Source organism: Nocardioides sp. L-11A, from assembly GCA_029961745.1.
Classification (GTDB): Bacteria; Actinomycetota; Actinomycetes; order Propionibacteriales; family Nocardioidaceae; genus Nocardioides.
The window spans coordinates 5,519,840-5,634,056 of record CP124680.1 but is presented as its reverse complement, the minus strand read 5'-3'; the positions used below and the strand labels follow the sequence as shown (position 1 = coordinate 5,634,056).

Sequence of the window (114,217 nt, the reverse complement as noted above, 5' to 3'; positions counted from 1 at the left end):
GTCATGTCGTCCGCCGATGGAGTGCAGACAGGCGAAGTAGGAGTGGTCGGTCACCCAGCGCAGCCCGGGCTCGTAGTCGGGGTGGAGCACGGACGCGTCCGCTGCGGCCGCCAACTCCTGCTGCACGTGCTCGCCACTGATATATGCGGAACCCTCGTCGACGAGGTCGAGCCAGTGTTCTCGATGAGCGAGGGCGATGAGCCGACCGGCCGAACTGCCGGGCCGGCCGTTCGCGAACGCCGTACGGGCGAACTCGAACATGAGCTCAGTCGAGCCCAGCCACTTGGACGCGAGAGTCTGCAGATGGGCACTCTGGGCGCCGACGTCGTCAGGGTCGACGGCAGCGAGACGGGCGTAGCGGCGTTGGGACTCGCTCAGTCCCACCTCCAGCCCGCGACCGGAGATCAGCCGGAGGCTGGCGACGAGTCCGTCGCCGGGGTCGGTCGCCGCCAGTTCGGTGAGCTCGCGCTCGGCCGCGACCAGCTTGGTTCGGAATCCGGTCCACTGCTGCTCATCGACGGTCGAGGCGGGACCGTCGCCGCGGATCAGCCAGGCCTCCCGGATCCGGAGGATGGCGACGAGTGTTCGGGTGAGCTGCGTGGGCGGCTGATCGACGAGGAGCGTCTCCGCTCCCGCGGTCTCGGCGGCGGTCCACGCCGCGAGACTGACCCGTTGTGGATCGCGGCCACGCCAGCCGTCGATGTAACGGGCGACCGGTTCCCACTCGGCGCCGAGGACCGCGGACCGGATTGCACCGATCTCGGGGAACAGGACCAACGGATCGAACTCGACGTCAGGCATGCTGACTCCTCATGCGTCGCCGGGGCCCCATGCTCCCGGACTGCCCCGGCACAGTAACCCGGTGACGACCGCCGTGGCCGCGAAAGTCGCGGGTGCATGACGTCTCAGAAATCGGGTCGGCTGACCACAGCGCCGTACCCTGTCCTGCGTGGTTCAGGGAAAACGGAAGTCCGCAGCGAGCTCCGCGGGGTCGAAGGGCCGCTCGAAGTCGCGCCCGAAGGACCGTACGCCGCGGACCTGGAAGCAGCGGCTGAAGAGGTTCACGATCTGGGGCCTGGTCGCCTGCGTGGTGATGGCCCTGCTCGGTGCCGCGGGCTTCTTCGTGGCCTACCGCTCGATCGACATCCCGGACCCGAACGCCGAATTCCTCACCGAGACCACCCAGGTCTACTACTCCGACGGCAAGGGTCAGCTCGGCCAGTTCGCCGTCCAGCGCCGTGACTCGATCGACTACGACGAGATGCCGCAGTTCGTGAAGGACGGCGTCGTCGCGGCCGAGAACCGGACCTTCTGGACCGACAACGGCATCGACCCCAAGGGCATCCTGAGCGCCGCCTTCAGCAACGCGCAGGGCAACACCACCCGCGGCGCGTCGACCATCACGCAGCAGTACGTCAAGATCCTCTACCTCACCCAGGAACGCACCTGGAAGCGGAAGATCAAGGAGGCCATCCTCTCGCTCAAGGTGAAGAACCAGCTGAGCAAGCAGGACGTCCTCGAGGGCTACCTCAACACGATCTACTTCGGGCGCGGCGCGTACGGCATCCAGGCCGCCGCCAAGGCCTACTTCGCCAAGGACGCCGCGGACCTGAACCTCAAGCAGTCCGCCGCGCTGGTCGCGATCCTCAACAACCCCAACGGCCTCGACCCGCAGGACGGCGACGCGACCGCGCAGCGCCTGCTCGGGCGCTACCAGTACGTCCTCGACTCGATGGAGGAGACGGGCGTGGCACCGGCGGGCGAGGTCTCGCAGGCCCGGGCGGCGCTGCCGAAGTTCCCGGAGATCAAGCAGAGCGAGCAGTACGGCGGCCAGCGCGGTCATGCCCTGACGATGGTCCGCAAGGAGCTGCTGCGGATGGGGTTCTCCGAGCAGGAGATCGACGGCGGCGGGCTGCAGGTCACCACGACGTTCACCAAGAAGGCGATGAGCGCGGCCGCCCAGGGCGCCGCTGAGCAGCGCCCCGAGGGCTTCAGCCCCAAGGATCTCCACGTCGCGGTCGCCTCGGTCGAGCCCGGCACCGGCGCGGTGCGCGGCTTCTACGGCGGCCAGGACTACCTCCAGTCGCAGATCAACTGGGCGGTGGCCGGCGGCCAGGCCGGCTCGACCTTCAAGCCGTTCGCGCTCGCGGCGGGCATCGAGTCGGGCTTCGAGCTGAAGGACACCTTCGACGGCAACTCGCCGTACGACCTGCCCGGCGGCGGCCGCCCGATCGAGAACCAGGGCGACCGCAGCTACGGCCGGGTGGACCTGATCCGCGCGACCGAGGACTCGATCAACACCGCCTACATCGACCTGACCCTGGCGATGCCCGACGGGCCGACCCAGATCATCGAGACCGCCAACGCGATGGGCATCCCGCCGGAGAAGGCGGCGCCGAAGCCGTACGGCATCCCGACCTCGAGCCCCGGCCTGCAGGCCAACACCGGCGTCTCGCTGGGCTCGCAGACGGTCAGCCCGATCAACATGGCCAACGGCTACGCGACCATCGCCAACCGCGGTGTCGCCGCCGACGCGTACATCATCGAGAAGGTCGTCGACCGCGACGGCGTCGTGCGCTTCAACCACGAGGTGACCACGCACGAGGCGATCCGCGAGGGCGTGGCCGACGACGTCGGCTACGCGCTGCAGCAGGTCGTCCGCTCCGGATCCGGTACGGCGGCCCTCGGCCTGCGGCGGCCGGTCGGCGGCAAGACGGGCACCGCCACCAACGGCCTCGGCGAGGTGTCCTCGGCGTGGTTCGTCGGCTACACCCCGCAACTGTCGACCGCCGTGATGTACGTGCGCGGCAAGGGCAACGAGCAGCTCAAGGACTGGCTGCCGTCGTACTTCGGCGGCGCCTATCCGGCCGACACCTGGACCGCCGTGATGACCCGCGCGCTCGACGGCGAGGACGTCGAGGACCTGCCGTCGGCCGCCTGGGTCGAGGGCGAGGCACCGTCCGACGGGCACGACAAGCTGCCGCCCCCGCCGCCCCCGAAGCCGAAGCAGACCAAGAAGCCGAAGAAGGAGAAGAAGGAGGAGCTGCCGACCCAGGAGCCGCCGCCTCCGCCTCCGCCGACGACGGAGATCCCGGTGCCGCCGACGACGCCTCCCCCGTCGACGCCGCCGCCGACCCCGACGACCCAGCCCACCGGCGGCCCGACGCTCCAGCCGGGACAGGGCGGCGGTCGCCCCCGCGCCCGCTGACCGGGTGAGCGACTAGTGGGTCACGTCCATCCCACCCGCGACGACGCCGTCGTCACGGCCCTGAGCGAGGTCGTGGGCGGGCCGATGGGCGAGCGCGCGCGGCCGCACCGGTGGTGGACGCCCACCCGGGTGCTGCTCCTGCTCACCGCGATCGTGTTCGCGGCGGGCCTGATACAGAAGGCGCCCTGCTCGCTGGCGCAGGGACGGGACCAGAACTGGGTCTACTCCCACATGTGCTACACCGACCTGCGGCCGCTGTACGTGCCCCGGGGTCTGGTGGAGAACGCCTGGCCGTACTCCGACGACGAGCAGGTCCGGGCCCGCTACGAGGTGATGGAGTACCCCGTCGGCATCGCCTACTGGGCCTGGGGCACGGCCTGGGTCACCCACTGGCTCAACGGCTCACCGGACCTCGACCAGCGCGAGCGCACCCCCGTCGACCTGCTGTACGGCGACGGGGAGGTCGATGACGAGCAGACCATCTTCCTGCTGGTCAACGCCGTCGGGTTCGGGGCGCTGGCGCTGCTCGCCACCTGGCTGCTCGCGGGGGTCCATCGCACCCGGCCCTGGGACGCGGCGGCGTTCGCCCTGTCGCCGACCCTGCTGCTCACCGGCCTGATCAACTGGGACCTGCTCGCCGTCGCCCTCGTGGCGGGCGCGCTGTGGGCGTGGTCGCGCGACCGGCCGGTGCTCACCGGCGTCCTGATCGGGCTGGGGACGGCGGCGAAGCTCTACCCGCTGTTCCTGCTGGGCGGGCTGCTGGTGATCTGCCTGCGGCGCCGGCAGATCGGCCGGTTCGCGATCGCGGCCGTGTGGGCAGCGGCGGCCTGGGCGGCGGCCAACGCGCCGGCGTACCTGACCGGTCCGGAGCAGTGGAAGGTCTTCTGGTCCTTCAACTCCGAGCGCACCGCCGACCTCGGGTCGCTGTGGATGCTGATCGACCAGGCCGGCGACGTCGGGTTCTCGGCGCACACGATCAACCTGTGGTCCTGGATCCTCTTCGGGGCCTGGTGCGTCGCCGTGTTCGCGATCGGGATGACCGCCGGGCGCCGCGGGCCGGTCGCGGTGGTCCCCCGTCTCGCGCAGCTGGGCTACCTGATCGTGGTCGGCTTCCTGCTGGTCAACAAGGTCTACTCGCCGCAGTACGTCCTGTGGCTGCTCCCCCTCGCCGTCCTGGCCCGGCCGCGCTGGCGCGACCAGATCGTGTGGCAGGCCAGCGAGGTCTTCTACTTCTGCACCGTGTGGTGGTACCTCGGCGGCTATCTCGCCCCCGCAGGCGGCGGGGACGCCGGGTTCTACTGGGTCGGCATCGTGGTGCGGGTGCTCGGCGAGCTCTATCTCGCCGCGGTGATCGTGCGCGACCTCTACCGGCCCGACCACGACCCGGTCGCGCTCGAACGGGTCGACCCTCAGCCCTCGACCAGGATCCGGTCGAAGGTCGTGGCGGTGTAGCGGACCCGGACGTCGACCTCCTCGCCCACCTCCGGCACCCGCGCGCCGTGCGGCAGGAAGAGCATCGATGCCTGCATGTGCGGCGGCTCGGCGAAGAGGCGCAGCTTGGCGTCGATGGAGTACGGCGAGCGCACGAATCCCACCGCGTCGAGGCCGCCGCGGGCCAGCGTCGCCGCGCGGGCCTTGATCGACTGCTCGCCGGTGGGCGCCTCCAGCCCGATGCCGTGGGCGGTGCCGCCGCTGACGACGAGTACGTGGCCGGACTTCGGGGCCGTGCGGCCGCGGTAGCCGAACGCCTCGCCCCGCTCGACCGGGTGCACGTCGAGCACGGTCGCCGTCACCCGCAGCGCGCCGCGGTCACCGAGCCACAGGCCGGTGCCGATCCGCGGGCGGACCGCGAAGTCGCCGTACCGGCCGCGCAGGGTGGCCAGCTCGGCGTCGGTCAGGTGGCTGACCCACACCTGCGGCGTACCGCGGGTGGGGATCTCGGCGCCGACGAAGTCGTTGACCAGCCGGGTGACCTCACCCAGGTGGGTGCCCTGGCCGAGCGGCAGGTGCAGGGCGAGGCCCTCGACCCGGGCGCCGGGGTGCTTGCGCAGCAGGTCGCCCGCCTCCCACAGCTCGCGCGCGGCCATGCCGTGGCGGCGCATCGACGTCATCCGCTCGAGCACGATCCGGGCCGACGGATCGCGGTGGAGCAGGTCGCGCAGGTCGGCCAGCCGGCTCACGGTGTGGATCAGGCGCTTCGCGACGGCCGGCTCGGGGTGCGTCACCCAGGGCCGCCACGGGGTGAGCACGAGCAGGTCGCCGTGCCAGCGCTGGACGACCTCCGGCAGCTCGTCGTAGGTGCCGACGGCGAGCGTGCGCACGTCGTGGCCGCGCTCGGCGAGCCACTGTGCCTTGCGGGCCAGTCGGCCGAGGGTGAACCCGTAGCCGTTGCCCTTCGCGACTGGGACCAGCCCGGGGTGCGCGTCGGCGATCGCCTCGAGGTGGGCGCGCCAGCGCGGACCGTCGACGGTGAGAGTGAGGCTCACCCGGTCACCCCCTCCGCTGCAGGTAGAGCTGGAACGCCTTGTACAACGGCCGGTTGATCGGGAGGTCCCACTCGCCGGCGTACTCGACGGCCTCGCCGCCGGTGCCGACCTTGAACTGGATCAGCCCGACGTGGGAGTCGTCGGCGTCGAGGGTCTCGGTGATCCCGCGCAGGTCGTAGACCGCCGCGCCGTGGGCGATCGCGTCGCTGATCATCGCCCACTGGATCGCGTTGGAGCCGCGGACCTCGCGCTTCTCGGTGGACGAGGCGCCGTAGGAGTACCAGGCGTGCTCGCCGACCCGGATCGCGATCGTCGAGGCGACCAGGTCGCCCTGGTGCCGGGCCAGCCAGAGGGTGAACCGCTCGCCGGGCGTCGCGGCGTCGGCCGACAGGGCGTCGTACATCGTCTCGAAGTAGCCCAGCGGGCGCGGCGTGAAGTGGTCGCGCTCGGCGGTGTGGACGTAGAGCTCGTGGAAGGCCCGCAGGTCCTCGCGGGTGCCGCGGGTGATCTCGACGCCCTCCTTGGCGGCCTTCTTGATGTTGCGCCGCCAGAGCTGGTTCATGCCCTTGAGGACCTCGTCCTCGGTGCGCTGGCTGCCGTCGGGGTGGCGCAGCGGGATCTGGAAGACGAACTGCGGCTGCCCGGCCGCGAACCCGCCCTCGACGCCCTGGTGGCGCCAGCCGAGCTCGTGGAGCTGGGCGACCACCCGAGCGCCCGCAGGCGTGCGCTCGGCCGGCGGGATCTCGCCGAGGAGGCGAACCGCCGGGTCGGCGATGCCCTCCTTGACCTGCGCCGTCGTCCAGCGGCGGGTGACCACCGGCGGCCCGATCCGGACCGCGAACGCCCCCTGCTTCCTCAGGTGGGCGACCATCGGAGCCAGCCAGTCGCGCAGGTCGTCGCTGCCCCAGTCGATCACCGGTCCCTCGGGCAGATAGGCGAGGGAGCGGTTGAGCTTCGGGAGTTTCCGGTAGAGCACCAGCGCGACCCCCACCTGGGTCCCGGCGTCGTCGAACCAGCCGAGCGACTCGCTGCGCCACTCGCTCTTCACCCGCGCCCAGCCGGGGGTCTGCAGGAAACTGGCCGAGGGCCGGGAGGAGAGGTACGCGCGGTGCTCGGTCGGGGTGATCGGGCGCACGCTGGGCATGCGGCCAGGCTATCGGGCGCGGTTTCCCCCGAGAGATCCAGTCATCGGGCGGTGGCTCCGAACGGGCGGCCGCGGTCCACCGGCTCCACCAGCGCGGCGTAGGTGTCCGGACGTCGCGTGGTGAGGAACGGGAAGAGCGCCAGCCAGTCGCGCCGCTGGTCGAGATCGAGGTCGGTCACGAGCACCGCCTCCTCGTCGCGGGGGGCCTGGACCAGCACGCGGCCGTACGGGTCGGAGATGAACGAGGAGCCGTAGAACGTGAGATCGCCCTCGGTTCCGGTCCGGTTGGGGACGACCATGAACGTGCCCGCGGAGATCCCGTTGCCGACGATGACCTGCTGCCAGAGGGGCCGGGTGTCGAAGTCGGGGTGCTCCGGCTCGGATCCGATCGCCGTCGGGTAGGCGAGGATCTCGGCTCCGGCGAGCGAATAGGCGCGGGCCAGCTCGGGGAACCACTCGTCCCAGCAGGTCGGCAGACCGATGCGGCAGCCGCCCAGCCGGGGGATCTCGTAGACCGGATGCGGGTCGTCGGCCGGGCCGGGGCGGAAGTAGGTGTCCTCGTAGTAGCCGTCGGTGACCGGGATGTGGAGCTTGCGGGTGCGTCCGACGATCGCTCCGGAGGGGTCGACGAGGATCGCCGTGTTGTAGCCCAGCGCGCCGCCGTCGTCCGCTCGCTCGTAGAGCGAGGCGTGGACGAAGAGGTCGAACCTCCGGGCCGCCTCTCGGGCGAACGTCGCGGTGGGCCCGTCCGTCAGGGCCTCGGCGTGCTCGGCCGCCTCGGGGCCACCGCGAACGAAGGCCGGGTATCGCTGCAGAGTGAGCTCGGGCAGGAACACCACAGCCGCGCCCGCCCCGGCCGCTTGTCCGATGGCGTCGTGCAGCCGCGAGCGCAGCCGGGCGGGGTCGGGGTCCCACCGGTGCTGGACAAGGGCGACCCGCAGCGCCGGCCGTCCGCTCGGTCGCGTGCGGGCCGGCGACGGGGGCAGGTCGTCGACCCGGCTGATCAGTCGCACGGGGGTCACTCCTCCTGGGAACCGGAATCAGACACCACCGCAGCGGTGGTAGTCAGATCATATACTACCGGTACTCCAATGGTGGATCGGTCAGCGGAACCGACGCAGGATGTGCACGTTGACCGACTCCACGTGCTCGCGCATGGCCCGTTCCGCGCGTGCCGGGTCGCGTGCCTCGAGCGCTTCGAGGATGACGCCGTGCTCGTCGAAGGACAGCTTGTAGCGCCGCTGATCGTTGCCGATGAGCTCCTTGATGCCCCGGTTGACCTGGTTGCGGACGGTGGCCAGGATCTGCTCCATCTTGGCGTTGCCGGCGGCCTGCAGGATCGCTCCGTGAAGCAGGGCGTTGAACCGCTTCATCGCGTCGATGTCGGCGACCTGATCCTGCCCGAGGCCGGCCTCGGTCTGCGTGAAGACCGCGCGCAGCTCGCTGAGCTCCACGTCGTCGATCCGGTCCGCCGCCAACATGGCGAGATACCCCTCGATCGCCTCGCGTACCTCGAGCGCCTCCCGCAGTTCCGAGTACGACAGATGGGGGATCAGGTATCCGACATGGGGGATCGGCGACACGAGGCCCTCGGACTCGAGACGGAGCAGAGCCTCGCGCACCGGCGTCTTGGACATGCCGAGCGTGGTGGACAGCTCGGCCTCCGACAGCCGCGAACCGGCGGGCAGGTCGGACACGACCAGCTCCACGAGACGCTCGTAGGCCTGGTCGGCCAACCGCGGCTTGACGACTCGGGCGGCGGGCGTCTTGGCGGTCTGTCTCGGCATGGTGGAACTCCCTGGGTGCAGGCGACGGGGCCGCAGTGTCGCGAGCTGGTGCCGCCTGCGTTCCTCGCCGATCGGGCCGCGCGGCTTCGCGCTGACGATCCAGGATAGCGGCTCGACATCACCGGCCTATCAACGCCCACGCAGGCCGGCCGCGGAGACCGTGTCCGCTCCCCTTCCTCGGCGACGAGGGATCCGGTTGTCCGACATGTAATACACCAGTGACATACCAATCATCTGATGGTTATATTCCACTCACACCCCTGAGAGGAAGCTCACGTGTCCCACTCGTCGCAGTCCGGCCGTTCGCTCGACAACGTCTTCCCGCCGCGGGGAATGGCCCTGGATGACGTGGCCGAGAGGCTCGACGCCCTCTACGCCCAGATCCCGCCGGTCCGCCAGGGCAGGTTCGGCATGTTCTCGCTGCGGGGCAACGAGCAGATCCAGGAGGCGGCTCGTCGCGGCTACGAGCGGTTCTTCAGCATCAACGGCCTCTTCGCCCGCGCGCTGCCGAGCCTGAAGGCGATGCACGACGAGGTGCTCTCGTCCTGGGCCGCAGAGCTCCATACGAGTGCGGAGTGCGGCGTGCTGACCTCCGGGGGCTCGGACAGCATCTTCAACGCAGTCCACTCCATCCGGGAGTGGGCCCACGAACGTCGTGGCATCCCTCGGGGCGAGGTGGAGATCATCGCGCCCTTCTCCGCGCACGCCGCGTTCACGAAGGCCTGCCACTTCCTGGGCGTACGACTCGTCCGGGTGCCGCTGACCGACGAGTTCCGTGTCGACCTCGATGCGATGTCGGCCGCGATCACCGATCGGACCGCAGCCCTGGTCGCCTCGGCGCCTTCGTGGCCGCACGGCGTCTACGACCCGATCGAGGCGGTCGGCCAGCTGGCGAGCGAGCGTGACCTCTGGCTGCACGTCGATGCCTGCGTCGGGGGTTGCCTCACGCCGTTCGCCCGTGAGCTCGGGTACGACGTGCCGTCCTTCGCCTTCGACGTCGCCGGGGTGTCCTCCGTCAGCGTCGACCTGCACAAGTACGGCTACGCGCCCAAGCCCTGCTCCACGCTGTTCTACGCCGACCTGGAGCTGCGACAGTTCCAGGGCTTCGAGACCGAGGACTGGTCGAACGGCCTGTACCGGACCGACGCGTTCGTGGGCTCCCGTCCGGCCGGTGCGATCTCCGGGGCTTGGGCGGTACTGCGCTACCTGGGCCGCGAGGGCTATCTGGACACCGCGCGTCGCACGATGGCAGTGCGCGACCGGGTGATCGCTGGTGTCGAGAGGATCCCGGAGCTGCACGTCGTCGGCAGCGAGATGTCCCTGGTGGCGCTCGGCGCCGCGGACCTGGACATCACCGAGATCGGCAAGGGTCTGGCCGGGCGCGGCTGGTCGGTCTTCGGCGTCGCCCATCCGCCGCTCATCCACCTGACCTGTGATGCCGTGGACGACGAGCTGGTCGACGAGCTGCTTCTCGACCTGGTCGCCGTCATCTCGGACGTGGCGCACGGGGCCGACGTCGCCGACGGCGACATCGGCTACACCTGACCGGCCCCCACGGCCGTCAACGCATCACCGACCGGTGTCGAGCCGACCCCGCTCGGATCCCACGACAAGGCGGAGGTTTTCCGTGAGCAACAACGATGACGTGAGCACTGATGTGGCAGGGGCCGTACTGTCCCGGCGCTCCATGCTCTTTCGCCTGGGGGTCGGCGGCGCTGTCGTCGCCGGCCTGCCCACGCTGCTGGCCGCGTGCGGCGGCTCCGGATCGTCCGGGTCGAGCTCGTCGACCCTCCGCATCGGGTTGACCTCGGAGATGGACTCGCTCAATCCCTTCGTCCAGCAGAGTGCCGCGGCGGTGATCGCGACCCACATGCTCTATCCCACGCTGCTGCGGTTGGAGGGCGATGACTTCACCGTCGAGCCCGACCTGGCCGACGACTACGAGGTGAGTGCCGACGGCACCTCCATCACCTTCCGCCTCAAGACGAAGGCCGCGTGGTCGGACGGCAAGCCGGTCACGGCGCGCGATGCGGCCTTCACCATCAATACCCTGGTCCGGCACAGCGGATCGGCCGCTGCGCTCCTGGCGCAGTATGTCGTCGGCATCACCGCGGCCGACGCTCCCGACGAGCACACCCTGGTGGTCCGCTACAGCGAGCCCATCGCGAACGCACTGGGCCTGCTCACCAGGGTCGTGATCCTCCCCGAGCACATCTGGACCGAGCCCGCGTCGGGCGATGGCGCAGGTCTCAAGACGGTGGCGTACGACGAGCAGACGGTGTGTGGCGGACAGTTCGTGCTCACCAAGTACACCCCCAAGGAGATCGTGCTGCTGAAGGCGCACGCCGACTGGTACGGCGAGAAGCAGTCGATCTCGACCCTCGGATTCGTGACCTACGGCGCGCCCGACGCGATGATCAAGGCCTTGGAGGCCAGTGAGATCGATGCGGTGGCGCTGCTCTCGCCAAGCACCGTCGGCGGGAGTCTGGACCGACTCAAGGACAAGGGGTTGAGCACTCGACAGGCTCCCGGCTTCGTGATGAACAACCTCTACTTCAACGTCAACCCGAAGAAGACCCAGCACCGCGAGCTGCTGGACCCGCAGGTGCGCCGGGCCCTGTCGATGGGCATCGACCGGGCTCGCATCGTCGAGGTCGTCCTGTTCGGCATGGGCGAGGCCGCGGGGTCGCTCGTCTATCCCGCGATGGGCGTGTGGCACGACGACAGCGTCGTCCCCGACGCGTTCGACATCGCCGCGGCCAACGAGATCCTCGACGGACTCGGTCTTGCTCGCGGCTCCGACGGCATCCGGATGGCCGGGGCGGAGAAGATGTCCTACCAGGTGAATCTCGCCAGCGGTCTGGCGGGTGGCGACCGGATCCTGCAGATCATCAGCGACGGCTGGGAGCAGCTCGGCGTCAAGGTGAAGCCCAACACGCTGGATGCCGCCGCGATGATCGACGCGATCAGCGCCCCTGACGGCAAGTACCTCACCAACGACATCGCCGTGTGGGGCTTCCTACCGGCCTCGCCGGATCCCTCGGCGGTGCTGGATCACTTCATCACCGACTCGATCGGCGGCTTCAACAACTGCCACTACTCAGATCCCGAGTTCGACCGGACCTACGTCGAGCAGAACGCGACCCTCGATGTCGACGAGCGTCGGCGCATGGTGCACGACATGCAGAACCGCTTCTTCGAGGCCCGGGCCATGCTCGCGCTGGTCTATGTCAACGCGCTGGCGGCATCAGGACCGAAGCTGACGGGTTACCAGATGTCCGGATTCGGTCCGTTCAACGCAGTCTCGCGTGACCAGGTCACGCAGCTGCGTCTCGCGTAGGGACCGGAGGGTGGCATCACTGCGCGTGATCGGCAGGCGGCTGGCCGGAGCCGGACTCCTGATCTGGCTGGCCGTGACGTTCGACTTCTTCCTGTTCCGTCTCGCGCCCGGCAACCCGGTCGACCAGATGAGTCGGATCCCTCAGGGCAGTCGACAGCTCCAGGACCAGCTGACCCGTGAGTTCGGACTCGACCAGCCGATGGTGGTGCAGTACGTGCGCTACCTCGAGCAGTTGTCCCAGGGGAACCTCGGTGTGTCCTTCGTGAACCGTCAGCCGGTCACCGACAACCTGCTCGACGCCATCGCCAACACCCTGCCGCTGGTCGGGCTCGGGCTACTGATCGCGATCGTGCTGGGGATCGGGCTCGGAATCCTCGCGGGCGCCTACCGGGGCCGGCCGGTGGATCACGGAGCGGTGACGTTCGCGACCTTCATGTACTCGCTGCCGCCGCAGTGGATCGGCATGGTCCTGCTCTTCCTGTTCGCCGGGACGCTGCCCACCGGCGGCATGGTCGACCAGTTCCTGATCGACCCGACCCCGACGCAGTACCTCGCCGACCTCGGTCGCCACCTCCTCCTGCCCGCGCTGACCCTGGGGCTGGTGATGTTCGGCCAGTACACCCTGATCATGCGCTCGTCGATGGTCGAGACGCTGAGCGACGACTACGTCCTCACTGCTCGCGCGAAGGGCTTCCGGCCGCGCTACGTCCTGCGTCGTCATGCGCTGCGCAACGCGCTCCTCCCGACGGTCACGCTGATCGGGCTGTCCATCGGGGCCATGGTGGGCGGGGCGATCCTGATCGAGGTGGTGTTCTCCTGGCCCGGCGTGGGGCGGACCATCTACGACTCGATCGTCGCGCGGGACTACCCGATGATGCAGGGCGCCTTCTTGGTGTTCACCGTCTCCGTCGTGCTGTTCAACCTGCTCGCGGATGCCGCCTACAGCCTGCTGGATCCGCGGGTCCGCCGGGCGGGGGCGGCTCGATGAGCGCGGCGGTGGAGTTGCTGGCCCGGCGTCGGCGGCGGACCCGGCGCGGGCGGCTGTCCCCGGGACTCGTCTTCAGTGTCACCGTCCTGCTGGTCTTCACCGTCGGCGCCGTCGTGGCGCCGGCCCTGTACCCGGACGGATCGGGTGCCCAGGTCGGAGCGCCCTATGCGACCCCGTCCGGAGCACACCTCCTCGGCCTGGACGACGCCGGGGCCGATGTCGGGGCCGAGCTCCTCTGGGGTGCGCGGGTCTCCCTGCTCGTCGGCGTCCTCGCCGGCGTCATGACCGTGATCCTGGGAGGTGTGGCCGGGCTGGTCAGCGGCTACTTCGGTGGTTGGTTCGAGGCGGTACTGATGCGCACCACGGACTTCTTCCTGGTGATTCCCGTGCTCCCGGTGATGATCGTGGTCGCCGCTCTCTACGGCACCCGGCTGGTCAACACCATCGTGATCATCGCGCTGCTCTCCTGGCCGGGTACGGCGCGGGTGATCCGGTCCCAGGCCAAGACGGTGCGCCAGCGGCTCTACGTCCGCCGTGCCCGGGCGATGGGCGCCAGCCACGCACGGACCCTGATCCACCATGTCCTGCCCCAGGTTGCGCCGCTGCTCGGTGCGAGTACGGCGCTCGCGATCGGCCATGCGATCTTCTTCGAGGCCGCGCTGCGGTTCCTCGGCCTCGCTGACCGGGACACCACATCGTGGGGCCAGATGATCGCCGACTCCTTCGAGAGGGGAGCGATCACGGCCGAGGCATGGTGGGTCCTCCTGCCGCCGGGCCTGGCCATCGGCCTGGTGCTGCTCAGCACCACCGTCATCGGGCGGCGCTTCGAGCAGCGGGCCAACCCCCGACTCGCGGTCTCGCACCTCGGCCTGCGCTCCTTCCGCCGCGCTGCCGCAGCCAAGGAGGCATCGTGAGTACCACGACGACCGGCTGCCTGGACGTGCGCGGTCTGGACGTGACCCTGCGGTCGGGTGCGGGACGCGACCTCCACCTGGTCCGCGATGTCACCTTCAGTGTGGGCAGCGGCGAGCGGTTCGGATTGATCGGCGAGTCCGGCTGCGGCAAGACCACGACGCTGATGGCGCTGATGGGCCTGCTCGGTGCCGACGCCACCGTGGGCGGCGAGGTCCGCATCGACGGCACGGAGATCCTCGGCTCGGGCGAGCGGGACGTGCGTCGCCGCCGGTGGAGCGAGATCGCCGTCGTCTTCCAGGGTGCGATGAACTCGCTCAACCCGGTGGTGACGATCGGCCGCCAGATCGGGGAGGCGGCCCGCCGTGGCGCCGGGTCGGGAGCAGGAGTGCGCGAGCGCGTGCACAGCGTTCTCGAGCTCGTCGGTCTGCGCACCGAGGTTGCGCGGCGCTACCCCCATGAGCTGTCCGGCGGCATGCGCCAGCGAGTGGCGATCGCGATGGCCGTCGTGTGCGAGCCGCGGGTGCTGCTCGCGGACGAGCCGACCACGGCACTGGATGTGATCGTGCAGGCGCAGGTCCTCACGGCCCTGGAGAACGCGTGTGCGGAGACCGGAGCCGCGCTGGTGCTGGTCTCCCATGACATGGGCGTCATCGGCGAGGTGTGCGACCGGGCAGCGGTGATGTACGGCGGCCAGATCGTCGAGACCGGACGGATCGGGACCTTGCTGCACGAGCCTGCTCATCCGTATACGCGGCTGCTGATCGACGCCAGTCCACGGCTGTCGGACCCCGGACGCGAGCTGGCCTCGATCCCAGGTGCACCGCCGCGACCCGGTGTGGACCAGGCGGGCTGCAGCTTCGCCCCACGTTGCCCCGATCGCTTCGGGCCGTGTGGTTCGCGTGGCCCTGCCCTGCTGCCCGTGGCGACTGCCCTGCAGCAGGCCCGATGCCATCTTCACCACCCCCCGACCGAGGAGATTCCGTGAGCGAGGATGCGCCGGCGTTGGCGATCGATCGACTCGATGTCCGCTACGGCGCACGCACGGCGGTGGACGACGTCTCCATCACCGTGCGCGGCGGCGAGCTGGTCGCTGTGGTCGGCGAGTCCGGATGCGGAAAGACATCCACCGCGATGGCGGCCGTCGGGCTGGTCAGACCGGCGGCCGGCTCGATCCGGGTGAACGGCATCGACCTGGTCGCCAGCCGGGGACGTCAGCGCCGGGAGCTGCTCCGGTCGATCCAGCTGATCTGTCAGGACCCCTACGAGGCGCTCGATCCCCGCTTCACCGTCGAGGACGTGGTGAACGAGCCGTTGCTGGTGCACCGGGTGACGAGGAGCGCGCCGGAGCGACGGAGCTTGGTCGTGGCCGCGTTGGAGCGAGCCGGGATCCCTTCCGCGCACAGCTATCTGGGGCGCTATCCCCACCAGTTGTCGGGCGGTCAGCTGCAGCGGGTCGCGATCGCCTCGGCGATCGTGCTCGAGCCGGAGGTCCTGATCGCGGACGAGCCCGTCTCCATGCTCGACGTCTCGATGCGGGCCGGCGTGCTGCGCCTGTTCGCGGACCTGCGGGATGCGGGGATCGCCATCGTGATGATCACCCACGACCTCATCACGGCTGCGCAGTATGCGGACCGGGTCGTGGTGATGTACGCCGGGCGCGTGGTCGAGGAAGGGCGTCCGGACGTCGTCCTCTCCTCGCCACTGCATCCCTACACGCAGGCGCTGCTGGCCGCCGTACCGGATCCGGAGCGCTCGCGGGACACGGCTCGCCCCGCGCTGCCCGGGGAGCCGCCGGACCTGGCTGCCCTGCCGTCCGGGTGCCGCTTCCGCCCGCGGTGCGCGGCGGCCATCGACGCCTGCGCCACGATCGACCCGGAGCTGGCCCCCTCCGGCGGGCGGCCGGCGCGTGGCCTCCATCGGGTGGCCTGCATCCGCGCCGACGCGGCTCGGAGCGAGACCGCGGCGAGCCGCGGCGGCGGTGCGGTGCCCGCTGAGGCGGACGGGACCCGGCGCCGGCTCCCGGTGCGCTCGACGGAAGGACCGGCGTCGTGAGCCGGGACCGGCCGGCCCTGCGGGCCGCTCGCCACACGCCCGGCGCCGGGTCGATGCCGCGCTATGAGCACTACATCGCGGGATGCTGGACGCCGCCGGAGCAGGGTGAGTACCTGGCGAGCACCGATCCGAGCACAGCCGAGCCGTGGTACGAGTTCGCGCGGGGCCGCGAGGGTGACGCGCAACGTGCGGTGCGGGCCGCCCATGACGCCTTCCACGCGCCGGCGTGGCGTGAGCTGTCCCAGGCGCGACGCGGCGCGTTGCTGCGCCGCCTCGCGACGCTCGTCGCCGAGCATGCCGAGTACCTGGCCGGCATCGAGACCTGTGACAACGGCAAGCTGCTCGCGGAGATGCGGGGACAGCTGACGGGCCTTCCCGAGCACCTCCACTACTACGCCGGTCTGGCGACCCAGGTGAGCGGGGAGACGATCCCTGGTCCGCACCCGGCGGTGCTCAACTACACGCTGCGCGAGCCGCTCGGTGTCGTGGTGGCCATCACGCCGTGGAACTCGCCCCTGCTCCTGACCGTGAGCAAGGTCGGCCCGGCGCTGGCGGCCGGCAACACGGTGGTGGTGAAGCCGTCGGAGCACACGTCCGCCTCGGTGCTGGAGCTCGCGCTGCTGGTCGAGGAGGCTGGATTCCCTCCGGGCGTGTTCAACGTCGTCACCGGGTTGGGGGCGGAGGCGGGCCGGGCGGTGGCGGAGGACGCCCGGGTGGCCAAGGTCAGCTTCACGGGCGGCACGAGCACGGGTGCCGGACTGGCCCGGAGCTGTGCGGGCCGGTTCGTGCGCACCACGCTCGAGCTCGGTGGCAAGTCGCCGCACCTCGTCTTCCCCGACGCCGACCTCGACCAGGCGGCCACCGGGATCGTGGCGGGAGTCTTCGCGGCCGCCGGCCAGAGCTGCGTGGCAGGCAGTCGAGTGCTGGTCGCCCGCGCTCTGCATGACGAGCTCGCCCATCGGGTCGCGGAGCAGGCACGGGCGATCAGGGTCGGCGATCCGCTGGAGGCGACCACACAGGTGGGCCCGCTCGCGACGGAGCAGCAACGCGCGCGCGTCGAGGAGTACGTCGCGCTCGGCATCGCGGAGGGCGCGCGCGTCCTGACCGGTGGGGGGAGGGCGTCGGTACCCGGCCTCCCGGGCTACTTCGTGGAGCCGACGATCTTCGTCGGAGGCGACAACGCCATGCGGCTGTGCCAGGAGGAGATCTTCGGCCCGGTCGTCGCCTTCCTGCCCTTCGACTCCGAGGAGACGGCGGTCGCGCTGGCGAACAGCTCCCGGTACGGCCTGGCGGCCGGCGTCTGGACCGCGGAGCTGTCCCGGGCCCACCGGGTCGCCGCGCGCCTCGATGCCGGGACGGTCTGGATCAACAGCTATCGGTCGACCTCGCCGATGTCGCCCCGCTCGGGCTTCAAGGACAGCGGGATGGGCATCGAGCACAGCCGCCACGTGATGGCGGAGTACACCCGCCTGAAGAGCGTCTGGGTCGAGACGCGCGCGGGGCACGTCGATGATCCGTTCATCCTCCGGACATGACCTCGATCTCGAACTGGTATATGAGTAATATCCTAATTCAAGCCATTGGAACACCTGTGGTACTTCACCGTGAGGAGCAGTTGACGTGTCAATGAGCCAGAGTCCGGACGTCGTGGTGGTCGGTGCGGGGGCGGTGGGCACCTCGTGCGCCTATCACCTCGCGGCAGCCGGCCTGAAGGTGATGGTGGTCGAGCAGGATCGGGTGGCCGCGGGCTCATCGACCTGCGCGACGGGTGCGATGTACTCGATCTCGGCCGACTTCGACGACGCGGAGTACCTGCGTTGGGGGGTGCGCGGCCACCACTCGACCAAGGCGATCGTGCCGGTGCTGGAGGATCTCTCCGGCGTCCGGACCGGCTACCAGTGCCGCCCGGCGATGCGCCTGGCCATCGACGACGAGGAGGAGCGCCAGGTGCGGGCCGACCTCGAGTGGCAGTCCGAGGTGATGAGCGTGCGCTGGCTCGATCCCGACGACGTACGGGCGATCGAGCCGTCGATCACCCGCGATGTGCGCGGCGCAGCGTTCGAGCCCGAGGCCCTCCAGGTGCCGGCCGACCGACTGTCCCACGCGTTCATGCGCTCCGCCGAGCGATTCGGCGCCGCCTTGTTCCCGACGACGATCACCGGTCTGGCCCGACGTGGCGACCGGGTCGTGGGCGTGACCCACAAGCAGGGCACGATCGCCTGCGACAACGTGGTGCTCGCGATGGGCGCCTCCGCCGCGCTGGCCTCGGAGTGGACCGGCTACACGGTCCCGGTGCGTCCCCTGCGCGGGGAGCGCCTGATGCTGCGCTGGCCCTCGCAGCCGTTGCAGGCGATCTTGTCGACTCCCCGCCGGGGACACCTGATCAGCCGGGTCGACGGGTTCCTCAGCATCGGCAGCACCGGTGGCCGCGATTTCGACGATCGCGAGAACTGGATCGTCGACCAGAACGAGGCGGTGGCCGACCCGCATCCGCCGCCGAGCCCGGAGGCGCGCGAGGAGCTGTTGCGCCAGGCCACCGAGGTGCTGCCGACGGTCAAGTTCGCAACCGTCGGCCAGCACATCACCGGCATCCGTCCGCTCTCGCGTGACACCCGGCCCCTGGTCGGAGCGGTGCCCGGCCTGCGCGGCGCCTACCTCGCGACCGGTCACACCCATCGCGGGATCCACCTCGCGGCGGCCACCGGCGAGCTGGTGCGTGACCTGCTCGTGCACGGCGGGTCCCTGCAGCCGAGCTGCGACCCGGCCCTCTTCGACCCGGCCCGTTTCCTGTGAGATCCCCGGACACCATGCTCAGGGCGGCCGTCGAGGGCTATGTCGGCGGTGGGCGGAGCTTCGTGGCGGGTCAGACCGTGCGGGTGCACTGCAGCGCGGAGCGGCCGCACTTCGACGTCCAGATCGCCCGTCGCGGCGCCAACCGCCGGGTCGTGTGGGCGCGCAGTGGCATCGAGGGCCATCGCCGTGAGGTGCCCGACGACGTCGGGGAGCGTGGCTGCGGCTGGCCGGTCTCCTTCGAGATCGAGGTCGCGCCCGACTGGACCCCGGGCTACTACGAGGTCCGGTTCAACTGGGCCGACAAGTCGCTCGACGAGCTCGATCAGCCGGCGTACTTCGTGGTCCGCAGTGCCGACCCCCCGGCCACGCGTCCCCGCACGCTGCTTCTGCTGACCGACACGACCTACAACGCCTACAACGACTGGAACCACAGTCGCAGCCTCTACACCGGCGGGGTGCGGGTCTCCTGGGAGCGACCCTTGGCGCCCGGGTTCCTGGCGCGCCCGCCCGACATCCAGCTGCGCGCCGCGACGGCGATGGGCCGCTACGACCCCGACTTCGACGAGCAGAGCGGGATGGTCGACGCCTATCGCGTGTCCGGGTGGTGCTACGGCTCGGGGTTCCACCAGTGGGAGCGGCCCTTCATCTCGTGGGCCGAGCGGGAGGGCTTCGCGTTCGACTACGCGGTGAGCTCCGATCTCGAGCTGCGCCCCGAGATCCTCCAGGGCCGACAGCTGGTGCTCAGCGTCGGGCACGACGAGTACTGGTCGGCCGGCATGCGGGACACGATGGAGGACTACATCGCGCGCGGAGGGAACGCGGCCTTCCTGACGGGCAATGCGGTCTTCTGGCAGGTCCGCCTCGAGGACGACGGACGCGCGATGACCTGCTACAAGTACGCCGCGCCGACCGCCGACCCCGAGCGGGGCACGCCGCTGCAGACCGGGATGTGGTCGGACCAGGTCGTCGGCCGGCCGGAGAACCGCCTGACCGGCGTCAGCTTCACCCGAGGCGGCTACGTCCGCGCCGGTCAGGCGACCCCGCGCGGCTCCGGCGGCTACCACGTGTGGCGACCCGACCATTGGATCTTCGACGGGACCGACCTGAGGTACGGCGATCTGCTCGGCGCCAAGCACGGGGTGGTGGGCTACGAGGCGGACGGGTGCGAGCTCACCTACGGGCCCGACGGACTGCCCCGACCCACGCATGCCGACGGCACGCCGACGTCGTTCGAGGTGCTGGCCACCTCGCCGGCACGGCTCTGGGCGAAGCGCGACCTGCCGCCGACCACGGAAGGTGTCAACGGGGGAATGTCCGACCTGGCCTACACCCGTTGGCGCGTGCTCGGCGTCGACCGCGAACGGGCCGAAGAGGCCGACGACCCGGCGGCCGTCCGGTTGGGACACGGCCAGGCGGTGATGGGGATCTACACCGAGGGAGGCACCGTGTTCACCACCGGCTGCACAGACTGGGTCCACGGGTTGGAGGGCGGCGATCCGCTGGTCGCGCGTATCACCCGCAACGTCCTCTCGCGGCTCGGTGGCAGCCATGGCTAGGACGCCGAGGTCGCGCCAACTGGGCCTGCTCACCTCCTCGGTCGACCCGGTGCTGATCGACTCCGTCGCGCAGGCCGGCCTGGACTTCCTGTGGCTGGACGCGGAGAACACGGGACTCACGCCGGTCCAGGTCGGCGAGGTGGTCGGTCGACTCTCGGGCAGCGCGACGCGAACGGCGGTCCGTGTCCAGAACCAGGAGCCGGACATGCTGTTGACCTACGCCAACATGGGCGTGGACGAGATCGTCGTCCCCCGGGTGCGGACGTTGCGGGAGATCCAGCAGGCGTGCGCCTGGCTCAGCTATCCGCCCGCTGGGCGGAGGCCGCGCCAGGTGACACCCGGAACCGCCTGGGGCACCTCGTACGAGCGCGAGCCCGCGGTCAGCATCATCGTCGAGACCATGGACGTGGTGCGGTCCCTCGAGCAGATCGCCGCGGCGCAGTGCGTGACGACCTTCTGGCTCGGCCCCAAGGACCTGCGCGACGACTATGAACAGGAGGGCGGCGGGCCCGGCGGATTCGACGAGGTGCTGCACGAGGTGATCACCACGTTGGCCGGGCTCGGAGTCGAGTTCGGCTGGGGCGTTCCCGATCCCTCCGACGTCGCCTCCGTCTGGCGGTCGGGAGCCACGTGCTGTGCCCTGTACTGGGACGTCCATCTCGCCCGTCATCTGAGCAGGTCGGCCAGGACCGTGCTGACCGCTGATCCGCTGCCGTCCCCCGTCCCCCTGCCGGACGGCGGCCTGGCGGGTGGGGCGTAGGCATGGGCGCCTCCACCCGCCGGCATGTCGCCCTGGCCGACCGCTACGAGCGGCGATCGGGCGAGCTCCATCTGTCGGGCCTGCAGGCACTGGTCCGGATCCCTCTCGACCAGCACCGCATCGACACCGCCGCAGGTCGCGCGACGCGGACCCTGGTCGCCGGCTACGAGGGCTCGCCTCTGGCCGGCTACGACCTCGAGATGGCCCGACGCTCCACCCTGATGGAGGCGGCGGGCGTCGTCCTGCGGCCCTCGGTCAACGAGGAGCTCGCGGCCGACGCGGTCCTGGGCTCCCAGCTGGCCTCGGCCTCGCCCGACCGGACCGCGGACGGCGTCGTGGGGATCTGGTACGGGAAGGCGCCCGGTCTGGATCGGGCCACCGACGCGCTGCGCCACGGGAATCTCGCGGGTGCCGATCCCGACGGTGGTGTGCTGGTCCTCGTCGGTGACGACTCGATCGCGAAGTCGTCGACCGTGCCCAGCGCCTCCGAGGTCGCCATGGCGGAGATCGGGATGCCCGTGCTGGTTCCCGCCGACCCGCAGGACATCTTGGACCTGGGTCTGCACGGGATCGCGATGTCGCGGTTCTGCGGCCTGTGGACCGGTCTGAAGCTCGCTACCAATGTCGTCGACGGGGCCGCCACGGTCCGGCTGGGCGAGGCTCCGTTCCAGCCGGTGGTCCCGAGCCGGGAGATCGACGGCACGGAGTTCGTCCACGAGGTGTCCGCGCATTTCCTGCAGCCGCAGCTGGGCCGGCTGGAACGGTCACTGATGAACGAACGGGTCGAGCTCGCCCGCCGCTACGCGGCGGCCAACGGACTCGACGTGATCTCCGGCGATCCCGACGCGCGGGTGGGCATCGTCGCCGCCGGGGCGACCTACCTGGACGTGTGCCAGGCCCTGACCCTCCTCGGCCTGGACCCCTCGAACCTCGCAGGTACCGGAATCCGTCTGCTCAAGCTGCGCATGATCTCCCCGCTGGAGCCGGGGATCGTGGAGCGGTTCCGCCACGGGCTCGACGAGATCGTGGTCGTCGAGGAGAAGCGCTCCTGCATCGAGGCGGCCCTCAAGGACCTCCTGTACGGCCGTGTAGATGCTCCGCGGATCTGTGGCCGCCGAACCCCTGACGGCAGGGAGCTGTTCCGCACCCATGCTGATCTGCCACCCGCACTGATCGCGGGGGCTCTGGCACCACGGCTGCCCGGCGACCGCCGGCTGCCGGCGGATGGCAGCCCCGCGGGCGGCCGTCCGCTGCTGCCGGTGGCCAGCCGCACGCCGTACTTCTGCTCGGGATGTCCGCACAACCGCTCGACCCAGGTGCCCCCGGGCACGCTGGTGGGGATGGGGATCGGCTGCTCGGCCCTGGCCGCGCTGATGCCCGAGGAGCGGGTCGGCACCGCCATCGGCTTCACCCAGATGGGTGGCGAGGGCGCGAGCTGGATCGGGATGGCTCCCTTCGTGCGACAGGAGCACCTGATCCAGAACGTCGGCGACGGCACCTTCCACCACTCCGCCAGTCTGGCGATCCGTGCCGCGATCGCCTCCGGCGTGCGGATGACCTACAAGATCCTCTACAACGACGCGGTGGCCATGACCGGCGGCCAGGAGGCCGTCGGCGTGATGTCGGTCCCGGACCTGGTGCGCTCGCTGGCCGCCGAGGGCGTCGCCAGGACGGTCGTCACCACCGACGATCCCGCGAAGTACCGGCGCAGCCGCCTGCCGCGCGACGTCGAGGTCGTGCACCGGGACAGGTTGGTCGCTGTGCAGGAGGAGCTGGCCGGCGTCGACGGCGTCACCGTGATCGTGAACGACCAGGAGTGCGCGACCGAGCTCCGCCGCAAGCGGAAGCGCGGCCGCGTCCCCGAAGCGACGACGCGGGTCATGATCAACGAGCGGGTGTGCGAGGGCTGCGGCGACTGCGGGGTCAAGTCGAACTGCCTGTCGGTCCAGCCGGTCGAGACGGAGTTCGGCCGCAAGACCCGGATCCATCAGGCCTCGTGCAACACCGACCTCTCCTGCCTCGACGGGGACTGCCCGTCCTTCATCGGCGTCAGACCGGGCTCCGCCGGCGGACGTCCGGCACCGGCTCCGGGCTCCTCCGGCGACCTCGCGGCGGAGTCCCTCCCGGACCCGCAGGTGCGCGTCGGGGTGAGCCGGTTCAACCTGCGTATCACCGGGATGGGCGGCACGGGCGTCGTCACCATCGCCCAGGTCATCGCCACCGCCGCGTCCATCGAAGGCCTGTACGTGCGCGGCCTCGACCAGATGGGCATGGCGCAGAAGGGCGGTGCCGTCGTCTCCGACGTCCGTCTCGGGCTGACGCCCTTCCAGGGTGCCAACAAGGTGGATCCCGGGCAGTGCGACCTCTATCTGGGCTGCGACCTGCTGGTCGCGGCTGACGACACCCACCTCGAGGCGGCCGCCGTGGACCGTTCCATCGCGGTGCTCTCGACGTCGCGGGTGCCGACGGGGCGCATGGTGAGCGATCCGAGCTCGGCCTTCCCCGAGATCGGCGCCACGGTGGAGCGCGTGCTGAGCCGGACCCGCCGCGAGCACGCCGTTGTGGTCGATGCCCGGGAGGCGGCGCTCGCGCTGCTCGGAGACGACCAGTATGCGAACGTCTTCCTCGTCGGAGCGGCGGTGCAGGCCGGCGCGCTGCCGATCAGCCCGGCCACCATGGAGCAGGCCCTCACCCTGAACGACGTCGCGGTCGCGCGCAACCTGCAGGCGTTCCGATGGGGGCGGCGCTATGTCGCCGATCCGGACGGCGTTCGCGCGGCGATGACCGCCAGGGCGAGGACCCCGGAGCGGGAGCCGCTGATGCCACCCGACGATCCGGGTGACGACGACCTGGAGCGCCTGCTCGACGCGCGGGCGCGGGACCTGACGGCCTACCAGGGCAAGGCGTACGCCGCCCGCTACCGCCACGACGTCGAGAGGGTCGCGCGAGCGGAGCGGGACGCCTTCGGCACCACCGGGCGGCTCGCCTACTCCTACGCCCGTCAGCTGTACAAGCTGATGGCCTACAAGGACGAGTACGAGGTCGCCCGGCTCTCCCTCGACCCCGAGCTCGCCCAGCAGGTCCGGGAGACGTTCGGTGCGGACGCACGCTTCACCTACCGCCTGCATCCGCCGATCCTGCGGGCCCTCGGCGTACGGCGCAAGATCGCGGTGGGGCCGTGGTTCCGCGTCGTCTTCCGGGTGCTGTACGCGTTCCGGGGCCTGCGGGGGACCCGCTTCGATCCGTTCGGACGCGGCGAGGTGCGACGGGTCGAACGGGAGCTTCCCGAGCTCTATCGTGACCTGGTGGAGCGGGCCGTGGTCCAGTTGCGAGGCCCGACGGCGGACGTCGTCCAGGAGCTCGTGGACCTGCCCGACGGCATCCGTGGCTACGAGCAGATCAAGCTGGACAGCGTCGCCGGCTTCCGGTCCTCCGCGGCGGCGCTCGAACGACAGCTCGACCTGATGGCTGGCCGCTGACGACCGGCCCGGCTCAGACCCGCTCGCGCAGCCAGGCGAAGTCGGCGACGTGCTCGTCGGCTCCACCCGGCGTCTCGCACACGACGGGGGCGCCGGCGTCGCGGACGACCTGAGCGAGCAGGTCGGGGTCGATCTGGCCGGCGCCGAAGTTGGCGTGCCGGTCGGCGCCGGAGTCGAACGCGTCGCGACTGTCGTTGGCGTGGACCAGGTCGATGCGGCCGGTGATCGCGCGGACGTCGTCGACGATGGTCTCCAGCGCGTTGCCGCCCGCGTGGGCGTGGCAGGTGTCGAGGCAGAAGCCGACCAGGTCGGCGCCCTCGGCGGAGGCGATGGCGTCCCAGGTGCCCTTGATCCGGTCGAGGTAGCGGGTCATCGCGTTGGTGCCGCCCGCGGTGTTCTCGATGAGCAGCGGGATCTTGAGGTCCGTGGCCTCGATGGCCTTGCGCCAGTTGTCGAAGCCCTTCGCGGGATCGTCGTCGTCGGTCACGTGGCCGCCGTGGACGATCAGCCCCTTGGCGCCGAGCTCGGCGGCGGCGTCCATGTGCTGCTGCAGCAGCTTGCGGCTGGGGATCCGCTGACGGTTGTTGGTCGTGGCGACGTTGATGAGGTACGGCGCGTGCACGTAGAGGTCGACGCCGGCCGCCTCGGCAGCGGCGCGGAGGGCGGCCGGGCCGCCGTCGTACGACAGGACGGGGCCCTTGTAGGACTGCGGGTTGCCGAGGAAGAACTGCACCAGCGGGGCGTTGCGGGCGGCCGCCTCGGCGATCGGGTCGGTCTGGTCGACATGGGCTCCGATGCGCAACTCGCTCATGATCGCCACCGTATCGACCGGCGGCGACACTCGTGGATCGGAGCCCCGGGGCATTACCTTCCTCGCGTGAGCACTCTCCACGTCTCCGCGGGCGGCCGGACCTGGTCGTTCGAGGAGCCCCGCGTCGTCACCATCGGGCGCGACGCCGGCTCCGACATCCTCCTCACCGCGCCCTCGGCGTCCCGTCGGCACGCCGAGCTGCGCTCGGACGGCTCCGGCTGGGTGCTCGTCGACGTCGGCTCCAGCGGCGGCACCTTCCTCCAGGGCAACCGGGTGAGCGAGGTCCGGCTGGGCGGCCCGACGGTCGTCCGGTGCGGCGGCGCCAACGGCGAGGAGCTGACGCTGACCCCGGCAGCAGCCCCCCGCCCGGTCGCGCCCGCGCCGGTCCTGCCCCCGCCCGCCCTCGAGCAGACGATGCTGCCCGGCGCCGTCGGGCCTGTCGCGCCCGGCCCGGGTGGCGCACCCGGGTTCGGCAACGGGCCCGGCCTCCTGGTCCGCGCCGGCGGCACGTCGCGCCGGTTCCCGCCCGGCGTCGTCGTCCGGATCGGCCGCGACCCGGGCAACGAGGTCGTGATCGACGACCCGTCCGTCTCCCGGCTGCACGGCGTGGTCGAGGGCCGCCCCGACGGCTGGTGGTACGTCGACCGGTCGAGTGCCGGCACCTTCCTCGAGGAGGACCGGGTCACCCAGCGCCGGCTCGAGGACCCGACCACGCTCATGCTCGGCCACCCCACCGCGGGCGCCGAGGTCGAGGTGGTCCCGATCGTGGCCGCCGGGGCGGCGCAGAAGTCCATCGCCAAGAAGAAGCGCCGGCGTACCGCCGCGGTGGTCGGCGGCATCGTCGCGGCCCTGGTCCTGGTCGGCGGCGGCGTCACCGCAGCGGTCCTCCTGGGCGACGACGACTCCGGCGGCGGGGGCGGCCCGACCGAGACCGCCGGCCTGAGCACCGAGGAGCTCGACCGGGCCAAGCTGGCGAGCGTGCTGATCATCGCCGTCGACGACAGCGGCGAGCCGATCTACACCGGCTCCGGCACGATCATCAGCGAGGACGGCCTGATCCTCACCAACGCCCACGTCGGCAAGCCCAGCGCACCCGGCCAGCTGCCGCCCAGCGACGACCCCGCGGGCCTGCTGGTCGCGCTCACCTCCGCCGAGGACGACAAGCCCGCCGCGCCGTCGTACACCGCGGAGGCGATCGTCGCCGACGGCGTCCTGGACCTCGCGGTCCTGCGGATCACCGCCGACGCGGACGGCAAGGCGATCGACCAGGAGGACCTCGACCTGCCCCCGCCCGTCCCGCTCGGCGACAGCGACGACCTGCGCACCGGCGACGAGCTCACCGCGCTCGGCTTCCCGGCCGTGGCGCACGTCGCGTCCGGCGACGGCCTCGACCGGGCGCTCACCGTCACCCGCGGCGTCGTGTCCACCTTCCTCACCGAGACCGCCGTCCCCGGCAACCGGGCCTGGATCGACAGCGACATCCGGATCGGCTCCGGCAACTCCGGCGGCGCCTCGATCAACGACGACGGCGAGCTCGTCGGCGTCAACAGCGCCGTCGTCACGGAGGCCACCATCGGCGACAGCGGCGAGGGGGGCGCCTTCACCGGCGGCTCGGCCAGGATCCGACCGGTCAACCTGAGCGACGACATCGTCGAGATCGCCCAGGACGGCGGCGACCCGGACTATGTGTCGCCGTACCTCGACGACCTGCCGGAGCCACCCGCCGACCCGATGGGCCAGGCCACGGCCTCCCCCGCCGGCTGGAGCGCCGACGGCAACAGCGACTGCTCGACGACCAGCACCATGGACGACCCGCAGGTGCTCACCGGCGTGGTGCTCCCGACCACGCTGTACGCGCACTTCGCCGTCAGCGGGCTGCCCGACGGCACCCCGTTCACGATCGAGCTGTACAACCCCGACGGTGAGCTGCTCGGCTCGCTCGACGGTGCGTGGGACCTCGGCTCCGACGACGTCTGCGCGGCGGTGTCGCTCGACGTACCCGAGGGGCTGGGGGGTGCGATCGCCGTGCTGGTCATCGACGACTCGTCGATCCGCAACCCGGTGCTGTTCGGGTAGGAGCCCCGCCCGGGGTGAGTGCTCCCCATCGACCCGGCGCGTTCAAACGCGCCGGGTCGGCGGTTCTCAGACGTTCAGATGCGCCGGGTCGGCGGGTCCGGGGGCTCGCGATTCGGCCCGGTCGCCCGCGCGCTGTTAGCCTCTCCTGTCCGGTGCCACCGGCGCCGTACCGTCCGCTGGGCCGAACCAGCGGGCAAGCAAGGCCCTCCTGCCGCGGAAAGTCCGCGGCCGCCTGAGTCCAGAGGAGGTGGAGACCGCTTTGCGCAACTACGAAGTCGTGGTCATCCTCGACCCGAGCCTCGACGAGCGGACGGTCCAGCCGTCGCTCGACAAGTACCTGAACGTCGTCCGCAACGACGGCGGCACGGTCGACAACGTCGACGTGTGGGGCAAGCGTCGCCTGGCGTACGAGATCAAGAAGAACGCCGAGGGCATCTACGCGATCATCAAGCTGACCGCCGCTCCGGCGACCGTCGACGAGCTCGACCGCCAGCTGACCCTCAACGAGTCCGTCCTGCGGACGAAGGTCCTGCGACCCACCGTCTGAGGCAGCCCGGACCCCGTCCTGTGGAAGCCGACTGTTCATTGTCGGAGTCACGGGACACCATGGGGTCCGTTGCCCGGGACTGACCCGGGCGGGCCACTCGAACCCACTCACAGGAGACCACCATGGCTGGCGACACCGTCATCACCGTCATCGGAAACCTCACCGACGACCCGGAGCTGCGCTTCACCCCGTCGGGTGCGGCCGTCGCCAACTTCACGGTGGCGTCCACGCCGCGGTCCTTCGACCGCCAGACCAACGAGTGGAAGGACGGGGAGACCCTGTTCCTGCGCTGCTCGGTCTGGCGCCAGGTCGCCGAGAACGTCGCCGAGTCCCTGCAGAAGGGCATGCGGGTCGTCGTCCAGGGTCGGCTCGTGTCCCGCTCGTACGACGACCGCGAGGGCAACCGGCGCACCGTCAACGAGCTGCAGGTCGACGAGATCGGCCCGTCGCTGACGTGGGCGACCGCCAAGGTCACCCGTGCCAGCCGCTCCGGCGGTGGCGGCGGCTACGGCAACCAGGGTGGCAACCAGGGCAACCAGGGCGGCGGCAACCAGGGCGGTGGACGTCCCGCGGGTCAGGACCCGTGGGGTGCCCCCGCCGGTGGCGGCCAGCAGCAGGGTGGCGGTTCCAACTACGGGGGCGGCGCCCCGGCCAACGATCCGTGGGCCGCGCCGGGCGTCTCGTCGAGCGACGAGCCCCCGTTCTGATCAAGCATCACAACCCAACCATTCCGGCCGTCGTTGACTGACGCGGCCGGGCTCTGAGGAGGAGCACCACAATGGCGAAGGCAGTCGTCCGCAAGCCGAAGAAGAAGGTTTGCCAGTTCTGCAAGGAGAAGGCCACCGGTGTCGACTACAAGGACACCGGCCTTCTGAAGAAGTTCATCTCCGACCGCGGCAAGATCCGCGCCCGTCGGGTGACCGGCAACTGCGTCCAGCACCAGCGGGACGTCGCGATCGCGGTGAAGAACGCCCGCGAGGTCGCGCTGCTGCCCTACACCTCCAGCGGCCGCTGAGCCCCGGCTAGCAGTCAGAGAAGGAGAGCTGAACTCATGAAGATCATCCTGACCCAGGAGGTCGAGAACCTCGGCGCTGCTGGTGACGTGGTGGAGGTCAAGGACGGCTACGGCCGCAACTACCTCATTCCCCGCGGCTTCGCGATCCGGTGGACCCGGGGCGCCCAGGCGCAGGCCGACTCGATCAAGAAGGCCCGCACGGCGCGCGCCGTGCGCGACGAGGCCCACGCCGCCGAGCTGAAGGCCAAGCTCGAGGGCTCGCCGGTCGACGTCAAGGTCAAGGCCGGCCAGGGCGGCCGCCTGTTCGGTGCGGTCACCCCCGCCGACATCGCCGCCGCGCTCGGCGACGCCGCCGGCGAGGCGATCGACAAGCGGACCATCGTCCTCGGCAACCCGATCAAGTCGCTGGGCAACCACGCGGTGTCGGTCAAGCTCCACGACGACGTGTCCGCCGCGGTGGCGCTCAACGTCATCCCGGCCTGACCTGATCGACGTACGACGGCGTGGCCGGTCCCTCCGGGGCCGGCCACGCCGCTACTTTTGGTCCGACTCCTCCTTCCCCTACCCAGGAGCTTCCCCGATGCGTGTACGACGGCTCTGGCCTGCTGCCCTCCTGCTGCTGACCCCGGTCCTGGCGGCCTGCGGCGACGACGACCCGGACGCGGACGACACCCCGACCGCCGCGTCGAGCCCGACCGAGGAGACCTCGCCCACCGAGGCTCCGCCGAGCTCGCCACCCACGGCGCCGGCTCCCCCCGCCTCGACCCTGCCCGCCGCGTGCGACGTGGTGAGCGCCGACGACCTCGCCGAGGCCTACGGCATGAGCTTCGGCGCGCCCGAGGTCGGCGGTGACGACTCCAGCGAGAACGGTCTGGCCTGGACCAGCGACGACTGCTCGTTCGAGTCGGCCGGGCTGGCCGAGGTCACCGTGAAGCTGACCGGTCCCGAGGACTTCACCCAGGGCGCCTTCGGGTGCCCGCAGCCGGCCGACGACGACGGCATCGTCGAGCCGGCCGCCGACATCGCCGGCGCGACCGGCGGCTGGTGGAAGGTGAGCAACCCGCCGGAGTTCGAGGGCGAGCTGCGGGCCTGCACCGACGCGGTGCTGCTGCAGATCGACCTCGACTACGAGGACGGCGTCCAGTACGAGGGAGACCCGCTCAACCAGTCGGTCGGACTCGCCGAGCGGATCCTGACCGCGATCGCGGGCTGACCGAGCACACCGCACCGCAACGCGATCGGGCCCGGAGACCATGAGGTCTCCGGGCCCGTGTGCGGTCCCTCAGCCGCGACGCGGAGGGAGGGGGGCGCCCCGCTCGGGGCGCTCGAGGCCCAGGTGGGAGCGCAGGGTGTCACCCTCGTAGTCGTCGCGGAAGAGGCCGCGGCGACGGAGCTCCGGGACCACGCCCGCGGTGAAGTCGTCGATGCCGGCGGGCAGCGTCGGCGGCATCACCATGAAGCCGTCGGCGGCGTGGCCGTGCCACCACTCCTCGAGCGCGTCGGCGACCGTCTCCGGGGTCCCGACCACGGTCCGGTGGCCGTAGGCCGTGACGACCTTGAGGTAGAGCTCGCGCAGGGTGAGGTTCTCCCGGCGGGCCATCTCGACGATGAGCTGCTGGCGGCTCTGGTAGGAGTTGGTCTCCGGGATCACGTCCGGCAGCGGCGCGTCCAGCGGCAGCTCGGTGACGTCGAAGCCGATCAGCTGGGAGAGCCGGGCCAGCCCGATCTGCGGCAGGATCAGCTCCTGCAGCTCGTCGTACTTCCGCTGGGCCTCCTCCATCGTCCCGCCGACGATCGGGAAGACGCCGGCGATCACCCGCAGACTCTCGGGCGAGCGCCCGTAGGCGACCATCCGGCCCTTGAGGTCGCGGTAGTAGGCCTGGCCGGACTCGAGGGTGCGTTGGGCGGTGAAGGTCGTCTCGGCGAGTCGGGCGGCCAGGTCGAGCCCGGGCTCGGAGGCCCCGGCCTGGACGAGCACGGGGCGGCCCTGGGGCGAGCGCCTCACGTTGAGCGGCCCGGCGACGGTGAAGTGCTCGCCCTTGTGGTTGAGCTGGTGCATCTTCGCCGGGTCGAAGTAGCGGCCCGACTCCTTGTCGAGCACGAAGGCGTCGTCGTCCCAGCTGTCCCACAGACCGGCGGCGACCTCGAAGAACTCGGCCGCCCGGGCGTAGCGGTCGGCGTAGCGGGCGTGCTCGCTGAGGTTGAAGTTCTTGGCCTCCGCCTCGACGTAGGAGGTGACCAGGTTCCAGCCGAGCCGCCCGTTGCTGAGGTGGTCGATCGAGGCCAGCTTGCGGGCGATGTGGTACGGCTCGTTGTACGTCGTCGTCTGGGTGACCACGATGCCGATCCGCTGCGTGCTGACGGCGAGCGCGGAGGTCAGGGTGATCGGCTCGTAGCGGTACATCAGCGGGTCCAGGCTCATCAGCTCCGGCGGCGCCTCCGGGGCGCAGAGCTCATCGGCCAGGAAGACGAAGTCGAGCTTGGCGGCCTCGGCGGTCTCCGCCGCATGGCGGTAGAAGTCGAAGGTCGCGCCCGCGTTGGACACGGCGTCGGGGTGGCGCCATCCGGCGATGTGGGCGGTGGTGGGCGACAGTACGGCGCCGAGACTCATCTGTCCCGGGCGCTGCCGGCTCTGCTCCTGCATGGGCTTCTCCGATCTCAACGGCGGGCGGATCCCGCACTGACGGCGTCCTGGGGGGACGGGGTGCTGCCTCCGGTGGCAGCGATGGCGAAGAGGCGCTCGGCGACCCGGTGCAGGCCGGCGGCGTCCAGTGACGCGAAGCCGTAGACGGCGAGGGCGAACAGCGGGTGGCCGTCCGCGTCGAGGACGGGTACGGCGACGCTCGCCGGCTCGCCCTCGACGGACCCGGTCCGCAGCTCGGTGCCGGGGTCGAGGACCGTCCGCAGGTCGTCGGCCGGGCCGTCGGGCGCGCCCGGGGCCTCGGGGCGGATCGTCACCGAGTAGCCGCGTGCGCGGATGATCTCGAGGAGCCGGCGGCATTCCTCGGCCTGTGCTGGTTCGGTCAGCGGGGCCAGCCACCGCTCCACGTGCTCCTCGGACGCCCAGGCCATGATGCTGCGGCCGAAGGGCGCCACGGCCGGCACCCGCTCGCCGACCCGGGACGGGAAGTCCCAGCCGTGCGCGCGGCCGGCGCTGGCGATGAGGGAGAACTCGTCGCCGACCTGGGCGACCGCGACGCACTCGCAGTCGAGCTCGGCGGCGAGACGCTCCATCGCGGGGCGCACTCTGTTGAGGGCCTGGAGGTGCGCGCCGAGGTCGATCCGGGTGGCGACCCGGGTGCCGGCCTCGAAGCGGCCGTAGCCGCCACGGAAGAAGATCAGCGGCGTCTGCGGGCGGCCCACGTCGAGGTCGACGACCTCGCCGATGACCAGCCAGTGGTCGCCGGCGTCGACGACCTGGGCGACCCGGCAGTCGATCCACGCGACGGCGTCGGCCAGTGCGGGGGCGCCGGTGCAGGTCTCGGTCGTCCAGCCCAGGCGGGTGAAGGCGTCGGGGTCCTTCGTCATCAGCGCGTGGCAGACCTCCTCCTGGTCGGTGCCGAGGACGTTGACACAGAAGGATCCGGCAGCCTCGATGCGCGGCCAGGTCGTCGACGTCTTGCTGGGCAGGAAGGCCACGAGCGGCGGATCGAGCGAGACCGAGGTGAACGAGCCGACGACCATGCCGACGGGCTCGGCGCCGACGGTCGCGGTGATCGCGGTGATCCCGGTCGGGAACTGGCCCAGGACCCGGCGGAACCACTGCTGGTCCTCGGGGGCGGGACGGGCGCCGTGCTTCACCGACTACCTCCTATAAGAGTAACAAGTGTTTCAATCATGGTCGAGAGCCGCTCAGGCGACGGGGGACAGGCCGCCGTCCAGGTTGATCGCGGTACCGGTCAGGTAGCCGGCCCGCGGGGACAGCAGGAACGCGGCCAGGTCGGCGAAGTCCTCGGCCTTGCCGAAGCGGCCCATCGGGATCTGGGCCGCGGCAGCGAGCTCGCGCACGTGCTCGTCGTAGGTGCGTCCCGCCTCGGCGGCGGCCCGGGTCCACTGGCCGCTGTCGACGAAGCCCACCAGGATCGCGTTCGCGCGGACGCCGTCGGGAGCCAGCTCGAAGGCGAGCGACTTGGTGATCGCCAGGCCGGCTGCGCGCGACGCGGCGCTCGGCAGGGAGCGCGGGCCGGGCACGCGGGCGAAGATGCTCAGGCTGTTGACGATCGCCCCCTGGTGCTCGCGCAGCAGTGGCGCGACCAGACGGCTGAGGCGCATCGAGGCGAAGACCTTGAGGGTGAGATCGTCGAGCAACGTCTGGTCGTCGATCTCCTCGAAGGGCATCGCGGTAGCGCGACCGGCGTTGTTCATCAGCCCGTCCACGCGCCCCCACCGGGCCACGACCCGGTCGACCAGGGCGGTCAGCTCGGTGGGCTCGGTGACGTCGCAGGGGACGGCGAGGGCGTCGTCGCTCACCTCGGCGAGCGTCGCGGCGGCCTGCTCGAGCCGGGTCGCGTCCCGTCCGCACACGGCCACCCGGGCGCCCTCCGCGGCCAGACCGCGGGCCGCGGCCAGCCCGAGGCCGTCGCTGCCGCCGGTGACGATGACGACGCGGCCGTCGAGGTCGAGGTCCATGGAGTGCTCCTTCGCAGGTGCGGAGAGGGCCGCCGACCTGTGCTTGACGTCACAGCGGCGGCGTGCCAGAGTTTGTGTGTCGATTGTTACACATAACGATAGTCACGTAAACAGGGGAGGATCGGTTGATCACGATCGCGAACGTCTCGAAGGTGTTCGGGCTCGACCGCCGGGCCGCGACGCCGCTCCTGGCGGCCGCGGACCCGTCCGCGGCCGTCGGGGAGGCCGGCGGTCACCTCGCGGTGAGCGACGTCAGCCTGGAGGTGGCCCGGGGCGAGTTCTTCGTGATCGTCGGGCTCTCCGGGTCCGGCAAGTCGACCCTGCTCCGGATGGTCAACGGTCTCGTGGAGCCGACGGCCGGCACGGTGTCGGTGGACGGGCAACGGCTCGACACGCTCTCCGCCGCGGAACTGAGGACGGTCCGCAACCGGAGCATGGCGATGGTCTTCCAGCACTTCGGCCTCTTCCCGCACCGCACCGTGGCGCAGAACGTCGGCTACGGACTCCGGATCCGGCGCAAGCCGACGGCGGCCGACCGGGAGCGGGTCGACTGGGCGATCGCGCAGGTCGGCCTGACCCCGTGGCGAGACCACTACCCGCAGGAGCTCTCCGGGGGCATGAAGCAGCGGGTCGGTCTGGCCCGGGCGCTGGCCACCGACGCCGACATCCTCCTGATGGACGAGCCGTTCAGCGCCCTGGACCCGCTGATCAGGACCGAGATGCACGACCTGCTCACGACGCTGCAGCACGAGCTCGAGCGCACCATCGTGTTCGTCACCCACGACCTCAACGAGGCGATGAAGCTGGGCGACCGGATCCTGGTCATGCGCGACGGCCATGCCGTCCAGCTCGACTCCGCGGCCGCGATGATCGGCACGCCCGCCGACGGCTACGTGAGCCGGTTCCTGGCCAATGTCGACCGGTCCCGGGTGCTCACCGCCGAGATGGTGATGCGCCCGCCGCTGCTCGTCGCGCACCCCGGTGAGTCGCCCCAGGCCGTGCTCGGTCGCCTCGAGCGGCACGAGGCCAACGGCAGCTATGTCGTGGACGAGGTCACCGAGCGGATCCTCGGCGTGGTCCGCGACGGCACGCTCGCCGAGCTGGTCCGCGCCGGTACGCCGACCATCGCCTCGGCACTGGTGCAGGAGTTCGAGACCGTGGCCGGTGACCGGCCCCTCGTCGAGCTGTGCCGCCGGGTCGGGCAGTACTGCGTCCCGCTCGCCGTCACCGATCCGTCCGGGCGGCTGCGCGGTGTCGTACCCCGAGCCGCACTGCTGGCCGCGCTCGCCGACGACCATCCCGAACCCGCCCGCCCCGCGAGCCGCCCGGAGGTGGCCCATGCCTGAGATCGACCTCGGCACCCCGGCCGAGAAGGCCGTGGCCTGGATGCAGACCCATCTCGACTTCCTCTTCGCGCCGATCACCGACGTGATCACCGCACTGGCCGAGACGATGACCTCGGCACTCACCGAGACGCCGCAGGCGGTGCTCATCGGCGTCTTCGCGGCGCTCACGCTCCCGACGCGCCGGTGGGGCCTGACGGCCTACACGCTGCTGACCTTCCTGCTGATCGCCGGCATGGGCCTGTGGGTCGACACGATGCAGACGATGGCGCTCGTCCTCCTCGCGACCCTCATCGCCCTGGTCATCGGGATCCCGCTCGGCATCGCGGCGGCCTTCAGCCGGTCGGTGAGTGTCACCCTGCGGCCGGTCATGGACGTCATGCAGACGCTGCCGGTCTTCGTCTACCTGATCCCGGCCGTCTTCTTCTTCGGCATCGGGCCGGCCCCCGGGATCGTGGCCACCATCGTCTTCGCGCTCCCCCCGGCCGTCCGGCTCACCGAGCTCGGCATCCGCGGCGTCGATGCGGACACCGTGGAGGCCGCGGAGGCGATCGGTGCGAGTCCGCTGCAGGTGCTGCGCGAGGTCCAGCTCCCGCTCGCGTCGGGCTCGATCATGGCCGGCGTCAACCAGGTGATCATGCTGTCGCTCTCGATGGTCGTCGTCGCCGGGCTCGTCGGCGCCGACGGGCTCGGCACCCTCGTGGTCCGTGCCGTGTCGAGCCTCGATGTGGCCGGCGGCATCCAGAGCGGACTCGCCGTCGTCGTGCTCGCGATCTACCTCGACCGGCTCACCCAGGCCCTCAGCCATGGCCTGCGTCCCGGACGCGCGCGCCGGCGTACTCCCCGCGCGGTGCCGGCGGCCGCCGTCGCCTGACGGCCCTCGACATCCCACCCCCTCGTCCACCCACCGATCGACCCATCCACCAAGACCGACCAGGAGCTCTCATGAAGACCATCCGCTGGCGCGCCGTCGCCGCAGCGACCGCCCTGGCGAGCGTGCTCGCCACCACCGCCTGCTCGTCCGGAGACGACGAGGACGCGGCCGAGAAGATCACCATCGGCACCCTGGCCTGGGACGAGTCGCTCGCCGTGACCGCGGTCTGGGAGCGGCTGCTCGAGTCCCAGGGCTACGAGGTCGAGGTCAAGCAGCTCGACCCGGGCCCGGCGTACCAGGCGCTGGCCGCGGGGCAGATCGACGTCTTCCCCGAGCAGTGGCCCAACTACTTCCGTGAGTACATCGACAAGTACGAGAAGGACCTCACCACCCTCGGGACCTGGTACGACGGCACCGACCTGAACCTGGCCGTGCCCGAGTACGTCGAGGGCATCGACTCCATCGCGGACCTGGCCACCCGCGCGGACGACGTCAGCGGCCGGGTCATCGGCATCGAGACCGGCTCGGAGCTGATGAAGGTGCTGGAGTCGGACGTCGTCCCCGGCTACGGCCTGGACGGACTGAAGGTCGAGGCCAGCAGCACGCCCGCGATGCTGGCCTCCCTCGACGCCGCCATCGCCAAGCGCGAGCCGATCGTGGTCACCCTCTGGCGGCCGCACTGGGCGTTCGCGAAGTACCCGATCAAGGCGCTCGAGGACCCGGACGGCCTCTTCGGCGGGTCCGGCGTCATCGAGACCGTGGCGACCAAGGGCTTCGACGAGAGCCAGGCGGAGGCCGCGGCGATCCTGAGCCGGTTCGCGCTGACCAGCGACCAGCTCGGTCAGCTGGAGCTCGCCATCCAAGAGGCCGGCAAGGGCAAGGCCGACGAGGGCGCGAAGGCCTGGATGAGCGAGAACCAGGAGCTGGTGGACAGCTGGCTGGAGACGAGCGGATGAGGATCTCGGTCCTCGTCGGCAACCCGAGGCCCCGGTCGGGCACCTGGGACGCCGCTCACCGGATCGCCGCCGGCCTCGGCGGCGATCCGGTGCACGGCTGGGACCTGGCCGATCTGGGGCCGGGCCTGCTGGACCCCGCCGACGCCGCGACCCGCACGGTCGAGGAGGACGTCTGCTCGGCGGACGTCCTGGTGGTGGCCTCGCCGACCTACAAGGCGACGTTCACCGGCCTGCTCAAGCTGTTCCTGGACCGACTGCCCACGAGCACCGGGCTCGAGGGCGTGGTCGCCGTCCCGCTGATGCGGGGCGGCAGCCCGGCCCATCAGCTCGCCGGCGAGCTGCACCTCAAGCCGGTGCTCGTGGAGCTCGGCGCGACCGTGCCGGCGCCGGCGCTCTTCGTGCTGGACAAGCCGGCGCCCACGGACACCACCGAGCACGACTGGCTCGCGCGGTGGCAGGGCGTGATCGAGCGGAATGTCGGGCCGGTCGGCTGCGGCAGGCCGGTCAGCGGAAGGTGACCACGGCGTCGCCGAGGCCGTGGCTGAACGTCGCTCGGAAGGTCCCAGTGCGAGCGCGCAGCGGCCGCAGGAAGGTGCCGGTGCTGATGATCGCGCCGGCCGGCACGACCTCGCCGCGGCGGGCGAGCGCGCCGACCAGCCACTGCAGGGCGCGCAGCGGATCGCCGAGCACATGGGTGGCCGCGCCGGGGTGGACGGTGCCGTCCGGGTCGACCACCTCGACGGTGAGCGCCGCGAGATCCAGGTCGGCCGCCGGCAGCCAGCGCTCGCCGTGGGCGAGATAGCCCGCCATCGCGTTGTCGAGGATGAAGTCGCTCAGCGTCACCGCGGGCGCACCGCCGTCGGGCCACCAGCCGGGGATCCGCGACACCGGGATCTCCAGGCCCGCGGCGACCTCGATCCCCGCCTGCAGCTCGGCCCCGGTGAGCTCCGGGCCGAGCTCACGGGTGGCGCGGGCGACCAGCTCCGACTCGACCAACGGCGCGTTGGCGTGAGCCAGCGCGATCACGACCGGGTCGCCGGGCACGTGGGCGGACGTGAGCACGCCGTACGACGGCTCGGTGGTCGCGAAGCGGGCCTGGTCGGCCTCGTTGGTCATGCTGAGCTTGAAGCCGCGCGGCGTCGTCGCCCAGGTGTGTTGCACCCGGGCGACGATCTCCGCGGACAGCGCGTAGGCCGCGGGGGGAGGACGCCGGTCGCCGGTCGGGACCGGCGCGGGCGCGGCGCCCAGGGCACTTCCGCCGGGGCCGCACTGGTAGACGGTGTAGTTGTGTTCGAGGCTCGCCGCGAGGACGGCGTCGCTCTCGGCGCAGGGGTCGCCGGCGGTCATGCCGAGCCCCGCGCGTCGGCGGCGATGATGTCGTCGATGGCCTGGTTGATCTCATCGTGCCGATGGCCCCAGCACGAGTAGTGGCCGCTGTCGGGGATCATCCGGAAGGACGAGTCCGCGGCGAGCCGGGCGACCTCCCGGCCGAAGACGGGCGGGGTCTGCACGTCCTGCTCGAAGGCGATCACGTCGATGCGCGCCGCGCAGGTCGGGAGCTCGGCGGTCACGTCGTAGGCGTTGCACGCCTCCCACTGCGGGACCAGCGACTCCTCGTTGCCCTCGGTCCACTCCTCGGAGTCGAGGTACCGGTAGATGTTGGCCAGCACCGCCGGGTCGCCGAGCGCGGAGGCGGGGTAGGAGAACGCCGCGTAGTGGGTGGCTCCCATCATGCCGCTCAGCGACCGGCCGGCCCGCCGCCACTCGATCTCGGCCTTCATGAAGTCGTAGGGCCAGTCGTAGGCGCGGGCCAGGGTGCCCATCACGATGGCCGACCGAAGCAGCTCGGGTCGCCGGATCGCGAGCTTCTGGGTGATCAGTGAGCCCATCGAGAGCCCGACGCAGTAGACCGGGGGTGTGCAGACCCGCTCGATGAGCTCGGCCAGGTCGTCGGCCATGTCCTCGATGGACCACGACTCCGGCGCGTCGGCGTCCAGCGGGCGGGTGCCGCCGATGCCGCGGTTGTCGAAGGTGGTGTTGCGGAAGCGATCCGCGAACCAGGGCACCTGGTAGGGATGCCAGTCCCGGCCGCGGCTGCCGCCGCCGGACACCCAGACGATGTCGGGGCCGGAGCCGGTCTGCTCGTAGCTCATCGCGAGGCCGCGGAGGTCGATGGTGGGCATTGCGGGGGTCACCTGCTCATCTGGTCGTCGGGCTGCTGGGTGGTGCGGGACTCGAGGTCGGCGTCGGCGGCCTCGATGATGCGGCGCTCGGCCTCGAGGTCGAGGTCGCGCGTCATCAGGAGGTAGGCGAGGCCGGCGACCGCGACGCCGATGAAGGGGGCCAGGTCGTAGCCCAGCCGCTCGCCCACGGGCCCGGAGAAGTAGGGCGTGAGCATGAAGGGGTACATCGCGGCGATCGTGATCGCGTAGACGGAGTAGCCCTGCCAGTTCCACGAGCCGTAGATCCCCTTCGGGTTGAAGATCTCCGTGATCGAGTAGTGGCCGCGCCGGACGAAGAAGAAGTCGACCAGGTTGATCGCGGTCCACGGCGCCAGCAGGTAGATCAGCGCCGCGAAGTAGAAGCCGAGGAAGTCCTGGAAGTCGTTGGAGATCGCGATGGCGATGGGCAGGCAGATCGCGCCGAGGAGCACGGTCGCCTGGATCCGCAGCCGCGCGGTCGCGCGCAGGTCGACGAGTGAGGTCACGCCGCTGAGCAGGGTGAGGGCGCCGCCGTACAGGCTCATCGCGACCACGATGACGGTGCCGGAGGAGCTCACCAGGACGATCACGGTGCCGAAGCCGGAGACCATGTGGTCGGCCGCGCGGCGGAAGCTGTCGACGATGTCGGTCGAGGGGAACTGGTTGATGATCACGGCGGCGAGCGCGGACATCCAGATGGCGGAGAGCGCCATACCGAGGTAGGTGGCGAGGAAGGAGCGCAGGATGCCGCCCTCCTTGGGCAGGTAGCGCGTGTAGTCGGAGACGTACGGCGCCCAGGCGAGCGTGCCGCTGGCCATGGCGATGAACTGCGCCATGAAGGCGCCCGTCGACCAGCCGGCGCCGTCGCTCAGGGCGGCGCCGTCACCGAGTCGGCTGAGCGCGCCGACGGTGAGCACCAGGAAGGCGGCGAGCAGGAACGCCGAGGAGTAGCGCGAGGTGCGGTGGATCAGGTCGTAGCCGTAGACCGCCACGGCGATGCCGAGCAGCGTCACGAGCACCATGCCCAGCTCGGGGCTGATGTCGACGAGCGAGGTGAGGGCGGTGCCCATCAGGCTGATCGCCAGCACCGTGGTGCCGATATAGGCCAGCACCGCGATCAGGTAGATCAGCACGGCGCCCTTGTAGCCGAACTGCGGGCGGGACTGGATCATCTGCGGCAGGCCCATCTCAGGACCCTGGCTGGAGTGCAGGGCGGCGAAGATCGTGCCGAACAGGGATCCACCGACGATGGCGACGACGCTCCACAGCAGGCTCAGGCCGAGCAGCGGCCCGACGGTGCCGAGGGCCAGGACGGTGACATTGGTGGTGCACATGAACCAGACGGTGGTGCAGTGCCACGGTCGTCCGTGGCGCTCCCTGGCGGGGATGTAGTCGATGGAGCGCTGTTCGATGGGGGAGCGCGCAGGCGTGCTGTCGGTGGTGGCCATCTGTCGTCCTCGAGTCTGCGAATTTGTCTAACACCTGTCACGAAAACTAGGTCGGCTGATTCGCGGGTGTCAAGGGTCGACGTTTGCCGTACGGTAAAGTTCGGTCATGATTTGTGGATCAACTGTTCCAGAAATCTGCACCGCCGTTCTGACGGTGGCCGGTCGTCCAGCGGATCCGGCCCGAGGCGGTGACGGGGTTGTAACGTAACGGCCGGGCCACCGCGGCCCCCACGCGAGCGGAGGAGCTTCATGGGACGCCCACCCGACCCCACGCGGCGGGAGGAGGTGCTCGCCCGCGCGGTCGCCTATCTCGCCGAGCACGGGTTGTCCAACCTCTCGCTCCGCAAGCTCGCCGCGGCCATGGGCACCAGCACCAACACGATCTCCTACCAGTTCGGCTCGAAGGAGGAACTGGTGGAGGCGGCGCTGGGCCGGGCGCGCGCGACCACGCTGGAGGTGCTCCAGCGGATCCGGACCAGCGAGCCGAAGCCCACGCTGAGCCAGAGCATCGAACGGCTCTGGGACTGGTGGATGGAGGACCGCAGGAACCTGGTCTCCACGCGACTCAGCATGGAGGCGATGCTGGCCTCGGACCGCGAGTACCCGCAGGAGCGACGGCCCGAGCTGCTGACCTTCTGGATCGAGTACTTCGCCGACTGGGTGCAGGGCGAGCTCGGCTGCTCCCGCGATCACGCCGTGGCGCACTCCACGCTGCTGATGGCACTGCTGAGCGGTCTGGTGGTCGACCTGCAGAGCACCGGTCAGACCGCCCGGATCAAGGCGTCGCTCGACCTCTACCTGGCGGCCTGGGCGCGGGCCTGATTCTCGCGAGGCCGGCCCCGGGCCGCCTCACAGGTTGATCATGTGGCCCTCGAGGCCGTGGAACGCCTCCTGCAGCGCCTCGCCCAGCGTCGGGTGGACGTGGACGTTGCGGGCCAGCTCGAAGGAGCCCAGATCCCACCGTTGCGCGAGGGTGAGCTCGGGCAGCAGCTCGGACGCGTCCGGGCCGACCAGGTGGCCGCCGAGCAGCAGCCCGTCGGCGTCCGCGATCAGCTTGACGAAGCCGGTCGGGTCACCGAGGCCGTGGGCCTTGCCGTTGGCGGAGAACGGGAACTTCGCGACCTTCACCTCGCCGTGCTCGGCGCGCGCCTGCTCCTCGGTGAGGCCGAAGCTGGCCACCTGCGGCTGACAGAAGACGGCGCGGGGCATCATCCGGTAGTCGCCGAGCTCCATCGTCACGGCGCCGGCGATGGTCTCGGCCGCGACGACGCCCATCGCCTCGGCGACGTGGGCCAGCTGCAGGCGCATCGTCACGTCCCCGATGGCGTGGATGTGCGACTGACTGGTCCGCATCCGGTCATCGATGGTGATGGCGCCGCGGTCGTCGACGTCCACGCCGGCGGCGGTCAGGCCGAGGTCGGAGCTGTTCGGGCGGAAGCCGGTCGCGACGAGGACGAGGTCGACGGTGCGCTCGGTACGACCCTCCGCGTTCTCCAGGGCCACGGTGACCTCGTCCCCGTGGTCGGTCGCCGCGGCCACGCGGGCGGAGGTGAGGATCTCCACGCCGAGCTTGCGATAGGCCCGCAGCATCTCCTTCGAGACATCGGCGTCCTCGGCCGGCAGCGGCCGGTCGGCGTACTCGACGATGGTGACGTCGACGCCGTAGCCCGCGAGGACGTAGCCGAGCTCCATGCCGATCGCGCCCGCGCCGACGACGGCGATGGTGCGGGGCAGGCGGGGCTCGAGGAGCAGGTGCTCGTAGGTGACGACATTCGCGGAGAGCTCGATGCCCGGAGGTACGGCGGGGCGCGCTCCCGTCGCGATGACGGCGTGGCCGAAGGAGATCGGCACGGTGCCGTCGGCGGTGGCGACCTCGAGCTCGTGGGGGCCGGTGAACGTCGCACGACCGCCGACCTCGGTGATGCCGTTCTTGCGCATCAGGAAGTGCACGCCCTTGGCGCGGCCCTCGGCGACGTCGCGGCTGCGGCGGTGGGCGACGTCGTAGTCGAAGGTGGCCTCGCCGCCGATCCCGAAGGTCGCGGCGTGGTGGCGGAAGGTGTGGGCCAGCTCGGCGTTGCGCAGCAGGGCCTTGGAGGGGATGCAGCCGACGTTGAGACACACGCCGCCCCAGTACTTCTCCTCGATCACGGCGACGGACCTGCCGAGCTGGGCGGCGCGGATCGCGGCGACGTAGCCACCGGGACCGGCGCCGATGACGACGACGTCGAAGGTCCGGGCCGTCATCACAGCACCGCCAGTCCGGGCTCGGCCAGGAGGGCGGCCGTGTCGGCGAGCACCTGGGAGCCCTCCGCGCCGTCGAGGACGCGGTGGTCGAAGGACAGGGCGAGCTGGAGGATCGAGCGGGGCTCGATCCGCTCCCCTGATCCGTCGTCGACGACCCAGGGCTGCCGGCGGATCGCGCCGACGGCCAGGATCGTGGTCTCGCCCGGGTTGAGGATGGGGGTGCCGGTGTCGACGCCGAACACCCCGACGTTGGTGATCGTGGTGTTCCCTCCGGTCATCGCCTCCGGCGGCGTCTTGCCTGCCCGCGCGGTGGCGGCGAGGTCGTTGATCGACGTGGCCAGCTCGAGCAGGCCGAGCCGGTGGGCGCCCGGGATGTTCGGCACCATCAGGCCGCGCGGGGTGGCGGCGGCGACGCCGAGGTTGATGCCATCGGGGACGACGATCTCCTGGGCCTGCTCGTCCCAGCGGGCGCAGGACGTCGGCACCGCCGCCAGCGCGCGGAGGTAGGCCCGCGCCACGAAGGCGAGCGGGGTCAGCTTCACGTCGCGGAACTCGCGGCGGCGCTGGATGCTCTCGCGCAGCTCGAGTGTCCTGGTCACGTCGAGGGTGACGAACTCGGTGACGTGGGGTGCGGTGAACGCGGAGGCCACCATCGCGGCGGCGGTGTGCTTGCGCACGCCCTTGATGGGGATGCGGGTCTCCCTGGCGGACGCGGCGGTCCGGGCGTCGCCTCCTGCGGATGCCGGGTCCGGGTGGGCCGTGGGCTGCTGCGCGGCGGCCATGACGTCCGCCCGGACGATGGTGCCGTCCGGGCCGGTGGGTACGACGGTGGCGAGGTCGACGTCGAGGACCTTCGCGAGCTTGCGGACCGGTGGCTTGGCCCGGGGCCGCTCCCGCGCGGGGACGGCGGCGGCGGGCATGGGCGCGGTGGGGGCGGTCGGGGCTGCGGCGGGCGTGCCGCGGCGGCGCCGGCCGGCGCCCGGCTCCCGGGCGCCGTAGCCCACGAGGAGGCGCGGCTCCTCCTCGGTGGGCGGCGCGACCGCGGGGGCGGGCTCGGCAGCCGACGCGGCGCCCTCGGCGCGGATCGCGATGATGGGTGCGCCCACCGGCACCGTCTCCCCGACGGCCGCCATCAGCTCGACCACCTCCCCGGCGTACGGCGAGGGGAGCTCGACGACCGACTTGGCGGTCTCGATGTCGACGATGACCTGGTTGACGGTGACGGTGTCGCCGACGGCCACGTGCCAGACGACGATGTCGGCCTCGGTCAGGCCCTCGCCGACGTCGGGCAGCAGGAAGGTCCGCAGGTCGGCGGCGGTGGGGGTGGTGGTCACGGGGGCTCCTGGGAAGGACGGCCGGCGGGACGCCGGTCAGTACGTGAAGCTGCGGTCGCAGGCGTCGAGGATCCGGTCGAGGTTGGGCAGCCAGTCCTCCTCCAGCCGGCTCGCCGGGTAGGGCGTGTCGTAGCCGGTGACCCGCAGGATCGGCGCCTCGAGCTCGTAGAACGCCTGGGCCTGCACCCGGGTGGCGAGCTCGCCGCCGATGCCGCCGCTCTGGGAGGCCTCGTGGGCGATGACCAGCCGGCCGGTCCGGCGTACCGACTCCACGACGGTGGCGTCGTCGAGGGGCGAGAGGGAGCGGAGGTCGATGACCTCGACGTCGCGGCCCTCCTCGGCCAGCGTCGCGGCGGCCTTGAGCGCGATCGGCACCAGGGCGCCGTAGGTCACCAGGGTCAGCTCCGTTCCGGGGCGCACGACCCGGGCCCGTTCCAGGTCGACGGCCGGGGCGGACCGGTCGAGCTCGGCCTTGGACCAGTACGAGCGCTTCGGCTCCAGGAAGACGACCGGGTCGTCGGACCGGATCGCCTGCCCGAGCAGGTCGTAGGCGTCCTGCGAGGTCGACGGGCACAGCACCCGCAGGCCCGGGGTGTGGGCGAAGTACGCCTCGGGCGACTCGCTGTGGTGCTCGATGGCGCCGATGCCGCCGCCGACGGGGATCCGGATGACGACCGGCAGCGAGATCCGTCCCTCGGAGCGGTGCCGGTACTTGGCCAGCTGGGTGATGATCTGGTTCATGGCGGGGAAGACGAAGCCGTCGAACTGGATCTCGCACACCGGGCGGTAGCCCGCCATCGCCAGCCCGATCGCGCTGCCGACGATGCCGGCCTCGCCGAGAGGCGAGGTGACGACCCGGTCCTCGCCGAAGTCCTTGAGCAGGCCGTCGGTGATCCGGAACACGCCGCCGAGGGCGCCGATGTCCTCGCCGATCAGCAGCACCTTCTCGTCGGCCTCCATCGCGTCGCGCAGGCCGGCGTTGAGCGCGTGCGCCATCGCGGTGCTCATGCGGACACCTCCTCGGCGGCCAGGAAGGCCAGATGCTCGTCCCGCTGCCGGGCGAGGTCGGGGGGCAGGGTGCTCAGGGTGTGCAGGAAGGGGTCGCTCGGCGCGGGCACCGGCAGCGCCCGGCAGCCGGTCCGCAGCCGCTCGGCGAGCCGCTCCTCCTCGGCGGCGAGGTCGGCGAGGAAGGCATCGTCCATCGGGTACGCCGCGCCGGGGCCGCTGAGCAGCACGTGGAGTCGCTCGAGGGGGTCGCGCGCGGCCCAGGCGTCGTTCTCGGCGGCGCTGCGGTAGCGCAGGTCGTCGTCCGAGGTCGTGTGCGGGTTGCTGCGGTAGGTGACCGCCTCGATCAGGGTGGGGCCGTTGCCGGCGCGTGCCTGGGCCAGCGCCTCGTGGGTGGCGGCGTGGCAGGCGACGACGTCGTTGCCGTCGACCCGCACGCCGGGGAAGCCGAAGCCGCGGGCCCGCTCGGCGGCCGGCACCCGGCTCTGGACGGAGAACGGCGCCGAGATCGCCCACTGGTTGTTCTGGCAGAAGAAGACCACGGGCAGGTTCTGGGCCGCGGCCCAGACGAAGGCCTCGTTGGTCTCGCCCTCGCTGAGGGCGCCGTCGCCGAGGAAGACCAGGACGGCGCGGTCGCGCTCCGGGTCGCCGGTGGCGACGTCGCCGTCGCGGACGATCCCCATCGCGTACCCGACGGCGTGCAGGGTCTGGGCGCCGATGACCAGCGTGTAGAGGTTGAAGTTGCGCTCGCGCGGGTCCCAGCCGCCCATCGTCGTACCGCGGAACAGGCCGAGCAGCTGGACCGGGTCGACGCCGAAGCACCAGGCCACCGCGTGCTCGCGGTAGGTCGGGAAGACGACGTCACGGGGCCGCAGGGCGGAGCCGGCACCGACCTGGGCGCCCTCCTGGCCGCGCATCGACGGCCAGAGACCGAGCTCGCCCTGGCGCTGCAGCGCGATCGCCTCGGTGTCGATGCGGCGGGCCAGCACCATGTCGCGGTAGGCGGCGCGCAGGTCCAGGGCATCCGCGCCGCCGGGCACCCGCTCGCTGGCGCGCAGGACGCCGCTGCTGCTGAGGACCGACCACGGCTGGTCGGTGGCGTGCTCGTCCGTCACGGTGCCTCCTTGGTTCGTCCGGCGACGGAAGCCTGCTCGCTCGACCGACGGGGGCGCAATCATCACGCGCGGGACTTGCTCGTTCCGCTGGAAATCGCGATATTTGGAGGGTCCAGCACCCTTCGAACATGCGTGACACGCATGTTCGCATCGCGCCGAGAGGACCCACGATGGACGAGATCGACCGGCAGATCCTGGACCTGCTCCGTCACAACGCCCGGCTCCCGGTGAGCGAGATCGCGCGCCGGGTCGGCCTCTCCGCGGCGCCGGTGGCGCGCCGGATCGAGCGGCTGGAGGCCTCCGGCGTGATCCTGGGCTATGTCGCGGTCGTCGACTACGGCGAGGCCGGCGACCTGGACGCCTTCACCGAGGTGACGCTGACCAGCGGCACGGACACCCAGGAGTTCGACGAGATCGCGCGCCAGGTCCCCGAGGTCCAGGAGTACTACACGATCGCGGGCGACCCGGACGGCATGGTCCGATTCCGGGTGCGCAATGTCGACCATCTCCAGCAGGTGGTCAACGCGATCCGGCGGACCGGGATCGTCGCGGCGACGAAGACCCTGATCGTGATGAAGGCCTGGGACCGGTCCCGGATCACCGACGGCAGCGGTCCGGCTGGCTAGGACGACGCGTCGTTCGCGGGCTCGGCCGGATCCGGCGCGCCGGCCCAGGCGCGGCCGGCGACCACGAAGCAGAGGATCACGAGGGCGAGCTGGACGGCCTGCGCGGCCACCTCGCCGGCCGGGCCGACGCCGGTCCAGTCGGCGCCGAAGGCCAGCGGCGGCGCGGCCAGCACGAACAGCAGCGTCAGCGCGGCCATGCCGAACACGCTCGCGGCGCCGGTGCTGCGCGCCCGCAGTGCGGCCTGGCTGAGCTGGTGGCACAGCAGCGCGAAGAAGCCGAACCGGGGGACGTCGGCCGCCCAGCCCAGCGACGGCTCGGTGTCGACCCAGCGGGCCACGGCCGGCACGACCAGCGCGACCGAGATGACCAGGGCGAGCCCGCCGAGGAACCGCAGGGTGGGCAGCCGCCGGGGGTCGAGCACGGCGTTCAGCCCGTGCAGGCCGATCAGGACGAGCAGCCAGCCGAAGGGGTCGGGCAGCGGGTCGAAGGTGCCGGGCTCCGCTTCGGCCGGTCCGAGCGCGAGCAGGACCAGGCCCAGCCCGACCGCCTGGAGCGGCTTCACGCGCCGGCCACCAGCCAGGCGTCCCCGCGCGCCCGGCGCAGCAGGGTGACCAGCCGGCCGCCCATGAAGACCGCGGAGAAGACGACCCACAGCCAGGGCAGTCCGGCGCCCAGCCCACTCGTCAGCAGCACGACCGGAGCGTAGCCCGCCAGCACGATCACGCCCGCCCAGGCCAGGTAGCGGCCGTCGCCGGCACCGATGAGGACACCGTCGAGGACGAACACGACGCCCGCGACCGGCTGGGCGAGCGCCGCGACCAGCAGGACCGGGACGAGGGCGTCCCGGACGCCCTCGTCGGGCGTGAACAGTGCGCCGAGCCACGGGCTCGCCGCCGCCAGCAGCAGCCCGGTCGCGATGCCGCTGACCACGCCCCAGCCGACCATCCGCCGGGTGACCTCGCGGGTCCCGGCGACGTCGCCCGCCCCCAGGTAGCGGCCGGTGATCGCCTGCGCGGCGATGGCGATCGCGTCCAGCACGAAGGCGAGGAACCCCCACAGGGTCATCGCCAGCTGGTGGGTGGCGACCGGGACCGCGGTGCTGTCGAGATCCGGGTCGGCGGTCGCGGTGAGGACGACGGCGTACGTCGTGACGAGCAGGGAGGCCCGCAGGGTCAGGGTCCGCACCAGGAGGGGGACGCCGGCCCGGGCCGCGGCGCGCACGCCGGGCAGGTGGGGGCGCAGGGTGGCGCCCTCCCGGCGGGCCGCCCGCACGACGGTGACGACGAGGGCGAGGGCCATCGCGGTCTGGGCGAGCACCGAGCCGAGCGCGGACCCGGCGATCCCGAGCCCGGGCACCGGCCCGGCGCCGTACACGAGGACGACGTTGAGGACGAGGTTGGCGACATTGCCCGCCACGGCGACCACGAGCGGGGTGCGGGTGTCCTGCAGGCCGCGCAGCACGCCGGTGCCGGCGAGGATGAGCAGGAGCGGGACCAGGCCGAGCGCGGCGACGCGGAGGTACGTCGTGGCCGGCTCGACCACGTCGGGGGAGGCCCCGAACACGGCGACGAGCGGGTCGGCGGCGAGCGCGGTGAGCAGGGTGGCGGGAACGCCGATCAGCAGGGCCAGCCACAGTCCGTCGAGGCCCTGGGCGAGGGCGGCGTCACGATGGCCGGCGCCGATCTGGCGGGCGACGCCCGCGGTGGTGCCGTAGGCCAGGAAGATGCACAGGCCGACGACCGTCGTCACGACCGTCCCGGCGATGCCGAGTCCGGCCAGCTCCGGGGTGCCGAGGTGGCCGACGACGACCGCGTCACCGAGCAGGAAGAGGGGCTCGGCGACCAGGGCCAGGAAGGCCGGGAACGCGAGCCGGGCGATCTCGCGGTCGAGCGCCCGCGCCGCGCTCACCACGGTCGCTCCCACGTCGGTGGATAAGTGGGGTCCCCCTGTGGAAATGAGGGCCGTCCGTGTGGTACCGGGGTGGCCGCCGGGGGAGACGCCGTCCGACCGCCCGATGGCCGGAAGGTGAACAGGATCACATCGCCGATTTTTGCCATCCACAGGCGTGGATCGACGTTTGTGCAGGTCAGGCCCACTTCTGGCCTCCCGGACCCCTTCGCCTCCACAGGTTCCTCCCCACCCCGTGCACACCATGCCCGCGTGTCGTCCACGCCCTGCCCCGAGTTATCCCCAACCCTTGTGGATAAGGCCCTTTCGGCGAGCCCGTCCGGCCCGTAGGTTGCCGCACCGGTGGCGTGTGCGGTCGGGCCGCGCGGGCCCCGCCCGGGCATTGTGTCGGACCCGGTCGCGACCCTGACCACCGCACGACCCCGAGTGAGCCGCCCCGAGGGCCGGACCGGACAATCGAGACCGGACGGACCGGCACGGACGGCACCGACAGGATCGGCGTGGACCGACGAGAGCAGGAGGTGGGAGGACCGTGAGCCTCACGGACGACCCGCCCGCCTGGACCGCCGAGCCCTCCGACGGCTGGGGCGACGGCCCGGCGTCGTACGCGCCCGGCGAGGCGCCCAGCGGCGGCCGCACCCCGCCGCAGGACATGGCCGCCGAGCAGTCCGTGCTCGGCGCGATGATGATCTCCAAGGACGCCATCGCCGACGTGGTCGAGGTGCTCCGCGGGGCCGACTACTACCGGCCCGCCCACGAGGAGATCCACGAGGCGATCCTCGACCTCTACAGCCGCGGCGAGCCCGCCGACATGGTGACCGTCGCCGGCGAGCTGCAGCGGCGCGGGCAGCTGCAGAAGGTCGGCGGCGCGCCGTACCTCCACACCCTCGCGGCCAACGTCCCGATCGCCGCCAACGCCGGCTTCTACGCCGAGATCGTCTACGAGAAGGCGATCCTGCGCCGCCTGGTCAACGCCGGCACCAAGATCGTCCAGATCAGCTACGCCGGCGAGGGCGAGGTCGAGGGCATCGTCAACGAGGCCCAGTCCGAGATCTACAAGGTCACCGACCGCAACAAGTCCGAGGACTACGCCCCGCTCAGCGACATCATGGACGGCGTCCTCGACGAGATCGAGGCGATCGAGAACCGTGAGGCCGGCATCTACGGCGTCCCCACCGGCTTCGCCGACCTCGACGAGCTCACCAACGGCCTGCACTCCGGCCAGATGATCGTCGTCGCGGCGCGTCCCGCTATGGGCAAATCAACGCTGGCTCTCGATTTTTGCCGCGCGGCCTCCGTCGGGCACAACCTCACCAGTGCCTTCTTCAGCCTGGAGATGACGCGCGCCGAGATCGTGATGCGCCTGCTCTCCGCCGAGGCCCGGATCCCGCTCAACCACATCCGCAACGGCAAGATGGGCACCGAGGAGTGGGACCGCCTGGCCCGGCACGTCGCGAAGGTCTCGGCCGCGCCGATGTTCGTCGACGACTCGCCCAACATGACGATGACCGAGATCCGTGCCAAGGCGCGCCGGCTCAAGCAGAAGCACGACCTCAAGCTGATGGTCATCGACTACCTCCAGCTGATGTCGTCGGGCAAGAAGGTCGAGTCCCGCCAGCTCGAGGTGTCCGAGTTCTCCCGGCAGATGAAGCTCCTCGCCAAGGAGCTGGAGATCCCGATCATCGCCCTCTCGCAGCTCAACCGTGGTCCCGAGCAGCGCGCCGACAAGCGTCCGGCCATGTCGGATCTCCGAGAGTCGGGCTGCCTGACGGCCGACACCCGCCTGCTCCGTGCCGACACCAATGCCGAGATCACGCTCGGGGAGCTGATGGAGGACGGCGTCCGCGACATCCCCGTCTGGGCGCTCGACGACCGCCTCAAGCTGGTGCCCCGCACCCTCACCCATGCCTTCCCCAGCGGCACCAAGCCGGTGTTCGAGGTGACGCTGGCCTCCGGCCGGCGGGTGAAGGCCACGGGCAACCACCCCTTCCTGACCTACGACGGCTGGATGCCGCTGGCCGAGCTCGAGGTCGGCAGCCGGGTCGGTGCCATCCGGCATGTCCCGCCGCCACTGGAGATCGTGCCGCGCGACGACGACGAGATCGTCCTGCTCGCGCACCTGCTGGGTGACGGCTCGTTCGTCAGGCGCCAGCCGATCAGGTACGCGAGCCAGGACGAGGCCAATCTCGCCATCGTCGCCGAGGCCGCCGCACGTCGCTTCGGCATCACGGCGATCCGTGACGAGTACGCCGCGGCGCGGGTCACCACCCTGCGCCTGCCCGCTCCCTTCCGACTCGCGCGCGGACGCCGCAACCCCATCGCGGAGTGGCTCGATGCCGACGGGCTGTTCGGCCTGCGCAGCCACGAGAAGTTCGTCCCCGACTGGGTCTTCGCGCTCCCCAAGGAGCAGGTCGGGCTCTTCCTGCGTCACATCTGGGCCACCGACGGGTGCGTCCACTGGGATGAGAAGCGCGCTCTCGGGTGGATCTACTACGCCTCGACGAGTCGGCGCCTGGTCGACGATCTGGCCCGGCTGCTCGGCCGCTACAACATCTTCACCCGCGTCAAGACCGTGCGTAAGAACGGCTACCGCGACGGCTACCAGCTGCACGTCTACGGCGTCGAGAACCAACTGCGGTTCGTCGACGAGATCGGCGTGCACGGCGCCCGCGGCGAGACCGCGACCCGGATCGGCGAGCTGATCCGCGACGTCGTCCCCAACACCAACGCCGACACCGTGCCGGTCGAGGTCTGGGACGACGTCCGCACGATCCTCAGCGACCAGGGGATGACCCACCGCGAGTTCGCCGCCGCGATGGGCACGCAGTTCTGCGGCTCCACGATGTGGCAGCACGCCCCGAGCCGCCAGCGCCTCGGCAAGGTCGCCGCCGTCCTCGATCACGCCGACCTCGAGGTGCTGGCCACCAACGACGTCTACTGGGACAGCATCAAGTCCGTCGAGGCGATCGGTGAGCAGCCCGTCTACGACGCCACCGTGCTCGGCGTCCACAACTTCGTTGCCGAGGGCATCGCCCTGCACAACTCCATAGAACAGGACGCCGACATGGTGATCCTGCTTCACCGTGACGACGTCTACGAGAAGGAGTCGACCCGCCCCGGCGAGGCCGACCTCATCGTCGCCAAGCACCGTAACGGCGCGACCCGCGACATCGTCGTCGCCTTCCAGGGTCACTACAGCCGGTTCGTCGACATGGCGCACTGACGGTGCTGCGGGTGGTTGCGGGACGCAGCGCACCGTGAGCGCGTCCGCACCGCACGGGCCGCTGGCGAGCCTGGTCGGCGCGGGACATCCCCTCCTCGACCGTCTCGACGCCGATGTCGGCGGCCTGACCATCGCGTACCGCCGGACCGGTGGCGACCGGCCACCCGCCGTACTCCTGCACGGGCTGATGGGCAGCGGCGCGGGCTGGGCGCCGGTGGCCCGGCTGCTCGAGGCGGACCTGGACGTGATCCTTCCCGACGCCCGCGGGCACGGTCGCTCCACCGCGCCGGACTCCGGCTACCGCTACGCGGATCTCGCGGACGACGTGATCGGCCTGATCCAGCAGCTCGGCCTCACCCGACCGGTCCTCGTCGGCCATTCGATGGGCGGGATGACGGCGGCGCTGGTGGCGACCCGGATCGGGCACCTGCTCCGCGGCCTCGTCCTCGTGGACCCCACCTTCCTGAGCGGCGAACGACAGCGTGAGGTCTTCGAGAGCGACGTCGCCGAGCAGCACCACCAGGCCGTCCGCCGAGGGCGCTCGGCGCTGCTGCGGGACGCGCTCGCCCGGCCGGCGCGTCGCCCGCCGGCGCTCGTCGAGCTGCAGGTCGAGGCGCGGCTGAACACCAGCCTCGCGGCGTTCGACGTGCTGCGGCCGCCCAACCCGCCGTACCGCGACGTGGTCCGCGCGCTCGACGTACCCACGCTGCTCGTCATCGGTGACCGGCCCGTCGTCAGCCGGGACCTGGCGACCGAGCTGTGTGAGCTCAGCCCCCGCCTGCGTCTCGAGCAGGTCGACGACGCCGGCCACGGTCTGCCGTTCGACCAGCCCGAACAACTCGCGCAGTGCATCCTGGCCTTCGTGCGGACGCTGCCGACCTGACGCTGATCAGCGGGTCTTCGGTCCGCCGACCTCAGCCGTCGTCGCGGTGACCGGTTCGGCCGAGTGTCGGCCCCGCAGCCACCGCAACCCGACCACGACGCCCAGCGCGACGAGCACGCACAGTCCGCCGGCGAGTACGTCGAGCAGGTAGTGGTTGGCGGTGGCGATCACGACCAGCACCTGCACGCTCGGGTAGAGCACGGCCGCGACCCGCCACCAGGACCCCGGGAAGCTCCACATCTGGATCGCGCACCACAGCGACCAGCCGAAGTGGAGGGACGGCATGGCGGCGTACTGGTTGGTGGCGTCGCCGATGCCGCGGGGTGCGGACGCGGCGTCGCCCCACCAGCCGTAGTCGGCGTACGCGCGCATCACGTCGATCATGCCGAGGTCGGGCAGCAGACGCGGCGGGGCGACGGGGAAGCGGGCGTAGATCACCAGCGCGATGGCCGAGGCGAGGATCAGGGTCCAGTAGCCGCGCCGGTGGACCCAGCCGCCGATCCGCCAGGAGCGGTAGAGCACCAGCGGCGTGGCGGCGTAGTGGAAGACGGCGTAGAAGTAGCAGGCGGGGACGGCGAGTGCGGGGATCGAGGCGAGCCAACTGTTGGCCGGGCGCTCGAGGTGCTGGATCAGCCAGTGCTCGACCTCCGCGATCGCGCGGGAGTGGGCCAGGGCGCCGGCGACGTCCTCGCCCTGGGCCGCGCGGATGAGGGTGTAGGCCACGGCGAGCACCAGCAGCGCACCGGCCTCGACGAGGGTGACGGTCCAGCGCCCGGACGCCGGGGAGCGGGTCGCTGCGGCGGTGGGGGTGGCCTCGGGCTCGCCCACGCCTCCCGTCGCCAGGTCACGGAATCTCATCGGCCGTGCGTCCTCCTGTCCTTCACGCAATCACTGTCCTACAGGAATGATTGCGAACATGCAATCAATTGGGTAGCGTGCCGGGCGTGGCTGAGCGCGACGAGTTGTTCGAGGGGCTGGAGCAGTTCCTGCAGTCCTTGTGGACCCTCGCGGAGCGGGAGGGCCTCACCTACCTCGCCGATCGCGATCTCTCGCTGACCCAGATCCGCACCCTGCTGATGCTGACCATGGCCGACGCGCCGCTGCCGGTGAACCGGATCGCCGAGCGGATGGAGCTGTCCGCGCCCGCCGCCTGCCGCAATATCCACCGGCTGGTCCGGCTCGGCCTGCTGGAGCGGCGGGAGAGCCGTGAGGACCGACGGGTCCGCCTCGTCTCCATCACCGCCCAGGGCCGCGAGCTGGTCGACCGGCACCAGGAGCCGCGCCGGGCCGCGCTGCGGATGCTCATCGGCCGGCTGCCCGACGAGGAGGTCGGGGCGTTCAACACCGCGCTGCACCGGCTGCTCGCCAGCGCCGACCTGCTCGCGCCCACCAACCCCGCCAAGCCGACCGCGACCGACCGCGCCACCGACCCCGCCGGTGCCACCGCGCGCTGACGTCGCCGTACCGGACCCGGAAGCACCAGAGGAGACTCGATGAGTAGTACCGCCAGCGCGCCCCGAGGCCCGGCCACCGGCCTCGGCGACGAGGACGACCGGATCACGCCCGACATCCTCAAGGTCGCGGCCGTCGTCGTCCTCGGGTCGATCATGGCCATCTTGGACACCACCGTGGTCAACGTCGCGCTGCCGACGTTCCTCACCGAGTTCGAGGTCGACGCCTACTCGACCGTGGCCTGGACGATCACCGGCTACACCCTCGCGCTGGCCGCCATCATCCCGGTGACCGGCTGGGCGGCCGACCGGTTCGGCACCAAGCGGCTCTACCTGATGGCGCTGGTCCTGTTCACCCTCGGCTCGGTCCTGTGCGGTCTCGCCTGGAACATCGAGGCGCTCATCGCGTTCCGGGTCGTGCAGGGCCTGGGCGGCGGCATGCTGATGCCGCTGGGCATGATGATCCTGACCCGGATCGCGGGCCCGCACCGCCTCGGCCGGCTGATGGCCATCCTCGGCATCCCGATGCTGCTCGGCCCGATCCTCGGCCCGATCCTCGGCGGCTGGATCATCGACAGCGTCTCGTGGCACTGGATCTTCATGATCAACCTGCCGCTCGGCGTGGCAGCGATCGCCTACTCGCTCTACGCGCTGCCCAAGGACGCTCCGCAGCCCGGCGAGCGCTTCGACTTCGTGGGGATGGCGCTCATGTCGCCCGGCCTGGCCCTCTTCCTGTACGGCGTCTCCACCATCCCCGAGGAGGGGACTGTCGCGGCCACCAAGGTCCTCGTCCCGGGACTGATCGGGCTGGCCCTGATCATCGGCTTCGTGGCCTGGTCGTTCCGGCCCGAGCACCCGCTGCTCGACCTGCGGCTGTTCCGCGACCGCAATCTGACGGTGGCCACCCTGGTGATGTTCTTCTTCGCCGGGTCCTTCTTCGGCGCGATGCTGCTGGTGCCGACCTACTTCCAGCAGGTCCGCGGCGAGGACGTCCTGCACGCCGGACTGCTGGTCGCTCCCCAGGGCCTGGGCGCGATGCTCACCATGCCGTTGGCGGGCATGCTCGCCGACAAGTACCCGGTCGGCCGGGTGGTGCCGTTCGGCTTCGTCGGCATCATCGTCGGCGTCGCCGGTCTCGCGTTCAGCACCGACCCGGACACGCCGTACTGGCAGCTGATCACGTTCCTGTTCATCATGGGCCTCGGCATGGGCGGGACGATGATGCCCGTCTTCACCTCCGCCCTGAAGACGCTGAAGTCCCACCACGTCGCCCGCGGCACCACCCTGATCAACGTCATCCAGCAGGTCGCGGCGTCGGTCGGAGTCGCCGTGATGTCGGTGGTGCTGACCAACCAGCAGAACGCCTCCGAGCCGCTCAAGGCGGTCCGGGCGCTGGCCGACGCCGAGCGGCTGGGCATCCAGCCGCCCGCCTGGGCCACGGAGACCGTGCAGCGCATCGGCGACGCCGTCCAGGGCCTCGCGCTCGGCGACCTCGCCGACTCGTTCTCGGCGGCGTACGGGGTCGCGACCGTGGCGCTGGTGCTGACGCTCATCCCGGTCGCCTTCCTCCCGCGCCGGCGCGAGGAGTCCCATCTCCTCGACGACCAGGACGAGGCGGGACCGGGCGCCCCGGTCGTCCTCCACTGAGCCGGGCCGGTCGGACCGGCCGGACGGGGGCGGCACGGCGGCTCAGCCCGGCCCGTCGGGGTGGGTGAGGTCCCAGGCGCGGGAGACCTTCCGCGGGACGACCATCCGCCATGCGTCGACGACCAGCTCGCGCGCCTCGGCCGGCTCCAGCGCGGCCAGCACCGCGTGCACCCAGTTGAACCGGAGGTCGGAGGCGTCGGGCAGCCGGAACCGCTCCGGCGCGCCCGCCACCAGGGCGGCGCGCTCCTCCTTCGGGAACGCGAACCCCATCACGGTCTCGTCGCGGGAGAACCCGACGTACACGAGCTGACCGACCCGGAACCTGAGCCGACCGCGCACGTAGACCGGGTAGGACCGCTCCAGCTCGTCGCCGAGCGAACGGACGTCGTCGAGCACCGCCATGCAGGATCGACCGGTACGACGCAGCGGATTCATCGCGGGCCCACTCGTCGGCTCCCGTCAGCCCTCGGCGCGCTCGATGCGGGTCCAGCCCGCCCAGCCGCGCTCGGCGAGCAGCTCGCGCAGCCGCCGGACGGGCGGGTTCTCGTCGGCCATCGAGTCCAACAGCCGCACGAAGGCGGAGTCGTCCATGAACTCGTCCTGCTGGTCGAGCTGTCCGGCGGCGGCCGCCTCCTCGAAGAGCTCGACCAGCAGGTCCGCCATCTCCCGCACGATCCGCTCGTGGTCGTCGCGCTCGCCGCGGACCAGGTCGCCGATGAGCCGGTAGAAGCGGACGGTCCGCTCGTCCTCCAACTGGGCGCGCTTGTCGGCCATCAGTGCGGGGATCCGGTCGGGGTAGCGGCCCGCGATCAGGATCCAGGCGTCGCGCTCGCCCTCGATCAGCTCGTCGGGCGCGCCGATGCTCCGCACCCGGTCGAGGTAGTCGGCGACCTCCGCCGGCACGGCGAGCGTGTCGCCCGATCCCAGCTGCGCGATCCGGCGGCGGTGCTCCTGCAGCTCGCGCACCTCCGCGCGCAGCCGCCGGTCGATCTCGCCGATCGCCGCGCTGAAGGTCGCCGGGTCGGCGTCGAGCAGCTCCTGCACCCGGGCCAGCGGTACCCCGGCCTCAGCCAGGGTCCGGATCCGGATCAGCCGCACCACGGCCGCCGCGTCGTAGGACCGGTACCCGGAGCGGTCGCGCTCCGGCTCCGGGAGCAGTCCCACCTGGTGGTAGTGCCGCACCGTCCGGATGGTCACCCCGGCGTACGCCGCCAACTGTCCGATCGTGAGCACGGATCCAGCCTGCCCTGAATCCGTCCTCACGCGAACCGGCGACGGTAGACGCGGTTCGCGATCGCGTACGCGAGCACCAGGAGCCCGGTGCACCAGGCCAGCGCGATCCAGGCGTCGTCGCGGACCGGCTGCTCGGCGAGGAGGCCGCGCAGCGTGTTGACGATGGAGGTGACCGGCTGGTTCTCCGCGAACCACCGCACCGGACCGGGCATCCCCGCGGTCGGCACGAACGCCGAGCTGACGAAGGGCAGGAAGATGATCGGGTAGGCGAAGCCGCCCGCGCCGTCGGGCGACTTGGCGGCCAGCCCGGCGATCACGGCCAGCCAGGTCAGGGCGAGCGTGAACAGGACCAGGATGCCGGCGACAGCGAGCCAGGCCAGCACGCCGGCGCCGGAGCGGAAGCCCATCAGCAGGGCGACGAGCACGACCAGCACGACCGAGATCAGGTTCGCCACGAGTGAGGTCAGCACGTGGCCCCACAGCGCCGCGGACCGCGCGATCGGCATCGACAGGAACCGCTCGAAGATCCCGCCCTTCAGGTCCAGGAAGAGCCGGTAGGAGGTGTAGGCGATGCCCGAGGCGATGGTCATCAGCAGGATGCCGGGCAGCAGGTAGTCGACGTACTCGCCGTCGCCGGCGTCGATCGCGGCGCCGAAGACGTAGACGAACAGCAGCATCATGGCGATCGGCGTGATCGCCGTGGTGATGATGGTGTCGGGGCTGCGCAGGATGTGACGCAGCGACCGGCCCAGCAGGGTCCGGGTGTCGCTCACGACGTGGGTGCTCATGGCGGTCTCCTCAGTGCTCGGCGCCGACGAGCGCGAGGAAGATCTCCTCGAGCGTCGGCTGCTTCTCGACGTACTCGACCCGGGCGGGAGGGAGCAGCGCCTTGAGCTCGGCGAGCGTCCCGTCGACGATGATCCGGCCCTCGTGGAGGATCGCGATCCGGTCGGCCAGTTCCTCGGCCTCGTCGAGGTACTGGGTGGTGAGCAGCACCGTGGTGCCGCCGGCGGCGAGCTCCCGGACGGCCTGCCACACCTCGATCCGGCCCTGCGGGTCGAGGCCGGTCGTCGGCTCGTCCAGGAAGATCACCGGAGGATCGCCGATCAGGCTCATCGCGATGTCCAGGCGCCGGCGCATGCCCCCGGAGTACGTCGCCGTCCGCCGCCCGGCCGCGTCGGTCAGGGAGAACCGGGCGAGCAGGTCGTCGGCCACCCTGCCGGGATCCGACAGGTGGCGCAGCCGCGCGACCAGGACCAGGTTCTCGCGGCCGGTCAGGATCTCGTCGACCGCGGTGAGCTGGCCGGTCAGGCTGAACGACTCCCGGACCTCGGCCGGCTGGGTGGCGACGTCGAAGCCCTGCACGCAGGCCGTCCCGGCGTCCGCCCTGGTCAGGGTCGTGAGGATCCGGATCAGGGTCGTCTTGCCGGCGCCGTTGGAGCCGAGCAGGGCGACGATGCTGCCCGCGGCGACCTCGAGGTCGACCCCGCGCAGCACCGGGAGCGCGCCGAACGACTTCTCGACTCCGGCGACCCGGATGGCGGCCGCTGCCGGTGGTGTCATGACGGTGCTTCCCTTCGTCCCAGCGAGGCCCGCGTGGCCTCACCACGAGGGTGCGGGGTTGACGCTGCGTCAAGGTCAAGCCCGGCGCCGGCCGAGGTTCTGGTGAGCCGTCGCACCGCGCTCGGGTGCGGGCCGGCCGGAGAGCACGGGTACCGTGACCCCATGACTCGGGCACAGGGCTACGGAGCGCAGTTCGGATCGGCGACCCAGGCACAGGACCGCGACGGGTTCCGGACCTTCACCGTGCGTGAGCTCGTCGCGTACGGCCGGCTGATCGTCAACCGCGAGCGGGTCGACCCCGAGCGGGTCGTCCACGAGTTCATCCGGGCCAACCCGGACGTCGACCTCGACGCGCGCAGCACGATCACCGAGTGGCAGGACGGCCACCGCCCCGGCGACACCGCCGAGCGCCCCCGCGGCTACTTCTGAGTTCCTCGGCTCGTCCCTGGGAGGATCGGGCCATGGACCTGGTGCGCTCGATCCCGCTGTTCGTGCTGGCCGCGGTCGCCGAGATCGGCGGCGCGTGGCTGGTCTGGCAGGGCGTGCGGGAGCACCGCGGCTGGCTGTGGATCGGGGCCGGGGTGATCGCGCTCGGGCTCTACGGCTTCGTGGCGACCCTCCAGCCCGATGCGCACTTCGGCCGGATCCTCGCGGCGTACGGCGGCGTGTTCGTGGCGGGGTCGCTGGTGTGGGGGATGGTGCTCGACGGCTTCCGTCCGGACCGGTACGACGTCGCGGGCGCGCTGGTCTGCCTCGTGGGCGTGGCGATCATCATGTACGCGCCGCGATCGAGCTGAGCACCTCGCCGGCCGCCCGGAGCCCGGACTCGATCGCCCCGTCCAGGTAGCCGGGGTGCTCGGTGGCCGATTCCGAGCCGGCCCAGTGCACGCCGTCGATCGGGGCGGTGGTCATCGGCCAGGCGAGCGTGCTGTCGGCTCGCGGAAGGGCGACGTACCCGCCCCCGGCGTGCTCGTCGAGGTGCCAGGACTTCTCATGCCACCCGGCCGGCCGGCGTACCTCGTCGCCGAGGTGGGGCGCGAGCGCGTCGAGGATCGCCGACCGGCGGCGGTCCGGGCCGAGGGCGTCGAGGGCGCGGGCGGCGGAGCCTCCGGCGAGGAAGGTCAGGTGGCCGGGGCCGTCCGGGGGCGAGGTGTCGAACACGGCGCCACCCGGGTGACCGAGCAGGATCAGCTCCCCGCCGCGCCGCGCGCGCCAGAAGGGCCGTTCGTAGACCGCGACGGCCTTGTGGACCACGCCCATCTCGGTGCCCGCCTCGAGGGCGGACCGCTCGGCCGGGAGCGGGGGATCGTGGGTGATCCGAGCGGCCGTCGGCGGCGGCGCGGTGACGACGACCGCCCGCGCGCGCTGTCGCCCGGCGGGGGTGTCGAGGGCGATCCCGTCGGGGCCGCGGGCGATCCGGGTGACCCGGCAGCCGAGCCGCACCCGGTCGCCGAGCTCCGCGGCGAGGGTCTCGACCAGCGAGCCGATGCCGTCGACGAGCAGGGTGTCCTGGGCGCCGCCGCGGGTGGCGAGCATGGTGCGGAGCCCGCCCTGGCGGTGGACCAGCTCGGTCATCGCGGTGAGTGAGAGTCGCTCCGGGTCGGTGGTCCAGGAGACCTGGACGAGCACCTCCAACAGCCGCCGCGCCCGGCGGCCCGGCACGCGCCCCAGCGCGTCGGCCCCGGTCCTCGCGGTCGGGCCGCCGGGCCGGGCCCGGCCGGCGACCGCGAGGGCGGCGAGGGCGACGAGCGCGGGCAGGAGGGCCGGGGCCACGGGGGAGAGCTGTCGGTCCCCGTCGGTGAGCAGCGGAAGGGTGCCGGTGTGCATCGCGAAGCGGGTGGGCCCGAGCTCGTCGGCCAGGGCGGCGACCCGGTGGTGGTCGTGACCGATCCAGGTGCCGCCGAGATCGAGCCGGGAGCCGAGCGCGGAGGTCTCCGCCAGCACCCGGCCGCCGGGCCGGTCGGCGGCCTCGAGGACGACGACGTCCTGCTCGCTGCGCACCAGCTCGCGCGCCGCGACCAGGCCGGACAGGCCGGCTCCCACGATGACGATCGGCTCCATGACGCCTCCTCGCTAAAGTCGGACGTCCGTCCGACTATTGGCCAAGGTAGGCGTCCCCGCGACCGGACGCAAGAGGCGGCGGCGCCCGGAGGCGGCGCGGGACTCAGCGCGGGGTCGGCGCGGCGAGCGCCACCAGCATGTCGAGCGCGTGCCCGAGATCGCGCTCCGAGCGCTCCGGGTCGGGGTTGGCGAGGTGCTGGAGGACCAGGCCGTCGACGACCGCGAGCACCAGTCGGCCCAGGACGTCGGGCGCGACGGCGCAGCGCTCGCGGGCGTTGGCCGCGGCCTCCGCGCACAGCTCGGTGAGCAGATCGGTGTAGCGCGCGAACTCGAGCCGGGCCAGCCCGCCGGCGGCATCGCTGCGCGCCGAGTACATCGCCAGCTCGTACTGCAGGATCTGCACCCCGCCGCCCCCGTCGAGCAGCATCGCCCAGAAGGAGCGGATGCCGTCGCGCAGCGCGTGCTCGACGCCCCGCTCGAGGTCGAGTGCCTCGCGCAGCGCGCCCGACATGTCGTCGACGACGCGCACGATCACGGCCCGGAGCAGCTCGTCGCGCGAGGGGAAGGCGTAGTGCAGGGTGCCGAGCGGGACCCCGGCCTCGGCGGCGACCGCGCGCATCGTCGTACCGGCGACCCCGACGGACTCCAGCACCCGGATCGCCGCGGTGACGACCTGCGCCTGCCGGTCCGCTGCCCTGACGTACGCCACCGCCTGCTCCGTCCTGCTCGACTCCCCGCACCGTACCTCCGCCCGGTCCGCCGTTGCGCGGCCCCGCGATACATGGATACTCTATGTCCAGATAAAGGGAGGCGGGGACCATGCGGATGAACGAGGGCGTCGAGTGGGCCGCCCATGTCTGCGTGCTGCTGCACTGGCTCGAGGAGGAGCAGGCCGAGCCGGTCCCCGTCCCCGTGGCCCGGCTGGCGGAGGTCTACGACCTCCCGGCCCCCTACCTCGTCAAGCAGGTCCAGGCCCTCACCCGCGCCGGCATCACCGAGTCCGTGCCCGGCAAGCGCGGCGGCGTACGGCTGGCCCGGCCGGCCGATCGGATCACCCTGATGGACGTCGTCGCGGCGATCGAGGGCCCCGACGACGCGTTCGCCTGCACCGAGATCCGGCGGCGCGGACTGAGCGAGGGCCGGCCCGCCCGGGAGTTCGCCCAGCCCTGCGGCATCGCCCATGCCATGCGCGGGGCGGAGCTCGCCTGGCGCCGGGAGCTCGCGGCGACCTCCATCCTCGACCTCGCCGAGGCCACTCCGCGGCGGATCGCCGCGGACGTACGACGACACTTCGCCCGCGCCTGACCGACGGCCGGGTCCCACCGGGTCCACCGTTCACCCTAAAACTGGATATCAAATGTCCACTACTGAGAGGAACCGCCATGACCCGCACCCCGATCCGCGACGCGTCCCCGGAGACCTTCCAGGCGCTACTCGCGCTCGACGCCCGGATGAAGAAGGCGCTCGGCCCGGTGCTCTACGACCTGGTCAAGCTGCGCGCCTCGCAGCTCAACGGCTGCGCCTACTGCGTCGACATGCACGCCACCGACCTGGAGCGGCGCGGTACGCCGAGCCGCAAGCTGCACGGCGTCGCGGCCTGGCAGGAGAGCCCGTTCTTCGACGAGACCGAGCGGGTGGCTCTCGCCTTCACCGAGGCGCTGACCGGGGGCATCGGCGTGGTCGGCGACGACCTGTGGGACGAGGCCGGCCGCCTGCTCGGCGAGGAGCGTCGGGCCGATCTGATCGTGGCTGTCGGCACCATCAACACCTGGAACATGGCGGGTGTCACCACCCACCTCCAGCCGGAGGGTGCGCCGGCCTGACCGGTCCGACCCATGGCCGCGCCGGGTCAGGCGAGCTGTCGGGCGAGCTGGTCGAGGAACTCGTCGGCCATCGCCAGCTGCCTGACCAGGCGGGCCCGGCGCTCGGTGGCGTCGCCGAGCACCGCGTCCAGCCGGGACCGCGCGGCGGGGTGGCGGTCGGCGGCCGCCGGGTCCCGGAGCGCCTCCAGGTCCCGCATGGCGGCGCTCATCTCGTCGAGGGTGAAGCCGAGCGGCTTCATCCGCCGGATGACCAGGATCTTCTCGACGTCGTCCTCGGTGTAGAGCCGGAAGCCGCCCTCGGAGCGGCCGGAGGGCCGCAGCAGGCCGACCTCGTCCCAGTGCCGCAGGCTGCGCAGGGACAGCTCGGTCCGGGCGGCGACCTCGCCGATCTGCATCATGCGCCGATCCTCTCGCACGGCGTCGCGATACCAACTCTCACGTAACGTGAGGGTAGGGTCCCTTGACCGTGACCGACTCGCCGACCGTCCGCGCCGCGCTCCGGTCGCCGCGCCTGCTGCGCACCGAGGTTCTCGCCGGCCTCGTCGTCGCGCTGGCGCTGATCCCCGAGGCCATCTCCTTCTCGATCATCGCCGGCGTCGACCCGCGGGTCGGCCTGTTCGCCTCCTTCACGATGGCGGTCGCCATCTCCTTCCTCGGCGGCCGGCCGGCCATGATCTCGGCAGCCACGGGCGCGGTCGCGCTGGTGGTCGCGCCGGTCATGCGCGACCACGGCTACGACCACCTGATCGCGACCGTGCTCCTGGGCGGTCTGATCCAGATCGCCCTCGCGGTCGCGGGAGTCGCGAAGCTGATGCGGTTCATCCCCCGCTCGGTCATGGTCGGCTTCGTCAACGCGCTCGCGATCTTGATCTTCGAGGCGCAGCTCGACCACCTGGTCGACGTACCGTGGGCGGTCTATCCGATGATCGCCGCCGGCATCGCCGTCATCGTCGGCCTCCCCCGCGTCACCAACGTCATTCCCGCACCGCTCGTCGCGATCGTCGCCCTGACCGCGTTCACGATCGTGGCCGCGATCGACGTCCCCGACGTGGGCGACGAGGGTGACCTCCCCGACAGCCTCCCGGAGTTGTTCCTCCCCGACGTCCCGTTCGCCTGGCACACCCTGGAGGTCATCGCTCCCTACGCCCTGGCGATGGCACTCGTCGGGATCCTCGAGTCCCTGCTGACCGCGAAGCTCGTCGACGACATCACCGACACGCCTTCCGACAAGACCCGAGAGGCGATGGGCCAGGGCGCAGCGAACGTGATCACCGGGTTCTTCGGCGGTATGGGCGGCTGCGCGATGATCGGCCAGACCATGATCAACGTGAAGGTCTCCGGCGCCCGGACGCGACTGTCGACCTTCCTCGCCGGAACCTTCCTGCTGGTCCTCGTCGTCGGCTTCGGCGACGTCGTCGCGCTGATCCCGATGGCGGCACTGGTCGCGGTCATGGTGATGGTCTCGGTGGGCACCTTCGACTGGCACTCGATCCGGCCCGCCACGCTGCGCAGGATGCCGCGGTCCGAGACGACGGTGATGGTCTCCACCGTGCTGGTCACCGTACTCACCCACAACCTGGCCATCGGTGTCCTCGTCGGTGTCCTCGTCGCGATGACCCTCTTCGCCCGACGGGTCGCCCACCTCACCGAGACCCATCGTGAGCTGGTCGAGGACGAGCGCGGGGTCATGGCGGTCTATCGGGTCACCGGTGAGCTGTTCTTCGCCTCCAGCAACGACCTCTACACCCAGTTCGAGTATGCGGAGGACCCCGACCGGGTGGTGATCGACCTGTCCGACTCCCACATCTGGGACGCGTCGACCGTCGCGGCACTCGATGCCATCACCACCACGTACGAACGCAAGGACAAGAGTGTCACCATCACCGGCCTGAACGACTCCAGCGCCGCGCGGCACCGCCGACTGAGCGGAGAACTGCCCAGCCACTGACGATCAGCTGTGCGCGCGCTCCGCCAGCCGGACCGCGGCATGGCGCACGATCGGTGCCTCGTCGGCGTCGCGCGCGGCCTCGTGGGGGACCAGTCCGCCGAGCAGCCCGGCCGGCTGGGTGAGCCAGGTCCACACCTGCCACGGATCCATCGTCGAGGCGAGGAGCGGCTCGAGGACGGCCGTCAGCTCGGGCCGCACCTGGCCGTCGTCGCCGAGCTGGAAGGACGGGACGAGTACGCCGCCGTCGTGCGGGACCACGAGCAGCGCGCCGCGCTCGGCCGCCTTGTGAACGGCGAACCGGGCGGCGTTCTCCGACACCCCGCGCACCTCGGCGAGGCTCGCATAGGTGTGGGTCGGCGAGGCCAGGAGCCCGGCGCGGACCTGGGCCCGGCGGCGCAGCTGCACCAGCGCGAGCGGGACCGCGTGCGCCGGGTCGTCGCCGTCCTGGTGGAGCAGCCGGTCCAGGTCGGCGAGCTGCTCGTCGGTCAGCGGTGCGCCGGTGCCGGGATCGCGCCAGCGGGCGAGGCCGCCGAGGTCGCGCTCGAAGGTCGGCAGCCCGGCCGCGCCGAGGTGGTCGGCCAGGGCGAGGTCCTCGAGCCACTGCGCCAGCTGCTGCCCGTTCACGGGGGTCAGCCTCGCACGTGGCCCGACGTGGAAGGCTGGCGGCCATGGACCGGACCGAGGGCTTCGAGGCGGAGCGGCCACGTCTGGTGGGACTGGCGACCCACGTCCTGGGTGACGCCGGCGAGGCCGAGGACGTCGTCCAGCAGGCGTGGTTGCGGCTGCACGGCACCGCCGCCGCCATCGAGAGCCTGCCGGCGTGGCTGACGACGGTCACCACCCGGCTGTGCCTGGACCGGCTGCGGGCCCGTACGCCGGTGCCCGTCGCCGAGGTGGAGCTCGTCGAGGTCGAGCCCGACCCGGCCGACGACGTCGCACTCGCCGACACCGTCGGGATCGCCCTGCAGGTGGTGCTCGACCGGCTCAGCCCGGGCGAGCGGGTGGCGTTCGTCCTGCACGACAGCTTCGGCTTCGACTTCCCGACCATCGCCACGCTGCTGGACGTCACTCCGGTCGCCGCCCGCAAGCTGGCCTCGCGCGCCCGGAGCAAGGTGGCGCAGCCCCGATCCGAGGACGCGTTGGCCGACTGGGAGGTCGTGGACGCCTTCATGGCCGCGGCGCGCGAGGGCGACTTCGCCCGCCTGGTCCAGCTGCTCGCACCGGACGCGGTGGTGGCCGGCGACGACGCCGCGGTGGTGATCGGTACGCCGCGGCGCATCGCGGGCGGCCGGGAGATCGCCACCTTCTTCGACGGTGCGGCCCACGCGGCGCTGGCGGTCTACCTGGGCTCGCGGCCCGGCTCGGCCTGGTTCGACCGGGGCGTGGCGAGGGTCGTCTTCGACTTCACGGTCGCCGACGGCCTCGTGCGCCGGATCGACTTCCGGGCCGAGCCCGCTGTGCTCGCCCGGGTGGTCCGCCGCGACGGGCCGCGCCGGCGCTGACCCGGGAGCCGATCCCGGCATCGATGCGAAGAGGATCGCGCCGACCGGTCACACGCGCGGCCCGGCGTACGTCATGAGGACAAGGACCACAGGAAGGAATCCGGATGAAGACCATGACCTGCCGGCAGCTCGGCGGCCCCTGCGACCTCGCGCACCAGGGCAAGGACGCGGACGAGGTGATCGTCGCCCAGGACAAGCACCTCAAGGAGGTCGTCAAGGCCGGGGACGAGGCGCACCAGCAGGCACGACAGGAGATGAAGTACCGCTGGCTGCACCCCAAGAAGTCCCTCGGCTGGTACAACGCCATGAAGGCGGCCTACGCCGAGCTGCCCGAGGACTGAGCGGCGCCGGCCGCCGGGTCACCAGCGGAGCTCGACCTCCAGCTCGTTCTCCTCGCCGATCTCGACCTCCACCGTGAGCTCGACCTCGTCGGGGACGTCGACGGTGATCCGGCGGCCCTCGCGCTCGAAGGTCACGCTGTTGTGCCGCTCCAGCGAGTCCGCCAGCGCCCGGAGCCGGGCGGCGGCCTCCTCGCGGCGCAGGCGCTGGGTCTGGTCGATCTCGAACAGGTCGTCCACGGGGGCTCCTCGGGCTGGTCGGTACGTCGTCGTGAACGGTACCCAGCCGCCCTCGGACGGGTGGTCCGGGACGCCTCTGGGAGACTGCGGTCCGTGGTGGACCCGGGCGACGACGTACGCATCGAACGGCTCGGGCCGGTGGGCCGGATCGTGCTCGACCGTCCCCGCGCCCTCAACGCGATCACCCTCGGCATGGTCGAGCGGATCGGCGCTGCGCTCGAGGAATGGCGCGACGCCGGTCTCCGCGCGGTGATCGTGGAGAGCGCCTCGGAGCGGGCGTTCTCCGCCGGCGGCGACATCCGCCGGGTCCGGGAGAACTCCCTGGTCGGCCGGCATGACGAGAGCCTGCGTTTCTTCGAGACCGAGTACGCCGTCAACGCGCTGCTCGGCAGCTACCCGGTGCCGGTCGTGGCCCTGGTCGGCGGGATCTGCCTGGGCGGCGGGATGGGCCTCAGCGTCCACGGCACCTTCGTCGTGGTCTCCCCGGAGGCGTCGTTCGCGATGCCGGAGACCAGGATCGGCTTCTTCCCCGACGTCGGCGGCTCGCACTTCCTGCCCCGGCTGCCCGGCCACACCGGCCGCTACCTCGGCCTCACCGGCGCCCGGATCGGCGCCGCCGACGCACTCGCGCTCGGCCTCGCCACCCACGCCTGCTCGGCCACCGACCTGGCCCGGCTGCCCGAGCTGATCGTCGCCTACGACGGTCCCCTGGAGCAGCTGCTGCGCGAGCTCGCCCCCGACGAGCCGGGGGACGCCGGCCGGCTGGCCCCCGTGCGCCCCGAGCTGGAGTGGGTGTTCAGCGCCCCCGACCTGGCTGGGATCCGGACCCGCCTGGACCGGCTCACCGGGTCGCCGGGTGCCGTGGGTGCCTGGGCCGACGAGACCCGCGCGGCCCTGGACGCGGCGTCGCCGTACAGCCTCGCGGTGACCGACCGGCTGCTCGTCGAGGGGCGCGGCCGCTCGCTCGACGCGTGCCTGCGGGCCGAGCTGGAGACCGCCCGGGAGATGATCGCCAGCGACGACTTCGTCGAGGGGGTGCGGGCGGTACTGGTCGACAAGGACCACGCGCCGCGGTGGAGTACTCCGGTCCCGAGCTAGGTGAGCTCGGCGAGCAGGGCCTCGACGCGGCGTCGGATCTCGTCGCGGATCGGCCGGACCGCGGTGAGGTCCTGGCCCGCCGGGTCGTCGAGGGCCCAGTCCTCGTAGCGCTTGCCGGGGAAGAACGGGCATGCGTCGCCGCAGCCCATGGTGACGACCACGTCGGCCTCCCGCACGGCCGACTCGGTGAGCACCTTCGGCTGCTCCGTCGCGATGTCGATGCCGACCTCGGCCATCGCGGCGACGGCCACCGGGTTGATCAGGTCGGCGGGCTGTGAGCCGGCCGAGAGCACCTCGACCCGGTCGCGGGCGAGGTGCTGGAGCCAGCCCGCAGCCATCTGCGAGCGGCCGGCGTTGTGGACACAGACGAACAGCACGGTCGGGCGCGGTTCTGAGGTGGTCATGGGATCTCCTGGATCAGTCTCGGTGCGGAACGACGACGTCGTCGGCCCGGTCGCCGGCGTCGGGATAGAGCGCGAGCGTGGCGGCGATCCCGACCAGCAGACCGACGAGCTGCATGCCGACGAAGGTCGGCGCCGAGCCCGGCGCGATGCCGGCGAAGGTGTCGGTGAACACCCGGCCGATCGTGACGGCGGGATTGGCGAACGACGTCGAGCTGGTGAACCAGTACGCCGCCCCGATGTAGGCGCCGACGGTGGGCGCGGCCAGGGCTCCGCGGCCGGTGCGGGCGAGCGCGAAGACCAGCGCCACGAGCCCCGCGGTCGCCACGACCTCCGCCACCAGAGGGCCGCTGCCGAGCCGGTCCTTGTCCGAGAGGCCCTGGTCGACCTCGAACATCACGTTGGCCAGCACCGCACCGGCGATCCCGCCGGCGACCTGGGCCGCGGCGTACGCCACGACCTCGGCGAGGGACAGGCCCGCGCCGCTCCGGCGGCCGAGGAACCAGTCGGCGAGGGAGACGACGGGGTTGAAGTGCGCGCCCGAGACCGGCCCGAACCACAAGATCAGCACGGTCAGCCCGAGCGCGGTCGCGGTGGAGTTCTCCAGCAGCTGCAGGCCGACGTCGTGGGGAGAGAGCGTCTCCGCGGCGATGCCGGAGCCGGCCACGACGGCCACGAGGAGGGCGGTGCCGAGGAACTCGGCCGCCAGGCGGCGCGACAGTGGGGGCGGGCTCACGTCGCACATCTTGACCGGCCCGAGATCGCTCAGTCAATATTGAGGCAATGAACACTGAGTCAAATGCCGAGTTGGCGCGTCGGGTCGCGGTCCATGCCGCGCTCGCCGACCCGACCCGCCTGCAGGTGGTCGACCTGCTCGCGATCGGCGACGCCGCGTCGTCCGAGCTGTCGGCGCGGCTGGGCACCCCGTCCAACCTGCTCGCCCACCACCTCAAGATCCTCGAGGGCGCGGGCGTCATCGCGCGCCGGCCCTCCGAGGGAGACGGGCGCCGCAGCTACTGGCGCCTGGCCGCCGAGCCGGACGTCGCCCCCGGCGTGCCGGCGCTCGCGACACCGGGCCGGGTCGTCTTCGTGTGCACCGCCAACACCGCCCGCTCCCACCTGGCGGTCGCGCTGTGGCGCCGGGCCAGCCCGATCCCGGCCACGTCGGCCGGGACCCATCCGGCCGAGCGGGTCGCGCGCGGCGCCCTGGCCGTCGCCCGGCGGCACGACCTGGAGCTGCCCGACGTCGCCCCGCGGCGTCTCGACGAGATCATCCCCGCGCTGGTGGCGGACGACCTGGTCGTCACCGTCTGCGACCGGGCTCACGAGGAGGTCGGCGGCTCGGCTCCGGTGCACTGGTCGGTCCCCGACCCGGTCGCCGTCGGGACGAGTGCCGCCTTCGAACGCGCGCACGACGACCTCGCGACCCGGATCCGCCGCTTCGCGCCGCTCCTGCGTGATCCCGGATCCGGCTGAATCCGGGTCCCGAGGCTAGCTGTGCGCGGAGCGACCGCGCCGGCTCCACGCGCGGCCGACCGGAGGTGCGCCGCCGGCCACGGCGCTCAGCGCCGCGGCCACCACGCCGAGGCAGCCGAGCGTGACGAACAGGCCGGTGGTGCTGCCGGTCCACGTCGCGATCGCCGCGCCGGCCGCCGGAGCCAGGGCGGCGGCCACGCCGAGCGGGGCGTTGTAGACCCCGTTCAGCGCGGCGTACCGCTCGGGACCCCAGTGCTCACTGACGACCGTGGCGCTGATCAAGGTGAAGAGCCCACGGGCGGCGCCGGCGACGACGGCGATCGCGATCACCACCGACACCGGTCCGGGGACGGCGGCGAGGGCGAGCACCGCGACGGCCAGGACCAGGATGATCGTCGCGGCCCGGGGGTTGGGTGCCATCCAGCGGTCCAGGGCCGGGTAGAGCAGACGGCCGGCGACCTGCCCGGCGCCGCTGAGGCCGACCGCCCAGGCGGCGAGCTGGACGCCCGCGCCACGGTCCTGCAGCAGCGGGACGAGATGGATCAGCGAGGCGTACATGACCAGTGACATCAGGGCACCGGACGCGGTCAGCACCACGAAGGTGCGGCTGGTCAGGACGCCCCGGTCCGACGCCGACCGCTCCGACTCCGGCGGGGCGGTCGTCGCCGCCGGGTCCGGAGCGCCGGGATGCCAGGGCAGGCGCAGGGCCACGGCATGGGCGGGGGCGGTGGCCGCCAGGACGACGCCGAGGGCGACATAGGTGACCCGCCACCCGGCGAGGTCCTGGAGAGCGGCCGTCAACGGCGCGAAGACGGTCGACGAGAACCCGGCCACGAGGGTGAGGGTCGTGATCGCCTGCACCCGTCGCGCGCCGTACCAGTGGGTGAGGGCCGCGAAGGCCGGCGGATAGAAGGTGCCGGCGCTACCGGCGCCGGCCACCAGCCAGCCGGCGGCGAAGACCGGCAGGGACGGCGCGCCGGCGACCACCGCGACGCCTGCTGCTCCCACGACGCTGCCCGTCGCCATCACCACGCGCGGGCCGCGGTGCTGGAGCGTGCGGCCCGCCGCGATGCCGGCCACGGCACCGAACAGGCTTCCGGCGGAGAACGACGCCGTCACCGCGGTCTCCGACCACCCGGTGTCGGCGGCGATCCCGGTGGCGAGGACGGCGAAGGCGTAGTAGAGCACGCCGTACGCGACGGTGACCGTGACGCACAGCGTGGCCAGGACTCCGCGGGGGTGGGAAGGGGCGTCAGACGTCGACAGGAGCCCGTCCGATCTCGAGCACCTCCGGGAGCGCCGCCGGGGCGCAGCATCCGCCCCCCGCCCCGTCCGGGTCGTCGAACACACCCGCGCCGCCGCACACCCCCGTGTCGGGCAGCACCAGCTCGATCCGCGCGGCGGCCTCGTGATCGCCGGCGATCGCGGCCACGACGCTGCGGACCTGCTCGTAGCCCGTGAGGGCGAGAAAGGTCGGTGCCCGGCCGTAGGACTTCATGCCGACGAGGTAGAGGTCCGGTTCCGGCTGGGCCAGATCCGCGGCACCTGTCGCGCGCACGGAGCCACAGGAATGGAGGTTCGGGTCGATCTCGGCCGCGATCCGACGGGGGGCCTCGAGGGTCGGGTCGAGATCGAGGCGCAGCTCGGACAGGAACGACAGGTCGGGGCGGAAACCGGTCAGCACCACGACCGTGTCGGCGGCGGGGAGCTCCCGGCCGTCCTCGTCGACCAGCACCGCGCGCCCGTCCTCCGGGCGGATCGCCGCCGTGCGGAAGCCGGTCACGAGCTCGACCACGCCGGACTCGACCGCCTTCCGTGCCCGCTGGCCGAGAGCGCCGCGCTCGGGGAGCTCGTCGGCCGCGCCGCCACCGAAGGTGCCTGCGCTCACGACCCGGCGGATGGCCCAGGTGATCCGGGTGCCCGGAGCCGCCTCGGCGATCCGGACCAGCTCGTGGATCGCGTTGAAGGCGGAGTCGCCCGCGCCCAGCACCACGGTGTGGCGCCCGGCGTACCGCTCGGGCTGCGAGCGGTCGGGGACCTGGTGGGCGAGGAGGTCGGCGGCGGCACGCTCCCCGAGGGCGGGAAGTCCGTCGGCGCCGGCCGGGTTCGGGCGACGCCAGGTGCCGGAGGCGTCGATCACGGCGCGGGCCTCGATGCGCGACTCGGTGCCCGCCGGGTCCACGACGTGGATCGTGAACGGCTGCGCCGCCCGATCGGCGTCGACCAGCCGATCGCGGCCCCGGCGGGAGACTCCGCTCACCCGCGCGCCGTACCGGACCCGGTCGCCGAGTGCCTCGGCGAGCGGGGCGAGGTAGCCGGAGATCCACTGGGCCCCGGTCGGGTAGCCCGTCGGAGGTGCCGACCAGCCGATGGTCCCGAGGAGCCGCGCGGCCGCGGCGTCGACCAGCTCCGGCCACGCCGAGAACAGCCGTACGTGCGCCCATTCCGCCACCGCGGACGCGGGGCCGTCGCCGGCCTCTAGGACCAGCGGCTCCACGCCGCGCTCCAGCAGATGGGCGGCCGCGGCGAGCCCCTGCGGGCCGGCGCCGATCACCACCACGGGAAGGTCACTCATCACTGCTCCTCCACTCAGGGATGCTAATGCATCGATGTTCTTCGATGCGTCAGCCTGACGAATCCATCGACAAATGTCAATGGATGAGGCAGGATGGCGCCATGGCCTCCTCGCTGCCGGTGATCCAACCCGCCGACCTGGTCGCCTGCTGCTCGCCCGTCACCGGCGGGGTGGTCGCCGACGAGACCGCCGAGCTGCTGGCGCGGATGTTCAAGGCGCTCGGCGACCCCACCCGGGTCAAGCTGCTCTCCCTGATCGCCGCCTCGCCCGACGGCGAGGCGTGCGTCTGCGACCTGACCGCGCCGGTCGGGCTCAGCCAGCCCACGGTCTCGCACCACATGCGGCTGCTCGTCGAGGCCGGGCTCGCGAGCCGGGAGCAGCGCGGCCGGTGGGCCTACTACCGGGTCGCGCCCGACGTCCTGCGCTCCCTGGCGGCGGCCCTCGCTCCCGCCGGAGGTTGAGGACGCCTCCCGATGGGGCGCGCGGGCGGGGGGCGTCGTAGGATGGCGGGCAACGAAGGGGAGTAGTCCTCAACAGTTGTGTCGACACACTGGCCCGTGCAGTCCGCGGGCCCGGCGCAGCGGGCCACCGGCAGCGGTGGCGGACGAGACTTTCGACCAGTTGCGCGACCCGTTGACGAATGGACGTGCCTGGTCGAAGGCACGTCGATCGCGACGGGTTCCTCCGGCCGGGCGCCGGAGAGGAACCAGATGTACGCCTTCTTGTTGAGCACCGCGGTCATCTTCGTGGCCGAGCTCGGCGACAAGAGCCAGCTGATGGCGATGACCTTCGCCACCCGCTACCGCGCCCGCGACGTACTCATCGGCCTGACCGCCGCGACCGCGATCGTGCACCTCGCGTCGGTCGGGATCGGGTACGCCATCGGCGATGCCTTCGGTGACTACCAGGGCACGATCGAGGTGTGCGCGGGCATCGCGTTCCTCGGCTTCGCGCTGTGGACGCTGCGCGGCGACGAGCTGACCGAGGCCGACGAGCGCAAGGCGGCCAACGCGACCGGCCGCGCGATCCTGGTCGTCGGCGTCTTCTTCTTCCTCGCCGAGCTGGGCGACAAGACGATGCTCGCCACCATCACCCTGGCCACCCAGGAGGGCTGGTTCGGCACCTGGCTCGGCTCCACCGTCGGCATGGTCGCCGCCGACGCCCTCGCGATCGGCGTCGGCGCGGTGCTCGGGCGGAAGCTGCCCGAGCGTGTCATCAAGTACGGCGCCGCCGCGCTCTTCGCGCTGTTCGGCCTGCTGCTCATCGTCAGTGGGGCTGGTTGGATCTGAGGGTGACCTCACCGTCGTCGGCGCGGGCCGGCGTACCCCGCCCGGCGTGGACGCCGTGGCGCACGGTCTTCGCGTTCGGGCTGGTCAGCCTGGCCGCGGACATGGTCTACGAGGGCATGCGGGCGATGGCCGGCCCCTTCCTCGGGAGTCTCGGGGCGTCGGCGCTGACCGTCGGCATCGTGACCGGCGCCGGCGAGGCCGTGGCCCTGGTGCTGCGCCTGGTCACCGGGCCGTGGGCGGACCGCGGCCGACGACACTGGCGGCTCACTGTCGTCGGGTACGCCATGACGGCGGTGTGCGTGCCGCTGCTGGCCGTGACCCCCTTCCTCGGCAGCGCCGGGCTGGCGGTCGCGGCGACGCTGATCGTGCTGGAGCGCACCGGCAAGGCGGTGCGCAGCCCGGCGAAGTCCGCGCTGCTGGCCGGGATGGCGACCTCGACCGGCCGGGGCAAGGGGTTCGCGGTCCACAAGGCGCTCGACCAGGTCGGGGCCTTCTCCGGACCGCTGCTGCTCGCCGGCATCGCGGCCCTCACCGGCCTGCTCTGGCCGGGCTTCGCCGTGCTCGCGATCCCCGGCGCCCTGGCGATGCTGCTGCTCGCCCAGCTGCGCCGCCGCGCCCCGATCGCCACCCGGGCCGAGCCCGAGCAGGACGAGCCCGGCGACCGGCCGGTCCGCAGCGCGTGGGCCGAGGTCCGCGCCGCCGCGGTCGGCGCGGACCTCCCGCGCGCGTTCCACCTGTTCTCGCTGGCCGCCGCGCTCACCACCGCGGGCCTGATGACCTTCGGCGTGATGTCCTACCGCTTCGTCGAGGCCGGCCTGGTCGCCGCGGCCGCCGTCCCGCTCGTCTACGCCCTGGCGATGGCGGTCGAGGCGGTGGCCGCGCTGGCGACCGGGGGGCTGTTCGACCGCTGGGGCGGTCGGGTACTGCTCGTCGTCCCGGTCCTCGTCGCGACGGTGCCGTTGTGCGTGTTCACCGATCGGCTGGGCCCGGTCCTGGCCGGCGTGGTCGTCTGGGGCGCTGCTGTCGGCGTCCAGGACTCCACGGTCAAGGCGTACGTCGCCGATCTCGTCCCCGCCGGACGCCGGGCCACGGCGTACGGTGTCTTCGCGGCCGTGCAGGGCATCGGCGCGCTGGCCGGCGGGGTCCTCGCCGGTGCGCTGGTCGACGGGCACGTCAGGCTCCTCGCGGTCGTGATCGGTGCGCTGCAGCTGGCCGCGGCCGTGCTGCTGTGGAGGACCACCCGAAGGGGATGAGGGACATGGAGATCGTGCTGCGCCCCGTCGTGGCCGAGGACCTGCCGCTGCTGGCCGGCGGCGACGCGCCGTACGACGACTTCGGTCCGCGCCCGCCCCGCACCGAGCCGTACTCGCCCGTGCTGCGCGAGTTCGGCGGGATGGCGGTGTGCGACGCCGCCGACGGCCTGCTGCTCGGCAGCGTCAGCTGGATCTGGCAGCAGTGGGGCCCGATGCCGGAGTCGCGCAACCCGATGATCGGCATCTGGCTGCGCCCCGAGGCGCGCGGGCGCGGCGCGGGCACGGCGGCCCAGCGGGCGCTGGTGGAGCTGTTCTTCCGGCACACGACCGTCAACCGGGTGGAGGCCACGACCGACGTCGAGAACCTCGCCGAGCAGCGGGCGCTGGAGAAGGCCGGCTTCACCCGCGAGGGCACGGTGCGGGGTGCGCAGTGGCGCGACGGCGCCTTCCACGACTGCTATTCCTACAGCATCCTGCGCGCGGACCGGGACGCCTGATGCGCCGCGGCCGCCCGGATCCCTGGTACGCGCGGCCGGCCGTCGGCGGTGGGCTCGACCCGCTCGTCCCCGACCCGTCGCCGGCGGGCCCGCTCCCCGCCGGGGCGACGGGTGCGGCCGCGCCTCCGGTCGGCCACCCCAACCGACTGCGGCAGAGCCTGCGGATCACCGCCGACCTGGGCGGCGAGTTCTTCGCCGGCGCCGAGCGGGGCGAGTCGTTCTCCTTCGTCAGCCTGCTCGACCGACAGCCGGTCGTGGTGACCCGGCACCCCGAGCACGTGCGCTCGCTGTTCGCGGCCGACCCGGACGTCGCGCCGTCGCTGGCGGGGGAGTCCCCGGTCCGCCCGATCGTCGGGCTCTCGGTGCTCACCGCCGTCGGCCAGCAGCACCGGCGCCGGCGCAAGCTGATGATGCCCTCCTTCCACGGCGAGGCGATCACCCGCTACCGCGACGAGATCGTCGCCGCGACCGGCCGCCATCTCGACCGATGGGAGCCCGGCACCGCATTCCCCCTCGCGGCGACGACCCAGGCGATCACCCTCGACGTGATCATGAGCGGCGTCTTCGGCATCGACCACGCGGCCGCGCCGGCCGAGGCCCGGCTGCGTCACGTCGTCCGGCAGACCCTGCGCCTGTCCGTGGGACCGCTCGCCCAGTTCGCCGAGCTGCTCAACCTCGACCGCGAGGAGTCGGTCGGTCCGCAGAAGTGGGTGGTGCGCCGCCTCGACCGCGCGATGTACGACGTCATCGCGGCGCGTCGTGCGGAGCACGAGCCCGGCACCCGGCACGACATCCTCGGCCTGCTGCTCGACGTCCGTGACGAGGACGGTGCGCCGCTGACCGATCGGGAGCTGCGCAACGAGCTGCTCACCCTGGTGCTCGCCGGGCACGAGACGACCGCCAACACCATCGCCTGGACCTTCGAGCGGCTGCTGCGCACGCCCGCGACGTACGACCGGCTGCGCGACGTGGTGCGCTCCGGCGCGGACCCGGAGGGCTACCTCGAGGCCGTCATCACCGAGTCGATGCGGGTGCGTCCGGTCGTCCCGCTCATCGGGCGCCGGGTGCGGGTGCCGTGGCGCCTCGGCGACGTCGTCGTCCCTCCCGACAGCCGGCTGCTGGTCGGCATCCTGCTGCTCCACCACCGCGCGGACCTCTACCCGGACCCGTTCCGGTTCGCGCCCGAGCGCTTCCTGGGCCGACGGCCGGGTGCCCACGAGTGGCTGCCGTTCGGTGGCGGCACCCGCCGCTGCCTGGGTGCCGCGCTGGCGATGGAGGAGCTGCGCATCGTCGTCGCCGAGATCGCCCGGCGGGCCGACCTGGTCGTCGACGCCGCGGCACCGGAGCGGCCGATCCACCGCAACGTGACGATGATCCCCGGGCGCGGCGGCCGGGTCCGGGTGGCGGCGCTGCGGCAGTGACGCGATCGGGCCGAGCAGGTCGCCTGCTCGCGCAGTTTGTGAAGTGACGTAATGATGTAGTAACTTCACGATATGGAGAAGGCCACCCCCCGCGGGGCGATCGACCGGCTGATGCAGCTCTCGCTGCTGATCTCGAGCGACCTGGGCCGCTACGAGAAGGAGTCCGGGCTCACCGCGCCGCGGATCCACCTCCTGTGGCAGCTCGGGCTCGGCGGTCCGACGACGCAGCAGCGGCTCGCGGCGGCGATGGACGTCACCCCGCGCAACGTCACCGGCCTCGTCGACGGCCTGGTCGCCTCCGGGCACGTCACCCGCGAGCCGCACCCGACCGACCGGCGGGCGACCCTGGTGACCCCGACGGCCGCCGGGCACGCCGTCATCAAGGAGAACCAGGACAGCTACGACGACCTGGCCCGGCAGCTCTTCGACGACCTGCCCGCCGCGCGCCTGGCTGACTTCGCCGCCGTCCTCGACGTCACGATCGCCCGCTTCACCGCCCTGATGGAGGAGATCGAGTCATGAACCGCAGCTGGCGTCTCCTCACGGACCTCGTCCTGGTCGAGCTGGCGATCTGGCGCAGCCTCGGGCGCTGGATCGCCCGGCGCCCCGACGCGCCCGCGGGGGCGGTGCAGATCGGCTACGGCCGACTGACCGCGCCGGTCATGTGGCTGTGGATCTTCGGCTCCCTCGTCGAGGTGGTCGCGCTGGAGCTGGTGCTGCGCACCGTCGACGCCCCCTGGGCGCACGTGATCCGGATCCCGCTGCTGGTGGTCGGGCTCTGGGGAGCGCTGTGGATGCTGGGCATGGCCGGCTCGTTCTACGTCCGTCGCCACCTGCTGCTCCCCGACCGGATCACGATCCGCAACGGCCCACGGTTCCGGGTCGACGTGCCGCGGGCGGCGATCACGCGGATCCGCGGCGTCGAGCACGAGTTCGAGGGCATGATCCGCTCGGTCCACGAGGAGGACGGACTCCTGCTCGTCGGGCCGGGCAACCGCACCAATGTCGAGCTGACCCTCGCCGGGCCGACCGCGCTCGCCACCCACGACGGCGAGCGGGTCGTCGACCGGGTCGGGTTCTGGGTCGACGAGCCGCGCGAGGTCGTGCGGCTGCTGCAGCGCGCCGAGCAGGAGCCGGGCGTGCGCTGAGCCCGAGCGTCCGGGGCCGTCCGGTCAGGCCCCCGCCCGTGGCAGCCTCCGTTCGGTGAGCGGCCGACCGCCCACGAGGTGCTCGTCGACGAGGTCCGGTACGACGCCGGGCCGGACGCCGCCGTACCAGACGTCGTCGGGGTGGACGACCAGCACCGGCGCCTGGTTGCAGGGGAACAGGCAGCCGGTCTGGGTGACGAGCACGTCGTCGTCGCCCAGGCCGCGCCGGCGCAGCTCGGCGTCGAGCGCGGTCGCGGTGGCCGCGGAGCCGCGGGCCGAGCACCGGGGCCCCCGGCAGACCAGGACCTGCCGGGCGTGGCCGGGCACGTCCTCCCAGGCCGGCGAGGTGAGCGGCGCCTCGCCGCCGGTGACCGCGCGGCCGGTGAGGACGAGCTCGACGTCGTCGTTCGCCCGACGCCAGTCCCCGGCGACCCGGCGCAGCCAGGAGCGTGCCGTCGGCGCACCGAGCCCGAGGCCCACCAGCTCGATCCGGCGCGCTCCCGCGGCGGCCAGCCGGTCGAGCTCGTCGGCCAGGCTCGGCGTACCGGCCTGGAGGAAGGCGAGCGACGAGCCGGTCGCGGCGGCCACGTCGCGCAGCTCCTCGGCGTGACGCGCGGCGTCGACGCCCAGGGGGACGAGGACGACCGCCCGGCTCACCGGGCCGCCCTCGCGTCGTGCCACACGACGTGCAGCCGCCCGGAGTGGTCGTGACGCCCGACCGTGGCCTCGACGCCGTAGACCCGGTCGACCAGCTCCGCGGTGAGCACCTCCTCCGGGGGGCCGGCGGCGACCACCCGGCCGGCCTGGAGGACGACGAGCCGGTCGCAGAAGGCAGCGGCCAGGTCGAGGTCGTGCAGGGCCGCGAGCGTGGTCCGGCCGAGGGCCCGGACCGTGGCCAGCAGGTCGATCTGGTGGGACAGGTCGAGATGGTTGGTCGGCTCGTCGAGCATGAGGACCGCCGGCTGCTGGGTGAGGGCGCGGGCGAGCTGGACCCGCTGCCGCTCGCCGCCGGACAGGGTCTGCCAGTCACGGTCGGCGAGATGGGTCACCCCGCACTGCCGCATCGCCTCGGCCACCTCGACCGCGCCCTCCTCGCGCGCCGCCGGCCAGCGCCCGCGGTGCGGGATCCGGCCCAGCTCGACGACCTGTCGCGCGGTCAGCGGCAACCCGGTCGCGGAATGCTGCTCCAGGACCGCGATCCGCTGGGCGCGGGCCCGGGCCGGGAGGCGGTGCACGTCGTCGTCGCCGAGGAGCACGGTGCCCGCGGTGGGACGCCGCAGCCCGGCCATCGCGTGCAGCAGGGTCGTCTTCCCCGACCCATTGGGCCCGAGCAGGCCGGTGACGGTGCCCGGCGCGCACGAGACCGACACGTCGTGCAGGATCGTGCGGGCCCGGACACCCCACGAGAGCCCCTCGGCCGCGAGCCTCATCGCGCCCTCGACTCGCGCCGCAGCAGGTAGGCGAACAGCGGAGCACCGAGGACGGCGGTCACCACGCCGATGGGGATCTCCTGCCCCTCGACCAGCGATCGGGCCGCGGTGTCGGCCCAGATCATCAGCACCGCGCCGGCCAGCGCGCTCAGGGGCAGCAGCCGCCGGTGCAACGGTCCGCAGATCAGCCGGACGACATGCGGCACCACGAGCCCGACGAAGCCGATCGCCCCGGTGTAGGCGACCAGGCACGCGGTCAGCAGCGCCGTACCGACGAGCAGGAGCCAGCGGGTACGCCGGATCGAGACGCCGAGCGAGGCGGCCGACGCGTCGCCGAAGGCGAACGCGTCCAGGTCCGCCGCGCACGCGACGATCCCGACCAGGGCGACGAGCGCGACGACGAGCAGCACCGTCGCGCTGTGCCAGCGCACGCCGGCGAGGGAGCCCATCGTCCAGGCGAGCACCCGGCGCGCGGCATCGTGGTCGCCGCTCATCATCACCGCGAAGGAGGTGTACGCCGCGCAGATCTGCCCGATCGCCACGCCTGCCAGCACGGTGCGGGCCGGCGGCAGGTCCCCGGTGCGGCCGGTGGCCAGGGTCAGGACGAGCGCCAGCGCGACCAGGGCGCCGACGAAGGCTGCCGTCCCGAGGGCGGCGCCGCCGACCAGCCCGCCCACGCTCACGCCGAGCACGATCACGCTCACCGCGCCGACGGTCGCGCCGCCGGAGATGCCCAGCAGATAGGGGTCGGCGAGGTCGTTGCGGGTCAGCGACTGCAGCACCGCGCCGGCCAGCGCCAGTCCCGCGCCGGTGGCCGCGGCGCCGAGGATCCGGGGCATCCGCAGCTGCCACACGATCTTGTCGTCGATGACGCTGACGCTGTCGACAGGGACTCCGAGCCGACGCAGCACCACGTCGAGCACGTCGCCCGCGGGGACGTGAACGGACCCGATCCCCACCGCGACGACGAGGCTCACGGCCAGGGCGACGACCAGCGCCGCGCCGACCAGGAGCCCGGTGCCCGGCCGGCTCCGCGCCGGCCGGGTCGACCGGCTGGGCTGCAGCATCAGCCCAGCGTGCTCAGCTGCTCGCCGACGGACACCGCGCCGTCGGCCAGCCGGACGCCGGGCGTGGACTCGGAGAACGGCAGCACGACGTACGCCTTCGCCTTGACGGCGCGCAGGTCCCTGAGCGCCGGGTCCTTCTCCAGCATCGCGATCTTGTCGTCGGAGGTCGACCAGCTCGCGTCGGCGACCACGATCACGTCGGGGTCGGCCGCGACGACCTGCTCCCAGCTCACGTCGGCCCAGCTGCCCTCCAGGTCGGCGAACACATTGGTCGCGCCGACCGCGTCGAGGATCAGCTGCGGACCGCCCTGGCCGGCGCCGGCGAACGCGGTCTTCTCGCCGGAGTCGTACCAGAACACGGTGCGGTCCGCCCCCGGTCGCCGGTCGGCGAGGTCGTCGAGCGCGGCCTGCTGCTCCTCCTGGATCGCCGCCGCGCGCTCGGGTACGCCGAACGCCGCGGCCACGGTCGCGATCTCGTCCCAGACGGAGTCGAAGGCGATCTCCACGCGGTCGTGGCCCTTGCCGCAGCCGAACGGCGAGTTGTAGGACGCGATGCCGAGCTCGGCCAGCTCCTCGCGCGGGCCGGCGGCGTCCGCGTCGAAGGCGCTGAGATAGGAGGCGTAGACGAAGTCGGGCTCGGCGGCGAGCAGGGTCTCGTTGTCGGGGTACTCCGCGGAGAGCACCTCGACCTCGTCGTACGCGTCCTGCCACTTCTCGGGGATGGCGTCGTCGAGGTATGCGCTGCCGGCCATGCGGTCGGCGAGGTCGAGCGCCAGCATCACCTCGGTCGCGCCCTGGTTCATCGACACCGCGCGCTCCGGCGGCGCGGGGACGGTGGCGTCGAAGCCGCAGCTGGAGACCCGGACGGGGAAGGCGTCGTCGGTCGCCTCCTTGCGCTCCGGCTCGGGAGCACCGGCACAGCCGGCGAGCGCGATCGAGAGGGTCAGCGGGACGGCGAGCAGGGTGGGGCGAATCCGGGTACGACGGGACGGCCTGATCATCGGGGTCACTCTTTCGGTCCGAGGCTCGTGCGCGAAGCCTGATGGGTGGGTGACGCGGACCCGGGAGGGTCCACGGCCAGCAGGTCTTCGGACTCGGGATCGACCGGACGGAGCGCCTTCCCAGGTCCGGTCGGCCGAGTGTCTGCCGTCCATCGCCAGTGGCGTGTTGCCCCGCCCGTCACCCTCACCGCTGCGCGTCAGTCCCGGACTCTCACCGGGTTCCCTGACCCACGACTTTCGTGAGTACGACTGGCGAGGCGGACGCTAGCACGCGGGCCTCCCGGAGACTCAGGCGGTGCCGCGCCCGGTCCGGGCGCGGGCGGCCCGCGCGGCGATGGAGTCGAGCAGGAGCTCCAGGGCGGTGTCGAAGACCTGCTCGCTCTCGATCCGGTCGAGATCGCCGCTGATGGAGTGCAGGTTGCCGAACTGGTCGGGCGCCGTGGCGTAGGCGGTGGCCCAGGTGGTGCGCTCGGCCTCTTGGATGCTCTCGTCGAGGATCCGGAAGCCGGCCAGTCCGCCGGACCACAGCAGCGCGAAGTCGGCGATCACGCGGTAGTACAGCGCGACCTCGGGGTCGGGGATCCCGGCCGCGCGCAGGGCGCCGACGACGGCGTCCGCAGCCTTCATCTCCGAGGACCCGGTGGTGATCCGCGGACCGCTGAGGACGGCGGCGGCGGGATGGCTGACGTAGGTCGTGCGGACCCGCTGGCACACGTCGACGAGGGTGCCCCGCCAGTCGTCGACGGCGGGCTCGAAGTCCTCGAACGCCTCGGTGAGCAGCCGATCGGCGACGGCGAGCACCAGGTCGTCCTTGCTGGCGAAGTGCCGGTACACCGCGGTCTGGTCGGCGCCGAGGGTGCGCCCGAGACGCGGCATCGTGAACGCGGCGAGGCCCTGCTCGTCGAGGAGGGCGAGGCTCGCGGTCACGATCCGCTCCGGGGTCAGCGCGCCGCGGGGCAGCCGGCGTCGCCGGGCCTCGCCGGAGGCCTTCGGTGTGCTCACGGGCCGCATCATGCCACCCGCCGCCGCGCGTCCGGCGCGCAGGCCGGCGGTTCAGTCAATCTCTTAGTCAAAGGTATTGACTTAGCGTCCCGCGACGCGCTGTACTCCTCTCCACCACCACCCAGGAGGACCTCCCGATGCCCCAGCTCCACGCCGACACCGTCTTCGTCGGCGGTCCGGTCTTCACCGCCGACGCGGCGCGCTCCTTCAGCGACGGGGTCGCCGTCGCCGGCGGGCGGGTGCTGGCCGTGGGGGATCAGGCGGCGCGGGAGCTCGCCGGTCCGCGGACCGAGGTCGTCGACCTGCGCGGCCGGCTGCTGGTGCCGGGCTTCGTGGACGCCCACGCGCACCCGGTCTTCGCGGGCCTGGAGCTGCAGCAGTGCGACCTCGCCGGCGCCGAGGACGCCGCGCAGTGCCTCGACCGGATCGCCGGGTACGCCGTCGCGCATCCCGAGCAGGAGTGGATCGTCGGCGGCGGTTGGTCGATGGACCACTTCGCCGACGGGACGCCGACCCGCCAACAGCTGGACCGGGTCTGCGCCGAGCGGCCCGTGTTCCTCATCAACCGCGACCGGCACGGCGCGTGGGTCAACACCGAGGCACTGCGCCGGGCCGGTGTCACCGCGACGACCCCGGACCCGCCGCGCGGCCGGATCGAGCGCGAGCCCGACGGCACCCCCTCCGGCTCACTGCACGAGGCGGCCGCCGACCTGGTCGCGCGGCACACCCCGGCGCCGACGGCCGCCGACCACGACCGGGCCCTGGAGCTCGGGCAGCGCCGGATGCTTGAGCTCGGCATCACCTCCTGGCAGGACGCCCTGGTCGGCGCCTACCTGCACTATCCCGACACCTACGACATCTACCGCCGCGCAGAGGCCGCGGGGACCCTGGTCGCCCGGGTCGTCGGGGCCCAGTGGTGGGACCCGACCCGGGGCGTCGACCAGGTCGAGGAGCTCCTCGAGCGCCGTGCGGGCACCGGCTCGGGACGGTTCCGCGCCACCAGTGTGAAGTTCATGCAGGACGGCGTGTGCGAGAACTTCACCGCGGCGATGCTCGCGCCCTATCTCGGGACGGGCGACGGCGCCTCGCCCGGCAGCGGGCTGAGCTACCTGGATCCCCGGGAGCTCGCCGCCGGGGTCGGCGCGGTGGACCACCTCGGTTTCCAGGCGCACTTCCACACCATCGGCGACCGCGCCGTCCGGGAGGCGCTGGACGCGGTGGAGCGGGCTCGGGCGACCCGCCCGGCCTCGGTCCCCGGAGGTCACCGGGGCGACAACCGGCACCACCTGGCCCACATCCAGGTGATCCACCCCGACGACATCCCGCGTTTCCGCTCGCTGCGGGCCGCCGCGAACATGCAGCCGCTGTGGGCGCACCTCGACCCGCAGATGTCCGACCTCACCGCGCCCTTCCTCGGCCCCGAGCGGACCGAGCGCCAGTACCCGTTCCAGCAGCTGCGCGCCGCCGGAGCGATGCTGGTCGCCGGCAGCGACTGGCCGGTCTCGTCGGCCGACCCGATGCTCGGCATCCACGTCGCCGTCAACCGGATGGCGCCCGGCGGCTCCGACGGCGCGCCACTCACGCCGCATCAGCGGCTCACCCTGGTCGACGCGCTCGCCGCCTACACGGCGGGCTCCAGCTGGATCAACCACCTGGAGGACACGCTCGGCAGCATCGCGCCGGGCCGGGACGCCGACCTGGTGGTCCTCGACCGCGATCCCTTCCAGGGCGGGCACGACGAGATCGCGCTGGCCGCCGTCGACGAGACCTTCGTCGCGGGCCGCCGGGTGCACGCGCGGGAGTATGCATGAGCACGCCCGAGGAGCTGGAGGTCGTCGTCGCCGAGCTGAGCTGGGAGGCCGACGGCGTGGTCGCGGTCGCGCTGGCACCGCTGCCGGACGGGCCGCCGCTGCCCGCCTGGACCCCGGGCGCCCACGTCACGATCCGGCTGCTGCCCGGCCTGGAGCGCCAGTACTCGCTGTGCGGCGACCCGGTCGACGTCCGCTACCGGATCGCGGTCCGGCACTGCCCGCGCGGCCGGGGCGGCTCGGACTACGTGCACCGCTTCCTCCGGCCCGGCCAGCGGGTCCGGATCTCCGCGCCGCGCAACCACTTCGACCTGCTGCCGGCGGCCTCCTACGCCTTCGTCGCCGGCGGGATCGGGATCACGCCGATCCTCCCGATGGTGCGTCGCGCCGAGGCCGACGGCATCGCGTGGACCCTCGCCTACGTGGGCCGCGAGCGCGCCACGATGGCGTTCGTCGACCGGGTGACCCGGCTGGACGCGCCCGAGCCCACCGTCGGGCCGAGCACGGTGCGCAGCACGGTGTGGGCGTCCGGCGCGGACGGGCGCTTCGACCTGTCCGGCCACCTCGACGCCCACCTGCGCCGGTATGGGGAGGCCCGGGTCTACGCGTGCGGACCGACGTCGATGATGGACGCGCTCGAGGAGTTCTGCGCCGAGCGGGCCGGGCTCGCCTTCCACGGCGAGCGGTTCCGGGCCCCGGGCACGGAGGCCCCGCCGGGACAGCCCTTCGACGTCCGGTGCGTGCGCAGCGGCCTGGACCTGCACGTCGACGCCGACCGCTCGCTCCTCGACGTGCTCGCCGCCGCCGGCCTCCCCGTCGCCGGGTCCTGTCGCGAGGGACTCTGCGGCACCTGCGAGGTCGTGGTGCGCGCGGGCGAGCCGGACCACCGCGACCACGTCGGCCTGGCCGACCGGACGGCGCCGCGGGTGATGGCGGCCTGCGTCTCCCGCGCCCTCACCCCACACCTGGAGCTGGAGCTCTGATGACCGTGCGTACCCGCCCCCGCCGCGTCGACCTCGCCCGGGTCCGCGAGCTGGTCGGCCACCCGGACCCGGCCATCGAGGCCAAGGTGCTCGACCATCTCGATCCCTACTGCCAGCTCTTCGTCGCGCACTCGCCGTACTGCGTCCTGGCGACCGTCGGTCCCGACGGCCTGGCCGACTGCTCGCCGCGCGGTGACGACCCCGGTTTCGTGCGGGTCCTCGACGAGCGGACCCTGGTCCTGCCGGACCGCCCCGGCAACCAGCTCGCCGAGTCCTTCACCAACATCTGCCACGACCCGGCCATCGGCATGCTCTTCCTCGTCCCCGGGTACGCCGAGACGCTCCGCGTCAACGGCCGCGCCTACCCGAGCGACGACCCGCAGCTGATGCCGATGCTCGAGGCCCGCGGCCGGGTCCCGTCCCTGGCCACGGTGATCGAGGTCGAGCAGGCCTACCTGCACTGCGGCAAGGCCAACCTCCGTGGCGGCCTGTGGGAGAGCGAACGCCAGGAGCTGGCCGCGCTCCTGCCCAGCGGCGGCGTCATCGCCGCCGCCCACATCGGGATGGAGGGCATCACCGCCGCCCTCCTCGAGGACGACCTCGCCGACGACTATCAGCGCAACCTCTGACCAGAACCGGAGCACTTCGCATGTCCCTGCCCTTCACCCGGATCGAACCGGCCCCCCTCAGCGACGTCGCCGAGCAGCACCTCGTGCGTACCCGCGACGGCATCCGGCTGGCCACCGACGTCTACCTGCCCGACCGGCCCGGCCGCCATCCCGCCGTGCTCTGCCGGCTGCCGTACGACAAGAACAGCGCGTGGATGGCCATCGAGCAGATCGCGCCCCACTACCTCGACCGCGGCTACGTCCTCGTCGTCCAGGACGTGCGGGGCAAGTTCCGTTCCGAGGGCGAGACCTACCCGTTCCGCAACGAGGTCGCGGACACCTACGACACCCTCGCGTGGGTCACGGCCCAGGCCTGGTCGGACGGCACGGTCGGCATGGTCGGCGACTCCTACCACGGCTACACGCAGTGGGCCGGCGTCGCCGGCGGGCACCCCGCCCTGCGGGCGATCGCGCCGCGGGTGACCGGGATGGCCATCGGATCGTGGGGCGGTGGCGCACCCCAGCAGCGGGCGACCAGCCTCTACCAGGCCAACTACTTCGCGCACCACTGGGTGGACAACGCCGCCTACGACTACGAGGTCGACTGGACCGTGCGTCCGCTGCGCGACCTCTTCGAGTCCGCCTTCTCGGCGATCGGCGCCCGCTCGCAGATCCTCGACCGGGTGCTCTCCGGCGGCCCGGCGACGCCCGAGCTGGCCGCCCGGCCGCCCTTCGCCGCCCGGCCCGTCCCGGTGCTGCACCGGGTCGGCTGGTTCGACAACCTGCTCGACCTGTCCATGCAGGACTACCGCGAGCAGCTGGCTCAGCCCGCCTGGCGCGAGCACGCCTACCTCGACGCCGACGCCTGCGACCACTACTCCTTCCACCTCGACGACGCGCCGGTCCCGCTCGAGCGCAATCACGGCCTGGACCTGGCGGTCCTACAGGCGATGCTGCCGCGCTACCTGGGCCGCACCCTGGACTTCTTCGACGTGCACGTCCGGGGCCGCGAGGGCGGGATCGACCGCGCCACCTGGTGGCAGGGGCACCTCGGCATCCGCACCGCCGACGCGTGGCCGCCGGCCACGGCCTCGACGCTGCGGCTCTACCCGGCCGACGGCGCCGCGGCGACCGCGTCCGCCGACGGCGGTGCGCTCGAGGCCGCCCCGGGGGCGGCCGAGCACGCGGAGTGGGTGCACGACCCGGCCGACCCGGTGCCGTCGACCGTCGTCGACTCCTTCACCTTCCTCATCGAGTACCCCGACGAGAGCGTCGTCCACGACCGGCCGGACGTGCTCACCTTCACCGGCGCCCCCCTGTCCGAGCCGCTGGATCTCGCCGGGCCGGTGCACGCGGTCGTCGACCTGGACGTCGCCGGCCCGAGCACCGACGTCTTCGTCAAGCTGCACGACGTCGCTCCGGACGGCACCACCCGGCTGGTGCTGCGCGGCCAGCGCCGGGTCGAGGGGACCGCCGGCGGCGTCGTCGACCTCGGCGAGACCGGCTACCGGTTCCGGCCCGGACACCGGCTGCGGCTCCAGGTCAGCGCCAGCGACTTCCCGCTCTACGCACCGCATCCCGGCACCGGCGAGAGCCCCTGGGACGCCGTGTCCACCCAGTCCACCCGTCACCGCCTGCGACTCGGCGCCGGCCACACCCACCTCCAGCTCAGCGTCGTCACGGCGCTCTGAGCCGTCCTCACCCACCGAGAGGGACCGTCATGCCCACACTCCGCCGTACCGAGCTCCGACCGGCCCTGGCCCTCGTCGCCGTCCTCGCGCTCGGGCTCAGCGCCTGCAGCTCCGACGACTCCGACAGCTCGGGGCCCGAGGCGACCTTCGACACCGACACGACCACCACGCCGGCCGCGACCGGCCCCGTCGACTCCTTCACCTGGTACGGCGACTACCGCAGCCCCGCCACCCTCGACCCGATCAAGGTGGCCGACTATCCCGAGCTCACCGTCATCCCCAACCTGTGCGAGAGTCTGCTCGACACCGGCCCCGGCTACGAGCCGCGCCCCGGTCTGGCGTCGGCCTGGGAGCAGGTCGACCCGCGCACGGTCCGGTTCACCCTGCGCGACGACGTGACGTTCTCGGACGGCACGCCGATGACCCGCGAGGACGTGCTGTTCAGCCTCCGGCGCAACCTCGACCCGGCTCTCGCGTCGTCGTACTCGATCCTCTACCAGGGGGTCGCGGCGATCGAGCCGTCCGGCACGGACCAGGTCGAGGTGACCTTCACCGAGCCGAACGCCGTCTTCCTCAAGGGCATGAACACCCTCGGCGGCGCGATCATCAGCAAGGCGTTCGCCGAGGCGCACCCCGACGACCTCGGCACTCCCGGGACGGGCGTGCTCTGCACCGGCCCGTACGTGCTCGACTCCTGGGACGGCGTCGGCCCGCTGACGCTGAAGCGCAGCCCGGACTACTGGAACAGCGAGCGGAAGCCGCTGGCCGAGCAGGTGCGCTTCGAGTTCCCGGCCGAGGCGAAGGCGCTGGCCAACGCGATCCGCACCGGCGCCGTCGACGGCGGGTTCAACATCCCGGCCGAGGTGATCCCGAGCCTGCGCGAGACGGGCAGCGGCGAACTGTGGCTCGGCGCCGAGGGCAGCACGCCCCAGAACCTCGACATCATCGTCAGCGATCTGGCTGAGGGGCCCCTGGCCGACCCTGCGGTACGCCGGGCGCTGTCCGGCGCGGTCGACCGGGAGGCACTGGTGCGGACCGCGTTCGCGGGCGCGGCCGACCCGCTGTACACCGTCGCCGGTCCCGGACTGTGGGGCTACGCGCAGGAGCGCTACCGGGCGGCGTACGAGGAGATCGAGCGGGCGAGCAAGGACGCCTCCGGGGACGGCCGGGCAGCCGTCGAGCAGGCCGGGCTGAGCGGCGAGCGGCTCACCCTGGCCTATCCCGGCGGCATCGAGATGTACCGGACCACCGCGACCGTCGTGCAGCAGGCCGCCAAGGAGCTGGGGCTCGACATGGAGATCGTCGCGCTGCCGCTGGCCCAGTACTACTCGCTCTTCTCCGACGCGTCGGTGCGTGCCGACTACGACGCCTTCCTCACCATGAACTACACGCAGGTGCAGGAGCCCGCGTTCATGTACGGCTTCATCGGCAACAAGGACGGCAGCCAGAACTACGGCGGCTACGACAACCCGGAGGTCGACCGGCTGCTCCGCGAGGCGTTCGGCGAGCCGGACGACGACGCCCGGGCCGACCTGGTGATCGCCGCGCAGGCGATCCTGGCCGAGGAGCTGCCCTGGATCCCGCTCGTGGCGCCGCGGGCCGCGGTCTATCTCGACGAGGGCATCACCGGCGTCCCGCTGACCTTCGCGTACATGGGCACCGCGTGGACGGCCTCGGTCGGCGCACCGTGACCGTCCGGGAGCTGCTGCGCACCGTGGGGGCGATGTGCGTCAGCATCCTCGCGGCCAGCTTCGTCGTGTTCGCGAGTCTCTACGCGGCGCCGGGCGACGCGGAGTCGGTGCTCTTCGGCTCCACCACCCCGACCGACGAGGTGCGCGCGGCGGTCCGGGAGCAGTACCGCCTCGACGATCCCTTCCTGATCCGCTACCTGCACTGGCTCGGCTCGGTCGCGCACGGCGACTTCGGCACCTCCTTCGTCGGCGGCCAGTCGGTCGCGACCCGACTTGGCGCCACCGCTCCCACCACGCTCGCGCTGGTGGGCCTGGCCGGCCTGCTGCTCGTCATGATCGGCATCGCCGTCGGGGTGCCGATGGGCCTGCGTCCCGGCCGGCTCGACACCGTGCTGACGACCGTCGTCGCCGTCGTCGCCGGGATCCCGACCTTCGTCTCGGCGACCCTGCTGATCGCGGTCTTCGCCGTGGGCCTGGGTTGGTTCCCGGCGTACGGCGCCGACGGGCTGCGCGGCCTGGTGCTCCCCGCCCTCTCGCTGGCCCTGGTCTCCTCGGCCATGCTGGCCCGGGTCACTCGCGCCAGCGTCCGCGCCGAGAGCGGTCGCGAGTACGTCACCACGGCTCGGGCCCGCGGCCTGCCCGCGCGGGTGGTCGTCGCGCGGCACATCCTCCCGAACGCCGCCGGCCCGGTGATCACCGCGGGCGGGCTGCTGGTGGCGGCGCTGTTCGCGGGCGCGATCGTGGTCGAGAACGCCTTCGGCATCGCCGGTCTGGGCTCGCTGCTGGTCAGCTCCGTCAACCGCCAGGACTTCCCGACCGTGCAGGCGATCAGCCTGCTGCTCGTCGTGGTCTTCGTGGTCACCAACACCCTCGTCGACCTGGCCGCCCGCGGCCTCGACCCGCGCCAGCGCAGGAGGGCAGCATGACGCTGGCACTCACCCTCCCCGCCGGCCGGCCGCGCCCGCGCCGCGCGCGCGGCGTCCTCGGTCCGGTCGGCTGGATCGCCCTGTCGGTCGTGGCCGCGCTGATCCTGCTGGCCGCCCTCGCGCCCTGGGTCGCGCCCTATCCCGTCGACCAGCAGGACCTCCTGCATCCGTACGCCGGACCGAGCGCCGAGCACTGGCTGGGCACCGACGCGACCGGCCGGGACATCTGGTCCCGGCTGCTGTGGGGTGCCCGGACCAGCCTCGGCGGGCCGGCCCTGGTGGTCGCGCTGAGCCTCACCGTGGGACTGCCGATCGGCCTGAGCGCCGCCTGGCGCGGCGGCCTGCTCGACGCCACCCTGGCGCGGGTGCTCGACGTGATCTTCGCCGTCCCGGGCATCCTGGTCGCCGTCCTGGCGGTGGCCGTCTTCGAGCCGGGGCTCACCCCGGCCGTGATCGCCCTGGCGGTCGCCTACCTGCCCTATGTCGCCCGCACGGCGCGGGCCGCGGCCCGCGCGCAGCGGCACCTGCCCTATGTGGAGGCCCTCGAGCTGCAGGGCATGGGCGGGCTGCGGATCTGCGTGCGGCACATCCTGCCGAACATCCTCGGCGTCGTCCTCGCCCAGGTGCCGGTCGCGTTCGCGCTCGCCCTCGTCGACCTCGCCTCGCTGTCCTTCCTGGGGCTCGCGGTCCAGGCGCCTGCCGCGGACTGGGGCGTCCTCGTCAGCGACACGTCCGCGCTGCTCCAGGGACACCCCGAGCAGGCCGTGTACGCCGGGCTGGCGATCGTGACCACCGTGGTCGCCCTGACCTTCCTCGGCGACCGGCTCACCGAGGGACGCCCGCTCGCCCGTGCCCGCAAGGAGAAGCGATGACCAGCCCGCTGCTGGAGGTCGACGAGGTGGTCGTCGAGCTGCCCGGACGCGGCACCGTGCTGCGCGACATCACCCTGGCCATGGCCCCCGGCGAGGCGCTGGGCCTGGTCGGGGAGTCCGGGGCCGGCAAGTCCATGCTGGCCCGCGCGGTGGCCGGCCTGCTCCCTGCCGGCGCCGTCCGGTCGGGCACGATCCGGTTCGACGGGGCCCCGCTCGCGCGCAGCCGCACCGGCCACGACGTGGCGCGCCGGCGGCTCGGGATGGTCTTCCAGGACGCCCGCGCCCACCTGGACCCGCGCCAGCGGATCGGCGACTTCCTGCTGGAGACGACCGCCCGCCGGGCCCGGTCCGCGCGGCTGCCCGAGGTGCTGGCGCTGCTCGACCGGGTCGGTCTCGCCGAGCCCCGCCGGCTGTTGGATCGCCATCCCGACCAGCTGTCGGGAGGGATGCTCCAGCGGATCATGATCGCCTCCGTGGTCCTCGCCGACCCGGCGCTGGTGCTCGCGGACGAGCCGACCACGGCCCTCGACGTCACCACCCAGGCGGAGGTCGTGGCGATCCTCGACGAGCTGCGGCGCGAGCGGGGCACGGGCCTGGTCTTCATCAGCCACGACCTCGACCTCGCCGCCCAGCTGTGCGACCGGATCGCGGTGCTGTACGCCGGGACCGTCCAGGAGGTCGCCGCGGCCGGCGCGCTGGCCGCCGACCCGCGCCATCCCTACACCCGCGCCCTGTTCGCGGCCCGGCCGGACATCGATCACCGGCTGCCTCGGCTGCCGGCCATCGCCGGGCACCCGGTCGCGGCGTACGAGGCCGGGGCAGGCTGCGCGTTCGCCCCGCGCTGCGACCGGGCCGTCGATGCCTGCCGTACGGCGGTCCCGCCGCTGACCGGCACCCAGCACGCCGTCCGGTGCGTGCGCGAGGGGAGGACCCCGTGCTGACCGTGACCGCGCTCCGCAAGGAGTTCCCCGGCCCCCGCGGCGCGACGACGGTCGCGGTGACCGGTCTCGACCTGCACCTGGAGCGCGGCGAGTGCCTGGCGATCGTCGGCGAGTCCGGGTCGGGCAAGTCGACGACCGCGCGGATGATCGCCGGCCTGCTCGCGCCGACGGCGGGACGGGTGATCCTCGACGGCCACGACGTCAGCCGTCCGGCCCGGCGCCGCAGGGAACGGCTGCGCCGGGCCCGGCTGCTGCAGATGGTCTTCCAGGATCCCTACGCCTCGCTCGACCCGCGGCAGTCGCCCGGCGACGCGCTGGCCGAGGTGCTCGCGCTGCACGGCGTACGCGACCGTGCGGAGCGGGCGGCGCGGGTGCGCGAGCTGGGCGAGGCGGTCGGGCTGAGCGCCCGGCAGCTGGAGAGCCGGCCCGGCGAGCTCTCCGGCGGCCAGCGTCAGCGGGTCGCCATCGCCCGTGCGCTGGCGCCGCGGCCCCCGGTGCTCGTCCTCGACGAGGCCGTCTCCGCGCTGGACGTCTCGATCCAGGCCCAGGTGGTCAACCTGCTCGCCGACGTCCGGGCGGCCACCGACACGGCCTACCTGTTCATCACCCACGACCTCGCCGTCGTGCGCCAGGTCGCCGACCGGGTGCTGGTGATGAGGGCCGGCGACGTCGTCGAGCAGGGGCCGGTGGCACAGGTCCTGGACCGGCCCTCGGCGCCCTACACCCAGCGACTGCGGGCGGCCGTGCCGCCCCGGTCCGACGGTGCCCGTCCGGGCACCGTCCCCCACCAGGTTGAAAGGAACACCCCTCCATGCGCGTCCTCCTGATCGGCGCCGGCGGTGTCGGCGACGCCTTCGTGCGCATCGCCACGACCCGCGACTTCTTCGAGGCCCTCGTCGTCGCCGACCATGACGAGTCCCGCGCCCGCGCGACCGTGGCGAACTGCCGGCCCGGCGCGGAGCCCGACTCCCGGCTCCGGGCGATCCGGCTCGACGCCTCCGACCGGGCCGGCCTGGTCGCCGCGATCCGGGAGCACCGGATCACCCACGTGCTCAACGCGGTCGACCCGCGCTTCGTCGAGGCGATCTTCGACGCCGCCTTCGAGGCCGGAGCCGACTACCTCGACATGGCGATGAGCCTGTCGGCGCCGCACCCCGAGCGTCCGTACGAGCGGTGCGGCGTGATGCTCGGTGACCACCAGTTCGCCCGGGCGGGGGAGTGGGAGGAGGCCGGCCGCCTCGCGCTGGTCGGCATCGGCGTCGAGCCCGGCCTGTCCGACGTCTTCGCGCGCTACGCCGCCGACCACCTGTTCTCCTCGATCGACGAGCTCGGCACCCGGGACGGCTCGAACCTGCAGGTCGCGGGCCACGGCTTCGCCCCGTCGTTCTCGGTCTGGACGACGATCGAGGAGTGCCTCAACCCACCGCTGGTGTGGGAGCGCGAGCGCGGCTGGTTCACCACCGAGCCGTTCTCCGAGCCGGAGGTCTTCGACTTCCCCGGTGGGATCGGGCCGGTCGAGTGCGTCAACGTCGAGCACGAGGAGGTCGTCCTCATGCCACGGTGGGTCGACGCCGAGCGGGTGACGTTCAAGTACGGCCTGGGCGAGGAGTTCATCGAGGTACTGCGGGTCCTGCACAAGCTCGGCCTCGACCGCACCGACAAGGTCCGGGTCGGCGACGTCGAGGTCTCGCCGCGCGACGTCGTCGCCGCCTGCCTGCCCGACCCGGCCCGGCTCGGCTCCGCGATGAGCGGGGCCACCTGCGCGGGCCTGTGGGTCACCGGGACGGGCGTCGACGGCAACCCGCGGGAGGTCTACCTCCATCACGTCGTCGACAACGCCTGGAGCATGGACCGGTACGGCACGCAGTGCGTGGTGTGGCAGACCGCGGTCAACCCCGTGGTGGCGCTCGAGCTGCTGGCGACGGGTGCCTGGAAGGGCACCGGCGTCCTGGGCCCTGAGGCGTTCGACCCGGTGCCCTTCCTCGAGCTGCTGGCCGCGCCGGACGCCTACGACTCGCCCTGGGGCCTCGAGGAGCGGACCCCGCGATGAGTGCGGCGCCCGTCCTGCCGGGCGACCTGCTCGCCACGACCGCCCGGGCTCGGCCGACGGCGGTGGCGCTCGTCCACGACGGCCGCTCGTTCACGTACGCCGACCTGGCCGAGCGCGCCGACCGGGTGGCGGGCTGGCTGCAGGCGCACGGCGTGCGTCCTGGGGACCGGGTCACCGTCTACGCACCCAACAGCGCCGCGTGGGTGCAGGCCTACCACGGCATCCTGCGCAGCGGCGCGGTCGTCAACCCGGTCAACGCCATGCTCACGACCAGCGAGCTGGCCTATGTCCTCGACGACTGCGGTGCGCGGGTCCTGTGCACCACGGCGGCGGTGCTCGCCGCGCTCGACGGCGCGGTGCTGAGCCGGCTGTGGGCGGTCGTGGTCCTGGACGAGCTGCCGTCGGACCTGCGGGCCGAGGGGGTCGAGGTGGTGGGGCTCGAGGACGTGGTGGCGGTCGGCCGCGCGGCGTCGCCGGTCGCGCTCGGTCCCGAGGACCCTGCGGTGATCGGCTACACCTCGGGCACCACCGGGCATCCCAAGGGCGCGGTGCAGTCGCAGGGGGCGGTCCTGCTCAACTGGCGGCTCAGCGCCGAGGCGCACGGCAAGACCGCCGCGGACGTAGTGGTCACGGCACTCCCCGCGCCGCACGTCTACGGCAGCGTGGTCCTCAACGGCACGTTCGGGACCGGCGGGACGGTGGTGCTGATGAGCAGGTTCGGCGCGCGCGCCGCGATGGACCTCGTCGCCGAGTACCGCGCGACGCTCTTCGAGGGCGTGCCCGCGATGTACGCGATGATGCTCGCCGACCCCGGCCTGGACCCGGCCGACCTCGCCACCCTGACCCGCTGCACCGTGGGTGGGCAGACCATGGCGGTCTCCACGATGACCGCCTGGGAGCAGGCCAGCGGCGCGCCGCTGATCGAGCTGTGGGGGATGACCGAGCTCTCCGGCCTGGGCACCACGCACCCGGTCGGGACCGAGCGGGTGCACGGCTCGATCGGCCGGCCGCTGCCGGGCATGGAGGCCCGGGTCGCCGACCTCGACCGTCCGGAGGTCGAGGCCGCCGTCGACCGGCCCGGCGAGCTCTGGATGCGCGGACCATTGGTGATGACCGAGTACTTCGGCCGCCCCGACGCCACCGCGGAGGTGCTCGCCGGCGGCTGGCTGCGCACCGGCGACCTGGTCCGCCGCGACGCCGAGGGCGACCTGTGGGTGGTGGACCGCTGTCGCGACCTGATCATCTCGGGTGGCTACAACGTCTATCCGGCCGAGATCGAGCGGGTGCTGTCCGGCCACCCGGCGGTCGCGCTGGTCGCCGTCGGACCGGTCCCGGACGAGGTGAAGGGCGAGGTCGCCCGGGCCTATGTCGTGCTCCGGGACGGGCACCGGGCCACGGAGGAGGAGCTGATCGCCTGCGCCCGGGCCGAGCTGGCGGCGTACAAGACGCCCCGGTCGGTGGTCTTCGTCCCGGCGCTGCCGCAGACGTCGAGCGGCAAGATCATGCGCCGGATGCTCCGCGAGCTGCCGGTCGCCGAGGAGCCCGGCGCCCGGTGATCGGGGTGTCGGTGCGGGCCGCCCCTCCGCCCGTACCCATCGGACCTTGGCGGGCGGCCCGCACCGGGCGGTCGAGCGCCCGGGCCCATTGTTGCAAGTAACATGCAATAGCGAAAGACTTGCGACATGGCTGAGTACGCACTGCCCGACCTTCCCTACGACTACGCCGCCCTCGAGCCCTACATCTCGGGCGAGATCATGGAGCTGCACCACGGCAAGCACCACAACGCCTACGTCGCCGGCATCAACACCGCCGTCGAGCAGCTCGCCGAGGCGCGCGAGAAGGACAGCTTCGGGAGCCTCTCGACGCTGGAGAAGAACCTCGCCTTCCACCTCGGCGGCCACGTCAACCACTCCGTGTTCTGGCCCAATATGTCGCCCGACGGCGGCGACCAGCCCACCGGGGAGCTGGCCCAGGCGATCGAGGAGTACTTCGGCGGCTTCGACAGGTTCCGTGCGCACTTCCAGGCCAACGCCCTCGGGGTCCAGGGCTCCGGCTGGTCGGTGCTGACCTGGGACACGCTCGCCCAGCGGCCCTACATCATCCAGCACTTCGACCACCAGGGGAATGTGCCGATCTGCATGGTCCCGCTGCTCATGCTCGACATGTGGGAGCACACCTACTACCTGCAGTACCGCAACGACAAGGCCACCTTCGTCCAGCAGTGGTGGAACGTCGTCAACTGGGCCGACGTGCAGCGCCGCTTCGAGGCCGCCCGCAGCCGGACCCCCGGCCTGATCGTCTGAGCTGCGGGCCCGTCGGACTCCGACCGAAGTAGGGGGCGCCGACGACCGCGGTCCGATGTGCGGGCCTCGGGCCCCGGCTTGACTGGCCCGGTGAGCATCACCAGCGAAGGTCCCGTCGCGCTCTCGGCGCGGGCGCTCGGGCCGGACCTCGCGCGGGGCTGCATGCTGCTGTTCATCGCGCTCGCCAACACCCACTACTTCCTCACCGGTACGTCGGCCGGCGCGTCGATCCGCGGCGGGTTCCCGCTGGACGGCTCGACCCTCGACTCCGCGGTGACCTGGGTGATCGCGACCGTCGTCGACGGCCGGGCGTTCCCGATGTTCGGCTTCCTGTTCGGGTACGGCGTCGCGCACATCGTGCGGCGGCAGCAGGCGGCGGGGGTCGCTCCCCGGGCGGTGCGCCGCCTGCTGTGGCGGCGCGGCGCCGTACTGATCGGGGTGGGCGTGGTCGACGGACTGCTGTTCTACGTCGGCGACATCCTCGCGATGTACGGCGTACTGCTGCTGGTCGGCGCCTTCGCCGTGCGCTGGTCGGACCGGTGGCTGCTGGTCGTGGCGGGGCTCCTCTTCGCCCTCAACGCGCTCCCGGCGGCGAACTCCTCGTCCGTCAGCACCGACCCGCCCGACGTGGCGATGCTGCCGCCCGACCTCGCGACCCAGTTGGCCGAGCGGCCGGCCGCGGTGGCCTTCATCGCGTTGCTCGGTCCGCTGGGGTTCGCCTGTCCCTACCTGCTCGGCCTGTGGGCCGGGCGGCGCCGGGTGCTGGAGCAGCCCGAGCGCTACCGCGGCCTGCTCGTCGCCGTCGCGGTCGTCGGCGTCACCGTCGCGGTGCTCGGCGCCCAGCCGGTCGCCCTGATGCTGGCGGGCGTCACGTCGGTCCCCTCCCCGGACACGCTCGAGCTGATCGGGCCGCTGCACGACGCGACGGGCGTCCTCGGCGGACTCGGGTACGCCGCGCTGATCACCCTGGTCGCGCGTCCGCTGGAGGGCCTGGTCGAGGGCCGCCGGGGCCGGGTGATCGACGCGCTCGCCGCGACCGGCCAGCGCTCGATGACCTGCTACCTGCTGCAGTCGGTGGTGTGGGCCGTGGTGTTCACCCCCTACCTGCTCGGCCTCGCGGGCACCCTGACCGTCACCGCCACCGCGCTGCTCGCGATCGCCACCTGGGTCGCCTCGGTCGTGCTGGCGGACCTGCTGGCCCGGCGCGGTCGGCGCGGCCCGTTCGAGGTGCTGGTCCGGCGGGTCACCTACCGCCGAGCCGCCCCCGACCCGGCCCGCCGGAATCCCCAGCGGCCGGGCCGTGTTACATGACCTCGTGACCGCCCCCGCCACCACCGACGCCGTCCGGGACACCCACCTCCAGCGTCTCCTGGTCGTCCTCGGCATCGTGGTGCTGGCGTTCAACCTGCGGCCGGCGGCCACGAGCGTCGGGCCGCTGCTGGAGGAGATCCGCGCCGGCGTACCGCTGGGGGACTTCGAGGCCGGTCTGCTCACGACCCTGCCGGTGCTGTGCTTCGCGCTCGTCGGCGGCGCGGCGCCGCGGCTCGCGTCCTGGCTGGGACTGCACCGGGTGGCGCTGCTGGGGCTGGTCCTGCTCGCCGGCTGTCTGTGGTGGCGCAGCGAGGTGCACCAGGGCTGGCTGTTCCTCGTGCTGTCCTTCGCCGCCCTCTCCGGCGCGGCGACGGCGAACGTGTTGATGCCGTCGTTGGTGAAGCTGCACTTCCCCGGACAGGTGGGCCTGCTCACGGCCGTCTACTCGACGTCGATGGCGATCGGGCTCACCACGTCCTCGGCCCTCACCGTGCCGATCGCCGACGGCGGCGTCGACTACGCGCGGGGGCTCGGTGCCTGGGCGGCGACCGCGGCCATCGCGGTGCTGCCGTGGATCGGGCTGATCCGGCACGACCTGCACGAGGGCCGCCGGTCCACCACGCTCGGCATCACCGCCATCGCCCGGACCCGGCTCGGCTGGGCGATGGCCGGCGCGTTCGGCCTCCAGTCGCTGCAGGCGTACGCCGTCTTCGGCTGGTTCGCGCAGATGTGCCGCGACGCGGGGTACTCCGCCGAGAGCGCCGGCGTCCTGCTCGGCGTCGTGACCGGGGCGAGCATCCCGCTGTCGCTGCTGATCCCGATCGTCGCCGGCCGATTCCGCGACCAGCGCTGGCTGCTCACCGCCCTCATCGCGTGCTACCCGATCGGGTACCTCGGCTTCCTCGCCGCCCCGCGCCCGCTCGGCTGGCTGTGGGCGCTCGCCATCGGCATCGGCTGCAGCACCTTCCCGCTCGTGCTGACCCTGATCGGCCTGCGCAGCCGCACCCCCGAGGGCACCGCGGCCCTCTCGGGCTTCACCCAGTCGACGGGCTACCTCATCGCCGCCGCCGGGCCGTTCGGCGTCGGCGTCCTGCACGCCGCGACCGGCACCTGGACGGCGTCCATCCTGGTGCTCCTCGCCCTGTGCGTGCCGCTCTACCTGTGCGGTCTCTACGCCACCCGGGACCGGTCCATCGAGGACGAGCTGGCCGCCCGCTCCTGACGGGTTGGCGCCGCAACGTCATACGTTCTGTGGGCTCTCGCCCACAGGGCGAATGACGTCACGCCGGGGATCTGCACAGAACCTGCACACGTCGTCCCCGGTTTTCGGCGCCTCCCGCTCGTAGCCTCGGAGACATGCCAGCGCAGCGCGTGCACCGCCGGGTCCTCGTCGTGGAGGACGACCCGGTCATCAACCAGGCGGTCGCCGACCGTCTCCAGGCCGAGGGGTACGACGTCGTGCGGGCGTTCGACGGACCGGGAGCGGTCGCGGCGCACGCCGAGCACGCGCCGGACCTGGTGCTGCTCGACGTCATGCTGCCGGGGTACGACGGCCACGAGGTGTGCCGGCGGATCCAGGCCGAGCGCCCGGTGCCGGTGCTCATGCTCACCGCTCGCACCGACGAGGCCGACGTCCTGGTCGGCCTCGGGGTCGGGGCCGACGACTACCTCACCAAGCCGTTCCGGATGCGGGAGCTGGTGGCGCGGGTGTCCGCGCTGCTGCGCCGGGTGGAGCGGGCCGCGGAACTCGCCGGGCGGCGCGCGCTGGAGCTCGGCGACCTGCGGGTCGACGGACCGGCGCGCCGGGTGTGGCGCGGCGAGGAGGAGGTGCGGCTGACCCCGACGGAGTTCGACCTGCTGCTGTGCCTCGCCGCCACGCCGGGCGCGGTCGTCACCCGCGAGAAGCTGCTCGCCGAGGTGTGGGGCTGGGACGGCGCCACCGGCACCCGGACCGTCGACAGCCACGTCAAGGGCCTGCGGGCGAAGGTGGGCGCCGATCTGGTCCGCACCGCCCACGGCGTGGGCTACGCGCTCGAGGTGCCGGCCCCGTGACCGGGCCGTCCACACCGCAGCCGCTGGTCGGGATCCGCTCGATCAAGGTCAAGCTCGGCCTGCTGGTGGCGGCCAGCGCGACCCTCGCCGCGCTGGTCGCCACCCTCGGCCGGACCGGCGGCGTCCCCGCCTGGCTGACCATCCCGGTGACCATCGGGCTCGCGCTCGCGCTGACCCAGCTGCTCGCCGTCGGGATGACCTCGCCGCTGCGGCAGATGACCGCCGCGGCGCGGCGGATGGCCACCGGCGACTACGCCGTCCGGGTGCCCGACACCGCGCGCGACGAGGTGGGCGAGCTGGCCCGGGCGTTCAACACGATGGCCCACGAGCTCGCCGGCGTCGACCGGCAGCGGCGCGAGCTGGTCGCCAACGTCAGCCACGAGCTGCGCACGCCGCTCGCCGGCCTGCGGGCCGTCCTGGAGAATGTCGTCGACGGCGTCGTGCCCGACGACCCGGCCGTGCTGGGCACCGCGCTCGCCCAGGCGGAGCGGATGAGTGGGCTGGTCGAGGACCTGCTCGACCTCGCCCGCGTCGACGCGGGGCGGGCACCGCTCTCGCCCCGACCCGTCCGGGTCGCCGACCTGCTCGACCGGTGTGTGGCCGAGGTCGCCGTGCTCGGTCGTGACGTGGAGTACGACGTCCGCGTCGCGCCGGCCGACCTGGTCGTGACCGCGGACCCGGCGCGGCTGCACCAGCTGGTCGCGAACCTGCTCGACAACGCCTCCCGGCACAGCCCGGCCGGCGGCACCGTGGTGGTGACCGCCGCGCGGCAGAACGACCGGTACCTCCTCGAGGTCCGCGACGACGGCCCCGGCCTCCCGGCCGACGCGCGCGAGCGGGTGTTCGAGGCGTTCGGCACGCTGCGTGGGATCGGCGGCCCCGGTGCCACTGGTCCCGACACCGGGGGCACCGGCCTCGGCCTCGCCATCGCCCGATGGGTCACCGATCTGCACGGCGGCACCATCGGCTTCCTCGATCCCCCCTCGGGAGCCGTCGGCGCCCGGGTCCGGGTCGACCTGCCGCTCGACCCCGCGGCCCGGCCGGCCGCCGTACCCGACCTGGAGGCACCCGTGTCCGCTCCCCCCTCCCCGCGCCCCGCCGCAGCACCCCCCGCAGCATCCGCCGCAGTATCCGCCGCGGCATCGGAGTCCGCTCCGCCGGCGTCGATCACCGACGACCTGCTCGGCGGCTTCTGGCCCGAGCACGGCGTTCCGACCCGCACCGGCCTGCTGCTGGGCGCCCTCGGCGCCGGCCTGCTCGGCGGGCTGGTGCTGCCCGAGCGGGCCCTCGGCATCGGCACCTTCCTGGTCCTGCTCGCCGCCGGGGCCGTTGTGCTCGCCGCCAGCCGTGACCGCCGCGACCCGTTCACGCTCAGCTGTGCGGGGCTCTGCGTGCTGCTGGCCGCGACCGCCGTCCTCCGCGACGCCGAGTGGGTCGTGGTGCTCTGCCTGCTCGCGGGCGCCGTCCTCTGCGTCTGCGGGGTCACCGGCGGTCGCAGCCTCGGCGGGTTCGTGCTCTCCGGGCTGATGTGGCCGGTCTCGGGACTGCGCGGGATGCCGTGGCTGGGCCGCACCATCGCGGCGCTGCCGGTGATCGGGCACGGTGCCGCCGCGCTGCGGACGGCGCTCTGGTCGGCGCTCGGCCTGGTCGTCTTCGGTGCGCTGTTCGTGTCGGCCGACGCGCTGGTCGCCGAGTGGGTCGACGCGCTGCTGCCCGACCTGACCATCGACACCTTCGTGCTGCGCGGGTTCGTCACGGTGGCCGTCGGCGGCACCGTGCTCGCCGCGGCGTACCTCGCCCTCAACCCACCGCGGGTCGACCGCGACACCCCGGCGCCTCGGAGTGTGACGCGCCGCTACGAATGGCTCGCCCCCGTGCTCGTCGTCGTCGCCATGTTCGCGGTCTTCCTCGCCGCCCAGGCGACCGTGGTCTTCGGCGGGCACGCCTACCTGCGGCGCACCACCGGGCTGACCTATGCGGAGTACGTCCACCAGGGCTTCGCCCAGCTCACCGTCGCGACCGGCCTCACCCTCCTCGTGATCGCCGTCGCCGCGCGCAAGGCCCCGCGGACGACGCCGGCGGACCGGCTCTGGCTCCGGATCGCGCTCGGCGCGCTGTGCGCGGAGACCCTCGTCGTCGTCGCGTCCGCGCTCTACCGGATGGACGTCTACCAGGACGCCTACGGCTTCACCCGGCTCCGGCTGCTGGTCGACGTCTTCGAGGGCTGGCTGGGCCTCCTGGTCCTGGCCGTCGTCGTCAGCGGGATCCGTCTGCGCGGCTCCTGGCTCCCGCGCTTCGCCCTGCTCAGCGGCGCCACGGCCCTGCTCGGCCTCGCGCTCGTCAACCCGGACGCGTGGATCGCCCGGCACAACCTGGCGCGGTACGACGACACCGGGCGCGTCGACTGGACCTACCTGCGCGACCTCTCCGACGACGCCGTCCCGGCCCTCGCCGAGCGCACCGGGGGCGAGCGGGCGTGCGCACTGGCCGGCCGCACCGCCGCTGCCGACGACTGGCTGGAGTGGAACCTGGGCCGCGCCCGGGCGGCCGACGCGCTCGACGACACCGGCGCGGTGCCGGGTGATGCGCTGTCCGGCTGCGCGGACGCGCGGCACTAGACACGAGGCCCGCCGCACTCCCCGACGAACCCGCTCAGCAGCCCGAGCGCGTGGTCCATCGCGGGCCAGAGCACCTCGGGATGCCACTGGATCGCGACGAGCCGGGCCCGCGGGTCCTCGAACGCCTCGACCAGGCCGTCCGGGGCGTGGGCGCTCGGCACGAGCCCGTCGGCCAGCGTGCGGATGCCCTGGTGGTGCTGGCTGTTGACGCCGATCGTGCCGCCTCCGGTCCACGCGGCCAGCGTCGTCCCGCCGACCACCTCGACGTCGTGCAGCGGCTCGCCGAGCGCCTCCTCGCTCTCCCGGTGGCGTAGCTCGGAGGGCAGGTCACGCCCCAGGTCCACGTAGAGGGTGCCGCCGCGGGCGACGTTGACCAGCTGGGCGCCGCGGCAGATCGCCAGCACGGGGAGGCCGTGGGCCACGGCCGCGTCGAGGGCGGCGAGCTCGGCCTCGTCCCGGTGCGGGTTGACCCCGCGCAGCAGCGGGTCGTCCGGCGAGGCGCCGTACCGGCGGGCGTCGACGTCGCCGCCGCCGCTGATGACGAGGCCGTCGAGTCGGCCGACCAGGTCGGCGATGTCGGGCTGCGGGTCGCGACAGTCGATCGCCAGCGGTACGCCGCCGGCGGCGACCACGCCGCGGAACATGCTGCGCCACAGCAAGAACTCCGCGAGCTCCGCGGAGCTGTAGGTGATGCCGACGAGCGGCCGGTCGAGGGGGAGGGTGGTCACGCGATCTCCAGTCCAGGGTTCGTTCGGGGGCGGGGAGTCCGGGCGCTCAGAACACGGACCAGCCGGCCAGGCGCGCGAACTCCTCGATGGCGGCCACGGCGCCGGTGGAGTTGCCCGCCCGGTCCAGCCGCGGACTCCACACGCAGATCGAGCCCACTCCGGGGAGGACCGCCACGACGCCACCGCCGATGCCGCTCTTGGCCGGCAGTCCGACGCGGTAGGCGATGTCGCCGGCCGCGCCGTACATCCCGGCGGTGAGGAGCACGGCGTTGACCCGTCGTACGGCGGCGGCATCGAGCGGCCCGCGCGCACCCGTGCGGTCGGCGAGGAGGAGCGCCGCGCGGGCCACGGCGAGCGCGGACGCGGTGATCGAGCACTGCTCGAAGTACTGCGCGAGCACGGCGTCGACTCCGTGCAGCAGGCGGCCGTGCTCGGCCAGCACGTGGGCGATCGCCCGGTTGCGGTGGTCGTGGGCCGCCTCGGAGAGCGCGACCCGGCGGTCGCGCTGGACGTGCTCGCCGCCGAGGTCGCGGAGCAGGTCGGTGACGGCTCCGGCAGCATCTCCCGTGTGATGGAGCAGCCGGTCGGTGACCACGAGCGCCCCGGCGTTGACGAACGGGTTGCGCGGGCGCCCGGCATGGGTCTCGAGCTCGGAGACCGAGCCGTAGCCGGCGCCCGAGGCGTCCCAGCCGACGTGCTCCCAGGCGGTCGGCTCGTCGCGGAGCAGGGCGCACAGGGCGAAGAGCTTGGTGACGCTCTGCAGCGAGAACGGCCGGTCGGCATCGCCGACCTGGATCTCGGTCCCGTCGAGGAGTGCCACGGCGAGGCCGAACCGGTCGGGGTCGACCCGGCTGAGCTCCGGGATCTGTGCCGAGACCTCGCCGGTCGTCGCGGCGGCCCGGCCGTGCTCGGCGGCTGCGTGGGCGTGCTCCACCAGCGCGTCCGCGGGCCGTCCTACTGCGCTCCGGCCCTCCGTCACACCGCAGGTGCTCACGTTCCTCGTCCTCCTCGTCCTCCGCCCGCGCCGAGCGTAGGGGAGCTTTAAGGACTAGTCAATAGACCTTTTGGCCCAGGGTTTCGGCCGCGTAAATGTTCTCGACTAATAGGTCTGTAGGTCTTGTCTTTAGACCTTTATTCGGCCTAGTCTCCCGGCATCTGATCGAAAGGTGGCAGCGCATGTCTGCAAACCCTGTTTCACCGTCGGGAGTCGACGAGTCCACACCCCAGCAGGCCCGGCTCAAGCCCGGAGCGATCGGCCTGGTGGGCGTCGTCTTCATGGTCGTCGCGTTCTCGGCGCCGACGACGGCGATGACCGGCAACCTGCCGGTCGCGGTCGGCTTCGGCAACGGCGTCGGAGCGCCCGCCGGGTTCATGATCGCCACGGTCGTGCTGACGATCTTCAGCGTCGGCTTCGTGGCCCTGGCCCGCCACATCACGGCGGCGGGCGCCTTCTACACGTTCGTCTCGCGGGGCTGGTCCCGCATCCCCGGCCTCGCGGCCGGCGTCATGTCGATGTTCACCTACATGACGATGGAGGCCGGCCTGATCGGCATCTTCTCCGTGTTCGCCGACCAGGCGTTCTCGGTCCAGCTCGGCATCGACCTCGGCTGGCAGCCGTACGCCGTCGTGGCTGCCGTCGCGATCGCCGTCCTGTCGCACTTCGACATCTCGGTCGCGGCCAAGGTGCTCGGTCTGGTGCTGGTCCTGGAGATCGCGGTCCTCGCCGGCACCGCCTTCACGGTGCTGTTCAAGGGCGGCGGCCCGGACGGCATCATCTGGGACTCGGTCAACCCGCTCAGCGCGCTGAGCACCAACGACGTCGCCGGCGGTGTCGTCGGGCTCGGCCTGCTCATGGCGTTCTGGTCGTGGGTCGGCTTCGAGTCGACGGCGATCTACGGCGAGGAGTCGAAGGATCCCAAGCGGATCGTCCCGCGCGCCACCCTGATCGCCGTGATCGGCATCGGCGTCTTCTACACCTTCATCTCCTGGATGACGGTCAGCGCCAACGGTGCCCAGCGCTCGGTGGAGCTGGCCTCGGGCCCCGCCCCGTTCGACCTCCTCTACGCACCCACCCGCGAGTACGTCGGCAGCTGGGCGGTGACCGCCTTCGAGTGGCTGGTCGTGTTCGGCTCCTTCGCCTGCGCCCTCGCGATCCACAACTCGGCGGCGCGCTACCTGTTCGCCTTCGGCCGGGACCGGCTGCTGTGGCACCGGATGGGCGAGGCCCACCCGCGGCACGCCTCCCCGTGGGTCGCCTCGCTCGTGCAGACCGGCTTCGCGGTCGTCCTGCTGGCGGTCTGCTGGGCGACGGACGCCGACCCGTACGCGACGCTCTTCGTGCTGGTCGCGATCCTGGCGACGATCTGCCTGCTCATCGTGCAGACGCTCTGCTCGGTCTCCACGGTCGTCTACTTCCACGTGAAGAAGGAGCACCCGGAGACCGCGCACTGGTGGCGGACGCTGACCGCCCCGATCATCGGCGGGCTGGGCATGCTGTTCGTGACCTACCTGATGCTGTCGAACATGAAGGCCGCGGCGGGTGCCGCCTCGGACACGTTGTTCTTCAAGCTGATCCCCTGGATCGTGGTGGGGCTCCTGGTGGGCTCGATGGCCGTCGCGGCGTACCTGCGCTCGAACCGGCCGCAGCTCTACGGCCGGATCGGCAGCACTGTCTTCGACGAGGTCCACGACACCGTCGTGTGAGCCCGGTCCGCCGGTCGCGAGCGAAGGAGGAGAAGGTGCCGGAGACCGAGAGCCAGCGCGTCCTGGTGACGGGCGGCAGTCAGGGCATCGGCGTGGGCATCGCCCGCTCGTTCGCCGCGACCGGGGCCCGGGTGGTGGTGACCGGCCGGAGCCCCGAGCGCCTGGCGGCGGCGCGGGAGCGCCTCGCTCGCGAGGGCGTGGCGGTCGACGTCCTGGTCGCCGACGTGGCGCACCGCGCGGGCTGTCACCGGATGGTGGCCGAGGCCGCCGACCTGCTGGGCGGGCTCGACGTGCTCTGCGCCAATGCGGGCGTCTATCCGGAGCGGCGGATCGAGGACCTGACCGAGGAGTCGGTGGACGAGGTGCTCGGCACCAACCTCAAGGGCACGATCTTCGCCGTCCAGGCGGCGGTGCCGCTCCTGGCCGCGTCGGGTCGCGGCCGGGTGGTCGTGACGACCTCGATCACCGGGCCCAGCACGGGCTATCCGGGCCTGGCCGTCTACGCCGCGAGCAAGGCGGCCCAGCTCGGCTTCGTCCGGACGGCGGCGCTGGAGCTGGCGCCGCACGGGATCACGGTGAACGCGGTCAGTCCCGGCGCCGTTCGCACGGAGGGACTGGCCGGGCTCGGCGCCGACGCCATCGAGGCGATGATCCGGGTGATCCCGGCGGGTCGCCTCGGGGAGCCCGACGACATCGGCGCCGCCGCGGTGTACCTGGCGAGCGCCGGGGCCGCGTTCGTCACGGGCCAGGAGCTCGTGGTCGACGGGGGGCAGGTGCTCCCGGAGCACCCGGACGCGGTCAGCGCTTGAGCCAGGCCTCGAGGGTGTGGCGGGTGTCGTCGATGTGCGCGGCCATGGTGCTCGCGGCCAGGTCGCCGTCGCCGTCGGCGATCGCGTCGAGGATGTCCTCGTGGCGGTCGTTGGCGTTCTCCTCCAGCCGACCGAAGATCGCGCCCACCGGTGCCCACATCCGGCGCCGGGCGTCGGCCACGGAGTCGTAGAGGGCGGGATTGCGCGCCACCCGGGCGATGCCCATGTGGAAGGCCGTGTCGAGGGTCTGGAACTCGATCACCTTGTGCGGGGTCTGGTCCTCCAGGGACGCCGTGAGCGCGGCGTCCATCTGGGTGAGCAGGGAGCGGAGGTCGGCCAGCTCCTTGGCACGGCGCCGCTCGGCGGCCAGCCGCGAGGCGGCGCCCTCGACGATCACGCGGAAGTCGAAGGCGTCGCGGACGGCGGCCTTGTTGGCCTTCATCATGCGCCGCGTCTCCGCGGCGTCGTAGGTCGGCGCCTGGACGATGAACCCGCCGCCCCGGCCACGCCGGACGACGATCAGCCCCTCGCGCTCGAGCACGGCGACGGCGGCGCGGACGACAGTGCGGGAGACGTCGAGCATCTCGGCGAGGTCGCGCTCCGAGGGCAGTCGGTCACCGGGGCGGAACTGGCCGCTCTCCATCGAGCGGCGCATCTGGTCGAGGACCAGTTCGTGCGCGGCGATCTGCCGCACGGGGGTCAGGCCGAGCGTGACCGGGTCCATGGCTGCCGTCCTCCTTCCTGGAGCCCGCGATGACAGCACTCCGAGACCGCACAGGCTAGCGGACCGGACGACCGGAAAGTCCGAATGTCTGGGCCAATCGGTCCTGGGGTGCCGCGACCGTGTCCGCGAAATAAAAGACCTAAAGACTTGACCTTTAGATCGAATGGCCCACAAACTGGACCCATCTTGTTCATCCGTCGGGAAGGGACCCGTTCGTGAGTCGCAAAGTCATCGTCACCGGCGGCGCCGGAGTCATCGGCCAGGCCATCTGCTGTCGTCTCGTCGAGGGCGGCTTCGCCCCGGTCGCGGCCGACCTGAAGGACGCCGTCGACGCCCTGGACCTCACCGACCCGGCGCTGGCCGGCGCGACCTCCGTGGTGATGGACGTGACCGACCGGGCGAGCGTCGAGCAGGCCGTGGCCGCCGCCGTCGCCTCGGGCGAGACGCTGCGCGGCGTCGTCAACTGCGCCGGGATCCTGCGCGACTCGTTCCTCGGCGAGCTCGACGAGGCCAAGCTGGACCTGATGTTCCAGGTGAACATCGCGGGTATGGCGCGGGTCACCGACGTCTGCGCGCCGCTGCTCACCGAGGGCAGCGCCATCGTCAACGTCGGCAGCCTCACCGGCCACTTCGGCCGCTTCCGCGGCGCCTCGGTGTACGGCGCCACGAAGGCCGGCATCGCGGCGTACACCCGCTACACCGCCGAGGAGCTCGCCGCGCGCGGCATCCGGGTCAACAACGTCGCCCCGGGCGTGATCCGGGCGCCGATGAGCCCGTCGATGGCCCGCGTCTCCGGCGGCGAGGAGGTCTCCGCGTCGTACGCGATGCTCAAGCGGATCGGCGAGCCGCACGAGGTCGCGGAGGCCGTGGAGTTCCTGCTCTCCGACCGGGCGTCCTTCATCACGGCGCAGACGCTGCTCGTCGACGGCGGGGTCGTCGCATGGTGACGGCGAGCGGACTCGAGACCGGGCCGGCGGCCGACGCCACCGGCCTCGACGTCGACGCGGCCAACGCCGAGGCCTTCGCCCGGCTCACCGCCGCGGACCCGTGGGTCGTCGACGTCCGGCCGGCCCGCGAGGTGATCCCCGGCTACACCGACGACCTCGTGCTCACGTCCGGGGCGCCCATGCCCTGGTCGGAGTACGTCGGCGGCCAGCGCGAGGCACTGATCGGCGGCGCTCTCTTCGAGGGCCTGGCCGCCACCCGCGAAGAGGCGATCGCCGGCTTCGAGAGCGGCGCGATCCGGGTCGGTGCCTGCCACGACTACGGCGCGGTCGGCTCGTTGGCGGGCATCTACACCGCCTCGATGCCGGTCTTCGTGGTGGAGAACCGGACCCACGGCAACGTCGGGTTCTGCAACTTCTACGAGGGCAAGGAGCCGCGTCGGCTCAACTACGGCTGCTACGACGAGGGCGTCCACGAGCGGCTCCTGCACGTCAACGAGGTGCTGGCGCCGGTCGTCGGCGAGGCGATCCGGCGGCAGGGCGGCATCGCCCTCAAGCCGCTCATCGCCCGCGCGCTGCGGATGGGCGACGAGGTGCACAGCCGCAACGCGGCCGCCTCGGTGCTGTTCAACCGCGAGATCCTGCCCGCGGTCCTCGACATGATCCAGGAGGGGGTGCCGCACGTCCGGGAGACGATGCTGCACCTCGCCGAGAACGACTACTTCTTCCTGCGCCTGTCGATGGCGGCGTCCAAGGCCAGCGCGGACGCGATGAAGGACGTCGCCGGGTCCACCCTGGTCTCGGCCATGGCGTTCAGCTGCCGCGGCTTCGCGATCAAGGTCGCCGGGCTCGGCGACCGGTGGTTCGAGGGCCCGCCGCCGATCCACCAGGGCAAGCTCTTCGCCGGGCACACCGAGGACGAGATCACCTGGATGGGCGGGGAGTCCCCGATCACGGAGACGGTCGGTCTCGGCGGATTCGCCCAGGCCTGCGCGCTGTCGCTGCAGGACTACCAGGGCGGCTCGCCCGAGGTGATGATCGAGCGCAACAAGGAGATGTACGAGATCACCCACGGGGAGAACCCGGACTACCGGATCCCGCTCTTCTCGTTCCGGGGGACTCCGACCGCGGTCGACGTGCGCAAGGTCCTCGCGACCGACATCCTGCCCGTGATGGACGTCGGCCTGGCCGGTCGCGACGGCGGTCAGATCGGCGCCGGCGTGATCCGCGCGCCGCGGGCCTGCTTCGAGGCGGCCCAGGCGGCGCACGCCGACCGTTATGACCGAGACTGAGCCATGCACGAGGCGATGCACGAGAACGCACGCGGGACCAGCCTGACCTACGCCGGCGAGGTCGCGGTCGTGACCGGCGCGGCGGGTGGGATCGGCGCGGCCACCGCGACGCTGCTGCTCGACGCCGGGCTCACCGTGCTCTGCCTGGACCGGGTGGTCCCCGACGGCAACGGCGGATACGACGGACGGCGGCGCTGCGCGGCGGTCGACGTGACGGACGCCAACGGCCTCGGCGCCACGCTCGACCGACTGCGTGCCGGTCTCCCGCTCTCGTACGTCGTCAACTGCGCCGGGATCCTCGACGAGACCGGGTTCGCCGGCGCCGGCTCCGAGAGCTGGCTGCGCACGCTGGACGTCAACCTCGTGGGCGCCTACCGGGTGCTCGACGCGGCCGGGCCGCGGTTCGCCGCGGCGGGCGGCGCGGTGGTCAACGTCGGGTCGATCGAGGCGCACCGGGTGATCGCGCTCAGCAACCCCGACCCCAACCCCGCCTATGCGGCCTCCAAGGCCGGGCTCGCGATGCTCACCCGCACGGCGGGCCGGGCGCTCGCGGCCCGGGGGGTACGGGTCAACACGGTCTCGCCGGGCTTCGTCGCGACCGCGATGGCCGCGGCGCACGGCACCGCCGCGCAGCTGCCGCCGGCGCTGGCCGCCCGGGTGCCGCTCGGCCGGTTCGCCCGCGCCGACGAGGTCGCCGCGGCGATCGCCTTCCTGCTGGCCGACCAGGCGTCGTACGTGACGGGGGCGGACCTGCGCATCGACGGCGGGTTCGAGCTGACATGAGCACCGGACCGACGGGGATCCCGTCCCTCCCGCTGGTCGCCGGGCCCGGCGCCGTGGCCGACGAGATCTCGCTCGGGCGGGTCACCCGGACCGGCTCGTGGGCCGAGCTCGGCGAGGGCACCTTCGCCGCCGCGCGCCGCGCGCTGGCCGAAGGGCGGTCCGAGGACGCCGCGCGGCTGGTCGAGGTGTCGCTCCTGGAGGCCGACGAGCTGCGTGACGTCTACGGCAGCTGGCCGGGCACGACGGTGGCCTGGGTGCGCGAGCGCGGTATCGACCCGGCGGTGCTCGCGGCCGAGGAGGCGCGGCTGCGCCGGCTCCTGGGCCAGGGTCCCGAGGACGGCATCGCCGCACGCTGGGGCGACTACGTCGCGAGCGCCGAGCACGCGGCGACGCTGTGCCGCACCGGCGGCATCGCCGACGCCGACGCCGCGGTGGAGGCGGCCCGCGTCTGCTGGCAGGGCATCCACGACGACGCCGTCGACCTCGTGTCCGGCATGATCGACGTGGCCGTCCGGCTGGTCGGCGAGGACGCCCTCGGCGAGTTGTGGGACCACCTGATGGCCGACTGGTACGACGTCCACGAGCGCCGCTACGCGCTGGCGAGCCAACCCTGGACCGAGTCGGCGCGGCAGCTCGCCGTCGCTGTCTTCGACGGCTTCCACGCCCACCTGACCGGCCCCGACCGCAGCGGCGCGGTCGAGGTGATCGAGGAGCCGGACCGGATCGGCTTCCGCTTCGCCCCCTGCGGCTCCGGCGGTCGCTCGCTGGCCGCGGGCATCACCGGCGGCAGCCCGCGGGCGGCGGCGCCGTACGGCTTCGCTGTGACGACGCAACCGCACGACTGGGCATGGAACAAGGTGGGCGTCTGCTCCTACTGCGTCCACTGCTGCCAGCTCAACGAGGTGATGCCGATCGACCGGCTCGGCTACCCGACCCGGGTCATCGACGCGCCGACCTGGCCGGCCACCGAGGAGAACCCGTCCTGCACCTGGTGGATCTATCGCGATCCCGCGCTGGTGCCGGACGCTGTCTATGAGCGGGTCGGCCGCAGTCCCCGACGCCGCCCGAGCGCGGAAGGAGGGACGCGATGAGCGTCGCGCTGACCCAGTTGGAGGTGCCCGACTACGACCTCGGGCTCCGCGGCAAGCTGGTGCGCACCGAGAAGCTGGACGGCGACGGGCTCACGTTCTGCACGATCGTGCACGGCCTCTCGCTCACAGACGAGGTCACGGACACCCCGACCAGCAGCGCCGCCAACGGCTATCCCGACGCCCGGGTCCGAGTCGACCCCGACACCGTGGTCGAGCTGCCCTGGCGCACCGGCACCGTGACCGCCGCCATCGGCGACCTGGTCGACGCGGACGGCGTACCGATCCCGGCATCGGCGCGCGGCCTGCTCGGCCGCCTGGTCGGCCGGTACGCCGAGCTCGGGCTGGAGCCGGTGCTCGGCTTCGAGTACGAGCTGTGGATCGAGGACGCCGCGACCCGCGCCCCGCTCGGCCGCACCGAGAACGCCTACAGCCTGACCCGGCTGCGGGAGACCGAGGCGGTCGCGGCCGACTTCGTCGACCGGATGGAGCAGATCGGGGCGCCCGTCGAGGCGTTCCACGCCGAGCTCGGCCCGGGCTTCTTCGAGTTCGCGCTCAAGCCGCAGCCCGCGCTGCGGGCCGCCGACGGCGCCGCCCGCGCCCGCCAGTACTTCCGCGACCTGTGCGCGGAGCGCGGCCTGCGGGCCACCTTCATGGCCAAGCCGTACGGCGACCGCTCGGGCGCCGGCGGGCACGTCCACTCGAGCCTGGCCCGGGACGGCCGCAACGTCTTCGCCGAGCGCCCCGGGGAGGTCTCGCCGCTCGCGCAGGGCTACCTGGCGGGGATGCTGGCGACGATGGGCGACCTGACCGCGCTGGTTCTCCCGTTCGTGAACTCCTACAAGCGGCTCGACAAGGAGATGTTCGTCGCCGAGTCGGCCACCTGGGGCCTCGACGACCGGAGCACCGCGCTGCGGGTCCTGGTCGACTCGGTCCCGGGCGCGCGGGTCGAGCACCGCCGCCCGGGCGCGGACGCCAGTCCCTATCTGGTCGCCGCGGCCCTGCTCGGCGGCGGCCTGGCCGGGATCGACGAGGGTCTCGCGCTGCCGCCGGCCGGACCGCGCGCCGACGCCGAGCCGCTGCCGGCCGACCTGCGGTCCGCCGCCGACCGGCTCGAGGCGTCGTACCACGCGAAGGCCGTGCTGGGCGAGGACTTCGTCGCGGGCTACGCCGCGACCCGCCGCAACGAGGCCGACCGCTACGAGCACTGGCTGCGCACCACCATCACCGACTGGGAACTTCGACGCTACGGAGAGCACCTGTGAACCATCCCGCTGGCCCGATCGTGGACCTCGACACCTTCGAGGACCTCGCCCGTCGCGGCGAGGTCGACACCGTCATCTGCGCCGCGCCCGACCCGTACGGTCGCCTGGTCGGCAAGCGGCTGACGATCGACGCCTTCCGCACCCTGTGCCTTGAGGGGCAGGGTGTGAACGCGAGCAGCTTCGTCTTCGCCGTCGACCTGGAGATGAACCCGCTGGACCTGCCGGTGTCGAATGCCGACAACGGCTGGGTGGACATCCGGCTGGTGCCGGACCTGGCGACGCTGCGGCGGGTGCCGTGGGAGCCGCATGCGCTCATGGTCATCTGCGACGCCTACCAGGGGGACGCCGACGTCCTGCTCCCGGTGGCGCCGCGCACGATCCTCAAGCACCAGCTCGCCCGTGCCCGGGAGCACGGGCTGGCCTTCCAGTTCGCCTCGGAGCTGGAGTTCTTCGTCGCGGCCGTCTCGCCGGCCGAGGCCTGGCAGGCCGAGTACCGCAATCTGCGGATGCTCTCGGACTATCGGTCGGACTACCAGGTCGTCCAGGGCGGGCGGGACGAGTGGTTCGTGCACCAGATCCGCCAGGACATGCCGAAGTTCGGGGTACCCGTCGAGTCTTCCAAGCCGGAGTGGGGCCTGGGCCAGCAGGAGATCACCCTCGACTACTGCGAGGCCCTCGAGATGGCCGACCGGCACGTGCTCTTCAAGCACGGCATCAAGGAGCTGGCCCACCGCGCGGACCTGACCGTCACCTTCATGGCCAAGCCCAAGATCGACGAGGTCGGCTCGTCGTGTCACCTGCATGTGAGCATGTGGGACGCCGAGGACGGCTCACCGCTGTGCTGGTCGGAGGAGACCGGCGGCATGTCGCCGCGGTTCGGCTCCTTCGTCGCCGGGCAGCTGGCCCACGCCGTCGAGCTCGGTCTGCTGTTCGCGCCGACGGTCAACTCCTACAAGCGCTACCTGCCCGACCAGTTCGCGGGCACCGCGATCGCGGTCGGCCACGACAACCGCTCGTGCGCCTTCCGACTGGTCGGGCGCGGCGCGTCGTACCGGGTGGAGAACCGGATCCCGGGCGCCGACGTCAACCCCTACTACGCCTTCAGTGCCACCATCGCCGCCGGCCTGGCCGGGATCGAGGCCGGCGATCCGACGCCGCCGGTGTTCGCCGGCAACGCCTGGGGCAACCGGTCGGTCGAGGTGATGACCTCGTCCCTGCACGACTCGGTCGAGCGGTTCTCGCACTCGAAGCTCGCCCGGTCCGCCTTCGGCGACGAGGTGTTCGAGCACCTGCACGCGTCGGCCGCGGCCGAGCTCGCCTCCTTCGAGTCCGGTGCCGTCACCGACTGGGAGGTCAAGCGCTACTACGAGCGCGTCTGAGCCGCGCCCGTCCGAACCGACCGCACGACACCACACGCACGCCACGACACCGACGATCGGAGCCGTCATGCCCCAGCCGCTGCACCCCCTCGCCCAGAAGCTCATCGACGACGCCCACGCCTCGCCGCGCCCGAACGCGCACCTGCTGCCGGTGGCGGAGGCCCGGGCCAACTTCGACGGCGACCTCGGCGGCCTCGCCAAGCCCCCGGTCGCCCGGGTGGTCGACGTCGTCGTCCCGACCCGGGACGGCGCGGAGCTGCCGGGACGCCTGTTCCTCCCGGACGGCGCGGGCGACCTGCCGCTGACCGTCTACTTCCACGGTGGCGGGTGGCTGCTGGGCAGCATCGAGTCGCACGAGACGACGACCCGGCTCCTGGCGCTGGCCTCGGGTGCCGCGGTCCTCAGCGTGGGCTACCGGCGCGGGCCGGAGTCCCGCT

At 72.5% G+C, this 114,217-nt stretch carries 110 protein-coding genes and 1 riboswitch (2 of these 111 cut by a window edge); of the genes, 70 read left to right on the top strand and 40 right to left on the bottom strand.

Annotation, left to right across the window (positions count from 1 at the left end; all coding sequences use genetic code 11):
- Positions 1-801, bottom strand: partial view of a hypothetical protein gene (locus QJ852_27005; GenBank protein WGX96784.1) — the 5' portion only. Its footprint begins 129 nt before the window's first position; only the first 801 of its 930 coding nucleotides appear in the window; the start codon lies at positions 799-801; its stop codon lies beyond the left edge, outside the window.
- Positions 802-949: 148 nt separating this feature from the next.
- Here QJ852_27005 and QJ852_27000 point away from each other — a divergent pair, with 148 nt between their 5' ends.
- Entirely contained in the window at positions 950-3,208 is a 2,259-nt protein-coding gene (locus tag QJ852_27000) for a transglycosylase domain-containing protein (GenBank protein WGX96783.1), read from the top strand.
- Between the two features lie 15 nt (positions 3,209-3,223).
- The gene (locus QJ852_26995; protein WGX96782.1) at positions 3,224-4,660 is read left to right on the top strand and encodes a glycosyltransferase 87 family protein; all 1,437 of its coding nucleotides are present in this window, start codon (positions 3,224-3,226) and stop codon (positions 4,658-4,660) included.
- On the opposite strand, the gene QJ852_26990 is transcribed toward QJ852_26995, so the two are convergent.
- From QJ852_26990 to QJ852_26975, 4 genes are all read right to left on the bottom strand, one after another.
- Entirely contained in the window at positions 4,618-5,694 is a 1,077-nt protein-coding gene (locus tag QJ852_26990; protein ID WGX96781.1) for an alanine racemase, read from the bottom strand. The genes QJ852_26995 and QJ852_26990 overlap by 43 nt on opposite strands.
- Positions 5,695-5,698: 4 nt before the next feature.
- Entirely contained in the window at positions 5,699-6,838 is a 1,140-nt protein-coding gene (locus QJ852_26985) for a peptidoglycan bridge formation glycyltransferase FemA/FemB family protein (protein ID WGX96780.1), read from the bottom strand.
- 41 nt (positions 6,839-6,879) lie between these two features.
- Positions 6,880-7,851, bottom strand: a complete 972-nt coding sequence (locus QJ852_26980) for a nitrilase-related carbon-nitrogen hydrolase (protein ID WGX96779.1) — start codon at positions 7,849-7,851, stop codon at positions 6,880-6,882.
- A gap of 90 nt (positions 7,852-7,941) precedes the next feature.
- The gene (locus QJ852_26975; GenBank protein ID WGX96778.1) at positions 7,942-8,625 is read right to left on the bottom strand and encodes a GntR family transcriptional regulator; all 684 of its coding nucleotides are present in this window, start codon (positions 8,623-8,625) and stop codon (positions 7,942-7,944) included.
- A 276-nt stretch (positions 8,626-8,901) separates the two neighbouring features.
- Here QJ852_26975 and QJ852_26970 point away from each other — a divergent pair, with 276 nt between their 5' ends.
- From QJ852_26970 to QJ852_26920, 11 genes are all read left to right on the top strand, one after another.
- On the top strand, positions 8,902-10,170 hold the full coding sequence (locus QJ852_26970; protein WGX96777.1) for an aminotransferase class V-fold PLP-dependent enzyme: 1,269 nt from the start codon (positions 8,902-8,904) through the stop codon (positions 10,168-10,170).
- A 142-nt stretch (positions 10,171-10,312) separates the two neighbouring features.
- Positions 10,313-11,965, top strand: coding sequence for an ABC transporter substrate-binding protein (locus tag QJ852_26965; GenBank protein WGX96776.1), 1,653 nt, complete (start codon positions 10,313-10,315; stop codon positions 11,963-11,965).
- A gap of 10 nt (positions 11,966-11,975) precedes the next feature.
- Positions 11,976-12,953, top strand: coding sequence for an ABC transporter permease (locus tag QJ852_26960; protein ID WGX96775.1), 978 nt, complete (start codon positions 11,976-11,978; stop codon positions 12,951-12,953).
- Positions 12,950-13,867 carry an ABC transporter permease gene (locus QJ852_26955; GenBank protein WGX96774.1) on the top strand — a complete coding sequence of 306 codons (918 nt, stop codon included), beginning with the start codon at positions 12,950-12,952 and terminating at the stop codon, positions 13,865-13,867. The genes QJ852_26960 and QJ852_26955 overlap by 4 nt, the downstream gene beginning before the upstream one ends.
- Positions 13,864-14,853: an ABC transporter ATP-binding protein gene (locus QJ852_26950; protein ID WGX96773.1), complete on the top strand. Its 990-nt coding sequence runs from the start codon at positions 13,864-13,866 to the stop codon at positions 14,851-14,853. The genes QJ852_26955 and QJ852_26950 overlap by 4 nt, the downstream gene beginning before the upstream one ends.
- Positions 14,850-15,920, top strand: coding sequence for an ABC transporter ATP-binding protein (locus QJ852_26945; GenBank protein WGX96772.1), 1,071 nt, complete (start codon positions 14,850-14,852; stop codon positions 15,918-15,920). The genes QJ852_26950 and QJ852_26945 overlap by 4 nt, the downstream gene beginning before the upstream one ends.
- Positions 15,917-17,455 carry an aldehyde dehydrogenase gene (locus QJ852_26940; protein ID WGX96771.1) on the top strand — a complete coding sequence of 513 codons (1,539 nt, stop codon included), beginning with the start codon at positions 15,917-15,919 and terminating at the stop codon, positions 17,453-17,455. The genes QJ852_26945 and QJ852_26940 overlap by 4 nt, the downstream gene beginning before the upstream one ends.
- A 91-nt stretch (positions 17,456-17,546) precedes the next feature.
- The gene (locus QJ852_26935) at positions 17,547-18,713 is read left to right on the top strand and encodes an FAD-dependent oxidoreductase (GenBank protein WGX96770.1); all 1,167 of its coding nucleotides are present in this window, start codon (positions 17,547-17,549) and stop codon (positions 18,711-18,713) included.
- Between the two features lie 14 nt (positions 18,714-18,727).
- The gene (locus QJ852_26930; protein ID WGX96769.1) at positions 18,728-20,269 is read left to right on the top strand and encodes a hypothetical protein; all 1,542 of its coding nucleotides are present in this window, start codon (positions 18,728-18,730) and stop codon (positions 20,267-20,269) included.
- Entirely contained in the window at positions 20,262-21,029 is a 768-nt protein-coding gene (locus QJ852_26925; protein ID WGX96768.1) for an aldolase/citrate lyase family protein, read from the top strand. Before QJ852_26930 ends, QJ852_26925 begins: the two co-directional genes overlap by 8 nt.
- A gap of 2 nt (positions 21,030-21,031) precedes the next feature.
- On the top strand, positions 21,032-24,508 hold the full coding sequence (locus QJ852_26920; protein ID WGX96767.1) for an indolepyruvate ferredoxin oxidoreductase family protein: 3,477 nt from the start codon (positions 21,032-21,034) through the stop codon (positions 24,506-24,508).
- A gap of 13 nt (positions 24,509-24,521) precedes the next feature.
- Here QJ852_26920 and QJ852_26915 read toward each other — a convergent pair whose 3' ends face one another.
- On the bottom strand, positions 24,522-25,319 hold the full coding sequence (locus QJ852_26915; GenBank protein ID WGX96766.1) for a deoxyribonuclease IV: 798 nt from the start codon (positions 25,317-25,319) through the stop codon (positions 24,522-24,524).
- A 66-nt stretch (positions 25,320-25,385) separates the two neighbouring features.
- Between QJ852_26915 and QJ852_26910 the strand changes: the two genes are divergently transcribed.
- The 6 genes from QJ852_26910 (at position 25,386) to QJ852_26885 (ending at position 30,170) form a co-directional block, all read left to right on the top strand.
- A complete protein-coding gene (locus QJ852_26910; protein ID WGX96765.1) occupies positions 25,386-27,395 on the top strand; it encodes an FHA domain-containing protein in 2,010 nt (669 codons plus the stop codon).
- 259 nt (positions 27,396-27,654) lie between these two features.
- The gene (rpsF, locus tag QJ852_26905) at positions 27,655-27,942 is read left to right on the top strand and encodes a 30S ribosomal protein S6 (protein WGX96764.1); all 288 of its coding nucleotides are present in this window, start codon (positions 27,655-27,657) and stop codon (positions 27,940-27,942) included.
- Between the two features lie 122 nt (positions 27,943-28,064).
- Positions 28,065-28,649 carry a single-stranded DNA-binding protein gene (locus tag QJ852_26900; protein WGX96763.1) on the top strand — a complete coding sequence of 195 codons (585 nt, stop codon included), beginning with the start codon at positions 28,065-28,067 and terminating at the stop codon, positions 28,647-28,649.
- 71 nt (positions 28,650-28,720) lie between these two features.
- A complete protein-coding gene (gene rpsR / locus QJ852_26895) occupies positions 28,721-28,957 on the top strand; it encodes a 30S ribosomal protein S18 (protein WGX96762.1) in 237 nt (78 codons plus the stop codon).
- 36 nt (positions 28,958-28,993) lie between these two features.
- Complete coding sequence (gene rplI, locus QJ852_26890) at positions 28,994-29,440, top strand: 50S ribosomal protein L9 (GenBank protein ID WGX96761.1); 447 nt, start codon at positions 28,994-28,996, stop codon at positions 29,438-29,440.
- Between the two features lie 97 nt (positions 29,441-29,537).
- Positions 29,538-30,170: a hypothetical protein gene (locus tag QJ852_26885; protein ID WGX96760.1), complete on the top strand. Its 633-nt coding sequence runs from the start codon at positions 29,538-29,540 to the stop codon at positions 30,168-30,170.
- Between the two features lie 69 nt (positions 30,171-30,239).
- On the opposite strand, the gene QJ852_26880 is transcribed toward QJ852_26885, so the two are convergent.
- Genes QJ852_26880 through QJ852_26870 form a run of 3 tightly spaced genes read right to left on the bottom strand, consistent with a single transcriptional unit; the run spans position 30,240 to position 33,586 of the window.
- Complete coding sequence (locus tag QJ852_26880) at positions 30,240-31,601, bottom strand: LLM class flavin-dependent oxidoreductase (GenBank protein ID WGX96759.1); 1,362 nt, start codon at positions 31,599-31,601, stop codon at positions 30,240-30,242.
- A gap of 14 nt (positions 31,602-31,615) precedes the next feature.
- On the bottom strand, positions 31,616-32,758 hold the full coding sequence (locus QJ852_26875) for a flavin reductase (protein ID WGX96758.1): 1,143 nt from the start codon (positions 32,756-32,758) through the stop codon (positions 31,616-31,618).
- A 51-nt stretch (positions 32,759-32,809) separates the two neighbouring features.
- Complete coding sequence (locus QJ852_26870; GenBank protein ID WGX96757.1) at positions 32,810-33,586, bottom strand: SDR family oxidoreductase; 777 nt, start codon at positions 33,584-33,586, stop codon at positions 32,810-32,812.
- A gap of 125 nt (positions 33,587-33,711) precedes the next feature.
- On the opposite strand from QJ852_26870, the gene QJ852_26865 reads away from it, so the two are divergent.
- The 4 genes from QJ852_26865 (at position 33,712) to QJ852_26850 (ending at position 37,277) form a co-directional block, all read left to right on the top strand.
- Complete coding sequence (locus tag QJ852_26865) at positions 33,712-34,932, top strand: betaine/proline/choline family ABC transporter ATP-binding protein (protein ID WGX96756.1); 1,221 nt, start codon at positions 33,712-33,714, stop codon at positions 34,930-34,932.
- The gene (locus QJ852_26860; protein ID WGX96755.1) at positions 34,925-35,803 is read left to right on the top strand and encodes an ABC transporter permease subunit; all 879 of its coding nucleotides are present in this window, start codon (positions 34,925-34,927) and stop codon (positions 35,801-35,803) included. Before QJ852_26865 ends, QJ852_26860 begins: the two co-directional genes overlap by 8 nt.
- Before the next feature lie 71 nt (positions 35,804-35,874).
- Positions 35,875-36,759 carry a glycine betaine ABC transporter substrate-binding protein gene (locus tag QJ852_26855; GenBank protein WGX96754.1) on the top strand — a complete coding sequence of 295 codons (885 nt, stop codon included), beginning with the start codon at positions 35,875-35,877 and terminating at the stop codon, positions 36,757-36,759.
- Positions 36,756-37,277 carry an NAD(P)H-dependent oxidoreductase gene (locus QJ852_26850; GenBank protein ID WGX96753.1) on the top strand — a complete coding sequence of 174 codons (522 nt, stop codon included), beginning with the start codon at positions 36,756-36,758 and terminating at the stop codon, positions 37,275-37,277. Before QJ852_26855 ends, QJ852_26850 begins: the two co-directional genes overlap by 4 nt.
- On the opposite strand, the gene QJ852_26845 is transcribed toward QJ852_26850, so the two are convergent.
- From QJ852_26845 to QJ852_26835, 3 genes are read right to left on the bottom strand one after another with little or no spacing between them, the layout of a single operon-like run.
- The gene (locus tag QJ852_26845; GenBank protein WGX96752.1) at positions 37,264-38,106 is read right to left on the bottom strand and encodes a hypothetical protein; all 843 of its coding nucleotides are present in this window, start codon (positions 38,104-38,106) and stop codon (positions 37,264-37,266) included. The two genes, QJ852_26850 and QJ852_26845, sit on opposite strands and share 14 nt — an antisense overlap.
- On the bottom strand, positions 38,103-38,942 hold the full coding sequence (locus QJ852_26840; GenBank protein ID WGX96751.1) for an alpha/beta hydrolase: 840 nt from the start codon (positions 38,940-38,942) through the stop codon (positions 38,103-38,105). Before QJ852_26840 ends, QJ852_26845 begins: the two co-directional genes overlap by 4 nt.
- A gap of 8 nt (positions 38,943-38,950) precedes the next feature.
- Positions 38,951-40,408, bottom strand: coding sequence for a cytosine permease (locus tag QJ852_26835; GenBank protein ID WGX96750.1), 1,458 nt, complete (start codon positions 40,406-40,408; stop codon positions 38,951-38,953).
- Positions 40,409-40,657: 249 nt separating this feature from the next.
- Between QJ852_26835 and QJ852_26830 the strand changes: the two genes are divergently transcribed.
- Entirely contained in the window at positions 40,658-41,230 is a 573-nt protein-coding gene (locus QJ852_26830) for a TetR/AcrR family transcriptional regulator (GenBank protein ID WGX96749.1), read from the top strand.
- Positions 41,231-41,257: 27 nt separating this feature from the next.
- Here QJ852_26830 and lpdA read toward each other — a convergent pair whose 3' ends face one another.
- The 4 genes from lpdA to QJ852_26810 are packed head-to-tail and all read right to left on the bottom strand — an operon-like array spanning position 41,258 to position 46,106.
- Complete coding sequence (gene lpdA / locus QJ852_26825) at positions 41,258-42,652, bottom strand: dihydrolipoyl dehydrogenase (GenBank protein ID WGX96748.1); 1,395 nt, start codon at positions 42,650-42,652, stop codon at positions 41,258-41,260.
- A complete protein-coding gene (locus QJ852_26820) occupies positions 42,652-43,986 on the bottom strand; it encodes a dihydrolipoamide acetyltransferase family protein (protein WGX96747.1) in 1,335 nt (444 codons plus the stop codon). The genes lpdA and QJ852_26820 overlap by 1 nt, the downstream gene beginning before the upstream one ends.
- A gap of 36 nt (positions 43,987-44,022) precedes the next feature.
- Positions 44,023-44,994 carry an alpha-ketoacid dehydrogenase subunit beta gene (locus tag QJ852_26815; GenBank protein ID WGX96746.1) on the bottom strand — a complete coding sequence of 324 codons (972 nt, stop codon included), beginning with the start codon at positions 44,992-44,994 and terminating at the stop codon, positions 44,023-44,025.
- Positions 44,991-46,106, bottom strand: coding sequence for a thiamine pyrophosphate-dependent enzyme (locus tag QJ852_26810; GenBank protein ID WGX96745.1), 1,116 nt, complete (start codon positions 46,104-46,106; stop codon positions 44,991-44,993). The genes QJ852_26815 and QJ852_26810 overlap by 4 nt, the downstream gene beginning before the upstream one ends.
- A 170-nt stretch (positions 46,107-46,276) precedes the next feature.
- Between QJ852_26810 and QJ852_26805 the strand changes: the two genes are divergently transcribed.
- Complete coding sequence (locus QJ852_26805; protein WGX96744.1) at positions 46,277-46,732, top strand: Lrp/AsnC family transcriptional regulator; 456 nt, start codon at positions 46,277-46,279, stop codon at positions 46,730-46,732.
- Here the strand turns inward: QJ852_26805 and QJ852_26800 are convergent.
- Together QJ852_26800 and QJ852_26795 are read right to left on the bottom strand one after the other, a co-directional pair.
- Positions 46,729-47,295, bottom strand: a complete 567-nt coding sequence (locus QJ852_26800) for a hypothetical protein (protein ID WGX96743.1) — start codon at positions 47,293-47,295, stop codon at positions 46,729-46,731. The genes QJ852_26805 and QJ852_26800 overlap by 4 nt on opposite strands.
- Positions 47,292-48,644 carry an MATE family efflux transporter gene (locus QJ852_26795; GenBank protein WGX96742.1) on the bottom strand — a complete coding sequence of 451 codons (1,353 nt, stop codon included), beginning with the start codon at positions 48,642-48,644 and terminating at the stop codon, positions 47,292-47,294. The genes QJ852_26800 and QJ852_26795 overlap by 4 nt, the downstream gene beginning before the upstream one ends.
- Positions 48,645-49,173: 529 nt before the next feature.
- Between QJ852_26795 and QJ852_26790 the strand changes: the two genes are divergently transcribed.
- Positions 49,174-51,864: a replicative DNA helicase gene (locus tag QJ852_26790; protein WGX96741.1), complete on the top strand. Its 2,691-nt coding sequence runs from the start codon at positions 49,174-49,176 to the stop codon at positions 51,862-51,864.
- Positions 51,865-51,898: 34 nt separating this feature from the next.
- A complete protein-coding gene (locus tag QJ852_26785; GenBank protein ID WGX96740.1) occupies positions 51,899-52,747 on the top strand; it encodes an alpha/beta hydrolase in 849 nt (282 codons plus the stop codon).
- 6 nt (positions 52,748-52,753) lie between these two features.
- Here the strand turns inward: QJ852_26785 and QJ852_26780 are convergent, their stop codons facing one another.
- Positions 52,754-53,605, bottom strand: a complete 852-nt coding sequence (locus QJ852_26780) for a phosphatase PAP2 family protein (protein WGX96739.1) — start codon at positions 53,603-53,605, stop codon at positions 52,754-52,756.
- Positions 53,606-53,691: 86 nt separating this feature from the next.
- On the opposite strand from QJ852_26780, the gene QJ852_26775 reads away from it, so the two are divergent.
- Together QJ852_26775 and QJ852_26770 are read left to right on the top strand one after the other, a co-directional pair.
- Positions 53,692-54,201 (top strand): MarR family winged helix-turn-helix transcriptional regulator, encoded by a 510-nt coding sequence (locus QJ852_26775; GenBank protein WGX96738.1) that lies wholly within the window; start codon positions 53,692-53,694, stop codon positions 54,199-54,201.
- A gap of 39 nt (positions 54,202-54,240) precedes the next feature.
- Positions 54,241-55,845: a DHA2 family efflux MFS transporter permease subunit gene (locus tag QJ852_26770; protein ID WGX96737.1), complete on the top strand. Its 1,605-nt coding sequence runs from the start codon at positions 54,241-54,243 to the stop codon at positions 55,843-55,845.
- A 42-nt stretch (positions 55,846-55,887) separates the two neighbouring features.
- Here the strand turns inward: QJ852_26770 and QJ852_26765 are convergent, their stop codons facing one another.
- The 4 genes from QJ852_26765 to QJ852_26750 are packed head-to-tail and all read right to left on the bottom strand — an operon-like array spanning position 55,888 to position 58,641.
- The gene (locus QJ852_26765) at positions 55,888-56,247 is read right to left on the bottom strand and encodes a hypothetical protein (GenBank protein WGX96736.1); all 360 of its coding nucleotides are present in this window, start codon (positions 56,245-56,247) and stop codon (positions 55,888-55,890) included.
- Positions 56,248-56,304: 57 nt separating this feature from the next.
- Positions 56,305-57,078, bottom strand: a complete 774-nt coding sequence (locus QJ852_26760) for a MerR family transcriptional regulator (GenBank protein ID WGX96735.1) — start codon at positions 57,076-57,078, stop codon at positions 56,305-56,307.
- Between the two features lie 26 nt (positions 57,079-57,104).
- On the bottom strand, positions 57,105-57,866 hold the full coding sequence (locus tag QJ852_26755; protein ID WGX96734.1) for an ABC transporter permease: 762 nt from the start codon (positions 57,864-57,866) through the stop codon (positions 57,105-57,107).
- Positions 57,867-57,876: 10 nt separating this feature from the next.
- The gene (locus QJ852_26750; protein ID WGX96733.1) at positions 57,877-58,641 is read right to left on the bottom strand and encodes an ATP-binding cassette domain-containing protein; all 765 of its coding nucleotides are present in this window, start codon (positions 58,639-58,641) and stop codon (positions 57,877-57,879) included.
- 162 nt (positions 58,642-58,803) lie between these two features.
- Between QJ852_26750 and QJ852_26745 the strand changes: the two genes are divergently transcribed.
- Positions 58,804-59,070, top strand: a complete 267-nt coding sequence (locus QJ852_26745; protein WGX96732.1) for a hypothetical protein — start codon at positions 58,804-58,806, stop codon at positions 59,068-59,070.
- A gap of 32 nt (positions 59,071-59,102) precedes the next feature.
- Positions 59,103-59,438 (top strand): YnfA family protein, encoded by a 336-nt coding sequence (locus QJ852_26740; GenBank protein WGX96731.1) that lies wholly within the window; start codon positions 59,103-59,105, stop codon positions 59,436-59,438.
- Here the strand turns inward: QJ852_26740 and QJ852_26735 are convergent.
- Together QJ852_26735 and QJ852_26730 are read right to left on the bottom strand one after the other, a co-directional pair.
- The gene (locus tag QJ852_26735) at positions 59,413-60,702 is read right to left on the bottom strand and encodes an NAD(P)/FAD-dependent oxidoreductase (GenBank protein ID WGX96730.1); all 1,290 of its coding nucleotides are present in this window, start codon (positions 60,700-60,702) and stop codon (positions 59,413-59,415) included. The genes QJ852_26740 and QJ852_26735 overlap by 26 nt on opposite strands.
- A gap of 103 nt (positions 60,703-60,805) precedes the next feature.
- Entirely contained in the window at positions 60,806-61,411 is a 606-nt protein-coding gene (locus QJ852_26730) for a TetR/AcrR family transcriptional regulator (GenBank protein WGX96729.1), read from the bottom strand.
- Positions 61,412-61,521: 110 nt separating this feature from the next.
- Here QJ852_26730 and QJ852_26725 point away from each other — a divergent pair, with 110 nt between their 5' ends.
- Positions 61,522-62,007: an Rrf2 family transcriptional regulator gene (locus tag QJ852_26725; GenBank protein WGX96728.1), complete on the top strand. Its 486-nt coding sequence runs from the start codon at positions 61,522-61,524 to the stop codon at positions 62,005-62,007.
- A gap of 77 nt (positions 62,008-62,084) precedes the next feature.
- Entirely contained in the window at positions 62,085-62,525 is a 441-nt protein-coding gene (locus QJ852_26720; protein WGX96727.1) for a carboxymuconolactone decarboxylase family protein, read from the top strand.
- Between the two features lie 26 nt (positions 62,526-62,551).
- Here the strand turns inward: QJ852_26720 and QJ852_26715 are convergent, their stop codons facing one another.
- Complete coding sequence (locus tag QJ852_26715) at positions 62,552-62,923, bottom strand: MerR family transcriptional regulator (GenBank protein ID WGX96726.1); 372 nt, start codon at positions 62,921-62,923, stop codon at positions 62,552-62,554.
- A gap of 68 nt (positions 62,924-62,991) precedes the next feature.
- On the opposite strand from QJ852_26715, the gene QJ852_26710 reads away from it, so the two are divergent.
- The gene (locus tag QJ852_26710; GenBank protein WGX96725.1) at positions 62,992-64,473 is read left to right on the top strand and encodes a SulP family inorganic anion transporter; all 1,482 of its coding nucleotides are present in this window, start codon (positions 62,992-62,994) and stop codon (positions 64,471-64,473) included.
- Positions 64,474-64,476: 3 nt separating this feature from the next.
- Here QJ852_26710 and QJ852_26705 read toward each other — a convergent pair whose 3' ends face one another.
- The gene (locus QJ852_26705; protein WGX96724.1) at positions 64,477-65,097 is read right to left on the bottom strand and encodes a hypothetical protein; all 621 of its coding nucleotides are present in this window, start codon (positions 65,095-65,097) and stop codon (positions 64,477-64,479) included.
- A 44-nt stretch (positions 65,098-65,141) separates the two neighbouring features.
- On the opposite strand from QJ852_26705, the gene QJ852_26700 reads away from it, so the two are divergent.
- Together QJ852_26700 and QJ852_26695 are read left to right on the top strand one after the other, a co-directional pair.
- Positions 65,142-65,975, top strand: a complete 834-nt coding sequence (locus QJ852_26700; protein ID WGX96723.1) for a sigma-70 family RNA polymerase sigma factor — start codon at positions 65,142-65,144, stop codon at positions 65,973-65,975.
- 104 nt (positions 65,976-66,079) lie between these two features.
- Positions 66,080-66,316, top strand: a complete 237-nt coding sequence (locus QJ852_26695) for a hypothetical protein (protein ID WGX96722.1) — start codon at positions 66,080-66,082, stop codon at positions 66,314-66,316.
- 18 nt (positions 66,317-66,334) lie between these two features.
- Here the strand turns inward: QJ852_26695 and QJ852_26690 are convergent, their stop codons facing one another.
- On the bottom strand, positions 66,335-66,553 hold the full coding sequence (locus QJ852_26690) for an amphi-Trp domain-containing protein (GenBank protein ID WGX96721.1): 219 nt from the start codon (positions 66,551-66,553) through the stop codon (positions 66,335-66,337).
- A 93-nt stretch (positions 66,554-66,646) separates the two neighbouring features.
- Between QJ852_26690 and QJ852_26685 the strand changes: the two genes are divergently transcribed.
- Complete coding sequence (locus tag QJ852_26685; GenBank protein WGX96720.1) at positions 66,647-67,651, top strand: enoyl-CoA hydratase/isomerase family protein; 1,005 nt, start codon at positions 66,647-66,649, stop codon at positions 67,649-67,651.
- Here the strand turns inward: QJ852_26685 and QJ852_26680 are convergent.
- Both QJ852_26680 and QJ852_26675 read right to left on the bottom strand, forming a co-directional pair.
- Entirely contained in the window at positions 67,648-68,055 is a 408-nt protein-coding gene (locus QJ852_26680; GenBank protein ID WGX96719.1) for an arsenate reductase ArsC, read from the bottom strand. The two genes, QJ852_26685 and QJ852_26680, sit on opposite strands and share 4 nt — an antisense overlap.
- Before the next feature lie 13 nt (positions 68,056-68,068).
- The gene (locus QJ852_26675) at positions 68,069-68,788 is read right to left on the bottom strand and encodes an aquaporin (GenBank protein ID WGX96718.1); all 720 of its coding nucleotides are present in this window, start codon (positions 68,786-68,788) and stop codon (positions 68,069-68,071) included.
- A 47-nt stretch (positions 68,789-68,835) separates the two neighbouring features.
- On the opposite strand from QJ852_26675, the gene QJ852_26670 reads away from it, so the two are divergent.
- Positions 68,836-69,528: a helix-turn-helix domain-containing protein gene (locus QJ852_26670; protein WGX96717.1), complete on the top strand. Its 693-nt coding sequence runs from the start codon at positions 68,836-68,838 to the stop codon at positions 69,526-69,528.
- 15 nt (positions 69,529-69,543) lie between these two features.
- Here the strand turns inward: QJ852_26670 and QJ852_26665 are convergent, their stop codons facing one another.
- Together QJ852_26665 and QJ852_26660 are read right to left on the bottom strand one after the other, a co-directional pair.
- Positions 69,544-70,716: an MFS transporter gene (locus QJ852_26665; GenBank protein ID WGX96716.1), complete on the bottom strand. Its 1,173-nt coding sequence runs from the start codon at positions 70,714-70,716 to the stop codon at positions 69,544-69,546.
- A 64-nt stretch (positions 70,717-70,780) separates the two neighbouring features.
- Positions 70,781-72,103, bottom strand: coding sequence for an NAD(P)-binding domain-containing protein (locus QJ852_26660; protein ID WGX96715.1), 1,323 nt, complete (start codon positions 72,101-72,103; stop codon positions 70,781-70,783).
- Positions 72,104-72,204: 101 nt separating this feature from the next.
- Here QJ852_26660 and QJ852_26655 point away from each other — a divergent pair, with 101 nt between their 5' ends.
- The 7 genes from QJ852_26655 to QJ852_26625 all read left to right on the top strand — a co-directional run bounded on the left by QJ852_26655 (position 72,205) and on the right by QJ852_26625 (position 77,711).
- Entirely contained in the window at positions 72,205-72,564 is a 360-nt protein-coding gene (locus QJ852_26655; GenBank protein WGX96714.1) for a metalloregulator ArsR/SmtB family transcription factor, read from the top strand.
- Positions 72,565-72,813: 249 nt separating this feature from the next.
- On the top strand, positions 72,814-73,392 hold the full coding sequence (locus QJ852_26650; protein ID WGX96713.1) for a TMEM165/GDT1 family protein: 579 nt from the start codon (positions 72,814-72,816) through the stop codon (positions 73,390-73,392).
- 2 nt (positions 73,393-73,394) lie between these two features.
- On the top strand, positions 73,395-74,645 hold the full coding sequence (locus tag QJ852_26645; protein WGX96712.1) for an MFS transporter: 1,251 nt from the start codon (positions 73,395-73,397) through the stop codon (positions 74,643-74,645).
- Positions 74,646-74,650: 5 nt separating this feature from the next.
- Positions 74,651-75,142, top strand: coding sequence for a GNAT family protein (locus QJ852_26640; GenBank protein ID WGX96711.1), 492 nt, complete (start codon positions 74,651-74,653; stop codon positions 75,140-75,142).
- Positions 75,142-76,563, top strand: a complete 1,422-nt coding sequence (locus QJ852_26635) for a cytochrome P450 (protein ID WGX96710.1) — start codon at positions 75,142-75,144, stop codon at positions 76,561-76,563. Before QJ852_26640 ends, QJ852_26635 begins: the two co-directional genes overlap by 1 nt.
- A 72-nt stretch (positions 76,564-76,635) precedes the next feature.
- Positions 76,636-77,085 carry a MarR family transcriptional regulator gene (locus tag QJ852_26630; protein WGX96709.1) on the top strand — a complete coding sequence of 150 codons (450 nt, stop codon included), beginning with the start codon at positions 76,636-76,638 and terminating at the stop codon, positions 77,083-77,085.
- Complete coding sequence (locus QJ852_26625) at positions 77,082-77,711, top strand: hypothetical protein (GenBank protein ID WGX96708.1); 630 nt, start codon at positions 77,082-77,084, stop codon at positions 77,709-77,711. Before QJ852_26630 ends, QJ852_26625 begins: the two co-directional genes overlap by 4 nt.
- Positions 77,712-77,735: 24 nt before the next feature.
- Here the strand turns inward: QJ852_26625 and QJ852_26620 are convergent, their stop codons facing one another.
- The 5 genes from QJ852_26620 to QJ852_26600 form a co-directional block, all read right to left on the bottom strand.
- Positions 77,736-78,368 (bottom strand): (2Fe-2S) ferredoxin domain-containing protein, encoded by a 633-nt coding sequence (locus QJ852_26620; GenBank protein ID WGX96707.1) that lies wholly within the window; start codon positions 78,366-78,368, stop codon positions 77,736-77,738.
- A complete protein-coding gene (locus QJ852_26615) occupies positions 78,365-79,141 on the bottom strand; it encodes an ABC transporter ATP-binding protein (protein ID WGX96706.1) in 777 nt (258 codons plus the stop codon). The genes QJ852_26620 and QJ852_26615 overlap by 4 nt, the downstream gene beginning before the upstream one ends.
- Complete coding sequence (locus QJ852_26610) at positions 79,138-80,208, bottom strand: iron chelate uptake ABC transporter family permease subunit (GenBank protein WGX96705.1); 1,071 nt, start codon at positions 80,206-80,208, stop codon at positions 79,138-79,140. The genes QJ852_26615 and QJ852_26610 overlap by 4 nt, the downstream gene beginning before the upstream one ends.
- Positions 80,208-81,209: an ABC transporter substrate-binding protein gene (locus tag QJ852_26605; protein WGX96704.1), complete on the bottom strand. Its 1,002-nt coding sequence runs from the start codon at positions 81,207-81,209 to the stop codon at positions 80,208-80,210. Before QJ852_26605 ends, QJ852_26610 begins: the two co-directional genes overlap by 1 nt.
- 60 nt (positions 81,210-81,269) lie before the next feature.
- Positions 81,270-81,478, bottom strand: a riboswitch (cobalamin riboswitch).
- A gap of 19 nt (positions 81,479-81,497) precedes the next feature.
- The gene (locus QJ852_26600) at positions 81,498-82,211 is read right to left on the bottom strand and encodes a TetR/AcrR family transcriptional regulator (GenBank protein ID WGX96703.1); all 714 of its coding nucleotides are present in this window, start codon (positions 82,209-82,211) and stop codon (positions 81,498-81,500) included.
- A gap of 137 nt (positions 82,212-82,348) precedes the next feature.
- On the opposite strand from QJ852_26600, the gene QJ852_26595 reads away from it, so the two are divergent.
- The 16 genes from QJ852_26595 (at position 82,349) to QJ852_26520 (ending at position 102,065) form a co-directional block, all read left to right on the top strand.
- The gene (locus tag QJ852_26595; protein WGX96702.1) at positions 82,349-84,022 is read left to right on the top strand and encodes an amidohydrolase; all 1,674 of its coding nucleotides are present in this window, start codon (positions 82,349-82,351) and stop codon (positions 84,020-84,022) included.
- Complete coding sequence (locus QJ852_26590) at positions 84,019-85,002, top strand: PDR/VanB family oxidoreductase (protein ID WGX96701.1); 984 nt, start codon at positions 84,019-84,021, stop codon at positions 85,000-85,002. The genes QJ852_26595 and QJ852_26590 overlap by 4 nt, the downstream gene beginning before the upstream one ends.
- On the top strand, positions 85,002-85,631 hold the full coding sequence (locus QJ852_26585) for a pyridoxamine 5'-phosphate oxidase family protein (GenBank protein ID WGX96700.1): 630 nt from the start codon (positions 85,002-85,004) through the stop codon (positions 85,629-85,631). Before QJ852_26590 ends, QJ852_26585 begins: the two co-directional genes overlap by 1 nt.
- Before the next feature lie 20 nt (positions 85,632-85,651).
- Positions 85,652-87,301: a CocE/NonD family hydrolase gene (locus QJ852_26580; protein ID WGX96699.1), complete on the top strand. Its 1,650-nt coding sequence runs from the start codon at positions 85,652-85,654 to the stop codon at positions 87,299-87,301.
- 29 nt (positions 87,302-87,330) lie between these two features.
- On the top strand, positions 87,331-88,992 hold the full coding sequence (locus QJ852_26575; GenBank protein WGX96698.1) for an ABC transporter substrate-binding protein: 1,662 nt from the start codon (positions 87,331-87,333) through the stop codon (positions 88,990-88,992).
- Positions 88,965-89,918: an ABC transporter permease gene (locus QJ852_26570; protein ID WGX96697.1), complete on the top strand. Its 954-nt coding sequence runs from the start codon at positions 88,965-88,967 to the stop codon at positions 89,916-89,918. Before QJ852_26575 ends, QJ852_26570 begins: the two co-directional genes overlap by 28 nt.
- Positions 89,915-90,790, top strand: a complete 876-nt coding sequence (locus QJ852_26565) for an ABC transporter permease (GenBank protein ID WGX96696.1) — start codon at positions 89,915-89,917, stop codon at positions 90,788-90,790. Before QJ852_26570 ends, QJ852_26565 begins: the two co-directional genes overlap by 4 nt.
- Positions 90,787-91,731: an ABC transporter ATP-binding protein gene (locus QJ852_26560; protein WGX96695.1), complete on the top strand. Its 945-nt coding sequence runs from the start codon at positions 90,787-90,789 to the stop codon at positions 91,729-91,731. The genes QJ852_26565 and QJ852_26560 overlap by 4 nt, the downstream gene beginning before the upstream one ends.
- Positions 91,725-92,558: an ATP-binding cassette domain-containing protein gene (locus tag QJ852_26555; protein WGX96694.1), complete on the top strand. Its 834-nt coding sequence runs from the start codon at positions 91,725-91,727 to the stop codon at positions 92,556-92,558. Before QJ852_26560 ends, QJ852_26555 begins: the two co-directional genes overlap by 7 nt.
- Positions 92,543-93,781: a saccharopine dehydrogenase C-terminal domain-containing protein gene (locus QJ852_26550; GenBank protein WGX96693.1), complete on the top strand. Its 1,239-nt coding sequence runs from the start codon at positions 92,543-92,545 to the stop codon at positions 93,779-93,781. The genes QJ852_26555 and QJ852_26550 overlap by 16 nt, the downstream gene beginning before the upstream one ends.
- The gene (locus QJ852_26545) at positions 93,778-95,337 is read left to right on the top strand and encodes an AMP-binding protein (protein ID WGX96692.1); all 1,560 of its coding nucleotides are present in this window, start codon (positions 93,778-93,780) and stop codon (positions 95,335-95,337) included. Before QJ852_26550 ends, QJ852_26545 begins: the two co-directional genes overlap by 4 nt.
- A 126-nt stretch (positions 95,338-95,463) precedes the next feature.
- Positions 95,464-96,084: a superoxide dismutase gene (locus QJ852_26540; protein ID WGX96691.1), complete on the top strand. Its 621-nt coding sequence runs from the start codon at positions 95,464-95,466 to the stop codon at positions 96,082-96,084.
- Positions 96,085-96,174: 90 nt separating this feature from the next.
- Positions 96,175-97,395: a DUF418 domain-containing protein gene (locus QJ852_26535; protein ID WGX96690.1), complete on the top strand. Its 1,221-nt coding sequence runs from the start codon at positions 96,175-96,177 to the stop codon at positions 97,393-97,395.
- Positions 97,396-97,399: 4 nt separating this feature from the next.
- Positions 97,400-98,617: an MFS transporter gene (locus QJ852_26530; GenBank protein WGX96689.1), complete on the top strand. Its 1,218-nt coding sequence runs from the start codon at positions 97,400-97,402 to the stop codon at positions 98,615-98,617.
- A 134-nt stretch (positions 98,618-98,751) separates the two neighbouring features.
- The gene (locus tag QJ852_26525; GenBank protein WGX96688.1) at positions 98,752-99,447 is read left to right on the top strand and encodes a response regulator transcription factor; all 696 of its coding nucleotides are present in this window, start codon (positions 98,752-98,754) and stop codon (positions 99,445-99,447) included.
- Positions 99,444-102,065, top strand: coding sequence for a DUF4173 domain-containing protein (locus QJ852_26520; GenBank protein WGX96687.1), 2,622 nt, complete (start codon positions 99,444-99,446; stop codon positions 102,063-102,065). The genes QJ852_26525 and QJ852_26520 overlap by 4 nt, the downstream gene beginning before the upstream one ends.
- Here QJ852_26520 and QJ852_26515 read toward each other — a convergent pair.
- On the bottom strand, positions 102,062-102,793 hold the full coding sequence (locus QJ852_26515; protein ID WGX96686.1) for a gamma-glutamyl-gamma-aminobutyrate hydrolase family protein: 732 nt from the start codon (positions 102,791-102,793) through the stop codon (positions 102,062-102,064). The two genes, QJ852_26520 and QJ852_26515, sit on opposite strands and share 4 nt — an antisense overlap.
- 46 nt (positions 102,794-102,839) lie before the next feature.
- Entirely contained in the window at positions 102,840-103,787 is a 948-nt protein-coding gene (gene glsA / locus QJ852_26510; protein ID WGX96685.1) for a glutaminase A, read from the bottom strand.
- Positions 103,788-103,969: 182 nt separating this feature from the next.
- Here glsA and QJ852_26505 point away from each other — a divergent pair, with 182 nt between their 5' ends.
- Positions 103,970-105,496, top strand: a complete 1,527-nt coding sequence (locus QJ852_26505) for an APC family permease (GenBank protein ID WGX96684.1) — start codon at positions 103,970-103,972, stop codon at positions 105,494-105,496.
- A gap of 35 nt (positions 105,497-105,531) precedes the next feature.
- Complete coding sequence (fabG, locus tag QJ852_26500; GenBank protein ID WGX96683.1) at positions 105,532-106,305, top strand: 3-oxoacyl-ACP reductase FabG; 774 nt, start codon at positions 105,532-105,534, stop codon at positions 106,303-106,305.
- On the opposite strand, the gene QJ852_26495 is transcribed toward fabG, so the two are convergent.
- Positions 106,295-107,029: an FCD domain-containing protein gene (locus QJ852_26495; protein WGX96682.1), complete on the bottom strand. Its 735-nt coding sequence runs from the start codon at positions 107,027-107,029 to the stop codon at positions 106,295-106,297. The two genes, fabG and QJ852_26495, sit on opposite strands and share 11 nt — an antisense overlap.
- A gap of 215 nt (positions 107,030-107,244) precedes the next feature.
- Here QJ852_26495 and QJ852_26490 point away from each other — a divergent pair, with 215 nt between their 5' ends.
- The 7 genes from QJ852_26490 to QJ852_26460 form a co-directional block, all read left to right on the top strand.
- Positions 107,245-107,976 carry an SDR family oxidoreductase gene (locus QJ852_26490; protein WGX96681.1) on the top strand — a complete coding sequence of 244 codons (732 nt, stop codon included), beginning with the start codon at positions 107,245-107,247 and terminating at the stop codon, positions 107,974-107,976.
- On the top strand, positions 107,970-109,265 hold the full coding sequence (locus QJ852_26485; protein ID WGX96680.1) for a DUF1116 domain-containing protein: 1,296 nt from the start codon (positions 107,970-107,972) through the stop codon (positions 109,263-109,265). Before QJ852_26490 ends, QJ852_26485 begins: the two co-directional genes overlap by 7 nt.
- A gap of 3 nt (positions 109,266-109,268) precedes the next feature.
- Positions 109,269-110,048 carry an SDR family oxidoreductase gene (locus QJ852_26480; protein WGX96679.1) on the top strand — a complete coding sequence of 260 codons (780 nt, stop codon included), beginning with the start codon at positions 109,269-109,271 and terminating at the stop codon, positions 110,046-110,048.
- Entirely contained in the window at positions 110,045-111,139 is a 1,095-nt protein-coding gene (locus QJ852_26475) for a hypothetical protein (protein ID WGX96678.1), read from the top strand. Before QJ852_26480 ends, QJ852_26475 begins: the two co-directional genes overlap by 4 nt.
- Positions 111,136-112,401 (top strand): glutamine synthetase family protein, encoded by a 1,266-nt coding sequence (locus QJ852_26470; GenBank protein ID WGX96677.1) that lies wholly within the window; start codon positions 111,136-111,138, stop codon positions 112,399-112,401. The genes QJ852_26475 and QJ852_26470 overlap by 4 nt, the downstream gene beginning before the upstream one ends.
- The gene (locus QJ852_26465; GenBank protein ID WGX96676.1) at positions 112,398-113,780 is read left to right on the top strand and encodes a glutamine synthetase family protein; all 1,383 of its coding nucleotides are present in this window, start codon (positions 112,398-112,400) and stop codon (positions 113,778-113,780) included. The genes QJ852_26470 and QJ852_26465 overlap by 4 nt, the downstream gene beginning before the upstream one ends.
- Before the next feature lie 67 nt (positions 113,781-113,847).
- On the top strand, positions 113,848-114,217 hold the 5' end (the start) of the coding sequence (locus QJ852_26460; protein WGX96675.1) for an alpha/beta hydrolase. The gene runs 572 nt beyond the window's last position; 370 of the gene's 942 nt are visible here — the first part of the coding sequence; the start codon lies at positions 113,848-113,850; the stop codon falls past the right edge of the window.

Coding starts and splice junctions, on each gene's coding strand:
- QJ852_26985 (WGX96780.1), bottom strand. CDS start 6,838: ATGCCCAGCGTGCGCCCGATCACCCCGACCGAGCACCGCGCGTACCTC.
- QJ852_26975 (WGX96778.1), bottom strand. CDS start 8,625: ATGCCGAGACAGACCGCCAAGACGCCCGCCGCCCGAGTCGTCAAGCCG.
- QJ852_26965 (WGX96776.1), top strand. CDS start 10,313: ATGCTCTTTCGCCTGGGGGTCGGCGGCGCTGTCGTCGCCGGCCTGCCC.
- QJ852_26955 (WGX96774.1), top strand. CDS start 12,950: ATGAGCGCGGCGGTGGAGTTGCTGGCCCGGCGTCGGCGGCGGACCCGG.
- QJ852_26935 (WGX96770.1), top strand. CDS start 17,547: ATGAGCCAGAGTCCGGACGTCGTGGTGGTCGGTGCGGGGGCGGTGGGC.
- QJ852_26930 (WGX96769.1), top strand. CDS start 18,728: ATGCTCAGGGCGGCCGTCGAGGGCTATGTCGGCGGTGGGCGGAGCTTC.
- QJ852_26925 (WGX96768.1), top strand. CDS start 20,262: ATGGCTAGGACGCCGAGGTCGCGCCAACTGGGCCTGCTCACCTCCTCG.
- QJ852_26920 (WGX96767.1), top strand. CDS start 21,032: ATGGGCGCCTCCACCCGCCGGCATGTCGCCCTGGCCGACCGCTACGAG.
- QJ852_26915 (WGX96766.1), bottom strand. CDS start 25,319: ATGAGCGAGTTGCGCATCGGAGCCCATGTCGACCAGACCGACCCGATC.
- QJ852_26900 (WGX96763.1), top strand. CDS start 28,065: ATGGCTGGCGACACCGTCATCACCGTCATCGGAAACCTCACCGACGAC.
- rpsR (WGX96762.1), top strand. CDS start 28,721: ATGGCGAAGGCAGTCGTCCGCAAGCCGAAGAAGAAGGTTTGCCAGTTC.
- rplI (WGX96761.1), top strand. CDS start 28,994: ATGAAGATCATCCTGACCCAGGAGGTCGAGAACCTCGGCGCTGCTGGT.
- QJ852_26885 (WGX96760.1), top strand. CDS start 29,538: ATGCGTGTACGACGGCTCTGGCCTGCTGCCCTCCTGCTGCTGACCCCG.
- QJ852_26880 (WGX96759.1), bottom strand. CDS start 31,601: ATGCAGGAGCAGAGCCGGCAGCGCCCGGGACAGATGAGTCTCGGCGCC.
- QJ852_26870 (WGX96757.1), bottom strand. CDS start 33,586: ATGGACCTCGACCTCGACGGCCGCGTCGTCATCGTCACCGGCGGCAGC.
- QJ852_26860 (WGX96755.1), top strand. CDS start 34,925: ATGCCTGAGATCGACCTCGGCACCCCGGCCGAGAAGGCCGTGGCCTGG.
- QJ852_26855 (WGX96754.1), top strand. CDS start 35,875: ATGAAGACCATCCGCTGGCGCGCCGTCGCCGCAGCGACCGCCCTGGCG.
- QJ852_26850 (WGX96753.1), top strand. CDS start 36,756: ATGAGGATCTCGGTCCTCGTCGGCAACCCGAGGCCCCGGTCGGGCACC.
- QJ852_26845 (WGX96752.1), bottom strand. CDS start 38,106: ATGACCGCCGGCGACCCCTGCGCCGAGAGCGACGCCGTCCTCGCGGCG.
- QJ852_26840 (WGX96751.1), bottom strand. CDS start 38,942: ATGCCCACCATCGACCTCCGCGGCCTCGCGATGAGCTACGAGCAGACC.
- QJ852_26835 (WGX96750.1), bottom strand. CDS start 40,408: ATGGCCACCACCGACAGCACGCCTGCGCGCTCCCCCATCGAACAGCGC.
- QJ852_26830 (WGX96749.1), top strand. CDS start 40,658: ATGGGACGCCCACCCGACCCCACGCGGCGGGAGGAGGTGCTCGCCCGC.
- lpdA (WGX96748.1), bottom strand. CDS start 42,652: ATGACGGCCCGGACCTTCGACGTCGTCGTCATCGGCGCCGGTCCCGGT.
- QJ852_26815 (WGX96746.1), bottom strand. CDS start 44,994: ATGAGCACCGCGATGGCGCACGCGCTCAACGCCGGCCTGCGCGACGCG.
- QJ852_26805 (WGX96744.1), top strand. CDS start 46,277: ATGGACGAGATCGACCGGCAGATCCTGGACCTGCTCCGTCACAACGCC.
- QJ852_26780 (WGX96739.1), bottom strand. CDS start 53,605: ATGAGATTCCGTGACCTGGCGACGGGAGGCGTGGGCGAGCCCGAGGCC.
- QJ852_26770 (WGX96737.1), top strand. CDS start 54,241: ATGAGTAGTACCGCCAGCGCGCCCCGAGGCCCGGCCACCGGCCTCGGC.
- QJ852_26765 (WGX96736.1), bottom strand. CDS start 56,247: ATGGCGGTGCTCGACGACGTCCGTTCGCTCGGCGACGAGCTGGAGCGG.
- QJ852_26755 (WGX96734.1), bottom strand. CDS start 57,866: ATGAGCACCCACGTCGTGAGCGACACCCGGACCCTGCTGGGCCGGTCG.
- QJ852_26750 (WGX96733.1), bottom strand. CDS start 58,641: ATGACACCACCGGCAGCGGCCGCCATCCGGGTCGCCGGAGTCGAGAAG.
- QJ852_26745 (WGX96732.1), top strand. CDS start 58,804: ATGACTCGGGCACAGGGCTACGGAGCGCAGTTCGGATCGGCGACCCAG.
- QJ852_26740 (WGX96731.1), top strand. CDS start 59,103: ATGGACCTGGTGCGCTCGATCCCGCTGTTCGTGCTGGCCGCGGTCGCC.
- QJ852_26735 (WGX96730.1), bottom strand. CDS start 60,702: ATGGAGCCGATCGTCATCGTGGGAGCCGGCCTGTCCGGCCTGGTCGCG.
- QJ852_26725 (WGX96728.1), top strand. CDS start 61,522: ATGCGGATGAACGAGGGCGTCGAGTGGGCCGCCCATGTCTGCGTGCTG.
- QJ852_26720 (WGX96727.1), top strand. CDS start 62,085: ATGACCCGCACCCCGATCCGCGACGCGTCCCCGGAGACCTTCCAGGCG.
- QJ852_26715 (WGX96726.1), bottom strand. CDS start 62,923: ATGATGCAGATCGGCGAGGTCGCCGCCCGGACCGAGCTGTCCCTGCGC.
- QJ852_26700 (WGX96723.1), top strand. CDS start 65,142: ATGGACCGGACCGAGGGCTTCGAGGCGGAGCGGCCACGTCTGGTGGGA.
- QJ852_26695 (WGX96722.1), top strand. CDS start 66,080: ATGAAGACCATGACCTGCCGGCAGCTCGGCGGCCCCTGCGACCTCGCG.
- QJ852_26680 (WGX96719.1), bottom strand. CDS start 68,055: ATGACCACCTCAGAACCGCGCCCGACCGTGCTGTTCGTCTGTGTCCAC.
- QJ852_26670 (WGX96717.1), top strand. CDS start 68,836: ATGAACACTGAGTCAAATGCCGAGTTGGCGCGTCGGGTCGCGGTCCAT.
- QJ852_26660 (WGX96715.1), bottom strand. CDS start 72,103: ATGAGTGACCTTCCCGTGGTGGTGATCGGCGCCGGCCCGCAGGGGCTC.
- QJ852_26655 (WGX96714.1), top strand. CDS start 72,205: ATGGCCTCCTCGCTGCCGGTGATCCAACCCGCCGACCTGGTCGCCTGC.
- QJ852_26650 (WGX96713.1), top strand. CDS start 72,814: ATGTACGCCTTCTTGTTGAGCACCGCGGTCATCTTCGTGGCCGAGCTC.
- QJ852_26640 (WGX96711.1), top strand. CDS start 74,651: ATGGAGATCGTGCTGCGCCCCGTCGTGGCCGAGGACCTGCCGCTGCTG.
- QJ852_26635 (WGX96710.1), top strand. CDS start 75,142: ATGCGCCGCGGCCGCCCGGATCCCTGGTACGCGCGGCCGGCCGTCGGC.
- QJ852_26630 (WGX96709.1), top strand. CDS start 76,636: ATGGAGAAGGCCACCCCCCGCGGGGCGATCGACCGGCTGATGCAGCTC.
- QJ852_26625 (WGX96708.1), top strand. CDS start 77,082: ATGAACCGCAGCTGGCGTCTCCTCACGGACCTCGTCCTGGTCGAGCTG.
- QJ852_26615 (WGX96706.1), bottom strand. CDS start 79,141: ATGAGGCTCGCGGCCGAGGGGCTCTCGTGGGGTGTCCGGGCCCGCACG.
- QJ852_26610 (WGX96705.1), bottom strand. CDS start 80,208: ATGCTGCAGCCCAGCCGGTCGACCCGGCCGGCGCGGAGCCGGCCGGGC.
- QJ852_26605 (WGX96704.1), bottom strand. CDS start 81,209: ATGATCAGGCCGTCCCGTCGTACCCGGATTCGCCCCACCCTGCTCGCC.
- QJ852_26595 (WGX96702.1), top strand. CDS start 82,349: ATGCCCCAGCTCCACGCCGACACCGTCTTCGTCGGCGGTCCGGTCTTC.
- QJ852_26590 (WGX96701.1), top strand. CDS start 84,019: ATGAGCACGCCCGAGGAGCTGGAGGTCGTCGTCGCCGAGCTGAGCTGG.
- QJ852_26585 (WGX96700.1), top strand. CDS start 85,002: ATGACCGTGCGTACCCGCCCCCGCCGCGTCGACCTCGCCCGGGTCCGC.
- QJ852_26580 (WGX96699.1), top strand. CDS start 85,652: ATGTCCCTGCCCTTCACCCGGATCGAACCGGCCCCCCTCAGCGACGTC.
- QJ852_26575 (WGX96698.1), top strand. CDS start 87,331: ATGCCCACACTCCGCCGTACCGAGCTCCGACCGGCCCTGGCCCTCGTC.
- QJ852_26565 (WGX96696.1), top strand. CDS start 89,915: ATGACGCTGGCACTCACCCTCCCCGCCGGCCGGCCGCGCCCGCGCCGC.
- QJ852_26560 (WGX96695.1), top strand. CDS start 90,787: ATGACCAGCCCGCTGCTGGAGGTCGACGAGGTGGTCGTCGAGCTGCCC.
- QJ852_26550 (WGX96693.1), top strand. CDS start 92,543: ATGCGCGTCCTCCTGATCGGCGCCGGCGGTGTCGGCGACGCCTTCGTG.
- QJ852_26545 (WGX96692.1), top strand. CDS start 93,778: ATGAGTGCGGCGCCCGTCCTGCCGGGCGACCTGCTCGCCACGACCGCC.
- QJ852_26540 (WGX96691.1), top strand. CDS start 95,464: ATGGCTGAGTACGCACTGCCCGACCTTCCCTACGACTACGCCGCCCTC.
- QJ852_26525 (WGX96688.1), top strand. CDS start 98,752: ATGCCAGCGCAGCGCGTGCACCGCCGGGTCCTCGTCGTGGAGGACGAC.
- QJ852_26505 (WGX96684.1), top strand. CDS start 103,970: ATGTCTGCAAACCCTGTTTCACCGTCGGGAGTCGACGAGTCCACACCC.
- QJ852_26495 (WGX96682.1), bottom strand. CDS start 107,029: ATGGACCCGGTCACGCTCGGCCTGACCCCCGTGCGGCAGATCGCCGCG.
- QJ852_26485 (WGX96680.1), top strand. CDS start 107,970: ATGGTGACGGCGAGCGGACTCGAGACCGGGCCGGCGGCCGACGCCACC.
- QJ852_26480 (WGX96679.1), top strand. CDS start 109,269: ATGCACGAGGCGATGCACGAGAACGCACGCGGGACCAGCCTGACCTAC.
- QJ852_26475 (WGX96678.1), top strand. CDS start 110,045: ATGAGCACCGGACCGACGGGGATCCCGTCCCTCCCGCTGGTCGCCGGG.
- QJ852_26470 (WGX96677.1), top strand. CDS start 111,136: ATGAGCGTCGCGCTGACCCAGTTGGAGGTGCCCGACTACGACCTCGGG.